Annotated in this window: 109 protein-coding genes and 1 tRNA gene (1 of these 110 running past the window's edge); 50 read left to right on the top strand and 60 right to left on the bottom strand. The window is 39.8% G+C overall.

All coding sequences use genetic code 11. The annotated features are described in order from the left end of the window. Nucleotides 1-192 precede the first annotated feature (192 nt). The 9 genes from M2132_RS00960 to M2132_RS01000 all read left to right on the top strand — a co-directional run bounded on the left by M2132_RS00960 (nucleotide 193) and on the right by M2132_RS01000 (nucleotide 9425). Nucleotides 193-1464: a hypothetical protein gene (locus M2132_RS00960; RefSeq protein ID WP_280670393.1), complete on the top strand. Its 1272-nt coding sequence runs from the start codon at nucleotides 193-195 to the stop codon at nucleotides 1462-1464. Between the two features lie 34 nt (nucleotides 1465-1498). Then, nucleotides 1499-2551, top strand: a complete 1053-nt coding sequence (locus tag M2132_RS00965; protein WP_280670394.1) for a tyrosine-protein phosphatase — start codon at nucleotides 1499-1501, stop codon at nucleotides 2549-2551. Between the two features lie 101 nt (nucleotides 2552-2652). Continuing rightward, on the top strand, nucleotides 2653-3468 hold the full coding sequence (locus M2132_RS00970; protein WP_280670395.1) for a PstS family phosphate ABC transporter substrate-binding protein: 816 nt from the start codon (nucleotides 2653-2655) through the stop codon (nucleotides 3466-3468). 5 nt (nucleotides 3469-3473) lie between these two features. Beyond that, the gene (gene pstC, locus M2132_RS00975) at nucleotides 3474-4673 is read left to right on the top strand and encodes a phosphate ABC transporter permease subunit PstC (RefSeq protein WP_280670732.1); all 1200 of its coding nucleotides are present in this window, start codon (nucleotides 3474-3476) and stop codon (nucleotides 4671-4673) included. Between the two features lie 2 nt (nucleotides 4674-4675). Then, nucleotides 4676-5530: a phosphate ABC transporter permease PstA gene (gene pstA / locus M2132_RS00980; protein WP_280670396.1), complete on the top strand. Its 855-nt coding sequence runs from the start codon at nucleotides 4676-4678 to the stop codon at nucleotides 5528-5530. A gap of 1 nt (nucleotide 5531) precedes the next feature. Beyond that, nucleotides 5532-6278, top strand: a complete 747-nt coding sequence (pstB, locus tag M2132_RS00985; protein WP_280670397.1) for a phosphate ABC transporter ATP-binding protein PstB — start codon at nucleotides 5532-5534, stop codon at nucleotides 6276-6278. Between the two features lie 20 nt (nucleotides 6279-6298). Further along, complete coding sequence (gene phoU, locus M2132_RS00990; protein ID WP_280670399.1) at nucleotides 6299-6964, top strand: phosphate signaling complex protein PhoU; 666 nt, start codon at nucleotides 6299-6301, stop codon at nucleotides 6962-6964. A gap of 56 nt (nucleotides 6965-7020) precedes the next feature. After that, nucleotides 7021-7704 carry a response regulator transcription factor gene (locus M2132_RS00995; RefSeq protein WP_280670401.1) on the top strand — a complete coding sequence of 228 codons (684 nt, stop codon included), beginning with the start codon at nucleotides 7021-7023 and terminating at the stop codon, nucleotides 7702-7704. After that, the gene (locus M2132_RS01000; protein WP_280670403.1) at nucleotides 7701-9425 is read left to right on the top strand and encodes an ATP-binding protein; all 1725 of its coding nucleotides are present in this window, start codon (nucleotides 7701-7703) and stop codon (nucleotides 9423-9425) included. Before M2132_RS00995 ends, M2132_RS01000 begins: the two co-directional genes overlap by 4 nt. Before the next feature lie 110 nt (nucleotides 9426-9535). On the opposite strand, the gene M2132_RS01005 is transcribed toward M2132_RS01000, so the two are convergent. Next, the gene (locus tag M2132_RS01005; protein ID WP_280670405.1) at nucleotides 9536-10033 is read right to left on the bottom strand and encodes a hypothetical protein; all 498 of its coding nucleotides are present in this window, start codon (nucleotides 10031-10033) and stop codon (nucleotides 9536-9538) included. 43 nt (nucleotides 10034-10076) lie between these two features. Beyond that, nucleotides 10077-10205: a hypothetical protein gene (locus tag M2132_RS01010; protein WP_280670407.1), complete on the bottom strand. Its 129-nt coding sequence runs from the start codon at nucleotides 10203-10205 to the stop codon at nucleotides 10077-10079. A 193-nt stretch (nucleotides 10206-10398) separates the two neighbouring features. Between M2132_RS01010 and M2132_RS12090 the strand changes: the two genes are divergently transcribed. From M2132_RS12090 to queF, 4 genes are all read left to right on the top strand, one after another. Next, a complete protein-coding gene (locus M2132_RS12090; protein ID WP_407932404.1) occupies nucleotides 10399-10515 on the top strand; it encodes a hypothetical protein in 117 nt (38 codons plus the stop codon). Between the two features lie 56 nt (nucleotides 10516-10571). Next, nucleotides 10572-10979, top strand: a complete 408-nt coding sequence (locus M2132_RS01015; protein WP_280670409.1) for an ATP-binding cassette domain-containing protein — start codon at nucleotides 10572-10574, stop codon at nucleotides 10977-10979. Nucleotides 10980-11111: 132 nt separating this feature from the next. Further along, nucleotides 11112-11771, top strand: a complete 660-nt coding sequence (queC, locus tag M2132_RS01020) for a 7-cyano-7-deazaguanine synthase QueC (protein WP_280670411.1) — start codon at nucleotides 11112-11114, stop codon at nucleotides 11769-11771. Between the two features lie 6 nt (nucleotides 11772-11777). Then, nucleotides 11778-12242: a preQ(1) synthase gene (gene queF, locus M2132_RS01025; protein ID WP_280670413.1), complete on the top strand. Its 465-nt coding sequence runs from the start codon at nucleotides 11778-11780 to the stop codon at nucleotides 12240-12242. Between the two features lie 31 nt (nucleotides 12243-12273). Here queF and lipB read toward each other — a convergent pair whose 3' ends face one another. The 5 genes from lipB to M2132_RS01050 are packed head-to-tail and all read right to left on the bottom strand — an operon-like array spanning nucleotide 12274 to nucleotide 15267. Next, complete coding sequence (gene lipB, locus M2132_RS01030; protein ID WP_280670415.1) at nucleotides 12274-12933, bottom strand: lipoyl(octanoyl) transferase LipB; 660 nt, start codon at nucleotides 12931-12933, stop codon at nucleotides 12274-12276. Between the two features lie 30 nt (nucleotides 12934-12963). Beyond that, a complete protein-coding gene (locus M2132_RS01035; protein ID WP_280670421.1) occupies nucleotides 12964-13737 on the bottom strand; it encodes a transglycosylase domain-containing protein in 774 nt (257 codons plus the stop codon). An 8-nt stretch (nucleotides 13738-13745) separates the two neighbouring features. Continuing rightward, nucleotides 13746-14306: a crossover junction endodeoxyribonuclease RuvC gene (gene ruvC, locus M2132_RS01040; protein WP_280670427.1), complete on the bottom strand. Its 561-nt coding sequence runs from the start codon at nucleotides 14304-14306 to the stop codon at nucleotides 13746-13748. Continuing rightward, complete coding sequence (locus tag M2132_RS01045) at nucleotides 14303-14617, bottom strand: DUF4286 family protein (protein ID WP_280670429.1); 315 nt, start codon at nucleotides 14615-14617, stop codon at nucleotides 14303-14305. Before M2132_RS01045 ends, ruvC begins: the two co-directional genes overlap by 4 nt. A 35-nt stretch (nucleotides 14618-14652) precedes the next feature. Next, on the bottom strand, nucleotides 14653-15267 hold the full coding sequence (locus M2132_RS01050) for a SagB/ThcOx family dehydrogenase (RefSeq protein WP_280670431.1): 615 nt from the start codon (nucleotides 15265-15267) through the stop codon (nucleotides 14653-14655). Between the two features lie 179 nt (nucleotides 15268-15446). Between M2132_RS01050 and M2132_RS01055 the strand changes: the two genes are divergently transcribed. The 5 genes from M2132_RS01055 to M2132_RS01075 all read left to right on the top strand — a co-directional run bounded on the left by M2132_RS01055 (nucleotide 15447) and on the right by M2132_RS01075 (nucleotide 25687). Beyond that, on the top strand, nucleotides 15447-16673 hold the full coding sequence (locus tag M2132_RS01055; protein WP_280698176.1) for a DUF4105 domain-containing protein: 1227 nt from the start codon (nucleotides 15447-15449) through the stop codon (nucleotides 16671-16673). Further along, nucleotides 16670-18253, top strand: a complete 1584-nt coding sequence (locus tag M2132_RS01060) for an alkaline phosphatase family protein (protein ID WP_280670435.1) — start codon at nucleotides 16670-16672, stop codon at nucleotides 18251-18253. Before M2132_RS01055 ends, M2132_RS01060 begins: the two co-directional genes overlap by 4 nt. Nucleotides 18254-18310: 57 nt before the next feature. After that, a complete protein-coding gene (gene secA, locus M2132_RS01065; protein ID WP_280670437.1) occupies nucleotides 18311-21616 on the top strand; it encodes a preprotein translocase subunit SecA in 3306 nt (1101 codons plus the stop codon). A 187-nt stretch (nucleotides 21617-21803) separates the two neighbouring features. Next, the gene (gene gyrA, locus M2132_RS01070; protein WP_280670439.1) at nucleotides 21804-24371 is read left to right on the top strand and encodes a DNA gyrase subunit A; all 2568 of its coding nucleotides are present in this window, start codon (nucleotides 21804-21806) and stop codon (nucleotides 24369-24371) included. Nucleotides 24372-24403: 32 nt separating this feature from the next. Next, nucleotides 24404-25687: a lipopolysaccharide assembly protein LapB gene (locus M2132_RS01075; RefSeq protein ID WP_280670441.1), complete on the top strand. Its 1284-nt coding sequence runs from the start codon at nucleotides 24404-24406 to the stop codon at nucleotides 25685-25687. A 99-nt stretch (nucleotides 25688-25786) separates the two neighbouring features. Here M2132_RS01075 and M2132_RS01080 read toward each other — a convergent pair whose 3' ends face one another. Further along, nucleotides 25787-26137, bottom strand: a complete 351-nt coding sequence (locus M2132_RS01080) for a hypothetical protein (RefSeq protein WP_280670443.1) — start codon at nucleotides 26135-26137, stop codon at nucleotides 25787-25789. A 394-nt stretch (nucleotides 26138-26531) separates the two neighbouring features. On the opposite strand from M2132_RS01080, the gene M2132_RS01085 reads away from it, so the two are divergent. Next, complete coding sequence (locus M2132_RS01085) at nucleotides 26532-27206, top strand: C40 family peptidase (RefSeq protein ID WP_280670445.1); 675 nt, start codon at nucleotides 26532-26534, stop codon at nucleotides 27204-27206. Nucleotides 27207-27271: 65 nt separating this feature from the next. On the opposite strand, the gene M2132_RS01090 is transcribed toward M2132_RS01085, so the two are convergent. From M2132_RS01090 to M2132_RS01100, 3 genes are all read right to left on the bottom strand, one after another. After that, the gene (locus tag M2132_RS01090; RefSeq protein WP_280670447.1) at nucleotides 27272-27457 is read right to left on the bottom strand and encodes a hypothetical protein; all 186 of its coding nucleotides are present in this window, start codon (nucleotides 27455-27457) and stop codon (nucleotides 27272-27274) included. A 188-nt stretch (nucleotides 27458-27645) separates the two neighbouring features. Then, the gene (locus M2132_RS01095) at nucleotides 27646-28092 is read right to left on the bottom strand and encodes an N-acetyltransferase (protein WP_280670449.1); all 447 of its coding nucleotides are present in this window, start codon (nucleotides 28090-28092) and stop codon (nucleotides 27646-27648) included. A 27-nt stretch (nucleotides 28093-28119) separates the two neighbouring features. Continuing rightward, entirely contained in the window at nucleotides 28120-28488 is a 369-nt protein-coding gene (locus tag M2132_RS01100) for a winged helix-turn-helix transcriptional regulator (protein WP_407932403.1), read from the bottom strand. Between the two features lie 151 nt (nucleotides 28489-28639). On the opposite strand from M2132_RS01100, the gene M2132_RS01105 reads away from it, so the two are divergent. The 3 genes from M2132_RS01105 to M2132_RS01115 all read left to right on the top strand — a co-directional run bounded on the left by M2132_RS01105 (nucleotide 28640) and on the right by M2132_RS01115 (nucleotide 30543). After that, nucleotides 28640-29056, top strand: coding sequence for a cupin domain-containing protein (locus tag M2132_RS01105; RefSeq protein WP_280670451.1), 417 nt, complete (start codon nucleotides 28640-28642; stop codon nucleotides 29054-29056). A 209-nt stretch (nucleotides 29057-29265) separates the two neighbouring features. Then, on the top strand, nucleotides 29266-30015 hold the full coding sequence (locus M2132_RS01110; RefSeq protein ID WP_280670453.1) for an HAD family phosphatase: 750 nt from the start codon (nucleotides 29266-29268) through the stop codon (nucleotides 30013-30015). A gap of 12 nt (nucleotides 30016-30027) precedes the next feature. After that, a complete protein-coding gene (locus tag M2132_RS01115; RefSeq protein ID WP_280670455.1) occupies nucleotides 30028-30543 on the top strand; it encodes a nitroreductase family protein in 516 nt (171 codons plus the stop codon). 41 nt (nucleotides 30544-30584) lie between these two features. Here the strand turns inward: M2132_RS01115 and M2132_RS01120 are convergent, their stop codons facing one another. The 5 genes from M2132_RS01120 to M2132_RS01140 are packed head-to-tail and all read right to left on the bottom strand — an operon-like array spanning nucleotide 30585 to nucleotide 34191. After that, on the bottom strand, nucleotides 30585-31106 hold the full coding sequence (locus M2132_RS01120; RefSeq protein WP_280670457.1) for an HAD family hydrolase: 522 nt from the start codon (nucleotides 31104-31106) through the stop codon (nucleotides 30585-30587). Between the two features lie 16 nt (nucleotides 31107-31122). Next, a complete protein-coding gene (locus M2132_RS01125; RefSeq protein WP_280670459.1) occupies nucleotides 31123-31890 on the bottom strand; it encodes a Rossmann-like and DUF2520 domain-containing protein in 768 nt (255 codons plus the stop codon). Nucleotides 31891-31905: 15 nt separating this feature from the next. Continuing rightward, nucleotides 31906-32241, bottom strand: a complete 336-nt coding sequence (locus M2132_RS01130; RefSeq protein WP_280670461.1) for a LiaF transmembrane domain-containing protein — start codon at nucleotides 32239-32241, stop codon at nucleotides 31906-31908. Between the two features lie 17 nt (nucleotides 32242-32258). Continuing rightward, entirely contained in the window at nucleotides 32259-32783 is a 525-nt protein-coding gene (locus M2132_RS01135; RefSeq protein ID WP_280670464.1) for a nitroreductase family protein, read from the bottom strand. After that, nucleotides 32776-34191, bottom strand: a complete 1416-nt coding sequence (locus M2132_RS01140; RefSeq protein ID WP_280670466.1) for a sugar transferase — start codon at nucleotides 34189-34191, stop codon at nucleotides 32776-32778. Before M2132_RS01140 ends, M2132_RS01135 begins: the two co-directional genes overlap by 8 nt. Before the next feature lie 241 nt (nucleotides 34192-34432). On the opposite strand from M2132_RS01140, the gene M2132_RS01145 reads away from it, so the two are divergent. The 6 genes from M2132_RS01145 to M2132_RS01170 are packed head-to-tail and all read left to right on the top strand — an operon-like array spanning nucleotide 34433 to nucleotide 40627. Continuing rightward, a complete protein-coding gene (locus M2132_RS01145; RefSeq protein ID WP_280670468.1) occupies nucleotides 34433-35506 on the top strand; it encodes a glycosyltransferase in 1074 nt (357 codons plus the stop codon). A gap of 7 nt (nucleotides 35507-35513) precedes the next feature. Continuing rightward, nucleotides 35514-36575 carry a glycosyltransferase family 2 protein gene (locus M2132_RS01150; RefSeq protein ID WP_280670470.1) on the top strand — a complete coding sequence of 354 codons (1062 nt, stop codon included), beginning with the start codon at nucleotides 35514-35516 and terminating at the stop codon, nucleotides 36573-36575. Nucleotides 36576-36581: 6 nt separating this feature from the next. Continuing rightward, the gene (locus tag M2132_RS01155) at nucleotides 36582-37859 is read left to right on the top strand and encodes a hypothetical protein (protein ID WP_280670472.1); all 1278 of its coding nucleotides are present in this window, start codon (nucleotides 36582-36584) and stop codon (nucleotides 37857-37859) included. A gap of 4 nt (nucleotides 37860-37863) precedes the next feature. Then, the gene (locus tag M2132_RS01160) at nucleotides 37864-38706 is read left to right on the top strand and encodes a glycosyltransferase family 2 protein (RefSeq protein WP_280670474.1); all 843 of its coding nucleotides are present in this window, start codon (nucleotides 37864-37866) and stop codon (nucleotides 38704-38706) included. Between the two features lie 14 nt (nucleotides 38707-38720). Beyond that, a complete protein-coding gene (locus M2132_RS01165) occupies nucleotides 38721-39770 on the top strand; it encodes a glycosyltransferase family 1 protein (RefSeq protein ID WP_280670476.1) in 1050 nt (349 codons plus the stop codon). 11 nt (nucleotides 39771-39781) lie between these two features. After that, nucleotides 39782-40627, top strand: coding sequence for a beta-1,6-N-acetylglucosaminyltransferase (locus tag M2132_RS01170; RefSeq protein WP_280670478.1), 846 nt, complete (start codon nucleotides 39782-39784; stop codon nucleotides 40625-40627). On the opposite strand, the gene M2132_RS01175 is transcribed toward M2132_RS01170, so the two are convergent. The 15 genes from M2132_RS01175 to M2132_RS01245 all read right to left on the bottom strand — a co-directional run bounded on the left by M2132_RS01175 (nucleotide 40619) and on the right by M2132_RS01245 (nucleotide 57393). Beyond that, nucleotides 40619-43093: an endonuclease MutS2 gene (locus tag M2132_RS01175; RefSeq protein WP_280670480.1), complete on the bottom strand. Its 2475-nt coding sequence runs from the start codon at nucleotides 43091-43093 to the stop codon at nucleotides 40619-40621. The two genes, M2132_RS01170 and M2132_RS01175, sit on opposite strands and share 9 nt — an antisense overlap. Before the next feature lie 137 nt (nucleotides 43094-43230). Further along, nucleotides 43231-44436, bottom strand: a complete 1206-nt coding sequence (locus M2132_RS01180) for an acetyl-CoA C-acetyltransferase (protein WP_280670482.1) — start codon at nucleotides 44434-44436, stop codon at nucleotides 43231-43233. Between the two features lie 54 nt (nucleotides 44437-44490). Next, nucleotides 44491-45483 (bottom strand): electron transfer flavoprotein subunit alpha/FixB family protein, encoded by a 993-nt coding sequence (locus M2132_RS01185; RefSeq protein ID WP_280670485.1) that lies wholly within the window; start codon nucleotides 45481-45483, stop codon nucleotides 44491-44493. 22 nt (nucleotides 45484-45505) lie between these two features. Next, on the bottom strand, nucleotides 45506-46291 hold the full coding sequence (locus M2132_RS01190; protein WP_280670487.1) for an electron transfer flavoprotein subunit beta/FixA family protein: 786 nt from the start codon (nucleotides 46289-46291) through the stop codon (nucleotides 45506-45508). A 31-nt stretch (nucleotides 46292-46322) separates the two neighbouring features. After that, a complete protein-coding gene (locus M2132_RS01195) occupies nucleotides 46323-47462 on the bottom strand; it encodes an acyl-CoA dehydrogenase (protein WP_280670489.1) in 1140 nt (379 codons plus the stop codon). 29 nt (nucleotides 47463-47491) lie between these two features. Then, nucleotides 47492-48154, bottom strand: coding sequence for a 3-oxoacid CoA-transferase subunit B (locus tag M2132_RS01200; RefSeq protein WP_280670491.1), 663 nt, complete (start codon nucleotides 48152-48154; stop codon nucleotides 47492-47494). Between the two features lie 22 nt (nucleotides 48155-48176). After that, entirely contained in the window at nucleotides 48177-48974 is a 798-nt protein-coding gene (locus M2132_RS01205) for an OAM dimerization domain-containing protein (protein ID WP_280670493.1), read from the bottom strand. A gap of 5 nt (nucleotides 48975-48979) precedes the next feature. Beyond that, nucleotides 48980-50548, bottom strand: coding sequence for a lysine 5,6-aminomutase subunit alpha (locus tag M2132_RS01210; RefSeq protein ID WP_280670495.1), 1569 nt, complete (start codon nucleotides 50546-50548; stop codon nucleotides 48980-48982). Nucleotides 50549-50554: 6 nt separating this feature from the next. Beyond that, complete coding sequence (locus tag M2132_RS01215; RefSeq protein ID WP_280670497.1) at nucleotides 50555-51934, bottom strand: MutS-related protein; 1380 nt, start codon at nucleotides 51932-51934, stop codon at nucleotides 50555-50557. Next, nucleotides 51924-52961 (bottom strand): hypothetical protein, encoded by a 1038-nt coding sequence (locus tag M2132_RS01220; protein ID WP_280670499.1) that lies wholly within the window; start codon nucleotides 52959-52961, stop codon nucleotides 51924-51926. Before M2132_RS01220 ends, M2132_RS01215 begins: the two co-directional genes overlap by 11 nt. 14 nt (nucleotides 52962-52975) lie before the next feature. Further along, nucleotides 52976-54229 carry a lysine 2,3-aminomutase gene (gene ablA / locus M2132_RS01225; RefSeq protein WP_280670501.1) on the bottom strand — a complete coding sequence of 418 codons (1254 nt, stop codon included), beginning with the start codon at nucleotides 54227-54229 and terminating at the stop codon, nucleotides 52976-52978. 82 nt (nucleotides 54230-54311) lie between these two features. Beyond that, a complete protein-coding gene (locus M2132_RS01230; RefSeq protein ID WP_280670503.1) occupies nucleotides 54312-55352 on the bottom strand; it encodes an L-erythro-3,5-diaminohexanoate dehydrogenase in 1041 nt (346 codons plus the stop codon). 59 nt (nucleotides 55353-55411) lie between these two features. Next, on the bottom strand, nucleotides 55412-56230 hold the full coding sequence (locus tag M2132_RS01235; protein WP_280670505.1) for a 3-keto-5-aminohexanoate cleavage protein: 819 nt from the start codon (nucleotides 56228-56230) through the stop codon (nucleotides 55412-55414). Nucleotides 56231-56318: 88 nt separating this feature from the next. After that, a complete protein-coding gene (locus tag M2132_RS01240; protein WP_407932405.1) occupies nucleotides 56319-56678 on the bottom strand; it encodes a hotdog domain-containing protein in 360 nt (119 codons plus the stop codon). A 70-nt stretch (nucleotides 56679-56748) separates the two neighbouring features. Beyond that, nucleotides 56749-57393 (bottom strand): CoA transferase subunit A, encoded by a 645-nt coding sequence (locus tag M2132_RS01245; RefSeq protein ID WP_280670509.1) that lies wholly within the window; start codon nucleotides 57391-57393, stop codon nucleotides 56749-56751. A gap of 380 nt (nucleotides 57394-57773) precedes the next feature. Here M2132_RS01245 and M2132_RS01250 point away from each other — a divergent pair, with 380 nt between their 5' ends. Next, on the top strand, nucleotides 57774-58247 hold the full coding sequence (locus tag M2132_RS01250; protein WP_280670511.1) for a septal ring lytic transglycosylase RlpA family protein: 474 nt from the start codon (nucleotides 57774-57776) through the stop codon (nucleotides 58245-58247). 272 nt (nucleotides 58248-58519) lie between these two features. On the opposite strand, the gene M2132_RS01255 is transcribed toward M2132_RS01250, so the two are convergent. The 7 genes from M2132_RS01255 to M2132_RS01285 form a co-directional block, all read right to left on the bottom strand. Then, nucleotides 58520-59182 (bottom strand): bifunctional 4-hydroxy-2-oxoglutarate aldolase/2-dehydro-3-deoxy-phosphogluconate aldolase, encoded by a 663-nt coding sequence (locus M2132_RS01255; protein ID WP_280670513.1) that lies wholly within the window; start codon nucleotides 59180-59182, stop codon nucleotides 58520-58522. Between the two features lie 50 nt (nucleotides 59183-59232). After that, nucleotides 59233-60270, bottom strand: coding sequence for a sugar kinase (locus M2132_RS01260; protein WP_280670515.1), 1038 nt, complete (start codon nucleotides 60268-60270; stop codon nucleotides 59233-59235). A gap of 181 nt (nucleotides 60271-60451) precedes the next feature. Then, on the bottom strand, nucleotides 60452-61396 hold the full coding sequence (locus tag M2132_RS01265; RefSeq protein ID WP_280670517.1) for an NAD-dependent epimerase/dehydratase family protein: 945 nt from the start codon (nucleotides 61394-61396) through the stop codon (nucleotides 60452-60454). A gap of 3 nt (nucleotides 61397-61399) precedes the next feature. Further along, on the bottom strand, nucleotides 61400-62590 hold the full coding sequence (gene kbl, locus M2132_RS01270; RefSeq protein WP_280670519.1) for a glycine C-acetyltransferase: 1191 nt from the start codon (nucleotides 62588-62590) through the stop codon (nucleotides 61400-61402). A gap of 127 nt (nucleotides 62591-62717) precedes the next feature. Next, the gene (locus M2132_RS01275; RefSeq protein WP_280670521.1) at nucleotides 62718-63962 is read right to left on the bottom strand and encodes a DUF1015 domain-containing protein; all 1245 of its coding nucleotides are present in this window, start codon (nucleotides 63960-63962) and stop codon (nucleotides 62718-62720) included. Between the two features lie 288 nt (nucleotides 63963-64250). Continuing rightward, nucleotides 64251-66206, bottom strand: coding sequence for an Omp28-related outer membrane protein (locus M2132_RS01280; protein ID WP_280670523.1), 1956 nt, complete (start codon nucleotides 66204-66206; stop codon nucleotides 64251-64253). A 364-nt stretch (nucleotides 66207-66570) separates the two neighbouring features. Next, the gene (locus tag M2132_RS01285; RefSeq protein ID WP_280670525.1) at nucleotides 66571-68481 is read right to left on the bottom strand and encodes a T9SS type A sorting domain-containing protein; all 1911 of its coding nucleotides are present in this window, start codon (nucleotides 68479-68481) and stop codon (nucleotides 66571-66573) included. 353 nt (nucleotides 68482-68834) lie between these two features. Between M2132_RS01285 and der the strand changes: the two genes are divergently transcribed. The 3 genes from der to M2132_RS01300 all read left to right on the top strand — a co-directional run bounded on the left by der (nucleotide 68835) and on the right by M2132_RS01300 (nucleotide 73818). Next, nucleotides 68835-70151: a ribosome biogenesis GTPase Der gene (gene der / locus M2132_RS01290; protein ID WP_280670527.1), complete on the top strand. Its 1317-nt coding sequence runs from the start codon at nucleotides 68835-68837 to the stop codon at nucleotides 70149-70151. Between the two features lie 852 nt (nucleotides 70152-71003). Further along, entirely contained in the window at nucleotides 71004-72272 is a 1269-nt protein-coding gene (locus M2132_RS01295; RefSeq protein WP_280670529.1) for a TlpA disulfide reductase family protein, read from the top strand. Nucleotides 72273-72276: 4 nt separating this feature from the next. Next, nucleotides 72277-73818 carry a TlpA disulfide reductase family protein gene (locus M2132_RS01300; protein ID WP_280670531.1) on the top strand — a complete coding sequence of 514 codons (1542 nt, stop codon included), beginning with the start codon at nucleotides 72277-72279 and terminating at the stop codon, nucleotides 73816-73818. Between the two features lie 81 nt (nucleotides 73819-73899). Here M2132_RS01300 and pruA read toward each other — a convergent pair whose 3' ends face one another. From pruA to M2132_RS01325, 5 genes are all read right to left on the bottom strand, one after another. Further along, on the bottom strand, nucleotides 73900-75537 hold the full coding sequence (pruA, locus tag M2132_RS01305) for an L-glutamate gamma-semialdehyde dehydrogenase (RefSeq protein WP_280670533.1): 1638 nt from the start codon (nucleotides 75535-75537) through the stop codon (nucleotides 73900-73902). Nucleotides 75538-75633: 96 nt separating this feature from the next. Next, the gene (locus tag M2132_RS01310) at nucleotides 75634-76545 is read right to left on the bottom strand and encodes a dihydroorotate dehydrogenase (RefSeq protein WP_280670536.1); all 912 of its coding nucleotides are present in this window, start codon (nucleotides 76543-76545) and stop codon (nucleotides 75634-75636) included. Next, nucleotides 76533-77315 (bottom strand): dihydroorotate dehydrogenase electron transfer subunit, encoded by a 783-nt coding sequence (locus M2132_RS01315; RefSeq protein WP_280670538.1) that lies wholly within the window; start codon nucleotides 77313-77315, stop codon nucleotides 76533-76535. The genes M2132_RS01310 and M2132_RS01315 overlap by 13 nt, the downstream gene beginning before the upstream one ends. A gap of 95 nt (nucleotides 77316-77410) precedes the next feature. Then, nucleotides 77411-77899 carry a helix-turn-helix transcriptional regulator gene (locus M2132_RS01320; protein WP_280670540.1) on the bottom strand — a complete coding sequence of 163 codons (489 nt, stop codon included), beginning with the start codon at nucleotides 77897-77899 and terminating at the stop codon, nucleotides 77411-77413. 559 nt (nucleotides 77900-78458) lie between these two features. Next, entirely contained in the window at nucleotides 78459-81833 is a 3375-nt protein-coding gene (locus M2132_RS01325; protein ID WP_280670542.1) for an AAA domain-containing protein, read from the bottom strand. A gap of 554 nt (nucleotides 81834-82387) precedes the next feature. Here M2132_RS01325 and M2132_RS01330 point away from each other — a divergent pair. Then, nucleotides 82388-83008 carry a TetR/AcrR family transcriptional regulator gene (locus M2132_RS01330; protein WP_280670544.1) on the top strand — a complete coding sequence of 207 codons (621 nt, stop codon included), beginning with the start codon at nucleotides 82388-82390 and terminating at the stop codon, nucleotides 83006-83008. Nucleotides 83009-83018: 10 nt separating this feature from the next. Here M2132_RS01330 and M2132_RS01335 read toward each other — a convergent pair whose 3' ends face one another. Then, nucleotides 83019-84974: an ABC-F family ATP-binding cassette domain-containing protein gene (locus M2132_RS01335; RefSeq protein WP_280670546.1), complete on the bottom strand. Its 1956-nt coding sequence runs from the start codon at nucleotides 84972-84974 to the stop codon at nucleotides 83019-83021. Between the two features lie 187 nt (nucleotides 84975-85161). Between M2132_RS01335 and M2132_RS01340 the strand changes: the two genes are divergently transcribed. Both M2132_RS01340 and M2132_RS01345 read left to right on the top strand, forming a co-directional pair. Next, entirely contained in the window at nucleotides 85162-87039 is a 1878-nt protein-coding gene (locus M2132_RS01340; RefSeq protein WP_280670548.1) for an ABC-F family ATP-binding cassette domain-containing protein, read from the top strand. A 23-nt stretch (nucleotides 87040-87062) separates the two neighbouring features. After that, nucleotides 87063-88301, top strand: a complete 1239-nt coding sequence (locus tag M2132_RS01345) for an MFS transporter (RefSeq protein WP_280670550.1) — start codon at nucleotides 87063-87065, stop codon at nucleotides 88299-88301. Here M2132_RS01345 and M2132_RS01350 read toward each other — a convergent pair. Together M2132_RS01350 and M2132_RS01355 are read right to left on the bottom strand one after the other, a co-directional pair. Continuing rightward, on the bottom strand, nucleotides 88293-88547 hold the full coding sequence (locus M2132_RS01350; RefSeq protein WP_280670552.1) for a hypothetical protein: 255 nt from the start codon (nucleotides 88545-88547) through the stop codon (nucleotides 88293-88295). The genes M2132_RS01345 and M2132_RS01350 overlap by 9 nt on opposite strands. Before the next feature lie 72 nt (nucleotides 88548-88619). After that, nucleotides 88620-89435, bottom strand: coding sequence for a hypothetical protein (locus tag M2132_RS01355; RefSeq protein WP_280670554.1), 816 nt, complete (start codon nucleotides 89433-89435; stop codon nucleotides 88620-88622). Here M2132_RS01355 and M2132_RS01360 point away from each other — a divergent pair. The 4 genes from M2132_RS01360 (at nucleotide 89411) to pdxY (ending at nucleotide 92531) form a co-directional block, all read left to right on the top strand. Continuing rightward, nucleotides 89411-90472 (top strand): sensor histidine kinase KdpD, encoded by a 1062-nt coding sequence (locus tag M2132_RS01360; protein ID WP_280670556.1) that lies wholly within the window; start codon nucleotides 89411-89413, stop codon nucleotides 90470-90472. The two genes, M2132_RS01355 and M2132_RS01360, sit on opposite strands and share 25 nt — an antisense overlap. Nucleotide 90473: 1 nt before the next feature. Continuing rightward, nucleotides 90474-91151 (top strand): response regulator transcription factor, encoded by a 678-nt coding sequence (locus tag M2132_RS01365; protein ID WP_280670558.1) that lies wholly within the window; start codon nucleotides 90474-90476, stop codon nucleotides 91149-91151. 302 nt (nucleotides 91152-91453) lie between these two features. Next, a tRNA-Arg gene (locus M2132_RS01370) sits at nucleotides 91454-91527 on the top strand. A 155-nt stretch (nucleotides 91528-91682) separates the two neighbouring features. After that, nucleotides 91683-92531, top strand: a complete 849-nt coding sequence (gene pdxY, locus M2132_RS01375) for a pyridoxal kinase (RefSeq protein ID WP_280670560.1) — start codon at nucleotides 91683-91685, stop codon at nucleotides 92529-92531. Here the strand turns inward: pdxY and M2132_RS01380 are convergent. The 3 genes from M2132_RS01380 to galE all read right to left on the bottom strand — a co-directional run bounded on the left by M2132_RS01380 (nucleotide 92446) and on the right by galE (nucleotide 95941). Then, entirely contained in the window at nucleotides 92446-92790 is a 345-nt protein-coding gene (locus M2132_RS01380) for a DUF3667 domain-containing protein (protein WP_280670562.1), read from the bottom strand. The two genes, pdxY and M2132_RS01380, sit on opposite strands and share 86 nt — an antisense overlap. 124 nt (nucleotides 92791-92914) lie before the next feature. After that, a complete protein-coding gene (gene rpsA, locus M2132_RS01385) occupies nucleotides 92915-94705 on the bottom strand; it encodes a 30S ribosomal protein S1 (RefSeq protein ID WP_280670736.1) in 1791 nt (596 codons plus the stop codon). A gap of 201 nt (nucleotides 94706-94906) precedes the next feature. Next, nucleotides 94907-95941: a UDP-glucose 4-epimerase GalE gene (galE, locus tag M2132_RS01390; protein WP_280670564.1), complete on the bottom strand. Its 1035-nt coding sequence runs from the start codon at nucleotides 95939-95941 to the stop codon at nucleotides 94907-94909. Nucleotides 95942-96156: 215 nt separating this feature from the next. Here galE and M2132_RS01395 point away from each other — a divergent pair, with 215 nt between their 5' ends. The 3 genes from M2132_RS01395 to M2132_RS01405 are packed head-to-tail and all read left to right on the top strand — an operon-like array spanning nucleotide 96157 to nucleotide 97222. Next, entirely contained in the window at nucleotides 96157-96444 is a 288-nt protein-coding gene (locus tag M2132_RS01395; RefSeq protein WP_280670566.1) for a GNAT family N-acetyltransferase, read from the top strand. 34 nt (nucleotides 96445-96478) lie between these two features. Then, entirely contained in the window at nucleotides 96479-96700 is a 222-nt protein-coding gene (locus M2132_RS01400) for a (4Fe-4S)-binding protein (protein WP_280670568.1), read from the top strand. Continuing rightward, entirely contained in the window at nucleotides 96701-97222 is a 522-nt protein-coding gene (locus M2132_RS01405; protein WP_280670570.1) for a DUF4269 domain-containing protein, read from the top strand. Nucleotides 97223-97358: 136 nt separating this feature from the next. On the opposite strand, the gene M2132_RS01410 is transcribed toward M2132_RS01405, so the two are convergent. From M2132_RS01410 to M2132_RS01425, 4 genes are all read right to left on the bottom strand, one after another. After that, a complete protein-coding gene (locus M2132_RS01410) occupies nucleotides 97359-98882 on the bottom strand; it encodes a peptide MFS transporter (RefSeq protein ID WP_280670572.1) in 1524 nt (507 codons plus the stop codon). A gap of 189 nt (nucleotides 98883-99071) precedes the next feature. Then, a complete protein-coding gene (locus M2132_RS01415) occupies nucleotides 99072-100598 on the bottom strand; it encodes a DUF4301 family protein (RefSeq protein WP_280670574.1) in 1527 nt (508 codons plus the stop codon). 39 nt (nucleotides 100599-100637) lie between these two features. Next, entirely contained in the window at nucleotides 100638-101225 is a 588-nt protein-coding gene (locus M2132_RS01420; RefSeq protein WP_280670576.1) for a hypothetical protein, read from the bottom strand. Continuing rightward, nucleotides 101222-102889, bottom strand: coding sequence for a glycosyltransferase family 39 protein (locus M2132_RS01425; protein WP_280670578.1), 1668 nt, complete (start codon nucleotides 102887-102889; stop codon nucleotides 101222-101224). Before M2132_RS01425 ends, M2132_RS01420 begins: the two co-directional genes overlap by 4 nt. A gap of 279 nt (nucleotides 102890-103168) precedes the next feature. Here M2132_RS01425 and M2132_RS01430 point away from each other — a divergent pair, with 279 nt between their 5' ends. Both M2132_RS01430 and M2132_RS01435 read left to right on the top strand, forming a co-directional pair. Beyond that, nucleotides 103169-103924, top strand: a complete 756-nt coding sequence (locus M2132_RS01430; protein ID WP_280670580.1) for a glycosyltransferase family 2 protein — start codon at nucleotides 103169-103171, stop codon at nucleotides 103922-103924. Beyond that, nucleotides 103914-104537, top strand: a complete 624-nt coding sequence (locus tag M2132_RS01435; RefSeq protein ID WP_280670582.1) for a lipid-A-disaccharide synthase N-terminal domain-containing protein — start codon at nucleotides 103914-103916, stop codon at nucleotides 104535-104537. The genes M2132_RS01430 and M2132_RS01435 overlap by 11 nt, the downstream gene beginning before the upstream one ends. A gap of 21 nt (nucleotides 104538-104558) precedes the next feature. Here the strand turns inward: M2132_RS01435 and M2132_RS01440 are convergent, their stop codons facing one another. The 7 genes from M2132_RS01440 to M2132_RS01470 all read right to left on the bottom strand — a co-directional run bounded on the left by M2132_RS01440 (nucleotide 104559) and on the right by M2132_RS01470 (nucleotide 109686). Next, a complete protein-coding gene (locus M2132_RS01440; protein WP_280670584.1) occupies nucleotides 104559-106022 on the bottom strand; it encodes a hypothetical protein in 1464 nt (487 codons plus the stop codon). Nucleotides 106023-106053: 31 nt separating this feature from the next. Continuing rightward, nucleotides 106054-106770 (bottom strand): DsbA family protein, encoded by a 717-nt coding sequence (locus M2132_RS01445; RefSeq protein ID WP_280670586.1) that lies wholly within the window; start codon nucleotides 106768-106770, stop codon nucleotides 106054-106056. Nucleotides 106771-106918: 148 nt separating this feature from the next. Continuing rightward, nucleotides 106919-107632, bottom strand: coding sequence for a tRNA1(Val) (adenine(37)-N6)-methyltransferase (locus M2132_RS01450; protein ID WP_280670588.1), 714 nt, complete (start codon nucleotides 107630-107632; stop codon nucleotides 106919-106921). A gap of 83 nt (nucleotides 107633-107715) precedes the next feature. Next, the gene (locus tag M2132_RS01455; RefSeq protein ID WP_280670590.1) at nucleotides 107716-107883 is read right to left on the bottom strand and encodes a DUF362 domain-containing protein; all 168 of its coding nucleotides are present in this window, start codon (nucleotides 107881-107883) and stop codon (nucleotides 107716-107718) included. A 275-nt stretch (nucleotides 107884-108158) separates the two neighbouring features. Then, the gene (locus M2132_RS01460; protein WP_280670592.1) at nucleotides 108159-108443 is read right to left on the bottom strand and encodes a hypothetical protein; all 285 of its coding nucleotides are present in this window, start codon (nucleotides 108441-108443) and stop codon (nucleotides 108159-108161) included. Next, on the bottom strand, nucleotides 108436-109308 hold the full coding sequence (locus tag M2132_RS01465; protein ID WP_280670594.1) for an IS982 family transposase: 873 nt from the start codon (nucleotides 109306-109308) through the stop codon (nucleotides 108436-108438). Before M2132_RS01465 ends, M2132_RS01460 begins: the two co-directional genes overlap by 8 nt. Nucleotides 109309-109374: 66 nt before the next feature. Next, nucleotides 109375-109686: a redoxin family protein gene (locus M2132_RS01470; RefSeq protein WP_280698178.1), complete on the bottom strand. Its 312-nt coding sequence runs from the start codon at nucleotides 109684-109686 to the stop codon at nucleotides 109375-109377. A 507-nt stretch (nucleotides 109687-110193) separates the two neighbouring features. On the opposite strand from M2132_RS01470, the gene M2132_RS01475 reads away from it, so the two are divergent. The 6 genes from M2132_RS01475 to sufD form a co-directional block, all read left to right on the top strand. Beyond that, complete coding sequence (locus M2132_RS01475) at nucleotides 110194-110868, top strand: EcsC family protein (RefSeq protein ID WP_280670598.1); 675 nt, start codon at nucleotides 110194-110196, stop codon at nucleotides 110866-110868. Between the two features lie 50 nt (nucleotides 110869-110918). After that, a complete protein-coding gene (locus M2132_RS01480; protein WP_280670600.1) occupies nucleotides 110919-111668 on the top strand; it encodes an ABC transporter permease in 750 nt (249 codons plus the stop codon). Beyond that, nucleotides 111665-112465 (top strand): ABC transporter ATP-binding protein, encoded by an 801-nt coding sequence (locus M2132_RS01485; protein WP_280670602.1) that lies wholly within the window; start codon nucleotides 111665-111667, stop codon nucleotides 112463-112465. Before M2132_RS01480 ends, M2132_RS01485 begins: the two co-directional genes overlap by 4 nt. After that, the gene (locus M2132_RS01490; RefSeq protein WP_280670604.1) at nucleotides 112462-113238 is read left to right on the top strand and encodes an exodeoxyribonuclease III; all 777 of its coding nucleotides are present in this window, start codon (nucleotides 112462-112464) and stop codon (nucleotides 113236-113238) included. The genes M2132_RS01485 and M2132_RS01490 overlap by 4 nt, the downstream gene beginning before the upstream one ends. 111 nt (nucleotides 113239-113349) lie before the next feature. Then, nucleotides 113350-114111, top strand: a complete 762-nt coding sequence (gene sufC / locus M2132_RS01495) for a Fe-S cluster assembly ATPase SufC (protein WP_280670606.1) — start codon at nucleotides 113350-113352, stop codon at nucleotides 114109-114111. 44 nt (nucleotides 114112-114155) lie between these two features. Beyond that, nucleotides 114156-115343, top strand: partial view of a Fe-S cluster assembly protein SufD gene (sufD, locus tag M2132_RS01500; RefSeq protein ID WP_280670608.1) — the 5' portion only. The gene runs 153 nt beyond the window's last position; only the first 1188 of its 1341 coding nucleotides appear in the window; it begins with the start codon at nucleotides 114156-114158; the stop codon falls past the right edge of the window.

Raw genomic sequence — 115343 nt, forward strand, 5'->3', positions numbered from 1 at the left:
AAGTAAGGTCCACTGCCGGACTACTCATACATACGATGGGCAAAATTGCCATCGCTTTTATTTATCTAATTTTTTAAATACTGATTCGCATTATTAAATATTATCTCAAATCTTATTTTTTCCGTAACAAAATGGTTAATAGTTTGTAATTCCATGAAAATACTTTTGCATCGTACAATTAAAATATGATGTATGAAGAAAAAAGTTATTACAGTATTAAGTTGCTTATGTTTGTTAAGCAATGCATTTGCGCAAGAACAGTCTGGAGTTGATTCAACTGAAAGAATTGAAAAACTGGAACAGGAAAACAAAACGCAGAACGAAGCTATTAAAAAACTTCAAAAACTAAAAATCTCAGGTTACATTCAAGGCCAGTATCAATGGGGACAAGAGGATGCTTCGCTCAAAGTTGGTTCAGCCAATGAGGACCCCGAAAAATCATTCAACCGTGTAGGTATCCGCCGGGGACGTATTAAGTTTACTTACGAAGAAGGTATTGCTTCCGGTGTTTTTCAACTGGACATAACCGAAAAGGGAGTAGGTATTAAGGATGCTTATTTCAGCCTTAAAGACCCTTGGCTAAAGACAAACTTGCTGAAAGTCGGCGTTTTTGATCGTCCTTTTGGAAATGAAATCAGCTATTCTTCTTCGCGCCGTGAATCTCCCGAACGCTCTACCATTTTTCAGACTCTTTTTCCGGAAGAACGGGACTTAGGGGCTATGATCACATTACAAGCAGGAAAAGAATCCCCTCTGAATTTTCTCAAATTAGAAGCCGGATTGTTTGCTGGGAATGGAATAAAACAAGAAACAGATAGCCGGAAAGATTTCATCGGACACCTATCTGCCAATAAAAAATGGAGTAATTTGCAACTGAGTGGAGGTGTTTCCTATTATAATGGCGGCGTATATCAAGGGAGTGAGAATGTATATGAAATGAAAGGAAATGGTTTTTCCCTTAACAACGATCCCGATAATAAAGGGGAATTTGCCAAGCGTGAGTATATCGGTTTTGACGCACAAATCGGAATAAAAAGTGTTTTAGGAGCAACGCAATTGAGGGGAGAATATCTATTTGGCGAACAGCCCGGAGGTTCTTCGGGTAGTAAAAGCCCTAATGCATCTACTTTACCTACCTCCGATACTTATATCCGAAAATTTAGTGGCGGGTATGTGATACTCGTACAGGATTTGGGGAAACTGCCACTTGCCGCCGTACTTAAATATGACTGGTACGATCCAAATACCAAAGTATCAAAGAACGATATCGGATTAAATAATACTACAAAGGGCGATGTTGCACAAAACACATTCGGGTTTGGTATGCTTTGGAATATAAATACGAACCTCCGCTTACAGGCATACTATGAAATAAATAAAAACGAAAAAACTGAAAACCTTGCTGCCTATAAAAAGGATCGGAAAAACAATGTGTTTACGTTGAGGATGCAGTATAAATTTTAACACAAACAAAATAAATAATAAAAAAACAAGAAAAATGAAACGTAGATATTTTAAAAAATTTATAGGATTACATATTGCCGCCATATTAGTTTTATTATCGGCTTGTAATAATGAAGAAAATGAGTCAAATATGCCACCACGAGATGTAAGTAGCCATTTTTCAGTCGAGCGAAATAAATCGGACAAGAATTATCAGTTAAAAATTGATCAAAAAGGCAACTGGGAAGTATTTGCAGGGACTTCACCTCAAAACATAAACATGAATCAGGTTATTGCAAAAGGTAATAGTCCGAAAACAATATGCCTTACCGATTATCCAACAAATACTCGCATATTTTTCAAATATGTTTGGGAAAAAAATTCAAATGTCATTTGCTCTGAGCGATTGTTACCAATGGAAGGGGCATATAATGTCCGGGATTTGGGAGGATATAAAACAAAAGAGGGCAAATCTGTAAAATGGGGATGTATGTTCCGGTCGGGCGATCTGAATCTTCTCTCATCTTCAGACCTGACATATCTTTCAGGAATAGGTGTAAAAACAATTATAGACTTCCGGAGTGAAGCTGAAAAGACCGCAGCACCCGACAAATTTCCTGATTCACACACAAAAACTTATGAATTTTCTATCGAAGCAGGAAATGTTATTGATATGTCGAAAATCAAGACTATTGAAGAGGCCGAACAAGCACTTGTAGATGGAAATATATTTTTTGTTAATGAATGTCAGCAACAATACAAAGATTTTTTCCGAGTACTAATGGAAGGGCAACGCATGCCTATATTATTCCATTGTTCTGCTGGAAAGGATAGAGCCGGATTCGCGGCAGCATTATTTCTATCTTCACTCGGTGTAGAGCGAGAAACCATCATAGAAGATTACTTGCTTTCGGAGGAATTTGTGCGTGAAAAATATGCTTCTTTAGTTGAATCCATGCCAATTTTAGCCCCTGTTTTCGGCGTAAGGCGGGAATATATCATGGCAGCCTTTGAGACAATCGACAAAGATTATGGAGGCATGAATAATTTCTTGACTAAGAATTTAGGTGTTGATTTAGAGAAAATGAAAACTTTATATACTGAGTAATTGACATTTACACTCTTAACAAAACCGTAACAATATAGTCGGTTGCTCGTAATTTCCCTATCATATATTTGTAGTGTAATTAAAAAATCAAACTAAAAAAAATGAAAAAGACAATTTTAACAACAGTGATTTTAATAGTAGCCTTATTCAGTGCGCAAGCGCAACGCATCAAAGGCTCTGATACTATGCTTCCCTTGTCGCAAAAGGCAGCTGAAGAGTTCATGAAAATAAAACCATCTTATGCAGTTACCGTAACCGGTGGCGGAAGTGGTGTAGGCATAACCGCCCTGCTTGACGGAACAACCGATCTGGCACAACTTTCACGAAAGATTAAATTCGACGAAAAAAATAAATTGAAAGCAAAAGGCAAAACTGTAAAAGAAGTGACAGCTGCCTACGATGCTTTAGCCATTGTTGTGCATCCTTCTAATAAGGTAACCAACCTTACCCGTGAACAGCTGGAAGGTATATTTACAGGAAAAATAAAAAACTGGAAAGAAGTAGGCGGAGCTAATATGCCTATCGTACCTTACTCTCGTGAAACATCTTCCGGTACATATGAGTTTTTCAAAGAAAGTGTATTGAAAAAGAAAAACTACATGTCTGGCATAATGAGTATGCCTGCAACAGGAGCCATTATTCAATCCATCAGTCAGACAAAAGGTGCTATCGGTTATGTAGGTTTGGCATACCTGAACAAACAAGTAAAAGCCATTCATGTTTCATACGATCAGGGTAAAACTTATATAAAACCTTCTGTTGCCAATGCAAAAAATAAAACATATCCTATTGTCCGTCCCTTGTACTACTATTACGATACGGCAAAAGAAAGTAAAGTAAAACCTTTCATTAACTATATATTATCTGCTAAAGGACAAAAAATTGTTTCTCAAGTAGGATTCATTACTGTAAAATGAAACAGATCAGACAGATTATAGAGCGCATGGTGACGGTAATGCTAACCCTTAGCGGGAGCGTTACCAGCCTTGCTATTTTACTAATTATTATATTCTTGTTCAAAGAAGGCTTCGGTTTATTTAGCAGTCCTTCTGTGGAAAAAGGATATGCTCTTTGTGTTCAAACATCCAATCCTATTGAAACATTGACTCCCGAACAGATTAAGAAAATATTTGATTACGAGATAACTACATGGGATGAAGTTGGTGGAAGCAAAGAGGAAATCATGGTGTTCCGTTTCGACGATATATTTTCTATGTACCCCGAAGAAGAGTTCGGAACAGATTATGAACTTCTCCCCGAAAAATTAGGCGAAGTAATAGCCCAAAATCCGTATATCATTGCTTATATTCCAGAGCAATACCTGCCGCAAAAAAATACTTCCGTCAAGACATTGCCGCAGAAGAATATACAGATTACTGATTTTTTTGGGGGTAAGGAATGGCTGCCTACGGCAACACCCTCTCCTCAGTTTGGTGTGCTTCCGCTTATTATGGGCACACTGTGGGTAAGTTTCTTTGCTATTCTGATTGCATTGCCTTTAGGAATGGGAGTAGCTATTTATATGTCGGAATTGGCAGGTGCGCGTACCCGTAAGCTTCTTAAACCTGCTATCGAATTATTGGCAGGCATCCCCTCGGTGGTTTATGGGTTCTTCGGATTGGTTGTGTTAGTTCCTCTTATTCAGAAAGCCTTGAACCTCCCTGTGGGCGAAACGGCCTTTGCCGGTAGCCTTATTTTGGCTATTATGGCCTTGCCAACTATTATTACCATTGCCGAAGATGCCATGGGGGGAACACCCAGAGCAATGCGCGAAGCAAGCCTGGCATTGGGAGCCACCCGTTGGCAAACCATCTATAAGGTAATTGTGCCTTATGCATCCTCCGGAATCATGGCTGCTGTTGTGTTGGGTATCGGAAGGGCTATCGGAGAAACAATGGCGGTATTAATGGTAACCGGAAATGCAGCCGTAATGCCCAACTCTCTTTTTCAATCGGTACGGACAATACCGGCCACCATTGCTGCCGAATTAGGAGAAGCTCCGGCTGGTGGTGCGCACTACCAGTCATTGTTCCTATTGGGGTGCATCCTGTTTGTCATAACGATGCTTATCAGTGCATCGGCCGAAATTATTTCAAAACGGCAACATAATAAAGAAATCTGATTATGAATAAAAAGACGAAGCAAAAAATAGCATTTATTATTTTCCGTATATTAGGATTGTTGGTTGTTGGGATTCTTTTCTGGATACTCGGGTTCATTCTGTATAATGGCATTGGGGCTATTAGCTGGGATTTTCTGACAACAGCTCCTAAAGAAGGAATGACAGCAGGAGGAATTTTTCCTGCTATTGTAGGGACTTTATATCTGATAGCAGGAAGCGTAATCTTTGCCTTTCCTATTGGAGTTATGTCTGCTATTTATATGAACGAATATGCAGGTAATGGCTGGATTGTCCGCTTTATCCGCATTATGACTAATAATCTGGGGAGCATCCCTTCTATTGTATTCGGCTTATTCGGTATGGCATTGTTTGTAAATACACTCGGATTCGGCGATTCCATTCTGGCTGGTTCGTGTACACTCGGATTATTGGTTTTACCCCTTATTATCCGTACTACGGAAGAAGCCTTGAAGGCGATTCCCGACTCTTATCGTACCGGAAGTCTGGCTTTAGGAGCAAGCAAACTGCAAACCATCCGAAGGGTGATATTGCCAATGGCCTTCCCCAATGTTATAACCGGGCTGATTCTATCCATCGGCAGGGTTTCGGGAGAAACAGCACCCATCCTGTTTACGGTGGCCGCCTATTTTCTACCCAAACTCCCTAATAGTATATTCGATCAGGTAATGGCTTTGCCTTATCACCTGTATGTGATTGCCACAAGCGGTACGGATATAGAAGCCTCTCGTCCGATAGCTTACGGAACAGCTTTGGTACTGATAGCCATTGTTTTGTTAATGAATTTATTAGCTACGGCTCTAAGGAGGTATTTCGGACGAAAAGTAAAAACAAACTAATATGATACAAGCAAAAGATATAAATTTTTATTATGGTGATTTCCATGCTTTAAAGAATATCAACATGGAGATTGAAGCTAACACGGTAACAGCTTTCATTGGCCCGTCGGGTTGTGGAAAATCTACATTCCTACGCCTGTTCAACCGCATGAATGAGTTGATAGACAATACCCGGCTTACAGGTGAGTGCCTGATTGACGAGCAAAACATTTACCATAAATCGGTACAAGTAGACGAACTCCGGAAAAAGGTGGGTATGGTGTTCCAAAAACCCAATCCTTTCCCGAAATCCATTTTTGAAAACGTTGCTTATGGTTTGCGGGTAAATGACGTACGGGATAAATCGTATATCGTCCAGCGGGTAGAAGAATCACTCAGAGCTGCAGCCTTATGGGACGAAGTAAAAGATAAGCTGAAAAAATCGGCTTTTGAACTCTCCGGTGGACAACAGCAGCGGCTTTGTATAGCACGGGCGCTGGCCATCTCTCCGTCCGTCTTGTTGATGGATGAACCCGCTTCGGCTCTCGATCCTATATCCACTTCCAAGATAGAGGAATTGATACATTCCCTTAAAAAAGATTATACGATTGTTATTGTTACCCATAATATGCAACAGGCTGCCCGTGTGAGCGATAAAACAGGTTTTTTTATGCTTGGCGAACTGATTGAATACGATGATACCAAGAAGATATTCTTAAAACCTGAAAAAGAGCAAACTCAAAACTACATTACCGGCCGATTCGGTTAATATTATTAAAATAAACAGATATGAAACATACTGAAAAAGAATTACAGTCGTTAAAAGAAGAAGTAAGCCAGATGTGGAAACTGGTGCTTTCGCAACTTGAAAAATCAAAACAGGCTTTCCTGAATAGCGATATTGAATTGGCGAGAGAAATAGTCAGTCGCGAAAAACGGGTTGATGCTTTTGAATTGAAAATAGACAGTGACTGTGAGAACTATATAGCTCTTTACAGTCCGGTAGCCATTGATTTGCGATTGGTGCTATCATTAATAAAGATCAGCAATACCCTTGAACGCATCGGCGACTTTGCTGAAGGGGTAGCCCGGCATGTTATTGCCGATGATTGCAATAAGATAAGTACACAGGTAATAGAGGAGCTTCAATTGGAAAAGATGTTCGACACTCTGATATCTATGCTGTCCGATAGCTTTGTTGCCCTTGAATCGGAAAACACAAAGGTTTCCGGTAAAATCCTTGCCAAAGACGATGAGATAGATACCTTATATCATAACTCTATTGATATACTAACAAACTATTTGCAATCCGAGCCTTCATTTATTCGTTGCGCACTAAAATTGATGCTTCTGATCCGTAAATTGGAGCGTATAGGCGACCATTGCAGCAATATTGTGGAGGAGATTGTATTTTATGTGGATGCCAAGGTTTTAAAGCATGGGGTAAAGAAATAAAGTATTTGCAATCCAAGTCATTTCGAATGACTATTTTTGTAAAAAAATAGAGCCGTATGGAAAAACAAAAAATACTTGTTGTTGATGATGAAGCCAATATCTGCGAAATTTTATTTTACACGCTCACAAACGATGGTTATGACGTTGTTTGCGCTCGTTCCGCAGAAGAAGCTTTCGAAAAGCTTACATCAGAATATTCGCTTATCCTTTTGGATGTGATGATGGGTGGAATGTCGGGTTATAAAATGGCAGAAACATTGCGTAATAACGGCAACCAGATACCTATTATTTTCCTTACGGCAAAAAATACAGAAAATGATATGCTGACGGGTTTTTCCGTTGGTGGAGACGATTATATACCAAAGCCCTTTTCGCTTAAAGAAGTTTCTGCCCGTGTAAAAGCCGTACTGAAAAGGCAAAAAGCAGAAGTAAAGCCAATAAGCAAATTTTCCTACAAAGATTTTTCTATTGATTTTGACACAAAAGAAGTAATTATCGGAAAAGAAACAGTTTTATTGACAAAGACCGAATTCGAGCTTCTCGAATTTCTGGTCAAGCATCAGGAACGTATCTTTTCCCGTGAAGAAATCATTGATAACATCTGGGAGAAAACGCCTTATATAACCGAAAGAACGGTGGATGTTCATATTACACGTTTACGGAAAAAATTAGGAAACTATTCATCACTCATCTCCAATCGTTCGGGTTACGGGTACCGGTTTAATATCTCCAATATATGAAAACAACCTATAAGCAAAGATTATCATTATACTTTTTCCTCATATTTGCCTTATTTACTATTGGCATAATTGTATTTGAACAATCGCGCGAAACAAAATTCAGGACAGAGGCATTGGAAGAAAAACTGGATGCCTATACCGGAATAATTCAGGCATCGATGAACAAATATACCGAATCTCCCCAACAAGCGATTGATAGCTTATCGGGGCTTTTGCCGGAAAACCTTCGCATGACACTGATTGACCGACAGGGAAATGTTATCTCAGACAATGCGGTAGGGAAAAAAATCTTATCTGAAAACCATGCTGAACGTCCGGAAGTACTTCAAGCAAAAACCAACGGTAAAGGCTCTCATATCCGAACATCCGCAACGAACAATCAGAAGTATTTGTATTATGCTAAACGAACAAATAATTACTTTATCCGTGTAGCATTTCCTTATGACATACAGGTTCACGATTTCTTAAAATCCGATAACCTATTCCTATACTATATACTCGTATTATTTGTAATCACATTGCTTCTTATCAATTACGTAGCGGATCGTTTTGGAAAATCTATTAAAAAACTGAAAGAATTTGCTTTAGGAGAAAATGAACCCGAAAAGATACAGACTGAATTCCCGGAAGATGAGTTGGGTGTAATAGGAAGAAAAATTGTTGATAATTACAAACAAATAAAGGAAAGAGAAAAAGAAATTACTCTTGAACGGGAAAAACTGTTGCAACACGTTCATAGTTCGGGCGAAGGTTTGTGTTTTTTTTCTGCGGATAGGGAAGTAGGGCTTTATAACGGATTATTTATACAATACCTGAATACTATTACGGATGAGTCCGTATCAGATCCCACAATCCTATTTACGGATACTTCATTTGTCGGTATTTCAGATTTCTTGTCAGGAGCAGTGATAAGTGAAAATTATTATGAAACACAAATTAATAAACAAGGAAAACACTTCAACATACGAGTTAATGTTTTTGAAGACCGTAGTTTTGAAATCATTATCAATGATATTACCAAACAAGAAAAAACACGTTTGTTAAAACAGGAAATGACATCTAACATTGCACATGAGTTACGCACTCCCGTCACCAGTATCCGGGGATTCCTTGAAATAGCTTTGGAGCAGTCTGTGGATGCCGAAGCAGCCCGTAACTTCTTGACTAAGGCTCATGAACAAACTATCGTTTTGTCTGAATTGATTCAGGATATGAGCCTAATCACTAAGATAGAAGAAGCTCCGTCAACTTTTAAGCAGGAAGATATTCATTTGGAAGAACTGCTTCATTCTCTAAAAGAAGATCTGAACGAACTGTTGTCTGAGAAGAATATTGATTTCCAATGGAGCAACATGGCAAATGTGATTGTCCGGGGAAATCGTAATCTGCTCTACTCCATATTCCGTAACCTGACCGACAATGCTATACGTTACGCAGGAAGGGATATCACAATCACAGTAAATAAGTACAACGAAGATAAAGACTTCTATCACTTCTCCTATTCCGATACCGGTATTGGCATCGATGACGAACGCCACTTGAATCGCATCTTCGAGCGTTTTTATCGTGTCAATGAAGGGCGCACACGTGATACCGGAGGTTCCGGGCTTGGCTTATCCATAGTAAAGAACGCGGTATTATTTCATAAAGGGACTATTATTGTAAAAAACAGAGCCGGAGGTGGGCTGGAGTTTTTGTTTAAGCTTTCTATAACAGGATAGTAAAATTTTTATTGATAGGCTTTGCTGATCTTGCTAAAATTTTGAATATATGGATGTTAATATTTAAATAGTATATCTAAAAATGGGGTCAGATTATTCACAGAGTTTTCCTACTTCTTCTTGACTATTGGTTTAGATATCACATTTTGTAAACTATCTACTTTTGATTGCATTTCTCTTATTTCAATCCTATTTCTGTAATACTCACCATTCAATAATGCATAATCATTCTGCTGTTTCATGCAGAAAAGTATGAGGGCAAGCACCAGCAAGCCGAGCAAAGCAATCACGACAGAGGTTTTCCGGAGCTTGAAAAACTTCAAATCAAAGTAAGAAGCCTTGTCGCTTTTATCTTCTTCTTCGTGAGACACTACCCGTTCCTGAATACTTGCAACCCGCTTCAATCCAAGCAAAATGTTTTTATTTACGATGCTTATGTTTTTCTTATTCTCTTCAAAACAGGCATTATTCGACTGCCTAAATGCGTGAATCGCTTCTACTATTTCACTAAAATCGGGAGTATTTTCGGCTTGTTTACTGCCTTTAAGCTGTTCGCTTATCTCCAAAAGTTTCTCCCAGAGAGCGTCGTTTGATACTGAATTTGCCATAATATTTCTGTTTTAAGTTGATAAAATTGTTTCTGTTTCTCATTTACGAGGGGCTTTGTCCCCTGCGTTTTTTCTTCTTAATAATCCGACTTTGTGGTTGCTTGGGTTGTTCTTCCGCTTCGTTCGGCTGAATATCGAACAAACCTCCTACTGCCGATACTGCATTGCCCACACCCGAAACGATATTTCCCGCAACGCTGTTGCCTGTTTTTTTCGGAATAGCTATTTGTTGTTGCTCCGGAATAGGACTTTCGCCAAAGTGTGTATTCAGTTTACCATAACTAAACTTCCTGTCTATATCCGAACCCTTTGGAATCAGCTTTTTTTATCCTGAAAAAAATACGCCTGTTATTGACGGCTTTTCGCTGTCTATCCATAAAAATGAATGCGTTGGCATACAAGGAGCTTCGGCCATAGGTAAAACCACTTTGTTCAATCTTTTACTTGCTTTTATACTCCACAGAAAGGGGAGATACGAATAGACGGGCGGTTACTCAATGAGCAAATTATAGCTTCTTGGCAAAACTAGATAGCTTATGTGTCACAGGATATTTTTGTGATGGATGCTTCCTTGGCCGAAAATATAGCATTGGGAATAGACAATATAGATTATGAACGGATAGCGCAGGTTGTGGAACAATGTGAATTGAAAGATGCGGTAGATTCTCTCCCTGACGGTGTTTATACAAAAATAGGACAAGATGGTAGCCGTCTGTCTGGTGGCGAACGCCAGCGGTTGGGCATTGCCCGCGCTCTTTATAAAAAAGCTAAAGTTTTGTTTTTTGACGAAGCAACTTCCGCTCTCGATTTGCGTACCGAAAATGAAATAATAAATACTATCCGCCAATTATGGGCCAGCGATAGTGATTTAACCATCATCATTATAGCCCATAGGGAATCGGCACTCACCTTTTGCGATAGGATTATAAATATGGATAAGTTATAAAAAACGGTCAAGACATTCGTTCATCCCCCGATTTTTACTGATAGATTATTTTATTTACCTTTGCAGAACGGAAAAACAAGAGGAATACTTTTTCCGCGTGTATCTTAGATTAACCACGTAAAAAACAGAGAAATGAAATCGAAAGAACCTGCCTTAGTCCTCTTTTCGGGAGGGCAAGATTCCACTACGTGCCTCTATTGGGCATTAAAGAATTTTTCGTCGGTCTGTGCCCTGTGTTTCACTTACGGACAGCGCCATTCGGACGAAGTTGAGGTTGCTCGCAGCATTGCCGGGCAAGCAAACGTACCTTTCCAGTTATTAGATGCGTCTATCATTGGCCAGATATCCGAAAATTCGCTTACGAGCGCTGACATGGAAATGGACAGAGATAAACCGGCTGATAGTTTCCCTAATACTTTTGTACCGGGGCGAAACATGTTTTTCCTGACCTTTGCCGCAGTTGTGGCACGTAACAGAGGAATCAGGCATATTGTAACAGGTGTTTCGGAGGCCGATTATAGCGGATATCCCGATTGTCGCGACACGTTTATTTACTCAGTAAATGCCAGTTTAAACCTGGCTATGGACGAACATTTTAAAATCCATACGCCACTCATGAACTTGAACAAAGCCGAAGTTTGGCAACTGGCCGACTATCTTGGCGTTTTTGATATCGTGAAGAACCAGACGCTTACTTGCTATAATGGTATTATTGCCGATGGTTGCGGCGAATGTCCTGCCTGTAAGTTGCGTAAAAAAGGGTTGGACGAATATTACGTAATGAAAAAATGAAGCATTATGCAAACTGACGATTTAAGCTTACTTGGAGGGAAAACCGTTTATCTGACCTACTATTCGCCACAAGTTTTGGAGGCTTTCATGAATAAGCATCCCGAAAACGATTATTGGGTTACTTTCAATTGCCCGGAATTTACCAGCTTGTGCCCTATAACAGGCCAACCCGATTTTGCTACTATCTATATAAACTATCTGCCGGATGTAAAAATGGTTGAAAGCAAGAGCCTGAAACTCTATCTTTTCAGCTTTCGCAATCATGGAGCTTTTCATGAGGACTGTGTAAATACCATCATGAAAGACCTTATAAAACTGATGGAACCTAAATATATAGAAGTAATAGGGCAGTTCACACCCCGTGGTGGTATCAGTATCTATCCGTATTGTAACTATGGACGCAAAGGCACAGAGTACGAAACTATGGCGGCACACCGTTTGCTGAACCGTAATCCGCAACAAATAGGATAGAGTAGAGGAGGGAGAATGTGGCGCTGCTGTTTTATTCGGAAAATACTTCGGTAAACAGATGCTTGATTTCTTCTTTTACCGATTGCATATCCAGTTTCCGACCGATTTCTTTTTCGACCGATGTAACGCCTTTGTCTACAAATCCGCAGGGATTTATAAGTGAAAAATAAGACATATCGGTATTGATGTTCAGGGCAAAGCCGTGCATTGTTACAAAGCGACTGCTGCGTACGCCGATAGCGGCAATTTTACGTGCTTTGCGTGCGTCATGGGTATCAATCCATACGCCTGTTGCACCCTCCAGCCGTTCGGCAGATATATTGTAGCGGCTTAAAAAACGGATGATAACTTCCTCTACATTATATATATACTGACGTAACCCTAAATGGTAGTGTTCCAAATCGAATATTGGATATCCTACCAATTGTCCCGGCCCATGATAAGTAACGTCGCCCCCACGGTTTATGCGGAAAACGGAAACTCCTTTCTGGGTCAGATACTCGTCCGAATAAAGTAGATTTTCGGTTTTACCGCTTTTCCCTATTGTTATAACATGCGGGTGTTCGCACAAAATCAGGGTATTTGTTGTGGGTGTTTCGTTTTTCTTTGCTTCGAGGTTGGCATCAAACAGTTTTTCTTGCAACTGCCATGCTTGGGCATATTCAATCAGGTTCAGGTTTAGGTATTCCATAAAAATATAAGCAAAATTTCTTGAGTGGGGTTACCCTCTCCAATTCCTTTTATAGATAGGTTTTGTGGGTTCTACCACAGTTTCGTCAACAGGTGTTTTCCCTAACTTTATTTGAGTCATCATTGCCATGTTTATCAGAATGGCAGATTGTTTTTCGCAAAAATCGGCAGGAGGATACATAAAATCCATTTGTTTGTCCTGTGGTTCAACAAAAAGCAGAGCTATGGATGCCGCTTCTTCGCGGGTGAGGTTGCCCGACTGTTTGCCAAAATATATCTGCGATGCCGCTTCAACCCCAAAAACCCCATGACCTAAAGGTGCTGTGTTGAGATATATCTCAAGGATGCGCTCTTTGCCCCACATATATTCCGAGAGGATTGTGAAGTACGATTCGATATACGATTTTATTTTCGATTCTCCCTTTGTCAGAAAAACAGCATGCACGGCTTTTTGCGAAATAGTTTCGTCTTCTTTTGGTATCAGCGTTTTCAACGAATCGCCTTCGGGCAGAAGAGCGAAACCGTTATGGATAAAAAAGTTCTTATCTTCGGCTGCGAGTACGGCAATAATCATATTCCGAGAGATGCTATCAAGCGGAACCCACTCGTATTCTACCTTTAGCTTGGCGGCATCTTCGGCCGACTTGAAATGGTAAGCTCCCATCTGTATTGTGCCACCTACTTTAAAAAAGCTGTAATATCCCATCCATAACAGAGATATCAGAAAAACCGCAACGATAGCGATCCCCAGAAAACGCAGGAAATGCACTAAAGCACGTCTGAAAAAGGTAGCACCGTCTTTCATATAAATCTCTATTTTACTCGTTTAGGATTTTGGTTTATAAAATCTTTCCAGCTATTGAACTTTTTGTCGCTTCCCGGTTTGTTTGTTTGCAAATAATGACAAACGGCAGCAGCCAGCCCGTCGGTTGCATCAAGTTGAGGCAACATGTTCTCGTTGGGTATTTTCAGCATTTGTTGTAGCATATATGCCACTTGCTCTTTAGCCGCTTTGCCGTTACCCGTGATAGACATCTTTATTTTTAACGGAGCGTATTCGAATATAGGTATGTCGCGCGACAGAGCCGCTGCCATTGCCACTCCTTGTGCCCTGCCCAGTTTGAGCATACTTTGCACGTTCTTCCCAAAGAAGGGCGATTCAATAGCCAACTCGTCGGGCAGATATTCTTCAACCAACCCGAGTACACGCTCAAAAATGCGCCTCAGTTTAAGGTAATGGTCGTCATACTTACTCAACTGAAGCACACCCATGGCCATCATTTCGGGCTTGTTGTTTATTACTCTCAATACACCATATCCCATTATTTGGGTTCCGGGGTCGATACCCAGAATGATGCGTTCTTTGTCGATCATTTATAAAAGTCTATCTCTTCGAGAAGGGTATTGAATCCGGTCATTTTATTACCAAATAGCTCAACCATTTTCTGTTGCAGTATAAAACCATCGGTTTGTGCCCAGTTATTCAGGTCTTCAACACTTTGGGTTCTGAACTGGAGCGAAAAGCTTGACCCCGATTCTTCGTGCTGGTGGTGTATGAACGATAGCCGTGCTTCGTACAACTCTCCGCTAACCAGTGCCTGAGGGATATAAACTTTTTTCAGAAAAACCAGTCCATCGTCCAGTATATCATCATCAATATGAAAGGTTGTGTTATAAATAAACATATCGGATTCTATTCTTTTATTGTTTTTAGTTGAACTTATTTAATGTATCCTACTGCTTGGGTGAGTATAACTTCCTGGTCGTCAGTAAGGCCAAGGTCGCTGTGCAGTTGCTTTCTGTTGTGCGAACCTCGTGCTACGGTTCCCAAGTCGTCAGACGAAGCACAGAACAAATATGCGTTTTGGATTAAGAAACCGCTGTCTATAATAGCGGCATCCCTGTTCGATGCTTTGTTGAGATTTGCAACAAAGAGAAAATTAAGAACAGCATCGTTAACGAACGCCTGATTGCCCAAACCTTTGCGGAAATCACCTTTGGCTGTTTGTTTCAACACGTTTGCTTTGGCATCGTAAAAGTAAACGCCATCTTCGAACATCACATAAAGGTCTATTTCTTGCCTGTTCTGAGACGAAGGTACAACTCTTTTGTCTTCACGATTGAAACCATAAGTAGCCCATAATAGGTTGGACAGGGTTTGCTTATCCATTTCTTTTTTGACATACGTTTTGAGCGACTGTCTGTCGTTCAAGGCTTCCATCAACGGCTTGCCACCTGTTTTGTTAGGGGCGGGTAGTGCAATCTCTGTTTGAGCGTGAGCCAACAATGTAGTTGCAAATATGCATAAAACGGTGATTAATTTTTTTATGTCCATTTTGATTTTTATTTTAAAGTTTACGGATACGATTTGATTGGTACGGTCTGCGGAATTTAAAAGTAAGTTAAGCTTACTGTATGTAATTCCGTTTTCTGCAAAAATAATATATCTTTGAGCTTTGCTTGTCAAATCTTACGTTTTTTTCTGTTAACTAAACGAAATTCGGAGTTATTATTTTGAAACGCACATCCTTTAAATATTTGTTTTCGGTGTTTATTGTCATTCTATTGGCTATAATGCCGGGCAAAGCAGACGAAGTTGCGCTACCTGCTGTGAGCGATTCCCTGCAAATAAGTGTTCTTACTTGCCATCCTTGGCAGGGAGAGGTATATGCCGTTTTTGGGCATACAGCCATCCGGGTAAAAGATCTGAAATATGGGTATGATATTGCGTTCAATTACGGAGTGTTTGATTTTTCGTCACCAAACTTTATGAGCAGGTTTGTGAAAGGCGAAACAGACTACGTATTGTCGGCTTACGGTTACCACTTTTTTCTGTACGAATATCAGGTGCGTGGGGTTACGGTCGAAGAGCAAGTTCTGAATCTGACAGATGCCGAAAAAAAGAAATTGTACGAAGCCTTGTGTGTGAATGCTCAACCGGAAAACAGAACATACCGTTACAGTTTTTTCTTCGATAATTGTGCCACACGGGTAAGGGACATCATAGAGAAAAATGTTGACGGAAAGATAGAATATAAACCTACGGGGAAAAACCAAACCTTGCGCGATCTGCTTCACGAGTTTCTTAAATCCTCGCCATGGCTCCGTTTTGGTATAGATTTGGTGATAGGTAGCGGTGCCGACCGCGAAATAACTGATAACGAAAAAATGTTCTTGCCCTGCTATTTAATGTACGCGTACAGCGATGCTAAAATATTGTCGGATACTGTCGCGGAAAAACCGTTGGTAGCCGAAAGCCGGAATGCGCTCGAAGGTTCTCGCTTTGAAGATCTTACAACCGCTACCGATTATCCGCTTATTTGTGGTTGTTTGTTGTTTATTATAACAGGACTGATAGCTTATTTTTCGGTGATGAAAAAAAAGCAGATACCGTTGAAGGTGTTTTCTTTTATCCTTTTCGCTGCTGCGGGAGCGGCAGGATGTGTAATCTTCTTTCTGATGTTTTTTTCGGAACATCCATGTGTAGATGCAAATTGGAATTTGGTATGGCTGAATCCGCTGCAACTTATTTTTGCATTTTTCTTCTTTTTTAAATTCAGTTCGAAAGCGGTTTATTATTATCATTTTATTAACTTTGTCGCTTTGAGTTTGTTTCTTTTGGCGTGGTTTTTGATACCACAATATCTCGAAATAGCCTTCCTGCCTTGCATATTGTCTTTGTGGCTGTGCTCGGGGGCGAATATATGGCTCAATAATAAGTATTTGCATCGGAATAAATGATAAGAATATTAACATCTCTGGTAGCTGTCCTTACCGTAGCTTCTGTCAATGGACAGACTTCGGCAGGGAAAGAGCCTCCTAAGCTGGTTATAGGTATAACCATAGATCAGTTGCGGGGCGATTATCTGGAGCTGTTTCAGCATACTTTCACAGAAAAAGGATTCAAACGCCTGCTAAACGAAGGGTTGGTGTATCAGAACATGGAGTTCGACTTCCCAAACCTGACATCTGCGGCGGCAATAGCAACTATTTATACGGGGGCAAATCCTTTTTACAACGGGATTTTTGCCAGTAAAAAATACTTGTCGGACAAGAGCCGGGAAGTTTCTATTTACGATGACAACAACTTTCTGGGAAACTATACAACCGAGCGCCTGTCGCCAAAAGCCTTGCGCGTATCTACCATAACAGACGAACTTAAAATTGCATCCGGAGGTTTTTCGGATGTTTATTCGTTTGCCCCAAACCAAGCAGAGGCTATAACGATGGCAGGCCATGCCGGCAATTGTGCTTTCTGGATAGAAAATACTTCGGGAAAATGGGCAACAACTACTTACTATAAGGACTTCCATTGGACGGTTGAACAGGAAAACCGTAGCGGGCAATATTCAACACGTTCGCCCGAATTATTGTGGAAACCTTTGCTTCCGATAAACAATTATAAGGCCTTTCCTTACACAAAAACAAATGCTCCTTTTCAGCATGCTTTTTATGGATTGGATGCCTTCAAGCTATTGAAAACATCGCCTTGTGTAAATGAAAATATAAGAATAACAGCCTTGAAACTGGCTGCCAAAGCCGATATGGGCAAACGCTCTAACCCTGACTTTTTGGCATTGACGTTTTATGCAGGTAATTATCTGGGAGCGGACGATAAGAACTATTCGTACGAACTTCAGGATACTTATGCCCGTTTAGACAGGGATATTGCCACATTGTTGGACGAAGTGGACAAAACGGTAGGGTTGAAGAATGCTTTGGTTTTTCTGACATCAACCGGCTATTACGAGGCGGAAGATCAATACGGAGAAAAAGTAAATATGCCCGATGGTGTTTTTTACTCTAACCGTTGTGTGGCTTTACTCAACATGTATCTGATGGCTGTTTACGGCCAGGAACAATGGGTTGAGTATTTCTACGAAAATCAGATATATCTGAATCGGAAGTTGATAGAGCAAAAAGGGCTCGATTTGGCTACGGTGCAGGAAAAAGCAGCTGAATTTGTGCTTGAGTTCACCGGAGTGCAGGATGTTGCAACAGCAAAACAATTGCTGAACGGCAAAGCGAATGCCAATATGCTGAAATATGCGAATTCTTTTAACCGAGAATATTCGGGCGACATATTTCTGGAAATGCAGCCGGGATTCAGAGTATCGGACGAAAGCGATAATTCAAAAACAGATAAACGGACACGCGAAACGGCTGTTGTAAGCCCTGTCGTTTTTTTCGGGTATAACGTAAAGCCTGAAAAGATAAACAGAACAATCAGAGCCGAAGAAATAGCGCCTACCGTAAGCCATATTTTGCGCATAAGGGCTCCAAATGCGGCAAAGGCAAGGGTGTTGCCCGAGCTTTATTGATTTTGAGTTAAGGAGACAAAAATATTCAGATAGAAAAATAAAAAAAAGAAATATATAATGGCATTATCAGATTTACTGACCAAACTATTTGGAAACAAATCGCAACGCGACTTGAAGGAAATAAGTCCCTTTGTCGATAAAATTAAGGCTGCTTATCCGGCCATACAAACACTGTCGAACGACGAACTCCGACAGAAATCAATCGAAATAAGGCAAAAAATACAAAACTATGTATCGGCCGAAAGGAATAAGATTGCAGAACTGAAAGCGAGTGTTGAAGGCTTAGACATTGACCAACGTGAAGACGTTTGGGCGGAAGTCGATAAGTTGGAAAAAGAAATAACCGAAAAATACGAGGTTGTTCTGGTAGAAGTGCTTCCCGAAGTCTTTGCCATCGTGAAAGACACGGCTCGCCGTTTTACTGAAAACGAAGAAACGGTGGTTACAGCAACCGATTTTGACCGCGAACTGGCCGAAACTCACGATTTTGTTGAGATAGACGGCGATAAAGCCACCTACTTTAACCGTTGGGAAGCCGGCGGAAACGAAATAACGTGGGACATGGTTCACTACGATGTTCAGCTTTTTGGAGGGGTTGTTTTGCACAAAGGTAAAATTGCCGAAATGGCTACCGGAGAGGGTAAAACCCTTGTGGGTACGCTCCCCGTATTTTTGAATGCCTTGACAGGCGAAGGAGTGCATGTGGTGACCGTGAACGATTATCTGGCAAAACGTGACTCCGAATGGATGGGCCCCTTGTATATGTTCCACGGCCTATCGGTGGATTGTATCGACAAGCATCAGCCGAACTCCGAAGGACGTCGTAGCGCCTATCGGGCTGACATAACGTTCGGTACGAACAACGAATTCGGTTTCGACTATTTGCGCGACAATATGGCCATAAACCCTAACGATTTGGTGCAGCGCAAGCACAATTATGCTATCGTCGATGAGGTTGACTCCGTTTTGATTGACGATGCACGTACACCGCTCATTATTTCGGGCCCTATACCCAAAGGTGAGGAACAGTTGTTCGACGAATTCCGCCCTAATGTAGAGGTGGTTGTAAAGGCTCAGCGTGAATTTTGCACCAAACTGCTTGCCGAAGCGAAACAGAAAATGGCTTCGGACGATAAGAAGGAGCAGGAGGAAGGAACGCTTCTGTTGTACCGTTCGTTCAAAGGGCTTCCTAAAAACAAACCGCTCATCAAGTTTTTGAGTGAGCCGGGCATTAAGGCAGCGATGCTCAAAACAGAAGAGCATTACATGTCGGAACAGATGCGTAATATGCACATCGTTACCGACGATTTGTATTACGTTATTGACGAAAAAAATAACAGCATAGAACTTACCGACAAAGGTATCGACCTTATGACCGGTAAAACGGACGACCCTCAGTTCTTTGTCTTGCCCGACATTACGGCACAGTTGGCAGAACTTGAAAATGACAATGCAACCGATGCCGAAAAAGCTGAAAAGAAAGATGAGTTGTTACAGAACTATTCAATAAAGTCGGAGCGTGTACATACCGTAAACCAGCTGTTGAAGGCATATTCGTTGTTCGAGAAGGACGACCAATATGTTGTCATGGACAACAAGGTTATGATTGTTGACGAACAAACCGGCCGTATCATGGATGGTCGCCGTTATTCCGATGGTTTGCATCAGGCCATAGAGGCAAAAGAGCATGTGAAGGTAGAAGCTGCCACGCAAACATTTGCCACCATTACGCTTCAAAACTATTTCCGTATGTACCACAAGCTTTCGGGTATGACCGGTACGGCCGAAACTGAAGCTGGCGAGTTGTGGAATATCTATAAACTGGATGTGGTAGTTATTCCTACAAATAGGCCGATTGCCCGTAAAGACCTTAACGACCGTATCTATAAAACGAAACGGGAAAAATATATGGCCGTCATAGACGAAATAAACAGCCTTGTTGAGCAAGGACGCCCCGTTCTTGTAGGTACAACATCGGTCGAGATATCGGAACTCTTGAGCCGTATGCTTTCTCTGCGTAAGATTAATCATAATGTACTGAATGCTAAACTCCACCAAAAGGAGGCCGATATTGTTGCTTCGGCAGGACAGTCGGGCACGGTAACCATTGCCACCAATATGGCGGGACGTGGAACCGACATCAAACTGTCGCCCGAAGTAAAAGCTGCCGGAGGGTTGGCTATTATCGGTACCGAAAGGCACGAATCGCGCCGTGTAGACCGTCAGTTGCGTGGACGTTCGGGACGTCAGGGAGACCCCGGTTCGTCGGTGTTCTATATTTCGCTCGAAGATAATCTGATGCGTCTGTTTGCTTCCGAACGTATTGCCGGATGGATGGACAAGATGGGCTTCAAAGAAGGCGAGATGCTGGAAGCCAATATGCTAAGCAAATCGGTTGAGCGTGCGCAGAAAAAGGTGGAAGAAAACAACTTTGGTATCCGTAAACGCTTGCTTGAGTATGACGACGTTATGAGTTCGCAGCGCGAAGTCGTTTACAAACGCCGCCGCCATGCGCTTATGGGCGAACGTATAGGTATAGATATAATGAATATGCTTTACGATACAACACAGTCTATTGTGGAGCAATATGCCGATGCGGTTGACTACGAAGGTTTGAAGATAGAACTATTCCGCGTAATGGCGCTCGAAACTCCGTTTGACGAGTCTGCTCTTAAAGCAGGCAAGGCCGACAAACTGATAGAGATGATTTATGATGCGGCTATCGAAAACTTTAAGCAAAAAATGGATCGTTTGGCCGAAGTTGCCAATCCTGTAATCAGGCAGGTTTACGAAACACAAGGCGACCGTTTTGAAAATATACTGATTCCTATCACCGACGGAAAACGTGTTTATAATGTTTCTTGCAATCTGAAAGAGGCTTACGAAACAGGCGCAAAGGGAGTAACAAAAGCTTTCGAAAAATCAATTCTGCTGCATACCATAGACGAGCAATGGAAAGAACACTTGCGCGAAATGGACGAGCTTCGCCATTCGGTACAGAATGCCAGTTACGAACAGAAAGATCCGCTGTTGATTTACAAACTGGAGTCTTTCAATTTGTTTAAGGTAATGATAGAAACCATCAATAAGAAGGCAATAGCTATTCTTATGAGGGGGCAGATACCTGTGCGCGAACCGGAAGAGGTGCAGGAAGCTAAGGTAGAAGAAAAGACAGATTACAGTAAATATAAAACTGAAAAAGATTCTGCCGAAAAAGCACAACACCCCGATCAGCCCCGGCAAGAACAAGAACCAGAAAAGCCCCGACAGGCTCCCATCCGTGTTGAAAAAACACTGAGGCCAAACGACCCTTGTTTTTGTGGTAGCGGGAAGAAGTATAAAAACTGTCACGGACAAGGATAAAATACTATCTATATAGTTGTTTTAAAGGTCTGTAACGAGGTTCGTTACAGACCTTTTTATTTGTACTTTCCGATAGCTAAATTTATGTAAATTTACTTTTATAAATAGAAGAAATATTGTACCTTAGCATGGATTTTAACAATATCTAAAATAAAAGAATTTACTACACTTTTTATCTTGAAAAAGAATGACAGATCAAGAGGACAGAATCATTAAAATAAACATCGAGGAAGAAATGAAATCGGCCTACATCGACTATTCGATGTCGGTTATTGTTTCGCGTGCCTTACCAGATGTGCGTGACGGTTTTAAACCCGTGCATCGCCGTATTTTGTACGGAATGAGCGAATTGGGGAACGCTTCGAATAAACCCCATAAAAAATCGGCGAGAATTGTAGGGGAGGTGCTTGGTAAGTACCATCCACACGGAGACTCGTCGGTCTATTTCGCTATGGTTCGTATGGCTCAGGAGTGGAGCATGCGCTACATGCTTGTGGACGGACAAGGAAACATGGGTAGTGTGGACGGAGATAGTCCGGCTGCCATGCGTTATACCGAAGCCCGTTTGAGCCGTTTGGCCGAAGAGATGCTGAAAGATATAGAAAAAGACACGGTCGATTTTCAGCTCAACTTTGACGATACGCTGAAAGAACCCACCGTTTTGCCGACTCGTATCCCCAACCTCCTTATAAACGGGGCATCGGGTATTGCAGTGGGTATGGCAACCAACATGGCTCCTCATAACATGACGGAGGCCATTAATGCCACGATTGCTTATATAGACAATCCGGAGATAGATATTGATGGATTGATGGAGCATATCAAAGCCCCCGATTTTCCGGGAGGTGGATTCATATACGGTTATCAAGGTGTGCGCGATGCTTTCGGAACGGGGCGTGGACGTGTAGTAATGCGTGGGCGTGCCGAAATTGAAATGGAAGGGCATCACGAAAAAATAGTGATAACCGAAATACCTTATCTGGTAAACAAAGCCGAACTTATAAAGAATATAGCCGACCTTGTTGTTGATAAACGCATAGAAGGTATCAGCAATGTCAATGATGAGTCGGACCGTCAGGGAATGCGCATCGTTGTTGATATAAAACGAGATGCCAATGCCAATGTAGTACTGAACAAACTATATAAGCTAACAGCTTTGCAAAGTTCTTTCAGTGTGAATAATATCGCTCTTGTTAAAGGGCGTCCACGTATGCTTACGCTGAAAGACATGATTTCTTTGTTTGTAGAGCATCGCCACGAAGTGGTTATCCGCCGTACTAAATTCGACTTGCAAAAGGCCGAAGAAAGGGCACATATACTTGAAGGCTTAATTATTGCTTCCGATAATATTGATGAAGTAATTGCCATTATCCGCAGTTCTAAGTCTCCGCAAGAAGCCATGGAACGGTTGATGGAGAGGTTCAGTTTGTCGGATCTTCAGTCGCGTGCCATTGTTGAGATGCGCTTGAGGCAGTTAACAGGTTTAGAGCAAGATAAGCTCCGTGCCGAGTATGAAGAAATAGAAAAACTGATAGCTTATTTGAAAGAAATTCTATCGAACGATGACCTTTGCAAGAAAGTAATTAAAGACGAATTGATTGAAGTTCGTGATAAATATGGCGATGCCCGTCGCACAGAAATCGTTTATTCGGATGTTGAAATGAACCCCGAAGATTTTTATGCTGACGACGAAATGATTATAACCATTTCGCATATGGGATATATCAAACGTACGCCATTGACCGAGTTTAGAGCACAAAACAGAGGTGGAGTAGGAGCAAAGGGTTCTGAAACACGGGATTCTGACTTTGTGGAGCATATCTATCCTGCTTCGATGCATAATTATATGCTGTTTTTCACTCAAAAAGGAAAATGTTATTGGCTCCGTGTTTACGATATACCCGAAGGTGCTAAAAATGCCAAAGGAAGAGCAATACAAAATATGTTGAATATTGATGCCGACGATAAGGTTACGGCATTTATAAGGATAAAAGGGCTTAACGATAGCGAATTTGTTAACAGCCACTATCTTGTATTCTGTACCAAGCAAGGGGTGATAAAGAAAACATCGCTTGAGGCTTACTCCCGTCCTCGCCAGAATGGAGTGAATGCAATTACTATCCGCGAAGACGACCGTGTGATAGAAGTGCTGATGACCGACGGCGATTCGGAAATTCTGATGGCTAACCGTAACGGGCGTGCAATACGCTTCCACGAATCGGATGTCCGTGTGATGGGACGTACCGCCACCGGTGTTAGAGGTATGCGCATAGATGAGAATGATCCGGTCGACGAGGTTGTAGGTATGATAGCCATGTCTAAAAATCGTCCGGAGGAAACGATTATGGTTGTTTCGGAACTCGGTTATGGAAAACGTACACTCTTGAATGAGGTTGACGATGAGGGTAACTTTATTCTTGACGAAAACGGAGAAGTTGTACCTGTTTATCGTAAAACGAGCCGTGGCGGAAAAGGTGTTAAAACAATGAATATCACCGATAAAACAGGTAAACTGGTTTCCATATCGAGCGTTACTGACGACGACGATTTGATGATTATCAACAAATCGGGTATAACAATCAGGGTGAAGGTGTCGGATATACGTGTGCAAGGGCGTGCCACACAAGGCGTGAGGCTGATAAACCTTGGTAAACGGAACGACGAAATAGCTTCTATCTGCAAAGTAATGTCTGATAAAGAAGAAGATGCGTTGACAGACGAAGACACTTCAACAACAGAAAAAACAGAAGATTAAAATATATTATTAACTATAACTACTTAAAAACAATGAAAAGAAGAATATTATTTTCAGCAGCGTTGTGCATGCTTGTGAGTTTTTCTTTTGCTCAGAAAAAAGCCGTTAAAGATGCTAAAAGTGCAATGAATTCGAAAAAGTATGAAGAAGCAAATGCTTTGATCAGACCTGCGCTCGAAGATCCTGAAACAGCTAACGACCCTGAAACTTGGAAAATTTATGGTGATATAGGTTACCATCAATTTGAAGAGGAAAATAAAAGAATGGTAATGGGGCAGATGTCTGACGATGCAAAAATGTACAATGGGCTATTGGCAGCCTACAAACCTTACCTGAAAGCCGATGAGCTGGGACAACTACCAGACGAAAAAGGCAATATTAAAAATAAATTCAGAAAAAATATATCAGATAACCTAAGGTATGGTTTCCCTTATTTAAGGAACGGAGGGGCGGTAGCCATCGAGAATAATGAATCAGCCAAAGCATTAGAGTTCTTTATGGCGTATTGGAATATGCCTACTCTCGATCTGTTTAAAGGAAATAAAGATGCAATGAAGTATTTTGCAGAACAAGATACTTCGATACAAGAGGTTAAGTACTTTGCGGCTATCGTTGCCATGAATATGAACGATACCAAGAAAGCTATCGAAATACTTGATAGGATAACAAAAGAGCCTTTCATACCTAATCCCACTTACCAAGAAAGTGATGTTTATGAGTATTTGGCAAGTCAATACATCAAAGAAGGCGATACTGCCAAATTCATAACTGCATTGGAGTCTGGAGCAACAAAATTCCCTCAAAGTAAATATTTTGTTCCCAACCTTATCAATCAGTATATAGACAAAGGTCAGTTAGATAAGGCATTATCTTATCTTGATAAGGCTATTGCTAACGATCCTGCCAATACTTGCGACTTTATGGGTGTTAAAGCATCTATCTATGCCGATAAGAAAGATTATGAAAAAGCAGAAGGATATTATAACGAAGCATTGGCTAAAGACGGCAATTGCGAAAGAGCACTTGAAGGACTGGCTGTGACATATATATTGCAAGCGCAAGACCTGAAAGAAAAGTCGGCTAAATCGGGCAACCGAAGTGGTCAGACAACTTTCGACGAGCAAGCTAACAATCTTTATAAAAAAGCATATCCGCTATTGGAAAAATATAAAGGACTGCTCATTGCCCGGAATACAGACAAAAGCTTGGATTGGGATATAAAACAGGCTTTGGTAAAACTCAGAAATGTGTATTATAACCTAAATATGCCAGAGTTTGACGCTACTGAAGCAGAAATGGCAAAATATAACGATTAATAAATCCCTCGGATTTTTACAAAATAGAAAAAACTGCTCTTTTCAGAAAAAGGAGCAGTTTTTTTATGGGTATATTATAAAGTAAAGATTAAAAGAAAATTAACCGAAGCGCAATGCTGTAAGAAAATCGTCTATACTTTCTTTTACAGCCTCGGGTAAGCTTTTGGTGGGCGATACAACTTTTAATTTATGGGTCTTATCACCTTCTGTAAATATTGCTTCCTTGTTATCGAATTCGAGTTTAGCATCTTCAAAAATGTAGTATTCTTTTCCGCTTTTATTTTCTGACAATTTACATTCTAACGGGTTCAGGCAGTCGTTACGTTTTTCATATACAAACCAGAAGTAAAGTTGGTCACCCTCTTTCTCCATTAAGAGGTTTCTTTTTATTTCTAAAACTGACACCGATTCGTTTTCGAAATGATGGCGTACGGTATGTTTTGCTCTCATAGTGTTTATAAATTCTATTTTTCCGATAAGCGAAGATACATCATCTGTATAAACCAGCCAAATTAAATAAGAACATACACGGTTTATCTTTGGGCAAATAAATTTATGCCTGAAAAATAAGGATTGACATAAATTAACGTACACGGTTGTTATGTTTGTTTATTTCTAATCCTGAAAAAGACCAATTACTTTTATTGGATAAGTAACGATATCTGTTTTTCATCAAACTGTTAGATAGATGTATTTAAAGTATTTCTTTAAATATGTGGCTGTTTTTATGTTTATAAAAAATCGAAAATGTCTATAACTTAATAGATATCAATTGTTTTATTTGACCATTATTTCTTATTTTTGGATTCGAAAAATTGAAAATCGAAACAAAAGCTATAAATAAATGCTTCTGAAAGTATCGCACAAAATATTTCTGCTAACAATCTTATTATCTTTCAGTTCTGTATTAAGTACAGTTCAGGCTCAAAATCAACAAAAAAATCAAACAGGCTTTTTTCATGACCTTACACAGTTGTCTAAGAAATTGGGGGTCGAAATAGCCGAAAATAGCCCTCATTTGGCTCTCTACAAAGAAGCCGCTAAATGGTTGGGGACAAGATATAGACGTGGAGGATCGAGCGCCAAAGGGGTAGACTGTTCAGGTTTTACGGGAATTATCTATAACGTGGTCTTTAATCAGTCTTTATCGCGTCGGAGTGCAGATATTGCAAAAGAAGTTTCGTTTGATGTGAACAAAAAAGATTTAAAAACCGGCGATTTGGTTTTCTTTGCTACTTCGGGAAACAAAAAAGGAATCAATCATGTTGGAGTTTACCTGAAAGATAACTTATTTGTTCACGCATCTTGTAGCAACGGAGTAATTGTGAGCAACCTCGACGAGCCTTATTATAAAAGAACATGGCGAAAAGGTGGACGGATTGAAAAGAAAGATGAAGAGAAATTCAGAAGTCAATTTTTACCCAAACAAGCACTATCGGTTGTTATTCCAACTTTAAATGTATCGTCCGAACTTCCTAATATATCGGATTTAAACCTGTTTAGTAGTAGTAAGAAATAATAATAGCCAAGAGAAAATAGAATAGAGGTATTAATAACAATAACCTTTTTCCACTCTCTTGGATTTTATCTTCCTTTAATTATTTTTGTAACATCAATCAAACTGAAGGCTTCTTTGAAGATTTTCAGAATTTCGCCGTATGCACTCGATGCGGTTTCTTTCTCCTCTTTCTTAGTTGCTTCCACATTCAAGTCGAAAGAACAGTCTGTTGTTCTTTTTTCTTGCGATGTTATGTCATAAACTTTTGCCATAATGATAAGCCTTTAAAGAAGTTATGATTAAAAACTAATTGTGTTTGAATTAAAGAGTCGCCCCTGCCCGAACTAAATAAAATAGTAAAGAAAGCGAAACTCAGTACAAATGTAATTCAATTTCGATTATATAACAAGTACTAAAATAAAATTGTTTAAAATCAGTACGTTAAAAATAGAATGGGGCACTATTTTAAATCCTTTTTCAAGTAAATCATATCAACCAACTGAACTCCCTCTTCAAACATCAGATGGTTGTAATTATCGGTAAAGAAATTCTTAATACGATGAGACAATTCAAACCCGCATTGCCGATAGAACGAGAGAGCTGAAGGTGTTTCGCCCGTGCCAACAAGCATCGTTTTGTACTTATTTTCATAGAACTTCGAGATATGAGATATAAGCTTTTTTCCATATCCTTGCCTATGGAATTGTTGATAAACAGCTATGTTTTTCAATTCGCAAATGTCATTATCTACGTGAACTACAACACAAACGGCTTTCAGGTCTTCATCATATAAAGCAAACATATCGCCTTGCTCCAGATAGTGGTCAATCATGTTTTCCTGTTCATCACCCAAGAGTAATAAATCTAAAAACTGTTTCTTATTTTGTGTAATTTGTTTAACGGTCATTAGGTTCTTGTTATTTATGTGCAATAGTTATTTTTTGAAATTTTCCCTGCACGACATTATTATATCCATACTTTTTAATGCCCAATCCACTAATGCTTGCAGATGAGGGAAAAGGCTCTCGCCTAACTCTGTCAGTTCATATTCAACTCTTGGTGGAACTTCGGCATAAACTTCACGGCGAATAATTCCGTCAGCTTCCATAGAGCGCAGGGTTACGGTCAACATACGTTGCGATACATCACCTATCGACCGTTGTATTTCACTAAACCTTAACTTTCCATTTGTTTTTAAAGTCGTCAGTATGAGTATAGACCATTTGTCGCCCAAACGTGCTATAACATCCCGTACAGGACAGTACCCGGAATTTTCAAAATTTGTTATTATTTTTTCTCCCATAATATGTTCTTACTCAATAATTGTTACATCAATGTAAGTGGCTTACCTTCGTGTGCCTTCTTGTTTTGTTAGAACGATCGCTCTATATTTGTATGCAAAAGTAATGAAGTTACTAATAGGAACAATAGCTAATAATTAAAAAGTTACAAAAATGAATAAAGTAGCAGAGAACAAGAATTTCACAGCTGTAGATTTCGGGAAACTCTCCCTTTTGTCTGAAACAGCAAATGGTAAAGCTTTCCTGAAAGAAATAACCAATGCAACCGGTACGGAGATATCGCTGAGTGTATTGCCGGCTAAAACAGATCTCCCCATCTTTCATGCTCATAAGCAGAACGAAGAAACGTATCTTATTTTAAGTGGTGCGGGCAAATTTCAGGTCGATGACCAGTGTTTTGATATTTCGGAGGGAAGTATAGTGCGTGTTGCTCCTGCCGGAGTTCGGGGTATGACCAATACTTCTGATGAACAGATGATTTATATTGTTATTCAATCGAAAGAAGATTCTCTTGAGCAATATTCGATGGATGATGGAATTCTGCTTGAAGCAACTCCACTTTGGAAATAAACCCCTTATAATCATAACTCGTAGTGCATTTGAGGAGTGTAGGCGGCTCAATGGCAAATGCTATAAAAATCTTATAATAAGCGATTTGACATAAACTCTCTAAATGCACTACGGGTTAATCATGCTTTTTCGTTGGTTATTCTTTGAAAGAAAGGTGTAATTCATATTTTGTTCTCGTACCTTTGCATCACCATAACAACAACTAATTGATGATAGATGTAATGAAGGAACAATTACATTCATATTTACACGAAAACGGATTTAAGGACTTTGATCTGAAAGCTGTCCTTTTTGATATGGATGGCGTGCTTTACGATTCGATGAAACATCATGCCCGTTCGTGGTACGAAACGATGACCGAAGCAGGCTACGAATGCACATCCGAAGAATTTTACCTACACGAAGGGCGAACAGGCGCAAGTACAATAAATTTACTTACGGAACGGTGCTTTAACAGACCTGCTACCAACGATGAAGTAAAAAGCCTGTATGCCCGTAAGTCGGAACTATTCACCCGATATAACAATGGAGATGTTATTCCTTATGCTCCCGAAATGTTGAATAAGGTAAAGGCCGATGGCTTGGAATGCGTATTGGTTACAGGTTCAGGGCAAAAATCCTTACTCGACAGGCTGGAGCAGAATTTCCGGGGAATATTCTCGTACAACAAAATGGTTACCGCGTTCGACGTGAAACACGGAAAACCCTCTCCCGAACCTTACCTTATGGGACTGGAAAAAGCAGGGCATCTGAAACCCAATCAGGCAATAGTTGTAGAAAACGCACCGATGGGAGTTCAGGCTGCTTCTGCTGCGGGAATATTTACTATTGCCCTAACCACAGGGCCTATTGCGCCCGAAGTTTTATCGGAAGCAGGGGCAAACATCGTTTTACCATCAATGCAAGCTTTATTTAATGCTTGGGAAGACTATTTGCCGGAGTTTAAGAAAAGTGTATAAAACAAAATAGCAATGGACTTAAAGGACATTATAAACGAAAGATATTCCGTGAGGGATTATCTGCCCCAAAAGGTGGAGGAGAGCAAAATAAAGTATATTCTTGAATGTGCACAATTAGCTCCTTCGGCCTGTAATCTTCAGCCGTGGTATTTTTATGTAATAGAGAGTGAAGAGTTGAGGAGTAAAGTTTGTGAGGCATATAACCGCGAATGGTTTAAAAAGGCTCCAGTCTATATTGTTGTATGCAAGGATACGGTGCAATCGTGGAAAAGAGCCTCCGATGGAATGGATAGCGGCGATATAGATGCAGCCATAGCTGCCCAACATATTTGTCTGGCTGTACACGATGCGGGTTTGGGCACTTGCTGGGTATGCAATTTTGATTTGCCCTCGCTTACAAAATCCTTGGATATTCCTCAAAACAGGGAAGCTATCGCTATTTTCCCCATAGGATATGTCGATAAAGAAAAGAGCAAAATCCTCGAACGGAAGCGTAAGCCGATAAATGAAATATCGGAGTGGCGATAAAAGATAGAAGCGGATTGCGGTTTAGCATATCCGCTTATTTTTTACCAGCCAAAGGCATCGGCAGTCATCCATTTGCCTTGAGCTTTCAGTACTTGTTCTATAACATCGCGCCCAACGCCTTGCCCACCATTGCGGTGCGAAATATATTTTGCTATTGCTTTAATCTCGGGAGCGGCATCGGCAGGAGCTACGGGCAGGCCAACCATTTGCATGACTTCGTAGTCGGGAATGTCGTCACCTACGTATATAATTTCCTCGTGCTTTAAGCCTGTTTTATCAATAAGGTCTTTGAAGTCGAGCTTTTTTACAGCCGATTTCATGTATATATGTTTTACACCGAGTCTTTCAAAACGTTTTTGAATGGCTGGAGTATTACCTCCTGTAATTATAGCTACCGTATAACCACTCTTTACGGCCAGGTTAATAGCATATCCGTCTTTTATGTTTACGGTACGCATCGGTTCACCGTCGGACGAAAGGGTTATGGTACTCGACGACAATACACCGTCTATATCGAAAATAAAAGCTTTTATTTGAGTCAGGTCGTGGTTTATAGTACTCATGGCGTTATCCGTTTTTTCAATCTTTTTTGTTCTTCTTGAAAATATCTTCGCTCAATAGGCGGTATATTTCACGATGATTTTTATCGTCCAACAAAGATAAGTGTTTATCTATAATATTCCTATCCATCCTTATAGCCGGGCCTGTTTGAGCTTCTTGTGGGGATAGGGTTTTTACTTTATTTGCCGTTTCTTCTATCAGTGGCAGTATTATGTCGAAAGGGATATCCTCTTTGTTAAGGATGTTTTCCGATATATGATACAGGTGATTAACAAAATTGCAGGCAAAAACTCCGGTAAGGTGCATGTATTTTCGTTTATCGGACGACAGGGGGCGTATGGAGCCGGATACCTTTGCAAGTAAATCGTTTATCTTTTCCATACTCAATTCATTGTTGGCTTCTGTCAGAAAAGGAATGTTGCGGAAACCAACGTTACGCTTTTTGCTGAAAGTCTGGAATGGGTAAATAACTCCAAAATTTGCGCAATACCCCTCAAAAACGTTCATCGGTAGGCTGCCTGCCGTATGTAGCCACAGGCCATTGTTGAAAGGCATCTGTTCAATCAGATTTACAACAACGGAATCTGTTACCGAAAAAATATAGATATCGGCATCGCTTGTTATTTGCTTTATATCTGTCGTAAAACTGGTGTTTGTTTTTTCAGCTAAGGCTTGGGCCGATTCCTTTGTCCGGCTATATATCTGAACTATCTGGTGCGAGGCTGCAGTCAGAGCCGAAGCAAGTTGTGTGGCCAGATTACCGGCTCCGATAAGAACAATTTTCATATATATATCCTTTTTTTACTTTTTAGTACTCAAAACCATAATTAACCCGGCAATAATGAGCAGCAAGGGTGCAAACAGATAAGAGTACGGTTTTGGCCATCCGAAAAATAAACTGATATTAATCACTACGCCGATTGCCGTGAGTATTATGCCTATTGTTTTTTCGGTTTTGAAACACAAAAATACAATACCGGCAATCATAAACAAACTGCCTATGCCGGTTAAATGCTGTATGTAAGGAATTTTAGCTAATATGCCTGTCTCGCTCAATAGGAAAACAATACCATACACCATTATGGTTAAACCATAGGCAAGTCTGTTTTCGGTACTCTTTTTTTTGCCGGATGCCATATCCTTAATACCGGAGATTAGAATTTGTCGATATGAATTTTTTCCCACAAGAGGTCTTCGTTTTTGTGGGGTGGTTTGTTTTCGTCCTTGTATCCAAATATGATGATTGACAGAACGTGTAGTTGCATGGGCAAATCGAGGATGTTTTTTATATAATCTTCGGCCAAAAAATCTTCATCGGCATATCTTTCGCGTACTTGTACCCAACAACTACCTAAGCCCAGTTCTTCGGCTTGCAGTTGCATCATGGTAGCAGCGATGGTACAATCTTCTACCCAAACATCGCTGGCTAATGAATCGCCAGTCACAACTACCGCTAAAGCGCAGTCTTTTATTTGCTTGGCTGCCGGACGGCATTCTGACAGTTTGGAAAGGGTTTCTTTGTTCTCGATGGCTATAAAATGCCAAGGCCTTATGTTTCGGGACGAAGGAGACATTAAAGCGGCACGAAGTACCAGTTCTACGTGCTTACTTTCTATTTTTTCTGTGGTAAAACGGCGTATGCTACGACGGTTGGTTATAAGTTCCGAAAACTTATTCATTCTCTTGTCTATTGCTTTTATTATCTGTTCCGTCAGAGTTGGTGATGGTAACCTTTTTTATGAATTCGTCGATGTCTCCAACATTATCTCTGACCCCTTCGGTGCTATCCTTACGGAGCAGTATATTTAGAGTCTGCATTATGAGCTTGATATCCAAAGGTATAGAATAGTTATTTATATACATTAAATCGTATTTCAGCTTATCCCTTACCGAGGTGTTGTATTTACCCTGAACCTGTGCCATACCGGTCAGTCCGGCCTTAACAAACTGTCGGAGTTCGTATTCGGGTATTTCTTTTTTAAATTGTTCAACAAAGAATGGTCTTTCAGGGCGTGGGCCTACTATACTCATATCCCCTTTTAGGATATTGAATATTTGGGGAGTTTCGTCAAGGCGTGTTGCCCGTAGGAAGTTGCCGATTTTTGTGATTCTGCTGTCAGTTTGTTGTGCAAGCACGGGCCCCGACAGAGCCTCTGCGTTTTCGACCATGGTTCTGAATTTTATAATATTAAAAATTCGTCCATGTTTGGTAACCCTTTCTTGCCGGTAAAAAACAGATCCTCCACCAATTTTAAGGCAGATACATATCAGAACAAAAGGTATAGCAAAAATAATCAGTGCAACGAGGCTTAGTATTATATCAATGCTTCGTTTTATGAATAAACTTGAAGCGTTTATCTTCAGTGGCTTAACTTCAAATATAGGATAGTCTTCTATTTGTGTGAATGTACTGTTTAATAAGAAAATATCATTGAAACGGGGCGAAAAAAGTATTGCTTTTTTGTGATGGAGGCAAAACTCGATGATGGTGCGCCGTTCTTCTCTATTGGTATCTTCCGATATAAAAACAATCTCACATTCCTCGATACGCTGTTCCAGATCGCTTATTTGGGGACTGCATATATATTTTATATTAGCAGTCAAACCTTTAGAGCGAAGTAGTTTGTAAACAATATCGTTTGCTTTTTCGTATCCGATTATGATAGATGTTTTGTTTATATTGTGCCTCAGGTGGCGTTTATTCAGATATAAATGCCATGGGGTGAGCAGTACTATCTGTAAAAAAGAACTGAAAAGAAGAATACTACGAGGGTATGCGAAAACACGCGCCATAAAGCTTAAAGCCATGGTTATGAAGAACAGGCATACAATGGTCAGTGTTACCGAATATGTGACGCCAAATATGGTAAAATCTTTCGATGTATTCAGTTCGAAAATATGGCTCAGTAATATATATGCTATACCTATGTAGGGCGATATAGTGATGAATGCATAGTAATTGTCTTGAAAATCTTCCAAACTATTTTTAAATAAAAAATACGAGATAAGAATGGACGCATAGACAATAAATAGGTCTACAATCCAATGATAGACACTATAAGACTTTTTTGAAAAGAGTTTTGCCATTCAATAAAAAATTATTTTATGTAAGTTTGTGTTCTTGTGAAATGTTTTTTGTGTATTAACCACGACTACACTACAAAAGTAATGTTTTTTAATATAAAAAAAGCATTCTCGATAAATCTTTCTGAAAAAATAAATAGCAGATATTACAAGCTTGGGCAGAGTATGGTTTGTATGCAATTGAGTTTGAATTAAAATAATTAAAAAGAAAAGATTATCTTTGCGTTCATTTAAAATGATTTGAATGAAAATATTTCAGGTTATAACAGTTTCTGAATACGGTGGAGCTCAGTCTGTTGTGGCGAGTTTGTTGCACGAACTGAATAAAGACAAAACTAACCAATTGTACGTTTTATATGGGGGTGAAGGTGAAGCTTGGCAACATCTGGATTCCCGGATAAAACGCATAAGGCTTTCTGCACACCGAAAAGATGCTTCGATAAAAGATTTAGCACTCCTTTTCCGGTTGATATACCTTCGGTTTAAGTACAAACCCGATGTCGTTCACTTACATTCATCAAAAATGGGATTACTGGGGCGTATTGCTTTCAGTAAAGAGAGCGTGGTGTACACAGTGCATGGTTTTGATTCTATACGAAAAGCTTTCAGAAAATACCTTTTTCTCGAAAAACTTCTTCAGAAAAGAGCTGCCCGCATTGTGGGCGTGAGCCATTATGATGTAAAATGTATGGCCGAAGAAGGCATAGAAGGCAATGTAGAGATGGTTTATAATGGATTGCAGGACCATACATTAGAGAAAAATGATACAGATTTAGAGTTTGAAGCTACTTTGCGGGAACTGAAAACGAAATACCCCAAGATGATGATGTGCATATCGCGCATATCGAAGCAAAAAAAATTCGAGTTGTTTCTGGATATAGCAGAGTTGATGTCTGAATATGCTTTTGTTTGGATAGGAAATAAACAGCCGATAGAAGGGCTTCCTGAGAATGTATATTGTTTAGGGGAATGTCATTTCGCACATCGATGCTTGTCGTATGCCGATTTGTTTGTATTACCGTCAAATTATGAGGGGTTACCAATATCGGTGATCGAAGCTTTATCGTACGGGAAACCTGTTGTTGCATCCGATGTTGGTGGTTTGTCCGAAATGCTGACAGGCGACAATGGCTATGTCGTTCAGAATAATGCCGAAGAGTTTGTTGAAAAAATCAGGCTTATTCTTGAAAACGATGAACTATACACCCAAAAATCGAAAAACGCACGGCAATCGTACCTGAATAATTTTACGATAAGCCGTATGATAGAAGGATATAAGACTGTTTACCAAAAAGTGCTAACAGCCAAAAAAAGATAGGTTTATTATGCAAAGTCCGTTAGTTTCCGTATTGATACCATGCTATAATGTAGAGTTGTATGTCGAAAAATCGATTAACTCTATATTGAACCAAACTTATACCAATCTTGAACTTGTGGTGATTGACGATTGTTCGACTGATGGAACGAATGCGATATTACAATCTTTGGCTCGAAAGGATAGCCGTATAAAACTTTATAAAAATGAGCCGAACCTTAAGCTGATAAAAACACTGAATAAAGGGATTGGTTTGTGTTCCGGTAAATATATAGCCCGGATGGACGCAGACGATATTTCATTGCCGGAGCGTATAGCTAAAGAGGTTACTTTTTTGGAGGAAAATCCGGACTACGATATCGTGAGTTCTATGTTCTACACATTCAGAAAAGACCGTAGAAAGCATAACCTGTATATTAATCCTTGCAAATACGAAGAATTACAAGCTTTTCTTTTATTCAAATCGGGCATCTGTCATCCGGCGGTGATGATCAGGAAAACCCTTTTTACAGAACAGGGGCTTAAATTCGAAGAGGAATATCTTCATGTTGAGGATTATGGTTTGTGGTCGAAAGCTTTGTATGTAACAAAATTGGCTAATATTCCCGAACCACTGTTGCTTTATCGGGTACACGAATCTCAGATATCAACCCTTAATGCATGGACACAGTTAGAAAACAAGAAAAAAGTATTTAAGATACATTGTGCCCATTTGGGATTGCCCGACACAGACGATTATTTAGATATATATGCTTCTGTTGCAGAGGCAAATCCTAAATATTCATCTTTTACGTTTCTGTCGGAATGCGAATCGTTCATGTTGAATTTGCAGGAGAAAAATATTGAAACTCCATATTGTTCTCAAGATTATCTGCAAGATATGTTATCTTTGCATTGGTTACGGCTTTGTGCAAATTCACGGTTGGGACTGAAAGTCTTGAAAAGGTGTTTTTCTTCACCTTTATATTTAAAACAAAACTATACACGGCAAGACTATTTGATATTGTTTATCAAGTGCTTGTTTAAGTTAGAATATAAGAAGTCAGTTATTTACAGGATTATTTTTAGATAAAGTATAATGAAGAAATTTTTTGGAATAATAGTACTAACGGTATTAATGTTCTATCATATTTATCCGGCGGCAATTGGGATGTTCGGGTTTTCTTTCATTTTTACATCAGGTGGTTTGGGTATAGCTTTATATATTTATAACAGAACACCTTTCCCTGAGATAGCCAAGGTGTTTATGTCTTACTTATTCTTGACATTCTTCTGTTTCTTCACTGCATACATGAACAGCTACTACGACCCCTATTGGATAGATACGACCAAAAGTCAAGTGGCTTGGTTCTTTTCTGCTTATTTGGTTGTTTATTCTTTTAATGCGGTACATAAGGGTGGAAGTATACATAAACTTTTTTATTATTTTATTGCGGCAGTTTGTATTCAAGGAGCTATATCCTTACTTATGTATTGGATTCCGCCGGTGGCATCATTCTTCAACTCCATACAACTTCTTGATATAGAAGCTGAAATTAAACGTGATGATACCGAAGGTGCCCGTTTGCTTGGCTATGGCACAGCATTTTTTGGTGCAGGTATTATATATGGTATAGCTTTGATATTGGTGGTTTATATAATAATGACAAAAACAATGAATCTGCGACAACGTATCTTTTGTGCGGTTGTTTATGCATACATCTTCTTTGTTGGGCTTTTAACTGCGCGTACGGTAATGGTGGGCGCAGGTGGCAGCTTGGTATTGCTCATAATATTGTTTTTATTGAACAGAAATAAGGGGGTTTCTGCGGGACAAGCCTTGTCTTTTATAGGTATATCGGTTGTTTTGGTTGGTATTGGCCAGACGTTAGTATATCTTTATTTCCCTGAGTTTGCAGAATGGGCTTTCGAGGCGTTTCTTAATTATCAAGAAACGGGTAGTTTTTCAACACGTTCGTCCGACAGTTTAGAATATATGTTTATTCTACCTAAAACGATGGCAATATGGCTCTATGGAAACGGTCATATGTTATTCTGGGGTAGTGATGTAGGATACACTCGTTTGCTTATCTACTTTGGGGTACCTGGTACTTTTGCTTTTTTCTTCTATCAGTTTATGATAATGAAGCTGTCTTTTACTCGCAACAAAGCATTAAACCTGACCCTCATTACATTGTTTGCCTACAACATGGCACTCAATGTAAAAGGTTTGTCCGATTTGAACTCAACAACCTATTTAATTCTCCTGTATATCCTTAATTATAAGTACTTTGTTTATTTGCCACAAACTTATCAGCAAGGTAAATATAATAAGTATGGTTATACTTTGCCTCCATTAAATAATAGGGAAAATTGATAATATGGATGGCGAAAAGGCAAAAATAGCGGTCGTAATACGGGTATATGATAGGGTAGAAGACCTAAAATATAACTTGCGGGTTATAGCTGATACTTGGTACGAGAACAGCTATTATATCATTGTTGTAAGTAACGGTAAGAACAGTGGATATCTGATAGATGCTTCTCTCAGTAAATATATAGATAAACTTATTGTTTTAGACGAAAATGAGGGACATCTGAAAGGTAACAGTCAATTACTGAGAGAAGGAGTGAAGCATATCCCTTCGGACTCCGATTTTTGTATTATACTTGAAGCCGATACGTGGATTTATACCGATACGGTAATTACGAAATATGCCCGTAAATTAGCCCATTCGGGTGTGGTATGGGCAAGTGCCGGTTGGTACGATAAGTATTATTCGCTGGCAGTCGATTTTGCCTTGATTAAAGCCTGTTTTGTACGGAATAATCCCTTGTTGTTCGATTTTGTAGATTATCCGGAATGCTATATTGCCGAATATCTGAGAGACAAGAATGAATCTTTTTTGTTGCTGAATGAAAACATGCCAACGCACATCCCCAGCTATCTACCTCGTTATCCGTATATTGACGACCGTAAAAATAAACGGTTTTATGTATTCCCGAAATCAAGAATGGTTACGCATCACATTGAGTTTTTGGATAGGGGAATGACGCGGAAAAAAGAATATTTTAATATTGTTTCGGGTATTGATTACTTCAAAGAAACGCCTGTGGCTAATAAACCGTGGCGATTGTTTAAAATAAAGTTCTGGATAGCTTTGAGCCAATGTTTTTTGAAACGTAGTTGGTATAGCCATAAACTATATAGAAAAACCGAATAAAGTATTTTGATTGTATGTTTGTAATTAACGGACGTTTCCTGACACAAAGGCCTACTGGTGTTCATTTCTATGCAATGAATATCTGCAACAGTTTGTACGATTTGGGTGCTGACTTTGTTGTGGTAACACCTACCGAAATAAATCCCGATTATGATATCCGTTTCAAGACTGTTAGTTGTGGAAAACTGAATACTCATTTGTGGGAACAGTTGAGCCTGCCTCGATATTTGAAAAGCATTGGTAGCCCTCTACTGATAAGCCTTACAGGCTGTGGTCCTCTTAATTACAGTAACCAGATAATGACTATTCACGATGTTTCGCACGAGCGTCATCCCGAATGGTTTTCTAAAAACTATTACAGGTTTTATCACTACATGATGCCCCGCATAGCCCGAAAGGCACATCAAGTGCTTACTGTGAGTGAATTTTCCCGAAATGAAATAGTAGATACCTTAGGGGTAGATCCGCAAAAAATATCGGTTATATATGGCGATACTCCCCGTCACGATATACCTCCTGTAACAAAAAACAGAACTGAGAGCGAACGGTATATCATAGCAGTATCTTCTATGGATCCCCGTAAAAACTTTGTCCGTTTGGTTGAGGCTTTTAAAGAAATAGACGATAAATCGTTGAAACTGTACATTATAGGCATGCGCTTCAAGGCATTTAATACGCCCGATATGCAGAACCTGATTACCGAAAATGTGGTTCTTCCGGGATATGTAGATGATGACAGGTTGATTGAAATGTATCAAAATGCGGAGTTTTCGGTTTATCCATCTCTTTACGAGGGGTTTGGCATACCACCACTCGAAGCCATGTGTTGTGGTTGCCCTGTCATAGCATCCGATATTCCTGCTATAAAGGAAATAAGTGGGGACGCCGTTCTTTATTTTGACCCTTATGATGTTAGTGATTTAACTGCAAAAATGAACCTGTTGTTGAATGATTCGTCTTTGCAAGATTCATTGAAAGAGAAGGGTAGGGCGCAGGTAGAAAAATATTCGTGGAAGAAATCGGCACAAAAACTATTGACGCTGATTGAACGTTATTCAAGTTAGAAAAACCACCGATGAAAACGGCCATACTCATACATGCCCATACCGATGCCCATTTGCTGAATAGGTTGGTGCAACGTTTGCAGCACCCGCGGGCAGATATATACATAAACCTTGATGCAAAGACCGATATCCTGCCATTTAAGGAAGCTGTAAGCGGAGCTATTTTTCTGAAAAAGAGGGTAAACGTTGTCTGGGGACGATTCTCGCAAGTGGAACAGATGCTTAATTCTTTTTCCGAAGTAGCGCAGCAAGGTATAGAGTATTCCCACATTCTTTTTATCAGCGGACAAGACTATCCTGTAAAACCAATGGGGCAAATAATAGATGTTCTGCTTCAGAATAGGGATAAAAGTTATATTGATTATCACCTTTTGGGCAATGATGATTGGTCTAAAAACGTGAAGAAGCGTTACCAATATTGGCATTTTTTGCCGGAAACTGACGTGCGGAACAATAACTTTATTCGTAAAATTCTGGTTAAAGCGGGGTTTAAGCGTCGTTATCCCATACGTCCTGTATATTATGGGGCATGCTGGATGTGTTTGAATATGCAGGCTGTGGAATATATTCTCAGTTACATAGAACAAAATGCTGATTTCGTAAGGTTCAACCGGTATGTGGGCTGTGCCGATGAATTGTTTTTCCAGACCATTCTTGTGAATTCGCCTTTACGAAACTCATTAAGCAATAATATCCACCGCTACATCGACTGGTCGGACAAGGGTAAACGCCCTAAAACACTCACCCTTGACGATTTGGATAATATTAAAGCATCCGATGCTTGGTTTGCCCGGAAAGTAGACACTGATGTCTCTGCCTCGCTTCTTGATGAATTAGATAAAGGAGGTCTACTCTAAGTCTACCACAGTGATACCTGCTCCGCCAAACTGTACATGTTCGTCCTGATAGTTACACACACCATTAACTCCACGCAAGTAGTCTCTTATTAGTTGGCGCAGTATTCCCGTTCCTGTACCGTGCAGGATACGCACACGCGACACTCCTATCTGAATAGCATCATCGACGAAATACATAACGGCTTGCAGAGCCTCGTCGCCACGCATGCCCCGTACGTCGATATCTTGTTTGAAGTTGAGCTTCTTTTCGTAAATACGTTCGTGGGTTTGGTCGCTCACAAACGTATTTTTTGCATATACATTATCTCTTTTCTGCTGATTTTTACTGACACGCTCAAGGGTATCGAGCTTGACTGTCGATTTTATCATTCCAAAGGCAACAATAGCGTTTCGCCCCTGTATGTCCATCACTTGCCCTACCGAGATTTGCCCTTTTATGCGAACATCGTTACCTACCGAAATAGTTTCGGGCATTTGCGCTTCTTTAGAAGGTTTAGCTTTCTTCTGCTTATTTTTATCCCTGTTTTGCAATTTTTGCATCTTACGGGCTATCTTCTCGTCTTGCAAATCAGATTCTTGGGCTAATCGTTCACGGAATTTAGCCAAATCGGAACGTATATCTTTAGTTTTCTCTTTCTCGGCCTGTGCTTCCTTTATGCTGCGGATAGTATTTTCTATCTTGGCATTGGCTTCGCTGACAAGGCTTTGTGCTTCTTCTTTGGCCTTACGGATGATTTCTTTGCGTTGCTTTACAACATCTTGCAAATCGGTTTCGTAGGTTTGAGTAAGTTCTTCCAGTCGTTTTTCTTTTTGGCGGACGCTTTGTCTTTTCTGTTCCCAATAACGTTTGTCACGGACAATGTCTTGCAGATACTTATCCATATTGATATAATCGCTGCCCACAATCTCAGAGGCATCGGCAATAACATCTTCGGGCAAGCCTATTTTGCGCGCAATCTCGATGGCAAACGAACTACCCGGATTACCGATAGAGAGCGAAAACAAGGGTTGCATCAAGTGCCTGTCGTAGAGCATAGCACCATTTACTACTCCTTTATTTTCGTTAGCAAAGTGTTTCAGATTTTGATAGTGGGTAGTGATGACCCCGAAAGCCCCTTTCTGATTGAAACGTTTGAGCAGCGATTCGGCAATAGCTCCTCCAATCTGAGGTTCGGTTCCCCCGCCAAATTCGTCAATTAGAAGAATTGTTTTACCGTCGCAATTGCGTACAAAATGCTTCATGTTGGTCAGGTGCGAACTGTATGTACTGAGGTCGTTTTCGATAGATTGTTCATCACCTATATCAATGAATACTTTATCGAAAATCCCAACTTTAGAACTTTCGGCAAGGGGTATAAGCAAACCGCATTGCACCATATATTGGAGCAATCCAACGGTTTTGAGGCATACCGACTTCCCTCCGGCATTAGGCCCCGATATAATGAGCAGGCGATTGGTATGGTCGAGCCAGATATCGAGCGGAACAACGGTTTTATTCTGTTTTTTGTGCGACAAATAGAGCAAAGGGTGCTTTGCTTTATCCCATCCTATTTGTTGCGTATTTTCAATTACCGGTTTTATAGCATTTATATCCAATGCAAACCGGGCTTTAGCACGGATAAAGTCTATCCATGCCAAAAAATCGTACGATTGTACAATGTCTGGCACAAGCGGGCGCACTTCGTTTGTGAAGGCAATAAGTATTTTTACTATCTCGCGCCGTTCTTCGCTTTCAAGCTCGCGTATACGGTTGTTGGCCTCCACTACTTCCGATGGTTCTATAAACACAGTTTTGCCCGATGCCGATTCGTCGTGTACAATCCCTTTCAGTTTACGTTTGAAAGCAGGTGCTACGGGTATAACCAAGCGTCCGTCGCGCATGGTGGGTGTAACATCTTTTTCAACAAGGCCTTCGGTCTGAGCCGACCTTAAAATAGCATTCAAACTACGTGATATTCCGCTTGTTGTTTGTGCTATTTCTTTGCGTATGCGGTTTAGTTCGGGCGAGGCATTGTCTTTTATCCGTCCGAATTTGTCGAGAATAGCATCTGTTTTTGATATCAGTTGCGGAAATACAAGAACATCGCCCGCCAAATCCTGTAAGTGAGGGTAGGATGTGTTTTCGTCGTCCTCTTTCTGCAAAAAAGAAACGATGTCCTTTATAGTTTGTAGTGAACGGCGTAGGTCGAACAAAGCATTTTCGTCGAGCCATGTACCTTCTATGCGGATGCCTTTCAGGGCGGGGCGAACATCGAAGAAATAGTTTGCCGGAAATTCGTCTTCTTCTTGCAGAATACGTACAAATTCTTCGGTTTGCGACAATAGGTTTTGTATATGCTCAAAGTTGGTAGAGAAAGCCATTTCATCGGTCTTTTCTATCCCCAAGGAGCTTAAACATTTTGCGGAAATTAATTCGCGTATTTTATCGAAACCTATTTTTGTTTCAAAATTATCTGGATAAATCACTTTTCGGGTCTTTCTTTTTTAGACTGCAAAGATACGAAAAGTCAGGCTTTTCTGTAAATAAAAAAACTGCAAGGCTATTCTTTGGACGAATAAACCTTGCAGGATTGCTAAACTATAATTGTAAAATATAGGGTTTTTTATTCCATTTTCAGGATTACAGACGTACCCATGCCTCCGCCAATGCAGAGAGAGGCTAACCCCAATTTATGATTGCGCCTACCCATTTCGTGCAATAGGGTTACAATAATCCTGTTTCCCGATGCACCGATAGGGTGACCCAAAGCTAAAGCACCACCATTAACATTGGCTCTGTCCATAAACCATTGCTCTGTAACGTTGTGTTCTTTGCAGAGTTCTTTTATAACGGCCAACGACTGTGCTGCGAAAGCTTCGTTTAGCTCTATCAGGTCTATTTCAGACAGTTTGTAGCCCGATTTTTTCAGCACATTGCCAATAGCAGGAACGGGACCCATACCCATATAATTGGGATCGACTCCGGCTTGCCCTGTTGCAACAATTTCGGCCAAAGGTTTAATGCCAAGTTTGTTTACCATTGCCTCGGATGCAATCAGCAGGAATGACGCTCCATCGTTAAGTCCCGAAGCGTTTCCGGCTGTTACCGTTCCGTCTTTTTTGAAGGCAGGTTTCAAGGCTGCCAGTTTTTCGGGCGTACTTGCCCTATTAGGAAATTCGTCGGTGTCGAAAACAATAGTTCCTTTCCGGCTTTCTATTACAACAGGTACAATTTCTTCTTTAAACACACCCTTATCTATTGCCGCGATAGCTTTTTGTTGCGACTTGTACGAAAAACTGTCTTGTTCTTCACGGCTTATATTGTATTTTTCGGCAATATTTTCGGCAGTTATACCCATGTGCACACCGGTAAAGGCATCGGTAAGCCCATCGCAAACCATATGGTCTAAGGCAACCATATTACCCATTTTATGTCCTTGACGTGTGCCGGAACCTACCACAAAACCTGTTCCAGACATCGATTCCGTACCTCCGGCAAGTATTAAGTCCGCTTCGCCCGATTTGATGCTATTGTAGGCCGAAAGAACAGACTTCATGCCGCTACCGCAAATCATATTTATACCATAGGCGGGTACTTCAACTGGGATTCCGGCTTTTACAGAAGCCTGGCGGGCAATTCCTTGTTTTTGGCCTGCGCACAGTACGTTACCCACAATCACTTCGTCCAGAAGGGCAGGGTCTATCTTGGTTTCGCTGAGAATGTCTTTAATAACGGTTGCGCCCAAATCGGCTGCCGATACATTGGCTATGGTTCCTAAAAACTTACCTATTGCCGTTCTCTTTGCCGAAAGGATATATACTTTATTCATGATGATATATAAATTAAAATTTTGTTATGGTGAATAACACAAACAATGTTCTTCTTATTTTTTGAGTCTGGCTGTTAACAAAGGAACAATTTGTTTTACATCGCCCACAATACCCAAATCGGCGACCTGAAAGATAGGGGCGTATTTGTCTTTGTTGATGGCTATAATGTAGTCCGACTCTTCCATTCCTGCCAAATGCTGAATTGCCCCCGAAATACCCAACGCAAAATACACATCGGGACGTACTGTTTTTCCGGTTTGTCCCACTTGGCGGTCGTGCGACACCAGTCCGGCATCTACCATTGCTCTCGAAGAAGATATTTCGGCATTAATGGTTTTTGCCAGTTCGTCGAGCAGTTTAAATGTTTCAACATTACCTACACCACGCCCGCCAGATACAAGAATTTTTGCTTCGGTTATGTCTATCTTATCTTTTTGTTCTTTCACGGTTTCGAGTATCTTCACTTTGAAACGTGAACTGTCGAAGTTGATCTCTACCCGTTCCACATCGCCCGTGCGGTTTGTATCTTTAGTACCCATGCGCATCACACCGGGACGGACGGTCGACATCTGAGGGCGATGCTCCTTGCAGATGATTGTTGCCATAAGGTTTCCGCCAAATGCAGGGCGGGTCATCAATAAGTCGCCATCGTCCGAAACCGCTAAGGCCGTACAGTCGGCTGTCAGTCCGGTTTCCATGCGTGCCGATAGACGGGGGCCAAGATCGCGCCCGATGGTTGTTGCACCGATCAGTACAACCGAAGGTTTTCTGTCTTTCAGTATCTTAGCAACGGCTTGTACATAAGGCTCGGTAACGTAATGTTCCAGTTCGGGAGCGTCTACACAAAGCACGATATCTGCTCCATAAGCAATGACTTCTTGCGCCATGGCCGAAACATTGTATCCGCAAAGGATGGCACATACTTTTTCGTTGAGTGTGCCTGCCAATTCGCGTGCTTTATTGAGGAGCTCCAAGGCTACGTTTTGGATAACGCCTTCGCGTTGTTCAACAAAAACATAAACACCTTTATATTGAGTTTTATCCATAATGATTTCTGTTTTTACTTTATCAGACAATAAATTTTTCTTTTAGCTTGTTCACTATAATATCGGCTGCTTCGATGGACGAAACATCGTCATAGAGCGTACCCATAACCTTAGCCCCTTTGGTGAACGATTTAAAGACACGGGTAGGAGAGCCTTTCAGACCGAGCTTCTCTTCATCTACCTTGATGTTGTCGAATCCCCAGAGTTCAACTTCATGGTCGTAAGCCTCAAGAATGCCACGGACAGACATGTAACGGGCTTTATTGGCTGATGAAAGAACGGTAATAAGGCAGGGCGACTCTACTTGTAACATCTGATATCCTTCTTCCAGAAATTTTTTGATGGTAAAGGTCTTATCGTTATCAAACTCTAAGTCTTCTACGTAAGTAACTTGTGGTAAATCGAGCAATTCGGCTATCTGTGGCCCCACTTGTGCCGTATCGCCGTCGATGGCTTGACGCCCGGTAATGATAAGGTCGTACTGAAGCATACGCAATGCTCCGGCAAGGGCGTTTGATGTAGCCAGAGTATCGGCTCCTGCAAACTTACGGTCGCTAAGATGTATAGCTCGGTCGACTCCCATGGCAAAAGCCTCGCGTAGTATGTCGTCGGCTTGTGCGGGCCCCATTGTAATGACCGTTACATGGGCATTGTATTTATCTTTGAGTTGCAGGGCTATTTCCAATCCGCTTTTGTCATCGGGATTCATAATGCTGGGAACCCCTTCGCGAATCATTGTCCCTTTCACAGGATCGAGTTTAATCTCGGTTGTATCGGGTACTTGCTTTATGCAAACAATTATTTTCATTTTCGATTTAGTTTTTTTAATTAGGAAAAGATTATTTCAACAAATTGGCACTGATAACCATCCGTTGCACTTCGGAAGTACCTTCGTATATCTCTGTGATTTTGGCATCGCGCATCATTCTTTCTACCGGATACTCGCGGGTATAACCGTATCCACCATGAAATTGAACTGCTTTTACGGTCATATCCATCGCTGTTTCGGCAGCAAAGAGTTTTGCCTGAGCGGCTTCGACCGAATAAGGCTGTTTGCAGTCTTTCTTATAAGCAGCCAACCGTACAAGAAGGCGGGATGCCTCTATGCGGGTTTGTAGATCGGCAAGTTGGAATTGTGTGTTTTGGAACTTGGCAATGGGTTTACCGAACTGTTTACGTTCTTTTACGTATTTCACAGTTTCGTCCATCGCTCCTTGTGCAATACCTAAAGCCTGTGCGGCAATACCTATACGCCCGCCATCAAGGGTTTTCATGGCAATCTTGAAGCCTTCGCCCAAACGTCCCAGCATATTTTCTTTAGGAACAATGCAATTTTCCATTATCAACTCGCAGGTTGCGGAACCACGTATTCCTAATTTTTTTTCTTCTTTACCTACCGAAAATCCGGGAAAATCGCGTTCCACGATGAATGCCGATATACCTCTCGTTCCCTGCGATTTGTCGGTCATGGCCATCACTATAAAAATATTGGCTGCCGATGCGTTGGTTATGAATATCTTTGATCCGTTAAGAATGTAATTATCGCCATCTTCAACAGCTATTGTTTGCTGTGTTGCGGCATCTGTTCCGGCATTGGGTTCCGTTAGCCCGAATGCTCCAATCCACTGACCCGAACAGAGTTTAGGAAGATACTTCATCCGTTGCTCTTCTGTTCCGAATTCGTATATGGGAGCAAGGCACAATGATGTGTGGGCAGATACAATAACCCCCGTGGTGGCACATACGCGCGATAGTTCTTCGACGGCCATCGAGTAGATACTGTTGGTTCCGCCTGCACCGCCATATTCAACAGGAAAGGGAATACCCATAATTCCTATCTTGCTCATTTTTTCTACGGTTTCGTAGGGAAAACGTTCTTCTTCGTCAATCTGAGCAGCCAAAGGCTTCACCTCTTTTTCGGCAAACTCACGAATCATTTGTAGAAACAAGTTTTCTTTTTTCGATAATGAAAAATCCATAATGTGTGTGTATATATATTTTTTGTTTTTTAATCGAGCATCATTGGTTTAAGGTCGTCGGCAATGATAAGCGTAGCCTCAGTTGCGGCTTGCACATCTTCCGGGGTAAATTCCGGATGAATTTCCTTCAGTACAAGCCCCTTGTCGGTCACTTCTATCACACCCATTTCAGACACAATGAGATTTACCTGTCCTTTAGCGGTTAGTGGCAAAGTGCACTTTTTCATTATTTTATGACTTCCTTTGGCTGTATGCTCCATTGCCAGAATGACACGTTTTGTACCCACCAGCAGGTCCATGGCTCCACCCATGCCGGGCGTCTTTTTTCCGGGAATCATCCAATTGGCAAGATCTCCTTTTTCATCAACTTGCAATGCACCAAGGATACTGACATCTATATGCCCGCCACGTATAATACCGAATGATGTTGCGCTGTCGAAACTCGAAGCCCCCGGGTGAACCGAAACATAGCCTCCTCCGGCATTGGTAACAGTGACATCTTCTTCGCCTTGGGGTGGAGTAGAACCGATGCCCAGCATTCCGTTTTCGGTATGTAGGATAACATGCACATCTTTAGGTAAATAATTTGGCACAAGCGTAGGCAGACCTATACCCAAATTCACAACATCGCCATCTTTCAGTTCTTTGGCAACGCGCTTGGCTATGACTTCTTTTATCTGATCTTTTTCCATAGTGTCGGTATATTTTAAGTTGTTATTTTTTTTCTTCTTCCATTCTCCTGTATAGCTCTTGAGCAACGTACGAGGCTACATCGTCGGCATAAGTGTTCATGCCGAAACCTGCATCGTAGCCCAGCTCCTTGGCCAGTTCGTGCGTTATACGCGGACCGCCGCAAGCCAAAATAACTTTGTGGCGCAGATTTTCGGCTTCGAGCATCTCGACCAACTCGGTCAGATTTTGTATATGCACATCTTTTTGGGTAACGGTTTGCGATATAAGCAGGGCATCAGCATCCATTTCCAACGCTTTGGCTATAAAGTCTTCGTTGGTAACTTGGCTGCCCATATTGAGCGTCTCGAACATATCGTAACGTTCAAGGCCGTAATGTCCGGCAAAACCTTTCATGTTCATAATGGCATCTATACCAACAGTATGTGCATCAGTGCCTGTGCTTGCACCTATTATCCTGATGGGGCGGCCGATGTAGGTACGTACAAAATCGTCTGTTTCGCCCATATCCCATTTCTTGGCATTGACTTTAGGGACATGTATGTTTGTATAGTCGACAGTGTGTCCGCAACTGCCATAACAGTTGAAGAAGGTGAATCCTTCGGTAAGTTCTTTATGAAAGACAACCAGAGGGTTTTCGAACCCCATTTTTTTCATTAGCTGTTTGGCCGCTTCAACCGCTTCGTCGGTGTCGGGCACGGGTAGGGTAAAACTGATCTGGGTTTTACCATCGTTCATAGTGTCGCCATAAGGCTTTATCTTTGTCAGGTCTAATACCTTATCGAAGTCTTGTGCTTCGGTCGAATATAATCCTCCGCTCATAATGTTTAATTTTTAGAATTATAATTCCTGTTCATAATCTCGATGAAAGGATTAAAATAATTACTACCCTTTTCAACTACACCGTCAAGGCCTTTACCTCCGTCTTTGGGACGTTTCACGTTGCCGAAAATTCCTTTTTCGAGAGCCGGAAATAATCCTTCCGTTTCTATATTCTGGAGTAAATCTGTTGCCTTGTCAAGAACCTGTTGAGCACGTTTTTGCATCATGCCGTCTTTTTTGAAAGTAACTTCGTCGCCTATATTCTTCATGTTATTAAAAATATAGCGGGCGTTTTCGATAGACAGGTACCTGTCGGACATGAAAGGGGTGTGGATAGCCTCGGTTGGCATACCCAACAGTTGCAGTCCCTGCGATGTCCATATGCCTATCATATTGAACAGGGCGTCTTGTATATGGCCTTTAAAAATGTTGCCTGTCATAAATTTTGTGGGCGGCATATACTTGAGAGGGGCATTCGGGAAGATTTCTCTTGTCATCTGTGCTTGTGCAAGTTCCAGAAGGAAACCGTTTTCCAGGTCAGGATCCATCTCGAAGGCATGCCCCAAGCCCATTTGTTCTTCGGGAAGTCCGGCCAAGGCTGCGAGTTGCTCGTTTATGAAATCGGATGCCAGAACGGTATGTGCTTCTTCAACGGCATCGGCTGTTGTGAGGTAATTATCTTCGCCGGTGTTGATGATAACACCTGCAAAACCGTTTATCACCCTCGACATGTATTGGTCAACAATGGTACGTTGCATATTAATATCACGAAACAGGATTCCGTAAAGAGCATCGTTCAGCATCACATCCAGTCCCTCCAGAGCACCCATTGCCGCAATTTCGGGCATACACAGCCCCGAACAGTAGTTGCACAGGCGGATATAGCGGCCTATTTCTTCGCCTACTTCGTCTAATGCTTTACGCATAATGCGGAAGTTCTCTTGTGTGGCATACGTGCCGCCAAAGCCTTCGGTTGTAGCTCCATAAGGAACATAATCGAGCAAGCTTTGCCCTGTGGTGCGGATTACGGCTATAATATCGGCTCCTTGCCTTGCTGCGGCTTGTGCCTGAACAATATCTTCATAAATATTCCCTGTGGCAACAATAACATACAGATAAGGCATAGGGCCTTCGCCTATGGTTGCTATATAATTCTCCCGTTTTTTGCGGCGGGAACTAATTTTTTCTATACATGTATTGATATAAGGCTTCAGAACCTCTACAATTTTTTCGCGTGGTTGTAAAGGTAAGCGCGAAATGTCTATCGAACCTTCCATCACCGCTTCGGCTATTTGCTGGGGTGCACTGCCTGTGTGCAACATGGCGTTGCCCAGATAAAAGAGTACACCTTCGCCTAAAATCCCTTTCTCCTTGAGGTCGTTGATTAGTATATTTGGTAGGGGAGCTTTATTCTCGTCTACACCGTCAATACCTATCAAACGGCACAGGGTACGCTCAACGGCAACGGTTGTATAGTTATCCGCAAAGTTTTGTACATCGTGAGCAATCGCTTTGGCAAGGTTGCGCGCATGTTCTACTTTTGCGAAATCGAGATTTAATTTACTTTCTTGCATAATTTTTTATTTCTTCAAATATTTATTTGCTTTATCGAGCAACGCTTGGTCTACTCCTAAGATACCGGCTATGTGCAATGCCTCGTGCGGAACAGTTTCAGTTCTGTCTTCTACGAGTGTATAGTCAATAAATCGGTTTATATTTTTAAGCGATAACTGCTCGTTTATTCTTTTTTCTACAAATCCTTTAACCCTCAATCTTCGGCATTTTGCAATCAAGCCACTATAATGGGTTGTTATGACTGACAGAACCCTGTTCTCGGTAAAGAAATCAACTAGAGCATTGACCAAAGCCATGCCTTCTGTTGGGTTGGTTGTTCGTGCGGGTTCGTCTATAAGGGCTAATACTTTGGAGCCTCCGTTCACTGATTCAACTATTTTGTTGATTTTCAGCATTTCGGCAGCGTACGACGATAATCCTTGTTGTGTATTCTGGTCATCGCCAATACAAAGGAAAATTTTATCGACCAAGACGATTGAAGCCATTTCGGCAGGAATCCAAAAACCGAACTGTGCCATACTCTGAGCCAATGCCAACGATTTGAGTAAAACGCTTTTCCCTGCCATATTTGCACCTGTAACAACAGTTGCTTCCAGCTCGATACGTATGTCGATAGGCTGATAGGATAGGGCAGTACGTTCCAGTTGACGGGCTACTTCGATATGCCATAAGCCTGTGTAGGATGTTTTATCGTTTACTATTTGTGGCATACAAAGCTTATTCAACACGGCAAACTCCGCTTTGGCTACGATAATATCTAATTGCGCCAAGTTAAGGAGGGTATCCTGCAAAACGGCGTAATGTTCTTTCAGTTGGTTTGTCAAGTCCTTTCTGATACTGTCTTCTATCTCAGACTCCTGTTCCCGAAGTTTTGGCAAGAGGCTGGGGTCTTCGTTCAATCGTATTTCTTTGCGTACAATTGAAAGGTTGGCAGAATAAGCATCATAGACATAAAACTGCGAAACACCTGTGTTTTCGGGGTCCAGCAATTTTACAACTTCAGTCAGGTCAGATAAGGTTATCACCGAGAGATTCGCGTTCGTCATTTCCCTTCTAATCTTTGCGGAAAGCAGAGCCAACTCTTTTATCTCGAAAAGTTCTATATCGCCCAATGTATAGCCATTCTGCAAATAATGGAGAGTGGTACGGATATCTTTCAGTTGGTGCAGGCAGAAGTCGGACAAAGGTTTCCTGCAATTACCATCGCTATCCCAAAGGCAATAGATGGTTTGCAGGGTTTTGTTATAATGGTCTTCCAGTTTAGCCTTGTTATTGGAAAAAGGTGTTTCGTAAAGCATATAACGCCCTATTGACGACTTGATATTCAGACAGTCGAAAATATACCGTAATCCGGCTATTTGGCTCAATGCTTCTTTAAACAACATAATCGGTTTCTATTTTACGAACATCAACAACAGGTACTTCAACCTCTCTCCTTAGGGCATCGCAAAGCGTGTCGGAGTCGAGAAGGTATCCTTCGGGCGACTGTGGGTTAACACATATAGCCAGCAGGTTGTTACGATCAAGAACCTGCAAGGTATGCCCTTTTTTGAGGTATGCGTAAAACACCTCGGGTGTGACGAATATACGACTGAAGTCGCGTATAACAAGGTTTACAGGCACGGGCTGAAGTTTCAGAAAATCTAAAAACTTATTGCCCACAATACCCGAAACAAACAAATGATGACCGTATCTGAAAATATCTTCATTCGAACTATTTTTTTTGAATAAAAGGCTTGAAGCGATATTTAAGTCGTGGACGATATTTTCCCCTTCCTCTTTTGATATTGCATATACTCCGTTTTCTATTCCGGAGAGAGAATTTTTGAGGACGGAATCCACTTCTTCCAAACAAATAAGGTCGTAGATAAATTTTGTTCTGTACACCAGTTCGGGAATGTTGCCCGAAACCGCGGCCCCTGTTGCCAGAATCATGGCCTCCGTAACAGTGGGCGCTCCGGCGCTTAACCGCGAAAGCGCACCGTCTACAATTACCGTATCCACACCTTTTTTCCTCAATCGGGCAATCATTGCTTTTATGCCTGCCGTATCTGACGGGCCTGCAAGTATAATGTTCCCTTTGTTGAGCGCGCGGGCAGTAACGGTTTTGCCCAAGGCTGAATTACGTTCGCTCGTTTCGTCAATTATTGCCGTGAGCTGCTTTTCACGATAGTGTTTTTCGGATGTAACAAACCACATGCCTTCGTACAGGTTTATTTCGGGTTTAGCGGTTTGCATCAGTTGGTCGGTTGTTTCACCATCCAATCCGATAGAAGAAACTGCTATTGTTTTGCCGGAGTTTTTATGAATACTATGCAGAATGTAATTCAAACATTCGGTTTTGCCCGTATTCTTTTCCAAGCCAACAATCGACAGGCTTTTGTATCCTACTATTTTATCTGAAAGCAGCATCTATTTGGTTTACGTTATTTCGACTGATTAACCGTATTACGTACCTTCCGTTCCAGATAAGAAGGTTCGATAGATAATTTTTTCCCTTCGAGCAATTCGGCAACTCCCTCTAAGTGACGTTGTTTCTCGCATTCTTCGCAATAACAAACATCTTTGTAGTCGTCGGGTTCGGTATAAGTAGTGACCACTCCTTCAAAATTTCGTAATGCAACACGATGAGGTGCTTGCGAAATCATGTAGGTAGGCATAACAGGTATCTTGCCACCGCCGCCGGGTGCGTCAACAACAAATGTGGGAACGGCGTAACCCGATGTATGCCCCCGGAGGCTTTCGATAATCTCAATGCCTTTCGATACAGGAGTACGGAAATGCCCAATGCCTAACGATAAATCGCAAACGTATATGTAATAAGGTCTTACACGAATCTTTACTAACTGATGAACCAACTTGCGCATGATGTGCGTGCAGTCGTTTATACCTCTCAACAATACAGACTGATTTCCGAGAGGGATACCGGCATTAGCCATGCGTGCGCAAGCAGCAGCCGACTCTTCGGTTATTTCGTTTGGATGATTAAAATGAGTATTCAGCCAAATGGGGTGGTATTTTTTTAGCATTTCCACCAAATCGTCAGTGATACGCTGTGGCAAAACCACCGGAGTACGCGACCCTATGCGGATAATTTCCACATGTGGAATATCCCGTAGACGCTTTATTATAGATTCCAACATGCTATCGCTTACCAGCAAAGCATCTCCTCCCGACAGAAGTACATCACGAATTTCAGGGTGTGCGGCAATATATTCTATTGCACGGTCTATATTACTTTTGGGCGATTCGTGGTCGTTATGCCCTGCAAAACGCCTGCGGGTACAATGGCGACAATACATGGCACATTGGTCTGTAATCAGGAAAAGAACCCTGTCAGGGTATCTGTGGGTAAGCCCGGGAACAGGCGAGTCGGTATCTTCGTGCAGTGGGTCTTCCAGATCCGAGGGCGAACGGTGCAACTCTTCTATTGTAGGGATAGATTGCTTGCGGATGGGGCAATGAGGATTATCGGGGTCTATCAGACTCAGATAATATGGCGTGATGGCCATACGCAAGGTTTTGAGTGATTCGCGTACACCTTCTTCTTCCGAAGGCGTAAGGATTATATATTTTTTTAGTTGATCGAGTGTTTCTATTCTGTTCCTTACCTGCCAATGCCAATCGTTCCACTGACTGTCGGTAACTTCCGGAAAAAACAATTTTCTATTACTACCCATAAATAATGTTTTATATACTAATATAAAGGCTTGCAGGGTGATTCTTTTCTGCAAACCTTTATTGTGTTGTCCTTAATATAGATTATGCATACAGTTCGGTGAAGACCTCACGCAACTGGTCATTTTCGCGTAATTCCTGCAATGTAATTTCGGCATGGCCTTTGGTGTATCCGTTACCGATAAGCATTGTAACATCGCTGCCCACGCCTTCTGCACCGAGGGCTGCTTTTGTGAAGCTGGTAGCCATTGAGAAGAAATAAACAATACCAGTGTCTTTAGTACACAGTACGCTTGCCATTTCTGTATCGGGGATGTTTACATTGTTTATGGTGATGTCGCACATTTCGCCGTTTGTGAGTTCGCTAACGGTTTTCATAACAGGGATGGGTTGCGTGGCATCGCCAACAAAAACTTCGTCGCAAAAACCTAACTTCACCAAACGGTCGGCACTACTTTGCGAATAACATAAGCCTATAACCTTGCCTGTAACGCCTGTGCGTTTACGAGCCTCGTAACAGCATAACATACCCGATTTACCACCGGCTCCGATAATAAATACTGTATCGCCCGGTTTAACGAGTTTGGCTGTTTGGGCAGGAGCTCCGGCAACATCAAGAGCCGAAAGAGCAAGTTTTTCGGGAAGGTCTTCCGGTATTTTTGCATAAATTCCGCTTTCAAAAAGAATAGCCTTACCGTCTATGTCTACTTGATCTACATCGCTACGGATTTCTTTTATTTTATCTATCCTTAAGGGGGTGAGCGACAGAGATACAAGAGTAGCTATTTTATCACCTTCCTTAAGGTCTATTTTTCCTTTCAGGGCATCACCTATTTTTTCAACCACGCCAAGCAACATACCACCCGATCCGGTAACCGGATTGCGGTGTTTTCCTTGCTTTTCAACAATGTCGAGCATTATTTCGGCTATTTTTTCTTCGTTACCCCCCGCTTGTTCGTATATCTGCGTGAAGCTTGCCGAGTCTATATTCAGTGTGAGTACATCTATGAGTATTTCGTTGTCATAGATTTCGTCCATATTGTTGTCTAATTTGTCGGCAGGTTGAGGCAACACGCCTTTAGGTTTTATTACTCTGTGTAATCCGTATTTGTCTCCTTGTTTCATAGATAATATTATTGTTATTTTGTTTTCTTAGTAAATATTTCTGAGTAGGGATGAGGGGCTTATGCAAGCCCTAACATTTGGCGAGCTTCGGCAGGAGTAGCTATTTCGCGTCCGAACTCTTTGGCCAAACGCACTACTTTTTCAACCATTTCGCCATTCGATTTTGCTAAAACACCTCTCGACAGATAGATGTTGTCTTCAAAACCAACACGCACATGCCCTCCGTCAATAATGGCAAGCATGGCAAGGGTAAACGCATAGCGGCCTACACCCGTAACGCAATAAGTGGCATCGGCAGGCAGGCTATGACGCATAAAACTGAAATCGCGAAGATCGCCGCCAATTCCGCCATTGACACCCATCACCATATTGAAGTGCATGGGCGACTTAATGAACCCTTTTTTACCTAAGCGTATGGCCATCTCTATCATACTTTTGTCAAAGACTTCGAGTTCGGGTTTTATATTCCGGTCTATCATTCTCTGTCCGAAGTTCTTGATGGTAGTTTCGGTATTCATGAATACTTCATCACCGCCAAAGTTGAGAGTACCACAATCGAGCGAAGCCATTTCGGGGTTCAGCTCTGTTGGTTGCAGGCGTTCATCGTCAGTCATTCCAACAGCACCACCCGTTGAGGGCAGGATAATCACATCAGGACATACTTTCTTGATGGCTTCTATCACCACCCTAAAACGTTCTCTGTCTTGTGTAGGCGTTCCATCGTCGTGTCTTACGTGCAGGTGAATAATACTTGCTCCGGCATCGTAAGCCGATTTAGCTTCGCGAACACATTCTTCAACAGTATAAGGAACCGCAGGATTATGCTCCTTTGTGACTTCGGCACCACTGATAGCTGCGGTAATAATAAGTTTTTCCATATTTTTTCTTTTTATCAGAGTTAAACAAATTTAAATCAGACCAGTGTGTGGTATCTGTTTAAAATAAGAAAAGGTGAGTTTAATGAGATTACCCCTTCCGTTGGCATTTTTTTGGTACAACACAAGTTCCGCTTGCCCGGCAAACAACTACGGGTTCGTCCAAAAAATCGGCTGCCGATTCAGAGATATCCGTACGGGGAATAACCACCTTGCGAGCCTCGAATACCATTTTGCGGGAAGAATTACCAACATGAGTGATTTCGCCCACCGCTTCTATATAATCTCCGGCAAATACAGGAGCCAGAAATTCTATGTTATCGTAAGCCGCGAAGAGGCCTTCGTCTCCATCGTGTATGATTAGCAACTCGGTGGCTACATCCCCGAAAAGCTGTAACATCCGGGCGCCATCAACCAAATTGCCACCATAATGGGCGTCATGTGCGCTCATTCGTAATCTTATCATTGATTTAATAGGTTTTTCCATGGTATTAGTATGTTTTTTTATTTAATATTTGTTATTACTTTACTATATAATCGACCAATATAGCCGGAGTGCGTACGTTTTCGGGAGCTATTTGGCCCACCTCAACAAGTTCTTTTACTTCGGCTATAACTAAATCGGCAGCGCTTGCCATTAGTGGGTTGAAGTTTTGTGAAGTGCCTTTGTACGCAAGATTTCCGTTTTTGTCGCCTACGCTGGCGCCAATCAGTGCGATGTCGGCTCTTAAAGGTTTTTCGAGGAGGTATTCTTTGCCATCTACTTCAATCACTTGTTTATTTTCGGCAACTATCGTTCCTACTCCTGTTGCTGTAAGGAAACCGCCTAAGCCCGTTCCTCCGCAACGAACCCGTTCGGCCAAAGTACCTTGAGGTACAAACTCCACTTCAATCTCGCCACTGTTCATCTGCTCATTGGAGTGGGGGTTGGTTCCTATATGCGAAACGATCAGTTTTTTCACTTTCTTTTCAACAACTAATTTGCCTACACCAACATCCGGAAACGACGAATCGTTGCAAATCAGGGTCAGGTTTTTTACACTGCTTTTGGCCAAGGCGTCTATAATGGCGCATGGTGTGCCATTGCCTAAAAAACCGCCAACCATGATTGTCATCCCATCTTTTACTTTGGAAACAGCTTCGTTGACAGATATAAATTTATTCATGCGTTAAAAGTATTTTGGTAGGTTGTATAATTCATTATATACATTTGATTGTATTCAAATATACGGACTAATTTAATTACAAAAAAATAATAAAATATCATTTTGATACTATTGCGGAATGTTATATATCATATTATTTCGTGGATGGCTTATCTGTAAAGTGTTTGTCCATAAATGTTACAGTACTTATCATGGCGTATGCTTTAGGACATATATTCGGTTTTTGCATTTGGTATATTTGAGATTAAAAGGTTTCTTTATGTTACTTTTTTGTCTTATAATTATTCAATTAGGTATCAATTTGATTATGATGTGTTGTTTTGTTTTTATTATCTTTGCTCCCAAGCGAAAACTTTTATAAAAAGTAATTCATAAGTATAATGAAGAAGATATTTATATTAACTTTTTTGTTGTTTAATGTTTCGATTGTTACCTCTCGTGCCCAAAAACTGAATATTGAAGAGGGTTTAGCCTCTTACTATTCGAAACGTTTCCATCTGGCACGGACGGCAAGCGGAGAGCTTTACCACAACGACAGTTTAATTTGCGCACACCGCACTCACCCGTTTGGAACATTGTTAGAAGTTCTTAACGAAAAGAACGGAAAATCGGTCATTGTGAGAGTTGTAGATAGGGGGCCTCACCGTAAAAACAGGATTATAGACCTCTCGTATGCCGCTGCCGAAAGATTGGATATCGTAAGCCACGGTTTGGCTCATGTAAAGGTATTGAAGTACGAACCAACGCCCTTTGTGCCCATAGAAGATTTAGAAGAGGGGAAAATTCAACCTTTGCCCGTATCGCCTGTTATTGAGAAAAAGGTGTCTGATGCGATTAAACATAAACATCGTTAAGACAAATAGGTTTGTACTGCTAAATTTATTATTTTCGCTAAAACAGTTTTCAGGTTGTAATTAATTAAATTGTATTCAGAATATGAAATCGTCAGTTTTATTGGCTATAGGGGTAGGAGCAACAGCCGTGATAGTGCTGTCTGTTATAAGTGCAAAACAGAAAAAAAAGAAAAGAAGGAAACCTGTTTATTTCCAGATCGTATAAACGTAAAAAAAGCTGTTCATTTTGACCAAAAAGAACAGCTTTCTTGTTAAATATAGATTCCTGTAATTTATATATTCTTTATAATATCGAGGGCTTCTTTACAAAGCTGGGTTATTTTATCCCAATCTTTTGCGGCAATGGCATCTTTGGGGAAAAGGTTGGAGCCCATTCCTACGGAATTAGTACCTGCGCTGAACCATTTCGTTAAATTTTCTTTGGTGGGAGATACTCCTCCGGTAACCATTATGTTAGACCACGGCATCGGACCTTTGATATTCTTTACAAAGGCAGCTCCCATAACATCTCCCGGAAAAACTTTGACAATTTCGGCTCCGAGTTCTTGTGCGTATCCAACTTCCGACACCGAACCACAGCCCGGAACATAAGCAACCTGCCGTCTGTTACATACCTTAAATATATCGGGGTTGAGTAGGGGACCCACAACGAAGTTCGCACCCAATTGCAGGTAGAGTGAAGCTGTGCCGGCATCAATAACAGAACCAACGCCTAAAATCATGTCGGGGCACTCTTTTTCAGCCCATTTATTTAGTTCGCCAAAAATCTCGTGGGCAAAATCGCCTCTGTTTGTAAACTCAAATACTTTTACACCACCCGCATAACAGGCTTTTACCACCTGTTTAGCTGTTTCTAAGTCTTTGTGATAAAAGACGGGAACCATTTTAGTTTCGCCTATCGTTTGGCATACTTCTATTCGTGAAAATCTGGCCATATTCTTATATATTTTTGATTCAAACAAAAAACATTAAAAGCAGGGATATTTTATCGAGACACACGCCCTGAACCGTCTCCTTTCATCAATGTTTCTACTTCGGCTACCGAAACAAGGTTGAAGTCGCCATAAATAGTATGCTTCAAACAAGAGGCAGCTACTGCAAAATCCAATGCCTTTTGGTCGTTACCATCGTATGTAAGCAGGCCGTATATGAGTCCGCCCATGAAAGAATCGCCACCACCAACACGGTCTACTATATGGGTAATATCATACCGTTGCGATTGGTATAGCTTGTCGGAATACAAAACCCCTCCCCAAGTATTATGGTTGGCGTTGATAGAACCGCGAAGCGTAATAATTACTTTTTGCGCACGGGGGAAATGTTCTTTCAGTTGCCGACATACCGACTCGAATTCCGCATCGTTGATATCTCCTCCTGTATTAGTCACATCAAAGCCTTGTGGTTTGATGCCAAATACTTTCTCGGCATCTTCTTCATTGCCGAGTATCACATCGCAGCCTTCAACCAAGGCAGGCATTACTTCGGATGCTGTTTTGCCATATTTCCATAAGTTTTTGCGGTAGTTTAGGTCGGTCGATACGGTGATTCCCATTTCGTTGGCAACCTTTATAGCTTCTAGACAAACATCGGCAGCCCCTTGCGATATTGCAGGAGTTATCCCTGTCCAGTGAAACCAACCGGCATCTTTAAAAACTTCACGCCAGTTAATCATCCCCGGTTTTATCTCGGCAATGGCAGAGTTGGCCCTGTCGTAAATGACTTTCGAACCACGCGATACGGCTCCTGTTTCGAGATAGTAAATACCTACACGGTCGCCTCCTCTGGCAATATTGCTTACACCTACATTATATTTCCGCAGATTTGCAATACACCATTCTGCTATATCATTCTTGGGCAGACGGGTTACATAATCGACCTCAACGCCAAAGTTAGCCAGCGATACAGCCACATTAGCCTCACCACCGCCAAAGGTTGCGGATAGGTTTTCAGACTGAACAAAACGTAAATATCCGGGGGTTGCCAAGCGCAACATTATCTCGCCAAAGGTTACTACTTTTTTCATGATTAAAAGAGAGTTAAGTTTTGTATATTTTGTATTGAAAATTATATGAACATAAAAATATGTTTTTTATTCGGAAAAACCAAAACAGGATTGTATTTAAAGTCTTTTCTGAAACAAAAGAAAAAGCCTGTTGCTCTTTCTGAGACGAACAACAGGCTTTATAGGATTTAGGTCTGTGCTTTTATTTAAGACTTATTTCTCTCAACATTTCTTCGGTCATTTTGTCCAAATCGTATTCAGGGTTCCATCCCCATTCTTGGCGAGCCAAATGGTCGTCCATGCTGTCTGTCCAAGAATCGGCTATAGCCTGACGGAAATCGGGCTTGTATGTTATCTCGAAGTTAGGGATGTGTTTCTTTATCGAATCGGCCACCATTTTTGGTGTTACACTAAACGCCGTTACATTGTAACGGGTGGCGTCAGTCAGTTGCGATTTATCGGCATGGAATAAGTCGAAAGTACCTTTTATACAGTCGGGCATATACATCATCGGCAACATGGTGTTTTCGCTAAGGAAACACTCGTACGATCCTTTAGCAATAGCATCGAAGTAAATAGCTACGGCATAGTCTGTTGTACCACCACCGGGAGCTGTTTTATGGCTGATAATACCCGGATAGCGTAACCCGCGAATATCCATGTCGTATTTGGCATTGTAATAGCTACCCAATAACTCGTTTGCTACCTTATTAATACCATACATGGTGGTAGGGTATAGCAAAGTGCGTTGGGGAGTCATTTCGTGGGGAGTGTCAGGGCCGAAAGCAGCAATAGAACTGGGAACAAGAATACGTTTTATACCCTTTTCGCGAGCTACTTCAAACATATTTACTGTACCGTTCATATTGACATTCCACGCCAATTGTGGATTTTTTTCACCCACTGCCGACAGGATTCCTGCTAAATGAACAATGGCATCTACTTTATACTCATCTATTGCATTTGCAATTGCTTGGCGATCTGTTACATCTAAACTGATGAAAGGACCACTTTCAAGTATTTCTTGTTTAATTTTAGGGGAAACGTCGGATGCTATTATATTATCGTTTCCATATTCTTTGCGGAAAGCAAAAAGCAGTTCAGAGCCTATCTGCCCGCCACAACCCGTAAAAAGTATTTTTTTCATATATTATTTTACTACTTTCAGTTCTTTTCCGATTTTAATGAATGCAGCGATACATTTATCAAGATGTTCTTTTTCGTGAGCTGCCGACAGCTGAACGCGGATACGTGCTTCGCCTTTAGGAACCACAGGGTAGTAGAACCCGGTTACGTAGATACCTTCGTCCAACAACTTAGAGGCCATGTCTTGCGATAGTTTTGCATCGTAAAGCATAACAGCACAGATAGCTGATTGCGTAGGTTTGATATCGAATCCTGCTTCTTGCATTTTAGAAACGAAATAATCTACGTTTTCGTGCAGTTTATCTTGGCGTTCGTTTGTTTCGTCCATCATTTCGAACATACGGATACCTGCACCTGCTACCATTGGAGGTATTGAATTAGAGAACAGGTAAGGACGAGAACGCTGGCGGAGCATCGAAATAATTTCTTTGCGACCTGTTGTGAATCCACCTATGGCACCACCAAAGGCTTTACCCAATGTTCCGGTAAGTATGTCTACTTTGCCACGGCAGTTATATGCCTCAGTAACACCACGGCCTGTTTTGCCAACCACACCAGCAGAGTGGCTTTCGTCTACCATTACAAGAGCCTCATATTTATCGGCCAACTCCATAATTTTGTCCATTGGAGCAACATTACCGTCCATCGAGAAAACACCATCTGTAACAATAATGCGGAAGCGTTGCGCTTGCGCTTGTTTCAAGCAGTTTTCCAGTTCTTCCATGTTGGCATTGGCATAACGGTAACGTTTTGCTTTACACAAACGCACCCCGTCAATGATAGAAGCGTGGTTAAGAGAATCTGATATGATCGCGTCTTCTTCGCCCAAAAGAGGTTCAAATACACCTCCGTTTGCATCGAAGCAAGCTGCATATAAGATTGTATCTTCTGTTCCAAAAAAGTCAGATATTTTTTGTTCCAGTTTTTTATGAATATCTTGCGTTCCGCAAATAAAGCGTACGGACGACATGCCAAACCCGCGTTCGTCCAGAGCTTTTTTTGCAGCGTCGATCAACTCTTCGTTGTCCGACAAGCCCAAATAGTTGTTTGCACAAAAGTTAAGAACTTCTTGTCCTGAATTAACTTTAATTTCTGCACTTTGGGGAGAAACAATGATTCTCTCGTTTTTGAATAAGCCCTGTTCTTCGATAGAAGCTAATTCGTTTTGTAGATACGATTGAAATTTTCCGTACATAGCTTTTATATTCTAAAATGATATTTTTAATTCAATTTACTCCTTTCCGAAAGGATTATGTATTATAATCGACTAATGGAGTAACAATATTTTCATTGCTACTCCATTATATATTCAAATTATTTTTTTACGACAACTTATGTATAACCAAACCTGAACGTAGTTTAGGCTCGAACCATGTTGTTTTTGGAGGCATGATGTTGCCTGTGTCGGCAATGTCCATCAATTGCTTCATTGTAACAGGATAAAGGGCAAGTGCTACAGCCATTTCTCCACTGTCAACACGTTTTTTCAATTCACCAAGTCCGCGGATACCACCAACAAAGTCGATACGTTTGTCCGAACGTAGGTCTTTGATGCCTAAAATATCGTCAAGTATATATTTTGAAGAAATGGTTACGTCAAGCACTCCGATTGGATCATTATCATCGTAAGTTCCTTCTTTAGCTGTTAAAGCATAGCAAGTACCATTCAGATAAATTGAGAAATGATGAAGACCTTTAGGTGCGTCCATTTCAGATCCGAGTTTTTCTACGGTGAAATGTTCTTTCAATTTTTCTACAAACTGCTCAGGAGTCAATCCGTTCAAATCTTTAACTACACGATTGTAGTCAATGATGTTCAGTTGATTGTCGGGGAAGCATACTGCCATAAAGTAGTTGTATTCTTCGTCTCCTTTGTGGTTTGGATTTTGTTTTGCTTTTTCAGCACCAACCAATGCGGCAGCAGCCGAACGGTGGTGGCCGTCTGCTATATACATATCGGGTATTTTAGCAAAAGCTTCGGTGATGAATTTAATGTCATCTTCGTTGCTGATTACCCAAAAATGGTGTCCGAATCCGTCAGGTGCAACGAAATCGTATTCCGCAGGACTTTGAATGATTCTTTTTATCAAATTATCCAATCCTTCGTTGTTTGGATATGCAAAGAAAACAGGCTCAACGTTTGCGTTGTTAACACGAACGTGTTTCATACGGTCTTCTTCTTTATCGCGGCGAGTCAACTCATGTTTTTTGATATGACCATTCATATAATCGTCAACGTGAGCACAAACAACTAAACCATATTGTGTTCTTCCGTCCATAGTTTGTGCATACACGTAATAGTTTTCTTTATCGTCTTGCACTAACCAGCCTTTATCCTGAAACATGTTGAAGTTTTCAACAGCTTTTTGATATACTTCAGGAGCATGCTCATCTTTACCCGGTTCGAAATCGATCTCAGGTTTAATGATTCTATATAAAGATTTCTCGTTGCCTTTAGCTTCTTCTCTTGCTTCTTCCGAGCTTAATACATCATAAGGACGAGATACAACTTCTTGTACTAACGCTTTTGGAGGGCGAACGCCCTTAAATGGTTTAATTACAGCCATAACTTTAATCTTTTTGGTTCTATGATATTATTTATAGATTAATAATTTCGTGCTGCAAAGATAATGAAAGAGTTTATCGAATAATCAAACTCCGGCATGTTATTTCTGCAAATATTCTGTAAAACATATTTTGTAAGCAAAATAGGCTTATGGTCCTTAATTTGTAGTCAGATTGCTTACAATATGCGCAAAAATAGCTTTTATACGGAATTTGTGACAAGTAGATAGAAAAAAGAGCAACCAGAAAATTACCTGATTGCTCTTTTTGTATAAGTTTAAATCGACTGTTTATCGAACAATAACTTTTTCAGTAAATTGTTTATTACCGTTAGTTACCTTAACGATGTATAGACCACCGTTGGCCGAAACAGTATTTGTTGTATTATCGATGCTCTTAACAAGTCTTCCCATTGCGTCATAAATCTGAGCTGATGTGAATTCACCGTCAATGATGATAGAAGAACCTTCTGCACGGACAAATGCTGTTTTTTCGTCTGTTTGAGAATCATTGATACCCATACCAAAGTCTGAAATTTCGATCTTGTCAGCATTTACTATTTTACCTTTTGCATCAAGCAACATAACAATATATTCTGTTTTTTCAAGATTATTTACAGACGAGGGAACTGCTATCGTATAATCGAAAGTTACGGTTTCTAATTTGTTTAAAGTTGCAGGAACACTACCACTTGCTCCATCGAAAGATGGGAATATTCCGCGAGCAACTTCTTGGTAAACCATCTTACTTGCAGGAACAGGATCCGCTAATTTTTCGAAGCCTCCCATTTCACCGGCAGCGCCACCTGCATAATAGTTTGTTTGGTTATACAAGGTAGATGTTCCGGTTACATCATTTTCGATAACAGCGAAAGCCAATTTATATTGTGCATTCGGGTTAGCCAAAGCCGATGTTATTGCAGTGGTCAATTTTACTTGTTTTTTTGTGTCATCAACAAAATCACCATACAGTGTAACACGCATAGGGGCTACCATTTCAGAAATTTCGTAAGCATATGGTATGCTTCCCGGATCTATATCCATGTACTCTCTGTTATAAAGAGCACTTGGATATCCTGAAATCTTTTTAGACACACTCGAAATATAAGCGGCATTGGTCATCGGGTCTTCAGATGTATAACGTCCATGCACTGCTATTCCGATGAATGAATCAGGATAATTTTCTTTCATGTATGCCATAGCAACAGCGCCTCTGGGACACCAACCGCACCATGTTCCGGTAGCTTCTTCGGCAACCTGTTTTCTGTCGAACAAAACATCCGCGAACAGAACATCAGCAGTTTTAGAGTTATCAGTAACAATATCTTCATCTATGCCGCCATTGATATTAGAAAATGTAATCTCAACAGGGTATGTACCTTCTTGTGCATACGAAAGACCCTGTATATTGAATTCTGTTCCGAAGTTGTTATATAGGTTCAAGTTGGTGAATGTTGTAGTTATAGGATCATTATCTCCAACTTTAAAAGTTATATCAACACTGTTGATTTTTACATTACCTCTGTTATAGAATATTCCACTGACAGAAAATTCTTTGTTTGTATAACTACAAGTAGGTGCTGATAAAGTGGGAAAATTAAGGTTACAAAGAGAAGTATAATCTTCTTTTTCTACTAAACCTAAGATACCAACATTTGCAGCCCAACCATATTCTGAAAAAGTGTGCCACTCGTAAGCAGTAGAACTGCCCGGTTCTCTAAGGGCTATATAGCAATTAGCTGAGTTACTACCACTTAGGATCCCCAAAGTAGAGTTGGCTGCAACTATACCCGAATATCCCATAACTATACCCTTATCTGAAGGTATTGTGAATGGAGTCTCCAAGACAATTTCATTCCACCCGCCGCTTGTCAGAATAATATCCTGTTCATAAATAGGCGCTTTGTTATAAGCTTCGCTGATATAAAATTCAACATCAGTCATTCCTTCTTCGGCATAGATGAAAACTTTAGTCAATTTGCCTCCGGCATAATCATTCAATCTGCTTTTGGAAAGACTTATTGCCATATTTACATCAGCATCCAAATTCGGCTGAACTCCATACACATCTGCCAAATAATCGCTATATCCTAATGTCTTTGCTAAAGCATCATTATCATCAGACGATTGAGATTGAGAAAAAACCTTAGATTTTGATTTTGACGGTGCCAACTGTGTGAATTTTTGGGCACAAATTCCTCCTATCACAAACTGAATGAGGAATAAAAATAGTACACTTCTTTTCATTTTTTATCTATTTGAAATAAAACAATTAAAATAACTCTTTGTTTGAAGTTGCAATTCATAAATTAAAATTATCACCTTATTGTTTTTTAAGGCAATTTACTTCAAACTGTAAATATAGTGAAAGAGTTTTCCTGATAAGTGAATTCATGCAATTTTTTTCTGTAAATATTCTGTAAAACATATTTTTTTGTTTACTCAAAAATACTTATTTGGCTCTGGTTTTGTATAGTTTTTTTGCATTAGGCCAAAGAATCAAGTAAAAAAAGAGAGAATGTAAAAATACATCCTCTCTGATTTGCTTCTGTGTGTTTATACATAAAGATACTTAGAATTCAGCTCCTTTTTGTATTGTTTATCTGATTGTTTATCGAACAATAACTTTTTCAGTGAATTGCTTGTTGCCATTGGTTACTTTAACGATGTATAGGCCATTGTTGGCAGAAACAGTATTTGTTGTATTGTTTATGCTCTTAACAAGTCTTCCCATAGCATCGTAAATCTGAGCTGATGTGAATTCGCCATCAATGATGATAGAAGAACCTTCTGCACGGACATAAGCTGTTTTTCCGTCTGTCTGAGAATCATTGATACCCATGCCAAAGTGAGAAACTTCAAGTTTATCAGCATTAACTATTTTACCTTTTGCATCAAGCAACATAACAATATATTCTGTTTTTTCAACATCATTTACAGACGAGGGTACTGTTACCGTATAATCGAAAGTAACAGGCTCTAATTGGTTTAATGTTGTAGGAACACTGCCATTTATTCCTTCGAAAGGGAATATTCCACGAGCAACTTCTTGATACACCATTTGGTCTGCCGGTACAGGGTTGGGTAATTTTTCGAAACCGCCCATTTCGCCATTACGGCCATCTGAGTAAGAGTTCAGCTGGTTATACAAGTCGCCTGTTCCGGTAACATCATTTTCTATTACAGCAAAAGCCAATTTGTATTGCGCATCCGGGTTTGCCAAAGCTGATGTTATTGCTGCTGTCAGTTTCACTTGTTTTTTTGTGTCGTCAACAAAATCTCCATACAGTGTTACACGCATTGAAGTCAGCAATTCTGAAGCCTCGAAAAGAGACGGTATATTACCCGGATCAATAACATCATCCCTGTTGAATGTAGCTTTTGGATATTCTGAACCACCATAGCGATTCATACCCAAAATATAAGCATCATCAGTCATAGGATCTTTAACAATAGAAGGGCCATGAACAGCAATGCCAATAAATGAGTCAGGATAGTTTTCTTTCAGGTATGCCAAAGCTACGGCACCTCTGGGACACCAACTGCACCATGTTCCGGTAGCTTCTTCGGCAACATGCTTTCTGCCAAATAAAATATTAGCAAACAGAATGTTGGAGGTCTTTGTGTTGTCGCTAATGATATCTTCGTCTACACCTCCATTGATGTTTGAGAATGTAATTTCGACAGGATAAGTGCCTTCTTGTGCACAAGAAAGATCGTTTATTTCAAAATCTTTACCGAAATTATGGTATAGGTTCAAATCGCTAAATGTTATGGTTTTAGCTTCGTTATCCCCAACTTTGTAGGTTACATCAAGGCTGTTGATTTTTGTTGTTCCCCTGTTATAAAATCGTCCATTAACAGAGAATGGTTTATTCGTCTGATTGTAAGTAGGTGTATATAGAGCGGCAAAATTAATATTGCAAGTAGAATAGTCGTCTCTTTCTACTGAACCTAAAATAGCAATATTCGCACTCAACCCATTGGTGGTGCCCCATTGGTAATTGTCAGTGCTACCGGCATTTTTTAAACCTATATGACAGTTAGCTCCGTTAGCGCCACTAAGCAATCCGAGAAGAGTGCCACCTTTGGCTGAAGCAGAATATCCGATAACAAAAGCTTTGTCTGATGGTATTATGAATGGAGTATTCAAAACTATTTCATTCCATTGGCCACCTATCAGAGTAATGTTTTGTGTATAAATGGGCGCTTCATCATAAGTATCCCCAATATAAAGCTGAACATCAGATAATCCGTCTTCAGCATAAATAAAGACTCTGGTTAATTTGCCATTGGCGTAGTTAGGTAGCCTGCTTTCGGGGATACTGATTGCTAACTTCACGTCAGAGTCTGTATCTAATTCAAATTCTACCGGGCTTGCCATATAGTCGCTATATCCCAATGTTCTTGATTGAGGTTCATTGTTGGATGATTGAAGCCATACCTGTTCTGTAAAGTTTTGAGCATAAATTCCTCCTACTATAAACTGAACGAGGAATAAAAACAGTAAATTTCTTTTCATTTTATCTTTTTACCTTTATTTTGAATGAAACAATTATAATAATTTTTTGCTCGGAGTTGACCATCACCTTAATAAATTAAGGTTCTCCGATTTCAACCTGTAAATATAATAAAAGAGTTTTCCTTATAAATAAATTCATACAGATTATTTCTCCTGTATTATATTTTATTAGGGTATAAATTATGGAGTAACCTCGTTCTTCTTAAATATATTTTGGGGCTCTGAAGTCCATTCTTAAACTGTTTTATGAGAAACCCATGCTATAAGCTTATCTGCTATTAAGAAAAGTTTGACTACCTTTGCATGCGAATATCTCTTTTGAAAATCCAGAAAAAGAACAACAAAACAATCATATGGGAAATCTTGTAGCAATAGTTGGCCGTCCAAATGTAGGAAAATCTACTCTCTTTAATCGTCTGACACATAGCAAACAAGCTATTGTGGATGAAACCGCAGGCACAACTCGCGACAGGCAATACGGAAAAGTAGAGTGGGGGGGACAGGAGTTCTCGTTGGTAGATACTGGCGGGTGGGTTGTCAACTCGGACGACATTTTTGAAGAGGAAATAAACAAACAAGTTGCTATTGCTATCGAGGAAGCCGATGTTATTTTGTTTGTTCTTGATGTAATGAATGGATTGACAGACTTAGATTTAGGTGTAGCCGATATTCTTCGTCGTTCAAAAAAGCCTGTTATTATAGTATCGAACAAAGCTGATAATTTTAATCTGCATGCCCAATCGGCTGAGTTCTATCAACTTGGATTGGGCGATCCGATGAATATATCGGCTATAAATGGTTCTGGTACAGGCGATTTGCTGGATGAAATAATTTCTAAGTTCACTAAAAAATCGGAAGAGGACGAAGTTCTGGACGATATTCCCCGTATAGCAATAGTTGGTCGTCCAAATGCCGGTAAATCATCTTTGGTAAATGCTTTGATTGGTGAAGAACGAAATATTGTAACTGACTTAGCCGGAACAACTCGTGATTCAATTTATACACGATTTAACAAATTTAATATGGATTTCTATTTGGTTGATACAGCCGGAATCCGTAAAAAAGGAAAAGTAACAGAAGATCTTGAGTATTACTCAGTTATAAGATCGATACGAGCCATTGAAAATTCAGATGTCTGTGTTCTGATGATTGATGCCACAAAAGGTATTGAAAGTCAGGACTTGAATATATTTTCACTTATTCAGAAAAACCGGAAAGGATTGGTTGTATGTGTCAATAAATGGGATTTGGTGGAGAATAAAGAGCAAGTTGTGATTAAAACTTTCGAAGCGGCTATTCGTAACCGATTGGCTCCATTTACCGATTTCCCAATCATATTCGCATCAGCAATTACCAAACAACGGATTCTGAAAGTGTTGGAAGAAGCTAAAGAGGTTTTTAAAATCAGAAAGACCAAAATTCCTACAAACCAACTTAACACTGTGATGCTTCCTTTGGTAGAACGTACACCGCCACCAGCTAATAAAGGAAAATACATAAAAATAAAATATATAACACAACTTCCGAATACCCAAATACCTACATTCGTGTTTTTCTGTAATTTACCACAATGGATAAAAGAACCATATAAACGTTTCCTTGAAAACCGAATCCGTGAAAACTGGAAGCTTACAGGAACTCCTATAAACATTATAATAAAGGAAAAATAAGGAACGGAAAATCCTATTGCTTTAAGATCACCAAAAGTTATATAATCTCTATTATGTTTAATTGTAATGATAGAGACCTTCTTTTATGCTAAAAAGTAACCGTCTCAAAATATAGCCCTCTCCTAATTATTTAGAAACTATAAAAATATATAGCTTTAACAACAAAATATTAAATTAAAGTTAATGTTTTGTTTATACTGCTATTTTGTATTTCTTTTTGGTTAATTTACACCAAAATATTCGAAATTAAAAAAATGAAATACAAAGCAGTATACCTCACATTATTTTTTGTCCTTTTTACTTTAAATATTTGGGGACACTAGTGTCCCATAAAAATTAATCTGCTAATAATTGAATAAATTTGATTTATCGATAATGCTGAATTATAGGATTTTACAAAATAGAAATATTTAATTTTTACATTTAAGTACGAATTACAAATCCAAGTCCGTTTACTTTTATATTGATTGTAATTTAGTGGTATTCAGAAGCATATAAGAGTTAATCGAAATTTTAATGGGACACTAATGATTTGGGGACAAAAAATGGATACGTTTAAATTTTAATTCAGGTTTCCCTACTACAATTATTATTGATAGTAGAGGAAATGTTTATAAAGTTTTGGTAAATATGGAAATTAAGAAGAAACAAGAGATATTCCAATTACTTCAAGAATCAATAGATTCTTTATTAAAAGAAATTCGGTCATTAGATAAAAATAAAATAGGCTAATGTAATATTTTAAGTTTATTTTTGTTTCAAACTGCAAGTGATGAAATATAAAATAATATACCTCACGTTATTATGATTCATAAATTGAGAGTAATTATATCTTTTTTTTGTCTTATGGGAATGATGTCTTGCTCTTTTATCTCAGCGCAAATTAAGAGTGAAAAATATATCGTTTTATTTGAAAAAAAAGCTTATACCAAAAGTGACAAATATAATTCGGGTTCTTTTCTGTATGCTGACAGAGTTACAGATATAAGCTCATTTAAAGGTATCCCCCAAGCCGATGCCATAGCTGTTTATGTGCTTTTAGCAAATCCAACGCTACCAGATGGGTTGAAAAATGCCGACGAAAATAAAATACACTTGTGCATAAGCCTCGATAAGAAAGAGGGAACTAAATCAATAATAGCAGACTGTAACGGCAATAAAAAATTTTCGGACGAGAAAGTATATACATTTTCTTTGAAAGATTATAACATTCCTCCCTTCTCGGAAGAACAGGAACAGTTATGTATTCGCTTTTCGGTTAATTCTTTTAGGTATGAGCCGGCGACAGGCTTTACTCCAACAGAGGTATATCTGTACATAAACCCTTTTTATCATGATTTGGGAGACAAGGAAAATTATCTCACTGAGGATGATTATTATCTTGATTTTTTAATAGCATCGAATAATTATATGAAAGGTTCTGTTAGCATAAATGACAGATTAGTAGATATCTATGAGGGAAAAAGCGGAAGGGATATAACCGTTTCTCATCTTGATAAAAAAATGTCGAAGTTTAGATTTGTGAGCCAAGAACATCTGTTGGGTGAGCCATTATTAGAAAAAAAGATAGGTGATACTCTTTCTGTGAACAACAGAATGGTATTTTTAGAATCTATTGTAGGTAATAATCTCTATTTGGAAGACCTCGGAGCGTTGACCGACAGTAGCCGTGTAGGGAGTTGTCTGCCTGTGTTATATTCAAATTCATTATCAACAGGCAAGCCGCTATGTTTGAACGATTTGATGAAAGATAAATATGTTTTTATTGATTTTTGGGGCAGTTGGTGTGGTCCATGTATAGAATCATTGCCAGAAATAAAAGAACTATACGATAAGATAAAAGGCAGAGAAGATGTTTTGATTATAGGAATTGCTTTGGAAAATGAAAAAGACATCGAAAAGCTGCAAGGTATCATTGAGCAGGAAAATGTAAGATGGCCGAATGTTTGGAACAGTTATTCAACTGTAAAAAACCTGGAGTCTGTTCACGGAAAACTGAAAATGGAAACTTTTCCCACTTATATGCTTATTGATAAACAGGGTAAAATAGTTTATAGAGAGGGGTCGTCTTTCAAAACAAAGGAGGCGATAAATGTCTTTTTGAAATTAATAAAACTTTAAATTTATGAATAAAAAGAATTACTTAAGAATAGCGACACTATTGAGTGTTTTGTTGGTAACTTTCTCTTTAAATGCCAAAGACTCGTTGCCTGTACCTCAAATAAAATCGGGAACGGCTAAGGTTACAGGAACTATAATTGATAAATATGGTAAAGCGAATATAAGTGATGAGGTGTTTTTTGCTGTATATCATCCAATTACTGCTGAAATATTGATGCTTACGACTCAAATAAAGGAAGATAATTCATTCAGTATTGAAGTGCCTATTGAAACTGATTATGCAATATCTTTTCTTAGCATTAACGATGAGTGTAGTTCTCTTATGGTTGGTGTGACTCGTGATGAAACTACGAACCTAACCATTATTTATGATGAAGCAGGAAAGAAACAAATAAAAACTGATGGATTCACCCTTTTTTCGTCTTACGACATAGTAAATTCAGCAGATGTAATGAATGATATGATGGAAGGCAATCATCCTTATAGAGAAGTGGCACCGGAAGAAAAACTTTATGAAAAAAGCCTGGATTATTATGTGGAATTATCAAAAAAAATGCTGAAACATAGGGAAGAAATAGCTGATAGTGATACCTCTTTGTCAGAGCGGGCAAAACAAATACTAAAAAATGAATTTAAACTTTTTCTTATAAATAATCAGTTTTTTCCTTATAAAGAATCGATGGCAATCAATTATTCAAACACAAACCCGGAAAAGAATGAAGATGATTTCCCAAACTTTATTGAACCTGAAATATCTTACTATTCGTTCCTAAAAGATATGAACTTGAATGATACACTGTTGTTATATACTAGCGAATATTTTAAACTTTTTCAGAATATATTAGAGAACGAAACCTTGAATGTCTCTCCTATCGATGATATACCAATAGAGACATGGCTTCGTTCAGCAAAGGCAATACTGACCGATTTGGTGGGTTTCGATGACGGAATATTTTACGATGTTCTGATAGCCAATGCTTATGCTCAGCAACTAAATAACAGATTAAGGCCGCTGTCAGGAAAACAAATTGAAAATATAGAAGCTTACTTCGGAAAAGGTGAGATAGCCCGAATTTTATTAAATAAAAATGAAGAAGTAAAGCAACTATCAGCCACCAAGGGTAATCCTGTTGTTAATAAAACACCGGATGTGCCGAAAGAAAAAGTAATGGAGGCAATCATTTCGAAATACAAAGGTAAGGTTGTAATTGTTGATTTTTGGGCAACATGGTGCGGTCCATGCCTAAGAGCAATGGAAGAAATGAGAGGATTAAAATCGGATCTGAAAGATAAAGAAATTGTTTTTGTATATATGACCAACGAATCTTCCCCTCAAAATATCTGGACTCAAAGAGTAGAAGGCATTGGCGGTGAGCATTACTATCTCACAAAAGAAGAGTGGAAATATATAACAAACACTTTGGACTTTTCGGAGATTCCTACTTATTTGTTGTACGACAAGGACGGAAAACTAAAACAAAAGCAGTCAAGTTTTCCGGGTTCGGAACAAATGCAGGAATGGATTGATGAGCTTCTGTCTGAGTAGTAAAAAAAGATCAACCAAAAAATAAACTGTATATTTCCACTACGAGAAGATATACAGTTTATTTTTTATTAGCTTCGATTATTACTTCTTATCCGGATCAAGGAACGGATATCTGTAATCGGTTGCCGGAACAAGCGTTTCTTTGATACAACGCGGGCTTACCCAGCGATATAGGTTAAGAGCGCTTCCTGCCTTATCGTTCGTACCAGATGCTCTTGCACCGCCAAATGGTTGATTTCCAACAACGGCTCCCGTTGGTTTATCGTTGATGTAGAAGTTACCGGCAGCATACCTCAATGCTTCGAAAGCTTCGATTGCGGCATAACGGTCGCGAGCAAAGATAGAACCTGTTAAAGCATATGCTGATGTTTGGTCGCATAGACACAAGGTTTCGCTATACTTTTTGTCTTCGTACACGTAAACTGTGATTACAGGTCCAAACAATTCCAAAGACATTGTTTCGTAATCAGGAGTTTTGGCTTCAATCAGAGTCGGTTCAATAAAGTACCCTACCGATTTATCATAATTCCCACCGAATACGATTTCCGCATCTTTCGAGTCTTTAGCCCTGTCTATATATTTTGTTATTGTATTGAATGCTTTTTCGTCAATAACGGCATTCATAAAATTGGTGAAGTCGCGCACGTCTCCCATTTTGAGAGTTTTCATCATTACTGCAATTTCCTTCACTGTATTTTCCCAAATCGATTTGGGAACATATGCCCGTGAAGCAGCCGAACATTTTTGTCCCTGATATTCGAATGCTCCCCGCACTATTGCAACCGCAAGCTCTTTTGGGTCGGCCGATTCATGAGCAAAAATAAAGTCTTTTCCACCTGTTTCACCCACTATTTTGGGATATGTTTTATACTTATCCACATTGTTGGCTATGGTTTTCCAGAACGCATTGAAGGTAGACGTACTTCCGGTAAAGTGTACACCGGCAAAATCGGGAGAAGCAAAAACAGTATCGCTAATCACTGCACCGCTACCCGGAAGGAAGTTGATAACTCCATCTGGCAACCCTGCTTCCTTAAATATCTCCATCAGGTAATAGTTAGAAAGGATAGCTGTTGTTGCAGGTTTCCATATCGTAACATTTCCCATCAGCACTGGCGATATATTGAGGTTACATGCTATGGCCGTAAAGTTGAACGGAGATATGGCATATACAAAACCTTCTAACGGACGGTATTCCAGCCTGTTAATTACAGAATTATCCGATAATGGTTGCTCGGCGTATATTTGAGAGGCATAGTATGCGTTGAACCGAAGGAAGTCGATAGCCTCACATGGAGTATCAATCTCGGCTTGGTAAGGGTTTTTGCCCTGCCCCAGCATGGTTGCCGCGCTTATTACATATCTATATTTTTTAGACAGCAGCTCGGCAATTTTCATCATGATAGAACAACGTTCCACCCATGGTGTGTTTTCCCATTGTTTTTTAGCATTCATTGCCGCATCAATGGCCATTTTCACCTCTTTTTCGGTTACCATGTGATAAGTTGCCAATACATGACCATGTTCTGTTGGCATTACCACTTTCCCCATTTTACCGGTTTTAACGGCTTTACCACCAATAATGAGTGGTATTTCGATGGTTTTGTTATACTGTCTCTTTAACTCTTCTTGCAGAAGTTTTCTTTCTGGAGTGCCCGGAGCGTACGAATTGACAGGCTCATTCTGGGGTTCCCTGAATTGGAAAATAGCATTGTTCATGATTCTTAAATGATATTTATTGTTCGTTTATAATATATATGAATAACGTAAAGGTACTTAAAAATATTTTATGACAAACTTCATAAAAAGAATCTTCTATACCTGCAACTTCCCTACAAGGTTTTTTATATCAGAAATATTATGACGTTCCAGATAATCGGCAATTCCATCAACTACCTTTACGGATATGGTTGGGTCTACAAAGTTATATGTACCTATCTGGATGGCAGTTGCTCCGGCAAGGATAAACTCCACAGCGTCTTGCCACGATGAAATCCCCCCCATTCCTATAATCGGAATCTTTACGGCATTATATGTTTGCCAAACCATTCTCAGAGCAACAGGTTTTACGCATGGCCCGGAAAGCCCTCCTGTAATGGTCGATAGTATAGGTTTTCTTTTTTCTACGTCGATGGCCATGCCTAAAAGTGTATTGATAAGCGACAGCGAATCAGCACCTTCGGCTTCTACGGCTTTTGCTATCTCTGTTATGTCCGTAACATTGGGCGATAGTTTGACAATCAGTGTTTTATGATATACTTTTCTGACAGCCCTAACAACCTGAGCAGCCGAAGAGGTTGAAGTACCAAAGGCCATTCCTCCCTCCTTAACGTTTGGGCATGAAATATTCAGCTCAATAGCCGGAATTTTTTCTATATCCGCCAGCCGGGCAGCGCATTCGGCGTAATCTTCAACAGTAGAGCCGGATACATTTACAATAATATTAGTATCAATATCTTTTATTTCGGGATAAATATCAGAAATGAAATAATCGACACCTTTATTCTGAAGTCCTACGGCATTGAGCATACCGGCAGCAGTTTCGGCCATACGTGGATAAGGATTTCCTTGCCTGTTGTGCAGGGTTGTTCCCTTTACACAGATTCCTCCAAGTCGGGAAAGATCTATAAAGTCGGCAAATTCTTTTCCATAACCAAATGTGCCCGATGCTGTCATTACGGGGTTTTTCAGAGCCAGACTGCCTATATTTACTTTTAGCTTATCCATTTTAAATCTTTTATATTAAATACCGGTCCTTCCGTACATACACAAACATTTCCGTTGTGCTTAGTGTCTTCAACACAACACAAACATACACCAAAACCACAAGCCATTGTGTTTTCGAGCGAAACTTCGCACTCTATTTGGTTTTTGTGTGCATAATTGGCAACAGCCATCATCATTGGCTTGGGGCCACAGGTGTACACTCTATCAAATTTTATATTTTCGAGTATCGAATGATTAGTAACAAAACCTTTCTGGCCATGGCTTCCATCTTCAGTTGTTGTGTACACTTGGCCATATTGGGCAAAATCGTCTAATTGCAAAAGATCTTTAGATGAACGGGCGCCCAACAGAAACTTAGGGTTAAATCCACTCTCTTTCAGTATAGCACCCAAGTACAACATTGGGGCTGTACCTACCCCACCGCCCACAAGCAGAAGTTCTTGCTGATGTTTTTCGGGAGTGGAAAACTGGTTTCCAAGAGGTAAAAGCAAATTAACAATAGTGCCTGTTTTATATTCCGACATTTTTCGTGTCCCGTCTCCTACAACTTGTACCAAAAGCCATAATTCATTTTTCAGTTTATCAACGAAGTTAACCGAAATAGGTCGTCGTAAAAATGTGGTTGGTGAATCGACTACACGTATCTCAACAAATTGACCGGGATACATTTCGGGCAGAACCGACTTGTCAGGAGTAGAAAGTTTTAGAAGGCAATAATTCTGATTCAGTTTATTATTTTCAACTACAACCAAATCAAGCATTTTTTTCATATTAACACAAAGTTTCTTTATTGATATGATACAAAGTTAATGAAAACTTATCTTATTCAGAAAAATCAAGAAAACTAATCCGCGCGTTAATTTATTCATGCATTAAATGTCTCGAAGGTATTGTCGGTATAGTAAATGATTATTTGCTTTATTTTTTTTACAGGAGCTTCTTTGTATATAATACGCTCATTTAGTGTCTGTTTATCGTTATTTATAGCTGAGTTAAGTATGTTTTCCTTATCATTTTTACTTTCAGCATGTAGATTATCCCTGTATTTCTGATTCTCGGACGGTAAATTTTGAGAAAAAAGGTCAGGCAACCCTCCGTTTTGATTTTTTGCGTCTTCCGGTTGCTCGTTGTCTTCTCCTCCATTCAAATACATTGCCCCCTCGCCCATAAGCAACCATGTTGAATTTATTTGTGGCATCTTTTTCAAGATTCGGGTAATAACATCCAAACTCGGTTTATTACGCCCATTCAATATATGAGAGATAACCGCACGCCCTATTGACAAATTGTCAGCAAAACGGGCTGGGGTTAATTCTTCCGTTTCCATTATCTTTTTTATACGTTCTGCTATCATCAGATATTGTTTACATAAATAAATCGAATAGAAAACAAAAGTAATCAAAATGATTTACATCCACAAATAAACAATTGTTACCACGAGTGGATGTGTGAATTTACAAATAAACACCAGATTTCCCAAAAAGGTAATAAACAAGCATAATAACGATAAATTACGACTTTATATTTATCGTATATAATATTAAATTACAGGTATTTATATGGTATTAGTTTTCAATATTAAAAACACATTTTTATATATTTTATCGTTTTTGCGATAAGTATATAATTTAAAACTTCATATAATTGATTTAATTTACTGATATACAGTATTATGGCGTCATACGTATTAAGCTTATGAGTTATTTACATCTGAATAATATTCAATTGTGAGATCCCTGACTGTTCTCATAAAATATTTGTATTTATTTGTATATAGTGTAACAATGTGATTTTACTTATGTTTTATTATTTACAAAAGTTACCATAGGTAGAAATGTAAATTGACGGTATTTTTCCCTTAAAATGAAATTTATAGGATATGTGTAATTTAATATTTGAAAAGGAGGATTTTTTTAACCATTTATATGCTGCAAAAGCTCTCTATACAGTTTATTTTGGCTTAAAATGTACTGATTGCCTATCAAAAAAAACTGTTGCCGGGCACGGGTAAGAGCAACGTTTAGTTTACGGTCTACTGTTTGGTCGCTATTCATATTACAGAAAAAATCTAACTGATAGGGCTTATTTATACAAAACGAAAGGATAATTATGTCCTTTTGGCTGCCTTGATAGCGTTCAACAGTATCAACCATAACGTTTTTCAATTCATTAATACCGGTTTCGGCCAATTTATGTTTGATTAAAGCTATCTGGTTGCGATATGGAGTTATTATACCCAGAGTTTTTTCTGTATCAAAAACCAAATTATTTTCATTATATAGACTAATAATGGCTTTTGATAGCTCTACTACATAATAAGCTTCTTTGGAGTTTGTTTTATCGTTCAATATCTGATCGTTCGAAAAACCTGTATCAACAAAAGCTAACCTGTTATTTCTAACCAAATGCTCAAAATTGCAGTTTTTGTTACTTATATTGTATTGTAACAGGTTCTTTTGCCATTTATTTGCTATGGATAACTTGCTGTTGTAGAAATATTTATTGGGAAATTCAGCAATAACTTCGTGCATTCGTCCCTGATATACCAAAGTGTCGTAGGCTTGTTGCCAATTATTCAATTTACAAAGCCTGTATAACCGTTCAAAAAAAGATTCGGAACAATTGTATAACCCAATGTTATTCAGAAGAGGATCTTTTACTTCCGACTTAGCCTGATTTTGTAGGGTAATGGTCGACAGTTGCTTATGATCGCCTATCAGAATAAATTTATTTACATTTGTCAACAACCCAACTATTTGTGGTTCAAGTATCTGTGAGGCTTCATCTACAATTGCAAGGTTAAACCTCTTTATATCGAATAATTCCGGTTTACCAACTATTGCGGCTAAAGTTCCTACAAATATCCGGCAAGAATGGATAATGGTACGCAATTCATCACGCCGTTTCGCTCCATTGCTTATATTTTGCAGTAGTCGATGCCTGTAATTCTCTCCACACGACAGTTCCGTACCGATGCGTATATAGTCAGTACATTCACTATCTGCACACCCAAAAGCCTGATTTATAGCCTCACATAGTTCGTCTACGGCTTTGTTTGTGTATGCTACCACAAGTATATCGTCTTGGGTATTATTGTAATAATGCTCAATCAATCGGCGGGCAAAGATGGAAGTCTTACCAGTGCCGGGAGGCCCCACAATCAGGAAGTAATCTTTGCTGTTAATTGCTTTATTTATAATGTTATCCTGTTTTTCTTGTGCAGTATTGGCAGTTATATTTTCGGTGGTTGCATCATAGACCGAAGGTTCGCATAAGCCCAAAAGTAACTCTCGTTTTTCGGGAGGTGATTGTAGAAACGAAAACAGGCTTCTGTACATACTGTTATAGCTTTGATCTAAGCGATCGTGCTCCAGAACCCATGTTGTATACTTTTGTAAAAAGTCTTTGTTCCGTTGTTTGTATCTGAACCTCAATAATATATGATAGGGAGTGATTTCTGCAACTGTACCTTTCAGTACTTGATTAGACAAGGCTGAATCATCGTCTTTTTCGTGCGGGTAAACAATGCAGATTTCGCCTTCTCTGAAATTATTGAATTCGGACGAATCGTGACGCGAGAATAAAATTTTCATATCCCTACCCGAGTCATCTATTTGTTCTATCTTTAAATCGGATATCAAATCGAAGGCCTCGAGCCGTTCGTCAAATTCTGTATTCCATAAACAAGCGGTCGAAGAGTTTGAACCATATGTGTCGCCTCCAACTTTTTGGATATATAATTCTCTGGATATAAACGTAATATATCGAAACAAATAACTCCTTTCTACGGTAGTAAGGTTGTCTATTGTTTTTCCGAAATCTTGTATCTTGTTTACAAAAAAATCCGGTACTTTTCCGTAATTATCAAGGTTCAATATGTCGGAAAACAATCCGGAAGCTGCGTCTTTTACTCCGGTGTAAAGATCGTGTTCGATTGCTACAATCAGATTGCGCGTATTTATGATTTCTTTTTCCAGCTGCCTGTATGGAGCCGAAAACCGGAGATTTTCACCCTTATTATCTGCTGCTGAGTAAAGTATGGCTGACATAATGCTCTGTTCGTCATACCCAAAAACCGATCTGATAATCAACCGGTAAATAGCTGTCTGCACCTCATGGTTTATAGCTACCTTCCCTTTATTGTCCTTTGGGTATGGTAAACCGCCCGATTTCAGCTCTATTATTGAGTTTTGACTGTTTTCATCCTCAGATAACTGTAATAGGTCTAAACGTCCTTGAAATCCGTATTTTTCGCTATAAAACGATGGCTCGAGTGTACATCTGTCCCTGTTTATTTTATTTGCCTTAAAATCTTCTGTAACAACCCTTTTGATATTCTCGAATTGACCTTTTGCTTTTGCCATAAAAAGCTTAAAATCGGGTACTTGTTTTATCTCATTGCAGCTCGTAAACTCGAACGGTTTTTGTTTGAATGCTTCAAGAAAAACGGTATCGAATTCCAAATCTTCGGGGCTGTCGGCATAAATAAGTTCATCGAGAAAGAAATTTGCCAAATTTCCGAGTAATATGTGTTGCGAATTGGTTGTCTGTTCAAATTTTCGTCTGAAATAGTGCAGATGCGAACTTCCATAGTTTTGAAAACACTCGGCCATAGCCGATGCGTCTACCAGATAATCGGGTTCGAGAACTATAAACGAGGGTATATAGCAACCATCTTTGTCTATTTTACTATCCAGAAGGTTCACTTGTGCATCAAGCCAAAGACGAGCTACCGTTTCGCGGAAAGCGTCATTTACATCCTTAATGTTATATCTGAACTTTATAACCTCGGCTTCTGCAGTGTTGGCAACACCTTCTATCAGTTCATTTTTATAGTCAACATATGTTATTTGTATCCGTTTGTAATCAACAAAATCGGCTTTCGATAATTGTTGATGTACAAAAGCCTTACCATCGTTTACATTTGTTTGTAAGTAAATAGCTACATTGTAAACTTTTGATATTAAAGCTTTTAAATGTATATAGGCTTTATTGTATTGGGCCGAGGATACCAAATTACTCTCATCTTTTTGAAGAAGAGTTGCCTTAACCCTGATGGTTTGTAAGCCCCGTGAAAGAACCGCATTCAGTTTATACTTTTGAGAGATAAATACCAAACGGGAAAACAGTGAAGAGAACTGCAGGGATTCGCTTTCTGTCGATTCTTTGCTGACCCTTTCCAAGATATATTTTAATTGAATATACTTTTCCCTAAAAGGCAATGCAGATATATTAATAGCCTCTATTTCAGATATTAATTTATTGTATTTATTAATTCTTTCTGACATAGAAACTATTTGGAAACCAATGACACCCCTCTTAACTGTTGTAGCTAAGAAGAATAAGTGATTTTAATATAAAAAATGGCCTTTAGGAGGTGCATTGATATTATTTAGGGCGCAAATCAAAAGGACGTAATTATGACAAATATAATTATTTTTTTGTCTTTTTTGCCCTAATAGTGTAGTTTTTTGTATGTGATTTGTGTTATTTCCCACCAAAAAAGGTTCATTTATTATTTTTCCGACATTTTTGGTGAGGCAAACCTCTTTAAATGTCAATATTGTTGATATTTTAATTTCCACTGTTGTTTCAGTCAAGCATACTTCCTTTGCTTTGAGTGTGATGATTCCCCAAAAAAGAAATATTGTCAGCAACAGTATTTTGAATATATATGAGTTCAATTTCATTATTTACACTTTTCAGTTAAGCAAAAATAGGAAAAATATATTGATAATAAAAACTTGATTGATAAATATTTACAAAATAATTATCTCACAATTTGCATGTTACCTACAAGTAACATATCTTTGTTACCTACAAGTAACATACAGGTTTAAAGATGAAAGAAAATAAAGCAGAAAAAGGCAGGGAGGCCACACGGAATAAGCTATTGGAGGCTGTTGGACTGATTCTGAATGAAGAAGGCTTTGATAAAGTTGGTGTAAATGCTGTTGCTGCAAAGGCCGGAGTTTCTAAAATGCTGATTTACCGCTATTTTGAGTCGGTCGATAATATGATTATCGAATATCTCTCTCAGAATAGCTTATGGGAGGCCTTTGCTATTGAATTTCCCAAAAATGAAAATCTCAGAGAGTTTACAAAAACGCTAATATCTGTGCAGATATCCAATCTTCGGGAAAATAAAATATTGCGCGAACTATACAGATGGGAACTCACCGGAGCAAACAATACGGTTATTGACAAATTGCGTCTTAAACGGGAGTCGAAAGGGGTTACACTTGCCACAATATTAAGCCAACTGTTGCAACATCCGCAAGAAGAGGTCGCTACTTTGGCTACGCTTCTGTCTTCCTCTATCAATTATTTGGTTTTGTTAGAAAACTCATGCCCTGTATTTAATGGTATCGACATAAACCAAGAACAGGGATGGAAGCAAATAATTTGCGGTGTCGATAAACTCATTGACTTGTGGTTCGACGATATTGAAAAAAGGAGATAAAGCCAATTGATTAAACTTTCGCTTTCAGTTCTTCAAGCTCAAGGGTGAATAGTTCCCACACACTCATTTGGTTTTCTATGTCTTTTACCAATCGCCCGTGCTTGTCGAACAAGTCGGGGTTGGATGCTCCATCGGGTGTTGCAAGGGTGGCTTCGAGCAACGTTTTTTCTTGCTCCATCTGTTCTATCTTTTGCTCAGCGTCAGAAATTTGTTTTTCGAGGCGTTTTATGGATTTATTTACCTCCTTTCGTTCTTCGTACGAAAGTTTACTGCTTTCTGTTGAAATTTCAGACGTTGTATTTCGGACTTCGGGTTTTGGAGCGACCGATGGTTGTTTGACCTCTAATTCTTTGAGACTTTCCATTTTCTTGGTTTGTAGGAATTCATAGATTCCACCCAAATGTTCTTTTACCCGTTGGTTGCCAAATTCATAAACCTTATCGACCAACCCGTCAAGAAACTCACGGTCGTGCGAAACTACGATAACCGTTCCGTCAAATTCTTTGATAGCTTCCTTCAATACATCTTTCGAGCGCATATCAAGGTGATTGGTTGGCTCATCCAGTATAAGCAGATTCACAGGCTCGAGCAGAAGGCGAATCATTGCCAAACGGCTGCGTTCACCTCCGGAAAGTACCTTTACTTTTTTGTCGGATGCCTCTCCACCAAACATAAAAGCACCCAATATATCTCTGACTTTTGTGCGGATATCCCCTACCGCTACATAGTCGATGGTTTCGAATACAGTTTTGTTTTCATCGAGCAATGAGGCCTGATTTTGAGCAAAGTATCCTATCTTGACGTTGTGCCCCAGTTCCAGTTTCCCGGAAAAATCAATCTCGCCCATTATACATTTCACGAGTGTAGACTTCCCCTCTCCGTTTTTTCCTACAAAAGCTACCTTGTCGCCCCGATTCAGTGTGAAAGTAACATCCTTAAAAATAAGATGTTCGCCATAGCTTTTGGAAACATTTTCGGCAATCACAGGATATGAACCCGAACGTGGTGCAGGCGGGAATTTAAGGCGCAGACTCGAATTATCTTCCTCGTCCACTTCCAAGCGTTCCAATTTTTCCAATTGTTTTATACGCGACTGAACCTGAACGGCTTTTGTTGCTTTGTAACGGAAACGCTCTATAAAGTCTTCGGTATCCTGTATTTGCTTCTGCTGGTTTTCGTATGCCCGTATTTGTTGTTCGCGGCGTTCTTTCCGCAGTTCTACATATTTTGAATAACTTACTTTGTAGTCGTGGGTTTGCCCCAAAACAATTTCAATGGTGCGCATCGTAACGGCATCCAGAAAAGCACGGTCGTGCGAAACCAAAATAACGGCATTTGCCCGTGTTGCCAAGAAGTTTTCCAACCATTGTATGGACTCAATATCGAGGTGGTTGGTAGGCTCATCGAGCAACAGCACATCGGGACGGCGCAAAAGCAGTTTCGCCAATTCTATACGCATACGCCACCCACCGCTGAACTGGTTGGTGGGGCGACCAAAGTCACTGCGTTTAAAACCAAGCCCCGTAAGGGTACGCTCCACTTCGGAAAGGAAGTTTCCCCCACCCGACATCAGAAACTGCTCGTTAAGATGAGCCGAACGGTCAATCAAACGATGGTATTCTTCCGATTCGTAGTCGGTACGCCGGGCAAGTTCGGTATTTACAGCCTCCAATTCTTCTTCCAGTTGATGTATATGGTCAAAAGCCAGTGATGCTTCTTCCAACACGGTATTACCGTCATTGAGTTGCATTTGCTGTGGCAAGTAACCAATGGTTATATCTTTGGGGAAAGAAACATTTCCCCGTGTAGGTTCTTGCAGTCCGGCAAAAATTTTGAGCATCGTTGTTTTTCCTGCTCCATTCTTGCCAACAAGGGCTATGCGGTCTTTTTTATTTACAACAAACGATATATCGTCAAAAAGCGGGCGGCCGCTAAACTCAACTGTTAGTCCTTCTACTGAAATCACTTTTCTAAAATTGGATAAAACTCGGTTTCGATTAAGCCGAATTGGCGTTTACAATATTCTTTTGTGCAAAAGTACGGAAATTTATCCACAGAAGTAAAAACCATTAAACAGGTTTGATTTTTGCAATCGCATTTCGGGGCGATATGTTGTAATCTTTCTATACCTTTGTATTAAAATTCAGACAAAAATGGCAACTCCATATTTACAGATTGACGGCCTTACGAAAAGCTTCGGCGATTTAGTTCTTTTTCAGGACATTTCCTTCGGTATAGCCGAAGGGCAAAGGATAGGGCTTATCGCTAAAAACGGCTCAGGGAAAACAACATTACTGAACATTATAGCGGGGAAAGAACCATACGAGGGGGGCTCTGTTGTTTTTCGTCGCGACCTGAAAGTGGCTTACCTTGAGCAAGATCCCCACTACCCTGCCCAACTGACTGTTTTAGAGGCTTGTTTCCGGTCCGACAATGAGGTGACAAACCTGATTGCGGAATACGAGCGCATTATGGAGTCGGGCAACCACGCCCATCTGAATGACGTTCTGCAACGTATGGATATGCTCAAGGCTTGGGATTATGAGCAGAGAGCAAAGCAGATTCTATCGCAACTGAAAATAAAAAACTTCGACCAGAAAATATCTGAACTTTCGGGCGGACAGCTAAAGCGTGTGGCTCTGGCCAATGTATTGATTACCGAACCCGACCTTATTATTTTGGACGAGCCTACCAATCACCTCGATTTAGATATGACCGAATGGCTGGAAGAATATTTGCAGCGTTCGCGCCTCAGCTTGTTGATGGTGACACACGACCGTTATTTTCTGGATCGTGTCTGTTCCGAAATCATAGAGATAGACCAGCAACAAATATTCCAGTATAAAGGCAACTACTCTTATTTTCTGGAAAAAAGACAAGAACGTATAAATGCGCAAAATGCCGAAACAGACAGGGCAAACAACCTTCTGCGTAAAGAGCTTGAATGGATGTGCCGCCAGCCGCAGGCCCGTGCCACAAAAGCAAAATCGCGTATCGACGCTTTTTACGACTTGGAGAAAAAGGCACAGCAAGTGCGCGATGCGGGTAATGTTCGTTTGGAAATGAAAGGAGTATATATCGGCAATAAGATATTTGAGGCCAAGCACGTTTATAAATCGTTTGGCGATGTTAAGATACTGGAAGATTTCAATTATACCTTTGCCCGTTACGAAAAGATGGGCATAGTTGGTAACAACGGAACAGGCAAATCGACTTTCGTAAAAATGCTTACAGGTGAAGCACAGCCCGACAAGGGCGAATTCGATATTGGCGAAACCGTAACCTTCGGTTATTACAGCCAGGATGGTTTACAGTTCGACGAGCAAATGAAGGTCATAGACGTTGTTCAGAACATTGCCGAGGTTATAGATCTGGGGAATGGAAACAGATTGACGGCTTCGCAGTTTTTGCAACATTTTCTGTTTCCACCCGAAAAACAGCATAATTACGTATATAAGCTTTCGGGGGGAGAGAAACGGCGTTTGTATCTGTGCACAGTTTTGATTAAAAATCCAAACTTCCTTGTTCTGGACGAACCTACCAACGACCTCGATATAATGACACTGAACATTCTGGAAGAATATCTTCAATCGTTCAAAGGCTGTGTTATCGTTGTCTCGCACGATCGCTACTTTATGGACAAGGTAGTAGACCACTTGTTGGCCTTTAGTGGACAAGCACGTATCAAGGACTTTCCCGGTAATTATAGCGAATACAGGGCATGGAAAGAAATTCAGGACTCTAAAGAGAAAGAAGCAAATCTATTGGCCAAGCCCAAAGAGGAGAAACCAAAGCCCCAACAGAAAAAAGAAGAAAAAAAGAGACTCTCGTTCAAAGAAAATCGCGAGTTTGAAGAATTGGACGAACTTATTCCTAAACTGGAGGCCGAGAAAAGCCAATTAGAAACAGAACTATCGAGTGGAACCCTTTCTACCGACGATTTATTAGCAAAATCGAACCGAATAAGCGAATTGATTGTTGAAATAGACGAAAAAACTATGCGCTGGATGGAATTGAGCGAATGGTTATAAAATAACAGATACTAAAAAAAGAGATGAAAGCCGGGCAAAAAGATAGGCTGTGGACAACAGGTTATATCAATGTTTGTATTGCAAACTTCTTGATGGCATGCTCTTTTAATCTTTTAATGCCATCAATACCATTATATATAACCGAACAATTGGGTGTTCCACAAACAAGAACGGGAGTGGTATTAGCATCGTATGCTATCGCTATCATGATTATCCGCCCTTTTTCGGGATACATAGTTGATATGTTTTCCCGGAAAAAAGTATTGTTGGTGAGTTTTGTCTGTTATGTACTTATCTTTTTGGGATATTTTAATGCCACAACCGAAGGTGCATATAAGATAATCGGGCTACTGTCCGGCGCATCGTGGGATTTTTATGCCGTAACCCTCGGAATGTTTATTGCGGTTCGTTTTCTGCATGGTTTGGCATGGGGTATGTCGACGGTTTCGTCAAGCACATTAGCTATCGACGTGGTTCCTTCCGAACGCCGTGCCGAAGGAATCGGTTATTATGGCACTTTCACGAATGTGGCTATGGCAATAGGGCCATTCATAGCGATACATATATATCAGCATTATGGTTTCTCTACCCTACTCTGGTATGCAATTGGCATGGGTGTATTGGGTATTATTGCCGTATCTCTGATTAAAGCACCGGTAAAACCTCCTGTTGAAAAAGAAAAACTATCGTTCGACCGTTTTTTTCTGCTACCGGCATGGCCAATCTTTCTGAATCAGCTTTTACCCTGTTTTGCTTGGGGTACAATAGGACCATTTGTGGCACAGTATGGTAAAATGGTGAATGTAGATAATCCCGGAATTTTCTTTCTGTTTTGGGCGGGAGGTATTATTGTTTCGCGGGTCTTTGCTGGTAAGTTGGTAGACAGGGGACATATCCATCTGGTAAATCTTTCGTCGATGGCAATAGTTTCAGCCTCTTTTTTGAGTTTTGCGCTGATTCACAATATTGTAGCTTTCTGTATATCAGGTTTGTTTATTGGTATAGGTTTTGGCATGATGTTTCCCGCTTTACAGACTTTATACATAAACATGGCCGAAAATAACCAACGGGGAACGGCCAACTCCACTTATCTGGTAGGCTTCGATTTAGGACTTGCCCTGGGTATGCTACTGGGCGGATATGTATCGGGATTGTTTTCTTTCGAGTCTTTATATCTGATTTCTTCGGCGGTTTGTTTGCTGAGTGTTGCTTTATATTGGGTTGTTTCACGCAAAGTATTTGACAATAAACGTTTAAGATGATATTCCACTCAATACTTGTTCTGTTTTTTTAATAGCCTGTTTTAAGACTTCTTCGCTTAGGTGGTTTGAATCGGACGAAAGTATTTGTATGCCACATCTGCGAATAACATTCGATATTGCGCCCCCGGACAGTTCACTTTCGGAGGCTATATCTATCAGTTTATCAAATCTTTCTCTTTTATTGCCCAACCATGTTGGCGGAAGCATCTTTCGCCATAGCTCTTTTCGCAGTTCTTTATCCGGCATTGGGAAATAGATAACAGACTGAAAGCGCCTTGAAAATGCTTCATCAATATTAGATTTAAGTATGGTTTTGTTTTATTCTTTTTCTATCGTGTAAATTCCATCTTTTTCAGCAACTTTCCATCCTTGATTTATTTGAATCTTATAATCATCTCCTTCAACAATATTTTCAACTATTCTTTTAGGAGGAAGGAGATAAAATGCAGACCAATTGTTTAGACGGACAATACCTTTTTTGACATTGATTTGTCCCCATTCTCCTGTAAGTGTCATATTCCGTAATAATACAGCATCTTCTACTGTAATTACTCGATCATGAGGGTTGTAGGTGAAATTAATTCTACTATTTGTAATCAATAGTTTTGTTGTTTCAGGTTTAAGTAATTCTTGAAATCGAGCAATGTCTCCAAAAGATTTTAATTCATCTCTTTCATTGAATAAAATTTTATCATAATTATACTTGTCAAGTAGCTTTTCCAGATAAACGTCTTCAATTATAAAAGTATATTGCGGACTTGTCTTTTTTATCAAATAAATCATGCCATAAGCTAAGTCCTTATCACACTTCCATTCTGGGTATAATTTGTCTAATAGAACAGCATAAGCAGAGCCTGTAAAATAACCGAAGGCATTCGCATACCCTCTTGAAACATCATAGTTCAGACGGCTTTTTATATATTCCCGTATATTAGCAGTAGATAGTTTAACCCCAGTGTATTCAGCCAATCCTTCATTTAATTCATATAAATCCTCGTTGTTATTTGGATATAGGCTTTGACGATAGGCTCGGATATATAGTGCATCATATAAACTTTGTGAATCGCCATCCAATGCGCGTTGAAGATTCTCCATCTCAATTTGAAGCAATGCTCTACCCTCTACTTCGTCCATATGGTAATTTGTCGATAATTGGTTCTCTATGTCCTTTTAATACAGAGCGTTTTGATTCTTTGCTCTTGAAGCAAGGAATCAAAGTTCTATCTATAAAGACTGAAGTTACAGATTCAATGGTATGGAATTCTCATAAGATAAGTTATACTTCGATATGGAATCCAACAATGGAAGTTACTTATCCATTTAATATTTTGCAGAAGGAACAAGTTAGAGTAACCTATAAATTGGGTTGGTCGCCAATACTTGGAAAGATGTTTGAATCTCTGTTATGTTCAATCGTCCTTTCTTTATTTCTCACGTTTTGCTTGATATATCAGATACGGACAATTTTTAAACAACAACGGATTGATGAATTAAGAAAAGATTTTATTAAAACCATGATCCATGAGCTCAAAAGACCAGTTGCTACCTTAAAAATGTGTATCTCTTTCATGAAAAACAATAAAATGATGCAGGATAAAACGATGAAAGAGGATATTATTCGTAGTTCACAAAATGAGTTAGATAATCTATCTTCTTACTTTTCTAAATTAAGAGATTTAACGTATGGAGATATGGAAGAAATCCCATTGAATTTATCAACCTTCAACATAAAAAGATTAATAGAAGAATGTATTGAAAAACAAAATCTCCCTGCTGATAGACAAATTACTATCACAGTCTGTTTCGATAATGATAATGTTGAAATTACAGCGGATAGAATGCATGTAATAAATATCATATGCAATTTATTGGAAAACGCTATTAAGTATTCGCAAGGAGAAACATCAGTTCGAATTGACTGTCATTCAGTAGGAGATAAATATGTGATAGAGGTTTCGGATAATGGTTTCGGAATATCCACAGCAGAATCCCCCTATGTTTTTAATAAGTTTTTTAGGAGTGCAAATATTGTAGATAAAAACATTCCCGGAATAGGATTAGGACTTAGTTATGTTAAGCTATTAGTTATTGCTCATAGAGGAAGAATTTCTTTAGAAAGTTCGTTAGGGAGTGGTAGTAAGTTTATTATTGAAATACCCAGAAAACAATAAAATGAGAGTACGAAAAATATTATTGGTAGATGATGATTTGAAAAACTCCATGTTTCTAAAGAGGTTTTTAGAAGAAGAATCTTATGAAATAACTTATGCCAATAATGGAAACGTTGCGTGGGAGTTATTTATACCATTTAAGCCAGATTTGGTATTATTAGATATTAATATGCCCGAAATGGACGGTTTTGCACTTGCTCAAAAAATCAGAGAATATGATAAAAATGTCATTATATTTTTCTTAACAGATCGAACAGAGAAAGCGGATCGTCTAAAAGGATTTAGCCTAAAAGGAAATGATTATATACCAAAACCGTTTTACCCGGAAGAATTGATAGCTAAGATAAAAGAACGGTTTGATAGATTATCAGACTGCGAAGAAGAAATATACCAAGTAGGAAATACAATCTTCAATTATTCTCTTTGTAATATTAATTTTAATGGTATTTGTCAAAATATATCTGCGAGGCAATCAGATATACTTAAAATATTGGTTCAACGCCTTAACTCTATTGTAGAAAGAGATTATATACTTGATAATGTTTGGGGCAACAATAGTTACTCTAATTCTTTGTCGCTGAATGTCCAAATTACGTATTTGAGGAAAATATTGGAAGCCGATAGATCTATATCTATTTATTCATTAAGTAAGAGGGGATATGTACTCAGAATATTATAAAAATTAAAGTAGACGAATAGAAAATTTATCTATTCGCCTACTATGAACTGATAATAAACCAAAATAAAGGTTATCGCGATTATAATCCAAAGGGATAGTATATATATCGTTAAGCATTACCATCATTTATTAAACGATGTAAAATTAACCAAAATATGTTTCACGAAAGAGAAATTGAATAGATAAAATTTATTTTGTATAATACTGTAAATTATCCATTTACAAAAAAACAATAAAAAAGTGAATTAAATATTTGATATAAGACGAAAAAACCTCTATCTTTGCATCGCATTTAAGGAAATGGCTACGTAGCTCAACTGAATAGAGCATCTGACTACGGATCAGAAGGTTGCAGGTTTGAATCCTGCCGTGGTCACTTTTAGAAAAAGTAGAAGCGTGTAAATTAACAGTTTATGCGCTTCTGTTTTTTTAGTACTTAGAAAACACTTAAAAAAAGAAGGCTTTGATAAACTATTAAATATAAAATAGGATTATATTTGCTCGTTTTTTAATGGAAAAAGATATAAAACAATGAGTTCAGTACGCAAGAATAAGATTATAACTATCCAAAGCAGGGTTGTTAATGGTTATGTAGGCAATAATACATCCGAACTGGCAATCCAACTGCACGGATTAGACCCCATAGCATTCCCAACGGTTCTGTATGCCAATCACTCCGGATTTCAACCTATCTATGGTTCGGCAATAACCAAAGATATGTTCGAACAACTGGTGAAAGGCATAGAGGTAGTAAACATAACAGATCAGGCAAAATATATGATTAGCGGATACATAGGTTCGGCCGATGTTATGGACTCGATAAAAGATTTTGTGGAAAGAACAAAAAATAAAGATAAATCGAAGGTATATATCTGCGACCCGGTTATGGGCGACAGAGGCCGGGGATTATTTGTACCCGAAGCCATTGCCAATAAAATATGCGAATGCTTGGTTCCTATAAGCGATATAATTACTCCTAACCAGTACGAACTGGGCTTTATCGTAAACAAAGAGATAGAAACAATAGACGACATAAAGCAAAGTATAAGCAAGCATAGTGTATTAAAGGACAAATCGGTGGTTGTGACAGGTTGTTTGCTTAAAGATACGCCTGAAGGAATGATCGATACTATTCTGGTAACCGATGGTGCTGTTGAGCGCAATCGTTCTCCACGAGTAGATATAGAGATGGTTGGCTCAGGCGATTTGTTTACATCAACCATGACATCGCAAATAGCGCGAGGCGAAACGCTTTCTGCTGCTGTAAGCTTTGCTTCACAAACGGTTTATAAAGCTATTGTATTTGCAACACAAAGAGGCAAATCAGAAATGAATGCAGAATGCCTGTTGCATGCTTTGGGTTTAAAGAAGATTGATTAACGACAAACCCGAAAGGTTTAAAAAGATTTACTCTTTTACCTTCCAGATACCCTTTTATTGTGATAGATGGTCTCAGTAAAAGTTCTTTGATGGTGAAAAGTATTCCCTTGTCTACATGGAAAATACTATGTTGTATTTCGTGTACAAGATAATGGAAATTTATACGATCGGTTTTGGTGGCTTGTCCGCAATTTTGGCAGTAATTGCCTTTTATTGTACTATTACAATTTTTGCATATAGATGAATCTTGTTTCCCCATACTGTGTTTATATTCTTGCCTGTTGTTGTAGTAATGGATACTGTATACTCGAACAAAAACAAGAGGCTACAATATTCAGATTGCAGCCTCTTGGTATAAAAAGTTAACTTTTCAGTCTAATTTATTACTTACCTTCCTCGCCTTCAAGCTTTTCTTTCAAAGCAGCAAGGCCTTCAATGTCGCCAAGAGTTGTTTTTTCGGCAGGGGTTGAAGTTACTTGAGCAGTATCTTCTTTCTTAGAAGATCTTTTCGCTTTTTTCTCGCCTGCTTCGCCACCTGCCTTTTCGTCTTCGAACGTACGGCTGTGTGAAACGATGATTCTCTTAGAGTCTTTGTTAAACTCGATAACTTTGAAGTCAAGTTTTTCGTCAACCTGAGCTTGAGTTCCGTCTTCTTTCACCAAGTGTTTAGGAGTTGCAAAACCTTCTACTCCGTAAGGAAGAGAAACAACAGCACCTTTATCGACCAACTCTACAACTGTTCCTTCGTGTACCGAACCTACTGTAAAGATAGTTTCGAATACATCCCAAGGATTTTCTTCCAATTGTTTATGGCCAAGGCTTAGGCGACGGTTTTCTTTGTCTATTTCAAGCACTTGAACTTCAATATCGGCATCGATAGTTGTCACTTCGCTTGGGTGTTTGATTTTCTTAGTCCAAGAAAGGTCTGAAATATGGATAAGACCATCCACGCCTTCTTCTATTTCTGCAAATACACCAAAGTTAGTGAAGTTGCGTACTTTTGCTGTATGACGGCTTCCAACAGGATAACGTTGTTCAATGTTTTCCCATGGATCTGGCTTCAATTGTTTGATACCCAACGACATTTTGCGTTCGTCACGGTCAAGGGTAAGCACAACGGCTTCTACCTCGTCGCCCACTTTCATGAAGTCTTGAGCGCTACGTAGGTGTTGAGTCCAGCTCATTTCCGAAACGTGGATAAGACCTTCTACACCAGGAGCAATCTCGATGAATGCACCATAGTCGGCCATAACAACAACACGGCCTTTCACCTTGTCGCCAACCTTAAGGTCTGCACTAAGGGCATCCCATGGGTGAGGAGTAAGTTGTTTAAGACCAAGGGCAATACGTTTTTTGTCGTCATCAAAGTCAAGGATAACAACATTGATTTTCTCGTCCAATTTAACCACTTCTTCAGGATGTTGAACACGTCCCCAAGAAAGGTCGGTAATGTGGATAAGACCATCTACGCCACCAAGGTCGATGAATACACCATAAGAAGTGATGTTCTTAACTGTACCTTCAAGCACTTGTCCTTTTTCCAGTTTCGAGATAATATCTTTCTTTTGTTGTTCAAGTTCTGCCTCGATAAGAGCTTTGTGCGATACAACAACGTTTTTGAATTCGTGGTTGATTTTAACAACTTTGAATTCCATTGTTTTATCAACAAACACATCGTAGTCGCGGATAGGTTTCACATCAATTTGCGATCCAGGTAAGAATGCTTCGATGCCAAACACATCTACAATCATACCGCCTTTGGTACGGCACTTGATGTAACCTTTGATGATTTCGTCTTTTTCAAGAGCTTCATTAACACGTTCCCAAGAGCGAGAAGCGCGCGCTTTTTTGTGAGAAAGGATAAGCTGTCCTTTTTTGTCTTCTTGGCTTTCGATGTAAACTTCTACTTCGTCGCCAACTTTAAGATCGGGGTTGTAACGGAATTCGTTCATCGAAACAACACCATCCGATTTGTAACCGATGTTAACAACAACTTCGCGTTTGTTCATCGCGGTTACTTTACCTATAACCACATCTTTGTCGTTTACTTTGTTCAACGATTGGTCATAGACACTGGTTAGTTCTTCTTGGCTTTTTTCTGTATAAGAATCGCCTCTTTCGTACGCATCCCAGTCGAAATCTGCGTCTGGTTGTACATTTTTTAAGTTATCAATCATTTAATTTCCGACCGTAAGTGGTCAACTTTTTAAATTTAATGGATTAGACATTATTTTTCTAAAGCGGTGCAAAGATAACGCTTTAACTTTAAGTACACAAATCTGAAGTTGATATTTTTCTTATTATAAATCAAGCATATAATAAGATTCTTCAGAAACATAAAACACCCCACCCTGCTTAACAGAGCGGTTATTGAATTACATAATTCTTTTTTCTCTCAGCTTCAATTGCCATTTCCAAGCAGAAAGAAGTGTATCGTCCAATGTTTCAACGGCTTTCCATCCTAACACATTGTTAGCCTTGGTTGGTTCGGCCCATATTTTTTCGATATCTCCTTCCCTGCGTCCTACAATCTTATAATTCAGCTTTAGCCCGTTTACACGTTCAAACCCATTGATAAGTTCCAAAACCGAAACACCGTTGCCTGTACCGATATTGAATGTTTCGACCTTATCGTCCGATTTATTTTCCAACATCCTGTCCATAGCAACCACATGGGCACGGGCAAGGTCTACCACGTTTATAAAATCACGGATGCACGACCCATCAGGAGTATTATAATCATCGCCAAACACACTTAAACATTCGCGTACACCGATAGCCGTTTGAGTGATGAAAGGTATTAAATTTTGTGGCACTCCGTTTGGAAGTTCGCCAATTTCGGCTGTTGGGTGCGCTCCTATTGGATTGAAGTAGCGAAGAATGATACTCTTGATTGGAGCACCCGAACGAATCACATCGTGAATGATTTCTTCGTTTATCTGTTTTGTGTTTCCGTAGGGAGACGTTGCCGGTTTGATAGGAGCCGACTCGTCAATCGGGTTCATATCGGGCTCTCCATACACTGTGCAAGAAGACGAAAACACGATGCCTTTAACATTGTATTCGGGCATCAATTCAAGCAAATTTATGAGTGAATTCAGATTGTTGCGGTAATACAAGATAGGTTTCTGCACCGATTCGCCAACCGCTTTACTGGCTGCAAAATGGATGATTCCGGTAATGTCGCTGTGTCTGGCAAGTAGGTTTTTCAATCCTTCAATGTCGTTACAGTCAAGCTGCTCAAAGTGCGGCCTGATACCTGTTATGCGTTCAATACCGTCGATAGAGTCGATGGTAGAATTCGACAAATTGTCGATGATAACCACTTCATAACCCGCATTTTGCAGTTCTACCGTTGTGTGCGATCCGATATATCCGGTTCCACCTGTTACAAGAATTTTCCTTTTCATAATCAGAATTGTATTGATTCTATATTTCAAAAGTACGAAAGTACAAATAATATAGACTTATATTAATTTTATTTGTGTCAAAAATAAAGAACCCTCTATAATATAAATGAAAAGATGACTTCATAAAAGTCAATTCTTTCACTTCGTTCAATAAACAAAACTTACAATTCGCATGTTTATTGTAAAAATAATATACAACTATAAATTTTATAGAAATGGAGAATTATGAACTAATAGACAATATTGCAGGTAATCAATATGAATTTCATGTGGGAGAATATCTGGCCAAAATAGAATATATAAAAACACAAAAAGGAGAAATATACCTGACACATACCGAAGTCCCGATTGTTTTAGAAGGTCAAGGTATAGGTAGCCAATTAGTAGAAAAAACTCTTACGGATATAGAGAAAAAAGGCCTACGTCTGGTGCCTCTTTGCCCTTTTGTGGCAGGATATATAAGAAAACATCCTGAATGGAGGCGCATTGTTATAAGAATGTAAAGCTCTCAATAAAACAATTTTAAAAAGCAAAGATATGGAAAAGAAAATTGAATACACCAACGGTGAACTTACCATCATTTGGCGTCCGGATTTATGTCAACATTCAGGTATTTGCGTAAAAATGCTCCCTAAAGTTTATAATCCCAAAGAAAAGCCTTGGGTAAAACCTGAAAACGCAACAACCCAACAGTTGATAGATCAAGTAACACAGTGCCCATCAGGTGCATTAAGTTATAGAATGAATAAGGAGAAATAAGTGGAGAAATTCAATAATATAGAATATCTTAAAAGGGGCAGTATCCGTCAGCAACGTGCTTACAGTGTGTTGAAACAGCTTGGGATAATGGATAAGCTACAGGCTTATGATCCTATACTTGTGGGAACAATACCCATAGGTATAGATATTGAAGACAGCGACCTTGATGTGATATGTTATTATATTGATAAACAAGATTTCGCAAATAAAATCACGACCTGTTTCAAAAACGAAAAAGACTTTAAAATCAGATTTCAGGAAACAGACGATATATCGGTAGTTGCTAATTTTTTTACCGAAGGTTTTGAAATTGAAATTTTTGGACAAAACATTCCAACCAAACAACAATATGCCTACCGCCACATGATAATCGAATATCGGATATTATCCGAACGGGGCGAAATGTTCAGAAAACAAATCATAGAACTGAAACAACAGGGACTGAAAACAGAACCTGCTTTCGGTCGGTTACTTGGCCTTAAAGGCAACCCTTATGAAGAACTCTTATCTTATGAAGTATAAAAACAGAATTGTTTGAAAGCGCAGATGCCAACTCGGAACCTTATCCGACAAGGATATAAAAAAGAGAAGAAGATACCCCTATTGAGATATCTTCTTCATTTATTTTATCGTATTACGTATTATATTCTGAGTTTGTTTATTTGGTGATTCGCTCTAACCATTTCAACATAAACAACATTGTAAACATTGATATACAGCAAGCCACAACAAATACACACCAAGTAGCCCAAACAGGAATACTTTGATAAAGAATTACACCGATAAACAATATTTGGTTACCTAAGGCAGTAGCTCCAAGCCAACAACCTTGCATAATACCTTGGTATTGAGGAGGTGCAACTTTCGATACAAAAGCAATACCTAACGGACTGATAAACAATTCGGCAACCGTCAATATCAAATAAGTTCCGATAAGAAGGAATGGAGTAACACGTTGTGTTTCATCAAGACCACCCATTGCAAGTCTTTCCGCGTCCGAAGGAAGTCCAAACGAACCAAAAGCCATCACGGCAAAAGCAACAGCGGCAATACCCATACCAACAGCAATCTTCTTGGGCGTCGACATTTCAATTCCTCGGGCTTTCATCCAGCCAAAGAAACCTATAACCACAGGAGTAAGGAATACAACAAAGAATGGGTTGAATGTTTGGAAAATCTCAGCACCTTGAAGGGTTGTAAAACCTAAATCAAGCTTTACGAGCTTTGTATAGTCATTAGCAAAAAGCGTTAGTGTTTGTCCATTTTGATGGAACGAGAACCAGAAAAATATAACTACCGCATAAACTGCAAATAGCGCATAAAGACGTTGTTTAACTTCGTCTTTGCTCATCTCAACAACATTGGCAGCTTGTGCACCATCAAGTTTTTTCGCTGCTGGATCAGGAAGTCCTTTTTGATTTATGATGTATATAACAAGCGAAATAACCATTGCTACAATCGCTATACCAAAAGAATAGTGATATCCGGTAACAAACACATCAAGGTAGTTGTTGGCGAATGTAGCCAAGTCGGGCGAGGTATTACCAACCTCTTTTGCCAGTTCTGTAAAACGAGCCGAAGCTTCGGGAGTAATTGTTCCGCTAAGATATTGGTTACATAGTTTAGGAAGGTCGGCATTGAACTGATAACCATTGCTTTGTACCCACCAGTTTCTAAGACCAACAGCCATAAGAGGGGCAAACATTGCTCCGATATTAATGAACATGTAGAATATCTGGAATCCGGTTTCACGCTTATCTGCATATTTAGGATCGTCGTACAACTGTCCTACTACCGCTTGCAGGTTACCTTTAAACAAACCGTTACCGAAAGCAATGGCAAAAAGCCCTATACAAGTAACAGTCAGAATAAGTGACATGTTTTCAACCGGAGTTTTGGTAGGTATGGCCAATATAACATACCCGGCAGTCATTAGTACCAATCCAATCAAAATAGTTTTCTTATACTTCTTTGTTTTGTCGGCTATAACCCCTCCGGCAAGGGCAAGCAAATAGATAGCTGCATAGAAAACCGAGTAGATTATAGACCCGGTCGATCCGGAAAAGTCGAATTTAAAGTTCAGGAATAACAGGAGTATGGCCATCATGATGTAGAAGCCAAAACGTTCTCCCATATTCGATAGAGAGGCGGCTAATAGACCTTTAGGATGATTTTTAAACATAAAATGTAATTGTTTAAGGGTTATATGAATAATAATTATTAATTTCTTTTTTCAATACTTTTTGTTCTTTATAAACTTATTTTAAACACCCAGCGGCTGGCAAAGGTAATAAAAACTAACCAACTGTTTAAATCCGGATTATTTCAAATAAATGTTTTTAGAAACATAAAAACCGAAAAGATAGTGTTGCTATGCTTGGTGTTGATCTCGCAACAAATCGTTCACAGTTTTCACCGGATTGAATGTTTCGATAGGCACTTCTACAAAGATGGTATTCCAGTCGGACATTGCTCCATTCCACAAACCGGGAAGTTCAAGGGCTTTCAGTTCTTTTCCGCCTTTCGATTTTATGGATATAAATCCTGTGTTCTTATCTACATAGTTAAGCAGATTTAATTTATGTCCCCGATAATCTTTCACTCCGCAAACAAGGTCTACGGGGTTGAAATGGGTTCCTTTTTCAAACATTTCGCGAGAAACATCATCATTCATGTCTATTTGTGAACTTTCCAAAATCTGGAGTGATATGGTTCCATCAGGGTTTTGAGCAAAGAAAGGGCCTCCTCCCGGTTCGCCTACGTTTTTCACCATGCCACAAACACGGAACGGACGGTCTAATTTCTTTTTCAGATATAGGACTAATTCTACATCTTCCAGCAATTTTGCCTCTGGATTTTTTATGTTTAGGGTTTGTTGTACAAACTCAAGAATCTCTATCAATTCATCGTGGGTATATTTGCCCGAATCAATCAACTTAAGGCACTCAAATGCTTTTTGTTGAACTTCGACCAACACCCCTGCCAAGATTTTCTTATACTTGGCTTCGTTTTGTTTGAGCCTGTCGGGCACTACGTTATCTATATTCTTAATGAATATGATATCGGCACTTAAATCATTCAGATTTTCGATCAATGCACCATGGCCTCCCGGACGGAAAACTAGTTCGCCGTTTTCTTCTCTGAACGGTTCGTTGTTCATATCAACGGCTATTGTATCGGTTTTGGGCTTTTGTTCGCTAAAGTTAACCTCAAAATGCGTAGACAGTTCGTTTTCGAGAACCGGTTTTTTGTCGTCAATCAGTTGGTTGAAAAGCAAATTATGTTCGGGCGATACAGTGAAATGTATGTTCACCATTCCTTGGCTATTCTTGGCATAGATAGCACCTTCTTTAAGGTGTTCTTCTACGGGTGTACACGAATATCCGTTGGCATATCTGTGAAATTTGAGTAAACCTTTGGGCAGGTTTCCGTAATTCAGACCTTTTGTGCTTAGCAGATTCGCAACAACGTGTTTATAATTTCCGTTGGCAAGCAATTCTTTAATACTCTTATAGTCGTTCCGCAAACAAGCAGCATCCAAATCCTGATAGAAAGCAAATTTCTCGATATTGTCGAAAAATTTTTTTTCAAAATCGCTTGTAGGCACATCGTATGATGCATCCAAAAACTCGAACAGGTTTTTGAACATGCGGCTGGCCGCCCCCGAAGCGGGTACAAATTTGATGATGGTTTTGTTGGAGGCACAATAATTGTTCCATTCGTTCAGAAATGACGATTCCTCCTGAGGTGATACGGTTTTAATACCATTCCCTACCGCAGCGGCACTATGCAGTTTGAGAAAAGGAAATCCTGTTTTGAAGTTCTCAATTTGCCTCTCAATCTCTTCGAGACTTATTCCTTTTTTGTTAAGGAAATTTACATCTTGCTCTGTAAACATATCATTTTTTGAATTTTTAGCGAAAGATAATGATTTTTTTTAGTTTAAATACCTTCCTTGCACACAATAGATATGTTTATCGTCAACATATAACACCGGAAAGCTTTCCGAATCGTCTTTACGTGGATTTTTCCGTTTCAGGTCGGTGGCTTTCAGAGCCGATATATAAATGTCATTTTCTATGGGTATAGCCTTTCCGTGTTTTACGGACGATGCCTTCTCCATGCATTTTTCCGACCCCGATTCTTTACGCAAGTTTTCTATGTAATACCTGTCGTGACGGCGACTACCCGTCGAAAAAATAAAATATTGTTTCTTATCTTTTACTTCAACAGGAGCAGCCCAGCATACAAGGAAAGCCCCTTCCTTATTTATTGCCGTACGGGTGATGTGCTGCCTCACGGCTTTCAGCCAAACGGTTCCGACGGCAAATATAACAATGTAGGGTATTGCATACCACGAAACCAATTGATTAATATTCTGGAGGTATATCACTCCAAACAGGCCAAGGAACAGAAGGCAGGCAGGAGCAACCATTGCCAGATTTTTCAGAATATAAGAACGTGGCACAAACAGCCGTTTGAACTTATTGTCTTTTTCGAGGTTTTCTAACACAGTCGATTTCATTGTTGTATGGTATCTTTTTGATTTATAATCGGTTTTATTATGGCTACTTGCCGCACCAATTCTTTTTTGTGTTTACGGCTCGTTTTTTTTTGCCAGTTGTTATCGAAAGTATCAATATGTTCTATGACTACGTTTTTGCCGGCAAAGATACTGTCTATTGATGCACCACTCAAAAAAACAAACGGCAGATTGCTATATACACCTTGTTCTTTGCTCGGGTTGAGTGGACGGATTATTTTGTCCGACTCGAAAACGAGTTCCATCCTTATTTCGCCCTCTTGCTCGTTGTAGAAGAAAGGCAGGCCTTCTACCCGTTTGTCTGTCCGGAGCATGCGTATGCTGTGGCGATCGTCATTGATGAAGGTTTTGCCGATAGGAATCAGACAAAAAGCTTCTACCATGATCATGGTAAGGATAATCCCCGTAAAAACTTTTTTGCCGCTGTTATTGTCTTTCGTATAAGCTGAAATGAAAATAAAAGCCGACAGAGCCAAACTCAAAACAGTTATCGTAACATAGAGCGGAATTGAAATCATATCTTTTTGCATAAACATGATAAACAGCGCAACAGGTATAGCCAGCAGTATGATGCCAATAACGGAAGCATTGATGCGGAAAACCATCCTCTCGCCTTTGCTTTTCAATCCTTCTATACAATAATGGATATAGAATGCCGTATTTATAGCACCCGGAATGAGTATAGGCAAAAGGTAGCGCGTTTTCTTTTCGGGGAAGCAAGACAGCAATACGATTGCCGAGAATGTCCATACAATAGAGAAAATATACGCTTTCCGGTCGGCAAACTTATTTTTCCAATAGAAGAACATGAGCGATGTAATCCAGAACAAAGCCCAGATTCCGGCTTCGGCCGGGAATTGCCAATAATAGTACCAAGGGCGTACATTGCGGTTAATCCACGACGTGGATTCTTTTTGCGCAACCGATACAGCAAACTCTTTATGAAATGCCATGATATACAAAGGCCACCAAAAGGCAATGATAAGGCAAACAAGAACCATAAGCACCAATGCGCCTATCTTTCCACGGACGTTGGGGCGGTAAATTGCGATGTATGCAATCAGAAAGGGTAATAGTAGGGCGAAAAATGACACAGGGCCTTTTCCTAAAAAAGAAAGCCCCATAAATAATCCGGCCAGTAAAAAACGTCCGTATTGCGCGCCCTTTTCCTGAAACCCTGCCACCATAAAATAAATAGCACCCAACATAAAGCTATGGCAATAAATATCCCATGTGGCAGTACGCCCCATCAGAATAATATTGAAACACGAAGCCAATATAAGCGCTGAAATAAGTCCTATGCTTCTGTTTTTTGTAAGCCTAACAACCAACAAATACAAGAAGAAGGCCATCACCGTAGCCATTATGCCTGCCGCACAACGTTGCGCAACAATATTTTCGGGGATAGCGGTTTCTATAACGGCGGCTACCCATGTGGGTAACGGCGGTTTTTCGAGACGTAGTTCGCCATTCATGCGGGGGATAAGGAAGTCGCTCGAATGAACCATTTCTTGCGCTGTGGCAAGATTGCGCGATTCCATCAAATCGGCAGGAATAATATGGTTATTAACGAAAAAAGCAAAAAAACTGACAATCAATATTATCAAATAATGCTGTTGGCCAACAGTAAGTCTCGTTATCTTCATTGGTTGTAATTTTGTTGTCTTAGCTAAAAATTTTTATTGACAGATAGTTTACTTTTTGCTTCCATAATTATGTTTACACAACTTTGTGTTTACAGGGGGTATAAGGTTTTGCACAAACAGATTATAACAACCTTTTATAATCACAAAGTTAACAATACAAATATAGTGAAATAAGACAGCGACAGGCGTTGGAGGGATGTGTTTTAAAAAAAAATTAACCTTTTGTCCTAAAAAATTGATACCTTTGCCGCAGTTTCATGGGGAAAACTTGAGTCAACGATGAATAAAACCGAATTATACGAATTCTGCATTATCGTTCCGATATATAACGAAGAAGACAATATGCTTCGTCTGGAAAAAGAACTGGCAGACTACCTTAAAACGGCATCTGTAAAAGCATGCGCATTGTTTGTTAATGATGGATCGAAAGATGACAGCCAAAGGCTTATAGAAGATGTTTGCGCACGTAACAAAAGTTTTTACTATATCAGTTTTGCTCAGAACAGGGGGCTTAGCGCTGCCATAAAGGCAGGGATAGACGTTGCACAATCGCCTTACGTGGGCTATATTGATGCCGATTTGCAGACCACACCCCAAGATTTTGAACTTTTGCTCCCTCACCGCAAGGACTACGAACTTGTGCTGGGCATTCGTTCGGGAAGGAAAGATAGTTTTGTGAAGAACCTGTCGTCTAAGATTGCTAACGGATTTCGTCGTATGATGACAAAGGACGGAGTGGAAGACACCGGCTGCCCTCTCAAGGTTATCCGTACCGATTATGCCAAACGCATCCCTTTCTTTACGGGTATGCACCGTTTTTTGCCTGCGCTGATACAACTGCAAAACGGGAGGGTGAAACAGTTGCCTGTAAGGCATTTTGAACGCATGGCAGGGCAATCTAAATTTCACTTATGGAACAGGCTTACAGGCCCATTTATGGATTGTTTTGCTTACCGTTGGATGAAAAAACGCTATATAAACTATACCATAGCGGCCGATAATATTACACCGAATAAGGATACAAATGTTGGATAACCCTTGGTATTTTGTTTTGGGATTCGTAGCTCAGGGTTTGTTCTCTGTCAGGGTGCTTATACAATGGGCTTTGTCCGAAAAAGAAAAAAAGGTGGTATCGCCCACCATATATTGGCAGGTAAGCCTTTTGGCCTCTTTTATGTTTTCTATTTATGGTTGGCTGCGGGGCGACTTTGCTATTATTCTGGGGCAAATATTCTCTTACTATATCTACATTTGGAATATCAACAGCAAAAACCATTGGAAAGAAATACCCGTAGTGCTCCGCCGTGCGATACAACTAACACCCGTTGTAGCTCTTATTTACGTTATAGCACATGGCGATGCTAGCGTTGACCGCCTATTTCGCAGTATGCCCATAGGTTTGCTTATTTTTGGTTCGGCAGGGCAGGTGTTGTTTACATTCAGGTTTATTTACCAGTGGTGGTATTCACGCTCGCGTTCCGAATCGTTGTTACCAATGCAATTCTGGATTATCAGCCTTATTGGCTCACTGATAACAATATCTTACGGACTCTTTCGCCAAGATCCAGTACTTATCATCGGGCAGGCCGCCGGATTTATAGCTTATTCGCGCAACTTACGCTTAGCTATAAAATCGAACAAGAAGTAGAAAGAAGAAAACCACTCCTCCCTACTCTTCCTCTTTTTTCACCCATTCGTAACAGCCTATGTCGGGATCATTGTCCGCAAGGCGAGAAACCCCGTCAAGGTCGTTCTGTAACGAATAAAAAACCGTAAACGAACTTTCAGCCTTGTTTATAGCAGCCGATTCCGAATCGAGGTGGAAGTCGTAATAATAGTCTCTATCGGCATTCAGGTAAACAAATTTGGGGTCTGTTTTAGAATTTTTATACCAAACCGTGTTCACAAAATTTTCATCATCCTTCCCGCTTGCCTTTATCAGACAATTGCTGAAATAATGGGCAAAAGGGTTATCGCTGTTTTTAGTATTTGCCAAAGTAACTTCCGAGGAACTGGAGCCGGAAATAATACTATTTATAAAGTCGCACTTCTGTAAAGGAATAGCAATCTGATTGCCATCGTCGTCATAAATATAGTTACCCAAAACGAGTGCTTTTTCGTGTATCATTCCCCACCACGTCATATAGTTAGCCAATGTGCAATGAACAAATGTATAGTTGCCACCTATGAGGCGTGCCACGGCTTTCCCGGCGTTAGACAGCAAAGAGTTTTTTACAGTGATATTACAATCGACAGCCGAAACCAAATCGCCCGTGCTGTTGTGTATTTCGCAGTTCAGGAATGTGGCTTTCTCCTTTGCAGGGTCAGAACGTCTGAATTCTATGCCTTTTTCCATTCCCCTTATTTTTACCGATTCGAAATAGTTGTCGAAACTCAACGAATCGAACGTTATGCCTCCCCACTGTCCTGGTATATTATTATAAGGAGTGTTTGTCAGTATATAGTCGTACCTGTCGCCCCGCATCTGTACAGGATTCTGGCGTGTTCCTTTCGCATTGATACGTCCCTGTACATGCATCATTGCGCCACTATGGAAATGCAGCTTTGTTCCACCTTCAATATTAAGGGTTGCACCTTCTTTTATCAGCAGGGTATCCAGTACGAGGAACGGTTTTGTGGATGTGATGGTGGTATCCTGCTCAATAATCTTTTTATTCCACACAATGGCATCTTGCCCTATGGCCTCTAAGCGTACGTACTGGCTCTTTCCGTTGTAACTGAAGCGTATAGAATCTTCTATAAGCAGTGGTGTATTAGAATTGATAGGATCGACAGTTATTTCGATAAAAACAAAAGCACTGTCTTTGCCATATACTTCCACATTCTTTATCTTATCGCCGGGAACACCATCTACGTTTATTCGGAAACCTGTTTGTCCGGCTCCCATTAGTTCTACTTCGTCAATACAGATTGCATTTTTATTGCAATTATATATTTTCAATCTTGTTGTGGCAGACCCAAAAGTAGAGAAAATAGTGTCGAACCGAACCGTATCCTTCGAGAAAGTCAGGCTCAATCCCGGACTGGACGAAAATTCACTACTGTCGTCCTTACACGCAATAAAAAAAATGGGTAGTATCAGAAATAAGATAAAGAACCGGATATTTTTCATGATTTATTTTAAAATGTTATTCGCTTTTATTTTAACTGCATTTCCCATCGATGGAACATGCTTGGCCACTGATAATATCGCCCGGGGTTTCGGCAACGCCACTGGCTTTCCATTCGGCGTACGATTTGTTCAGCACCTCAAGATATTCGTCTTCCGATATGATGCCTTGTATTATCTCTTTATTGTTAAACACATAAAACGGAATAAATTGCAAATTCAGTACGTCTTCGCTGTAACGGATATCCGCCTCTAAGTCGTTTTTGAATAAGTCGCTATCGAGCATATTTTCTATCTCCTCTTTTGGGATGCCTATTTCCACACCCAATCGCACGAGCACTTTTCTGTCGCTTATACATTCTCCGTCTACGAAGTATGCTTTGAACAGGGCTTCTTCGGTTTCTGTTGCAAAGTTATATTTCTTGGCGAGTTTTACCAAGCGCAAACTATCGGAAGTGTTTGTTACAATCAGATTGTCAAAATTGTAGGCCAAACCTGTATCTTTGGCCAACTTTACTATTCCGCTCAAATGGTCGTTAGCATCGTCGAGCGAGCAGTCATTCTGCATACTGAAATACTGAGCGTACGTCAACCCCATGTTTTGTTTAGGAAGCTTAGGATTCAGTTCGTAGCTATGCCACACAAGCTCTACCTCGTCGGCATGCGGAAATTTTGTTAAAGCACGGTCTAATTTACGTTTCCCTATATAACAATACGGACAGGCGATGTCTGACCAAATTTCAATTTTCATCTTGTTCATAACCAGATTCTGTGATTTTTAAGTTCAATTATATATACTATTAATCACTATATACAACAAACGGATATTGAGGAAAGTTATTTCGTTTAACACGAAAAAAGATAAACTTTAGGCCGACAGGGTGAAAATAAACACTTTTTTACAACTTCAGATAGAAGTCTTTTGCCAACTCAGCAAACTCCTCAGAGTAAACATGCCGTGAGACTTCAATAACAAGCTGATTGCAAACGGAAGGCTGTGGCATCCGCGACAGTTCCATTAATACGCGTTTGGGTTCGGACGCCGGAGTGGGTAATACTTCCGTCAGGCGGGTAGGATATAAACCGTATTTTTCGGCAAGTTCCAACAAAAAATATTTTTCCTGATACGGATATATGAACGACAACCGTCCTTTGTCCGATAAAAGATATTCTGAATACCGTATCAAATCTTCTACCGGAAGTGTATCGGTGTGGCGAGCCAGTGTACGTTTCTCACTGGGCGATTTGAGCGACGACGCAAAATAAGGAGGATTGGAAACTATATGATCGTACGTATCCCTGCATTCCACAGCAAGCTCTTGCAAGGATATCTCTTTGCAGACGATGTTGGTGAAAGGTGATTCCCGCACGTTTTCGTTTGTCTGCAAAATAGCATCAGGGTCTATATCTATGGCTGTAATCCTTGCCGACTCGTCATAACGTTGCGCCAACATAATGGCAATCAGTCCCGAACCTGTGCCCACATCAAGAATAGTTTGACAGCCGGAAGCATCGGCCCATGCCCCGAGCAAAACCCCGTCGGTACCTACCTTCATGGCACATTTGTCGTGACGGATTGTGAACCGCTTAAACTCAAAATAAGGATTAGGCATAGTATTTTTACTGATATTTTAAACAAACAAAAAGACCGTCCTGCGTAAACAAAACGGTCTGTAAATCCTTATAGACTCTCAAATTATGCAGGATGTATTGCTTCTGTTGGGCAAACATCTGCACATGTACCGCAGTCTGTACATGCATCTGGATCAATTTTATAGATTTCTCCTTCAGAAATCGCACCTACTGGGCACTCATCAATACATGTACCGCAAGCGATGCAATCTTCACTAATTACATAAGCCATGACTAATAGTTTTATAAATTAATACTAACTTTTCTTTAACTTTGATAGCACAAATATAAACCGATTTTTACTCGCAAACAAATATTATCTATTAGATTATATATATCTATTGATAACATTTATCTATACTCCAGATACTAATATGCTGACATACTGTATTTATAACATATAACAAAAGAATGGTACGGAATTCTAATTTTGAATGTTTCTAAAGTAAAAAACACCTTCCAAGCCTACTTAGAGAAGCAAAAACTGCTTTGCGAGATTTTTTCTACTTAATCTACCAATTTCTCTAAATACTTACTGGCCATTTCTATACCTCCTCTAAAAATCAAACGGCTTTCCTTATCAAAAATCAAAACCATGGGGTATTTCTTTACCTTGAGTTCTTTCCTTAATATGGTGTCTTCTATGTTAATAGACAAAGAAGGCAAATAAAGATTTTCTTTTTTCAATATCTCCGCTCCTGTGGCATATGTTTCTTTTTCCTTCTCAATTCGGCTATGTAAGGCGAACACCTGTACTTGAGGATTGTCTTTACCCGTGGTGCATTTAAGCAATTACGGTTTTTAAGTTGTTAATATTCTTGTTATTTAATTTGTTTATGAGTTGTATGACCGTCAGAGCCATAATCTTAGATAAGATTCTGTTTTTAAACCCATCAAAGGATTTGGCATAATTTCTACGAATCATAAATTGGTCGCACAGTTGGGAAAACAAGGTTTCAATGCGTTTTCTTGATTTTCGAAAGATATAAGCTTGTGGCTTATAATCTTTTTGATTCCTACGCATTGGAACTTCAAGCCTTATTTGATTAGATGAGAACAAATCCCTTTGATAATCAATACTTAGATATCCTTTATCTCCTAAAATCGTACAATCTTTATACATTGATTTAATGTTTTTGAGATAATGAATATCGTGTATGGATGCCTGTGTCAAATCAAAATCAGTAAATACACCATCAACAGTGCAGACTGCATGAAGTTTGTAACCATAATAATTATTTCCTTGAGAAGCACAATAACCCTTATCTGGTGCAGTTTCATATTCTTCTTTGCAAATCTGACTGCGAGTGCAGCGACTCAATTTGCATACTTCTAATGGCATACTGTCAACAATAAAGTAATCTTGCCTACTGATACTGCGAGCCAATTCTTTGCGCAAGGCTTCCCGATGGTAAAATAAACCTCGTTTTCTCCGATTATAAACACTACGCTCAACTTTGGATAATAAGTCAATAGGCAGCTTCCTAAACAAATCTCTCTCAGAATCAATACCTAAAAACTCTGACGTCAAGTCAATAGCAATCAACTCAATATCTGATAATTTAGGCTTACGTTTTTGATTCAGAAAATTCATTTTACCTCCAATATGTTGTAAGGTTTCTAATATTTTTTCGTAATTTCGAGTGAAGTTGTTCATATATTTAATTGATTGCAAGTCTTTTAAATATAATCATTTAACTGAGAATGAACAACTTCTTTTTATTTATATATTAATGCACCACGGGTTGTCTTTATATTTTTCGTACAGCTTTTGTACATGGGGCATATCTTGGTAGCAATACCCGCAATGGGTGTACCAACAATCCAACACCAAGTATTTACCCTTAAAAGCCGACAGGAACACGCTCTGTCCATCTTCGCCCGTAAATTCGGGGGCAACAGATACTACCTTTGCTTCTAATGCGCCCGTAAATGAACCATAATTTAATTTGTTCTGCCACAATTTATTTCCTGTGGTAGAAAGCCAAAAGCCACAGACAAGAATAAATATAGATACTATAATCTTACTTTTCAATTCTAATTTATAACAAAAATAAGCAGCTATCACAATTAATAAGTGTATTATATATTCAAAAAGAGTTCCCAGTGTTGGTGTAAAATCAATAACATGAACTGGCAAAGGCAATATAGACATCCCGATTAGTGCACAAATCAAGACCGATTTCGGAGATGTTTTTTCTCTATATTTTGAGGTAATCCACATCATAAGGAAATAGTAAAGAATAACACCTAAAAGTGATGATTGCATACGTCCATTTAATCCTAAAATGCTAAGCCCCCACCCCCGCAAAGGGACAATAATAAGGAAAACTAATGCAAAACTAAATATGATAATTAAGTAAATTTTTATTTTTTGCTTCATGATAAGGCTTAGTTTTCCATAGAAAATGAGTATATTGTAGTTTATAATTGTAAGATTACATATTAATCACAATATTATATAATATTTATTTAAAACACAAATAAATCAGCATTAAAAATAACATTATGTAATTGAATTTATCAAAAATATATCAAAAAAATGTCAGATAAAAAGCATACAGGCATAACCAAGCAGTTTTTGGATTGGATATACACCAAAGCTTTGAATGGTTTTGGAGGGGCAGACTCCGCTTACATTCTGGCGGAAAGCTATCTGAAAGGAAAAGGAACTATCGACCAGAAAGTTAACTCGCTCATAAAATGGCAAACCGCAAAATCGGCAACCAGCGGTTTCCTTTCAGGTTTCGGAGGGTTTGTTACCATCCCCTTCACTATTCCGGCCAATGTGGCAAGCGTTATCTATATACAGATAAGGATGATTGCTGCCATCGCATACATGGGCGGACACGACATAAGGGACGACAAAGTAAAAACCCTTACTTACATTTGCATGGCAGGCAATAGCGCCAAAGAGCTGTTGAAAGAAGTAAGCATCCGTGCCGGCGAAAAAGCCCTGACACACGCAATACAAAAAGCCTCGGTGCAAACGGTTTCGGCCATCAATCAAAAAGCCGGACAGAAAGCCTTGTCAAAATTGGGCGTTAAAGGCATTGCCAATGCCGGAAAGATAATACCTGTGGTGGGCGGGCTGATAAGCGGGTCGTACGACGCTATTTCGACAAAAGCAGTGGGTATGGCGGCAAAAAAAATATTTATCGACAACAACTTTAAAAATATAGAAGACCCGGAGGCTGATATTTTACCCGAAAAATAATTATCTTTGCACTTCGCCGCAAGGTATATTTTTAAGGTAACTGATAAATTATGTTTTTATCCACTTTTTTCGAAAAACTGGGACAATACGTACTCCTTATGTCGAAGGTTTTTACAAAACCTCAGAAATGGAGTGTATTTTTCAGGCAATTTGTTCAGGAAATAAATAAACTTGGCGTTGGCTCCATTGGCATTGTTATTCTGATATCCTTCTTTATCGGGGCTGTTATAGTAGTCCAGATTAAACTAAATATAGACAACCCCATTATGCCACGATGGACGGTAGGTTACGTTTCGAGGGAAATTATTTTGCTCGAATTTTCATCGTCTATCATGTTCCTTATCTTGGCCGGAAAGGTTGGTTCTAATATTGCATCCGAGATAGGCACAATCCGCATCACCGAACAGATTGATGCTTTGGAGATTATGGGTGTAAACTCGGCCAACTACCTGATACTGCCCAAAACCCTTGCCTTAATGGTATTTACCCCCGTATTGGTAACGTTCAGCATATTTGCAGGCGTTGTGGGTGGATTTGTAGTTGCAGGGATAGGGCACATTATGCCTGTTGCAGACTTGGAATTTGGTTTTCAGTCGTTCTTCAAACCGTTTTATGTTTGGTATGCAATAATAAAATCTATTTTCTTTGCATATATTGTAGCAACAGTAGCCTCATACTATGGCTATTATGCACGGGGAGGTTCGCTCGATGTGGGTAAAGCAAGCACAAATTCGGTGGTGATGAGCAGTATTCTTATTCTGGCATCCGACTTAGTAATTACACAATTGATGATGGGATGATTGAAGTTAAAGACTTACGAAAATCGTTCGACGAAAGGGAGGTTCTGAAAGGGATAAGCGCAACTTTCGAAGAAGGAAAAACCAATCTGATAATAGGGCAAAGCGGTTCGGGTAAAACCGTTCTGCTGAAAAACCTTGTCGGTCTGATACGCCCCACAAATGGTGAGATACTTTACGATAATCGGGATTTAACCAAAATGGCGGGCGAAGAACTTAAATCGCTGCGTCAGGAGATGGGGATGATATTTCAGGGATCGGCCTTGTTCGATGCAAAAACCGTGTTCGAAAACGTGTATTTCCCCCTCGAAATGTTTTCAAAAATATCGAAAGAAGATAAAATAAAACGTGCCGAATTCTGCCTTGAACGTGTGAACCTGAAGGACGCAGGGCATCTTTACCCCTCGGAAATAAGCGGAGGGATGATGAAGCGCGCCGCCATTGCGCGTGCCATTGCATTGAATCCTAAGTACTTATTTTGCGACGAGCCTAACTCGGGACTCGACCCTCAAACATCGCTCGTTATTGATGATCTTATTCACGACATCACCAAAGAGTATAATATTACAACCGTAATCAATACCCACGACATGAACTCCGTTATGAATATCGGGGAAAAAATCCTTTTCATAAAAGAAGGTTCTTTGGAGTGGACAGGAACGAGCAAAGACATCATGTCGTCTACAAACGAAGCTCTGAACCGTTTTGTTTTCGCTTCCGACCTTTTCAAAAAAGTGAAACAGGCCGAAATGAAAGAAGCAACCGCACAACATCAAAAACCGACAACCAACCAGATATGAAAATAATATCGTACAACGTGAACGGTATCCGTGCCGCAATAAACAAAGGTTTATTGACATGGCTTCAAGAAGAGCAAACCGATGCCGATGTAGTCTGTTTTCAGGAGTTAAAGGCTCACGAAGATCAGATTGACGTCATTTCGTTGCAAGCTTTGGGTTATCAGTATTGTTATTTCCATCCGGCCGAAAAGAAAGGTTACAGCGGCGTGGGAATAATATCTAAGCGCGAGCCCGATTTCGTGAAAGTAGGCATGGATATGGATATATACGACCGCGAAGGGCGTGTTCTGCGTGCGGATTTCGGAGAGCTGACCGTTATTTGCGTTTATATACCTTCGGGCACGATGGGCGATGTACGGCAGGATTTCAAGATGCAATTTCTGGAAGACTTCACAAACTTCATTCTCGAACTCCGTAAGGAACGTAAAGAAGTGCTTATCTGCGGCGATTATAACATCTGCCACAAGCCAATAGACATAAATCACCCTGAACGGCATACCAAAGATTCGGGTTTCTTGCCCGAAGAAAGAGAATGGTTCGACCGTTTTATTGCAACAGGGATGGTCGATACCTTCCGCGAATACGACCAAAGCCCCGAAAAATACAGCTGGTGGAGCTACCGCGCAGGAGCAAGAGGCAAAAACTTAGGCTGGCGCATCGACTATCACCTGATATCGGAAGCCGTTAAACCCAAACTCCGCGGTGCCGCAATATTGCCCGAAGCTATGCACTCCGATCATTGCCCTGTTGTTGTTGAAATAGAAAACCGATAAGATATAAGCTTAAATAGATTTTATAGATACTCAATAGCCTTGCAGTGATGCAACTTTTGAGTATTTTTGTTGTTTATATAGTAACCCGAAATAAAAACATTTAATCATATAATGGCCAATCTATTAAATATAAACAATTTACATGCCGACATAGACGGCAAAGAAATATTAAGGGGATTGAATCTTACAGTCAACAAAGGCGAAGTTCATGCTATTATGGGCCCTAACGGAGCAGGGAAAAGCACTCTGGCTTCGGTATTGGTAGGTAATCCTAATTTTGAAGTAACCGAGGGTGAAGTTCTATTCGAAGGAAAAGACTTGCTCGAACTTGCTCCCGAAGAAAGAGCCGGCGAAGGACTCTTCCTCAGCTTTCAGTATCCTGTCGAAATACCGGGCGTCAGCATGGTTAATTTTATGCGTACGGCCGTGAACGAAACCCGTAAATACAGGGGCGAAGAACCGGTTTCGGCTTCCGACTTTCTGAAACTGATGAAAGAAAAACGTCAGTTGGTGGAACTCGATAGTGACCTTGCCGGACGATCGGTAAACGAAGGCTTTTCGGGCGGAGAGAAAAAACGCAACGAAATATTCCAAATGGCAATGCTTAACCCCAAATTGGCTATTCTGGACGAAACCGATTCGGGTTTGGATATAGATGCCTTGCGCATCGTTGCTTCGGGCGTAAACAAGCTTCGCAGCGCCGAAAACGCAACCATCGTGATTACGCACTACCAACGCTTGTTGGAATACATCAAGCCCGACTTTGTGCATGTGCTCTACAAAGGACGCATAGTAAAAAGCGCAGGCCCGGAATTGGCTCTCGAACTTGAGGAAAAAGGGTACGACTGGATTATCAAAGAGTTTCAAGATTAATCTCGTATCCCCCACTATGTCAATCTAAATTTCATTTAAACAGAATGATAGAACAACAATATATCGACTTATTTACCAAGTGCCGGACGATGATAGACTCGAACTCGGCCGAAGGTATCAATAAGTTACGGGACAGGGCTTTCGATGCTTTCAGAGAACTCGGTTTCCCGACAAAACAAATGGAGGATTTTCTGCATTCGGATATAGCCGGCAAATTTGCTCCCGATTATGGATTAAACCTGCAAAGGATTGAATATAAGATAAACCCGTACAAATCGTTCGGATGCAACGTACCGGAGATGTCGACCAATCTGTATTTTGTACTGAACGATTCTTTTCAAGGCAAACATCTACCTGAGGTCTACTATCCCGAAGGTGTTTTTGTGGGAGGTTTGAAAGACTTTGCGGAACAACATCCCGATGTGTTTTCCAAATACTATGGCAATGCCATGGAGTGGGATAAGAACGGGGTAAACGCATTCAATACAATGTTTGTACAAGATGGTTTTGTGGTTTATATCCCCGACAATACCGTTTTGGAGCAGCCTCTTCAATTGGTCAATATACTGAAAAGCTCGGTCAACTTTCTGGTAAACCGCCGCATAATGTTGATTGCCGGTAAAAACTCGCAAGTAAAACTTTTGGTTTGCGACCATGCGGTCGATTCGGCTAACTTCTTGGTAACACAGGTCACCGAGATTTTTGCCGGAGAAAATTCGCATGTCGATTTTTATGAGTTGGAAGAAAACTCCGACAATGTAACACGTTTGGCTGCAACATTTATACATCAGTCCGAGGGGTCGAATGTACTGAGCAACAATCTTACTCTGAATTGTGGTTTCACCCGCAACAACTACCACGTTAAACTCGATGGAGAACATGCCGAAACTACCGTGGCGGGAATGATTATAGCCGGAAAAAAACAGCATGTGGATAACTTCGCGTTCTTAGACCATGCCAAGCCTAACTGTCAGAGCACGCAATTGTTCAAATACGTTTTGCAAGACAGCGCTTTAGGCGCCTTCTGCGGTCGTATTCTCGTAGAAAAAGACGCCCAGAAAACACAGGCCTATCAAACTAATAATAATCTGTGTACAACTCCTGACTCGCGCATGTATTCAAAACCCCAACTGGAAATCTATGCCGACGATGTTAAATGTTCGCACGGACTAACAACTGGACAGCTCGACGAGGAGGCTCTTCTCTATATGAGAGCCCGGGGTATCGGCAAA

The sequence above is a fragment of the Dysgonomonas sp. PH5-45 genome (assembly GCF_029893235.1).
Taxonomy (GTDB): Bacteria; Bacteroidota; Bacteroidia; order Bacteroidales; family Dysgonomonadaceae; genus UBA1309.

Bases quoted from the DNA above. Each gene is read 5' to 3' on its own strand.
- M2132_RS01200 (WP_280670491.1), bottom strand. From the start codon at position 48,154: ATGGAAAAAGATCAGATAAAAGAAGTCATAGCCAAGCGCGTTGCCAAA.
- M2132_RS00965 (WP_280670394.1), top strand. From the start codon at position 1,499: ATGAAACGTAGATATTTTAAAAAATTTATAGGATTACATATTGCCGCC.
- sufC (WP_280670606.1), top strand. From the start codon at position 113,350: ATGGCCAATCTATTAAATATAAACAATTTACATGCCGACATAGACGGC.
- M2132_RS01435 (WP_280670582.1), top strand. From the start codon at position 103,914: ATGTTGGATAACCCTTGGTATTTTGTTTTGGGATTCGTAGCTCAGGGT.
- M2132_RS01380 (WP_280670562.1), bottom strand. From the start codon at position 92,790: ATGGGGAAACAAGATTCATCTATATGCAAAAATTGTAATAGTACAATA.
- pruA (WP_280670533.1), bottom strand. From the start codon at position 75,537: ATGAACAATGCTATTTTCCAATTCAGGGAACCCCAGAATGAGCCTGTC.
- M2132_RS01485 (WP_280670602.1), top strand. From the start codon at position 111,665: ATGATTGAAGTTAAAGACTTACGAAAATCGTTCGACGAAAGGGAGGTT.
- lipB (WP_280670415.1), bottom strand. From the start codon at position 12,933: ATGGAATACCTAAACCTGAACCTGATTGAATATGCCCAAGCATGGCAG.
- secA (WP_280670437.1), top strand. From the start codon at position 18,311: ATGGCATTATCAGATTTACTGACCAAACTATTTGGAAACAAATCGCAA.
- M2132_RS01195 (WP_280670489.1), bottom strand. From the start codon at position 47,462: ATGGATTTTTCATTATCGAAAAAAGAAAACTTGTTTCTACAAATGATT.
- M2132_RS01280 (WP_280670523.1), bottom strand. From the start codon at position 66,206: ATGAAAAGAAGTGTACTATTTTTATTCCTCATTCAGTTTGTGATAGGA.
- kbl (WP_280670519.1), bottom strand. From the start codon at position 62,590: ATGTACGGAAAATTTCAATCGTATCTACAAAACGAATTAGCTTCTATC.
- M2132_RS01415 (WP_280670574.1), bottom strand. From the start codon at position 100,598: ATGTTTACAGAGCAAGATGTAAATTTCCTTAACAAAAAAGGAATAAGT.
- M2132_RS01465 (WP_280670594.1), bottom strand. From the start codon at position 109,308: ATGAACAACTTCACTCGAAATTACGAAAAAATATTAGAAACCTTACAA.
- queC (WP_280670411.1), top strand. From the start codon at position 11,112: ATGAAATCGAAAGAACCTGCCTTAGTCCTCTTTTCGGGAGGGCAAGAT.
- M2132_RS01420 (WP_280670576.1), bottom strand. From the start codon at position 101,225: ATGAAATCGACTGTGTTAGAAAACCTCGAAAAAGACAATAAGTTCAAA.
- M2132_RS01000 (WP_280670403.1), top strand. From the start codon at position 7,701: ATGAAAACAACCTATAAGCAAAGATTATCATTATACTTTTTCCTCATA.
- M2132_RS01180 (WP_280670482.1), bottom strand. From the start codon at position 44,436: ATGAATAAAGTATATATCCTTTCGGCAAAGAGAACGGCAATAGGTAAG.
- M2132_RS01365 (WP_280670558.1), top strand. From the start codon at position 90,474: ATGAGAGTACGAAAAATATTATTGGTAGATGATGATTTGAAAAACTCC.
- M2132_RS01255 (WP_280670513.1), bottom strand. From the start codon at position 59,182: ATGGCCAGATTTTCACGAATAGAAGTATGCCAAACGATAGGCGAAACT.
- pdxY (WP_280670560.1), top strand. From the start codon at position 91,683: ATGAGTTCAGTACGCAAGAATAAGATTATAACTATCCAAAGCAGGGTT.
- M2132_RS01165 (WP_280670476.1), top strand. From the start codon at position 38,721: ATGTTTGTAATTAACGGACGTTTCCTGACACAAAGGCCTACTGGTGTT.
- ablA (WP_280670501.1), bottom strand. From the start codon at position 54,229: ATGGGTAGTAATAGAAAATTGTTTTTTCCGGAAGTTACCGACAGTCAG.
- M2132_RS01090 (WP_280670447.1), bottom strand. From the start codon at position 27,457: ATGGCAAAAGTTTATGACATAACATCGCAAGAAAAAAGAACAACAGAC.
- M2132_RS01230 (WP_280670503.1), bottom strand. From the start codon at position 55,352: ATGAAACAAGGAGACAAATACGGATTACACAGAGTAATAAAACCTAAA.
- M2132_RS00960 (WP_280670393.1), top strand. From the start codon at position 193: ATGAAGAAAAAAGTTATTACAGTATTAAGTTGCTTATGTTTGTTAAGC.
- M2132_RS01060 (WP_280670435.1), top strand. From the start codon at position 16,670: ATGATAAGAATATTAACATCTCTGGTAGCTGTCCTTACCGTAGCTTCT.
- M2132_RS01160 (WP_280670474.1), top strand. From the start codon at position 37,864: ATGGATGGCGAAAAGGCAAAAATAGCGGTCGTAATACGGGTATATGAT.
- M2132_RS01155 (WP_280670472.1), top strand. From the start codon at position 36,582: ATGAAGAAATTTTTTGGAATAATAGTACTAACGGTATTAATGTTCTAT.
- M2132_RS01185 (WP_280670485.1), bottom strand. From the start codon at position 45,483: ATGGATAAAACTCAATATAAAGGTGTTTATGTTTTTGTTGAACAACGC.
- M2132_RS01240 (WP_407932405.1), bottom strand. From the start codon at position 56,678: ATGAGCGCACATGACGCCCATTATGGTGGCAATTTGGTTGATGGCGCC.
- M2132_RS01095 (WP_280670449.1), bottom strand. From the start codon at position 28,092: ATGACCGTTAAACAAATTACACAAAATAAGAAACAGTTTTTAGATTTA.
- M2132_RS01395 (WP_280670566.1), top strand. From the start codon at position 96,157: ATGGAGAATTATGAACTAATAGACAATATTGCAGGTAATCAATATGAA.
- M2132_RS01300 (WP_280670531.1), top strand. From the start codon at position 72,277: ATGAATAAAAAGAATTACTTAAGAATAGCGACACTATTGAGTGTTTTG.
- M2132_RS01355 (WP_280670554.1), bottom strand. From the start codon at position 89,435: ATGGACGAAGTAGAGGGTAGAGCATTGCTTCAAATTGAGATGGAGAAT.
- M2132_RS01250 (WP_280670511.1), top strand. From the start codon at position 57,774: ATGAAGAAGATATTTATATTAACTTTTTTGTTGTTTAATGTTTCGATT.
- queF (WP_280670413.1), top strand. From the start codon at position 11,778: ATGCAAACTGACGATTTAAGCTTACTTGGAGGGAAAACCGTTTATCTG.
- M2132_RS01130 (WP_280670461.1), bottom strand. From the start codon at position 32,241: ATGGCATCCGGCAAAAAAAAGAGTACCGAAAACAGACTTGCCTATGGT.
- M2132_RS01400 (WP_280670568.1), top strand. From the start codon at position 96,479: ATGGAAAAGAAAATTGAATACACCAACGGTGAACTTACCATCATTTGG.
- M2132_RS01490 (WP_280670604.1), top strand. From the start codon at position 112,462: ATGAAAATAATATCGTACAACGTGAACGGTATCCGTGCCGCAATAAAC.
- M2132_RS01330 (WP_280670544.1), top strand. From the start codon at position 82,388: ATGAAAGAAAATAAAGCAGAAAAAGGCAGGGAGGCCACACGGAATAAG.
- M2132_RS01345 (WP_280670550.1), top strand. From the start codon at position 87,063: ATGAAAGCCGGGCAAAAAGATAGGCTGTGGACAACAGGTTATATCAAT.
- M2132_RS01115 (WP_280670455.1), top strand. From the start codon at position 30,028: ATGGACTTAAAGGACATTATAAACGAAAGATATTCCGTGAGGGATTAT.
- M2132_RS01045 (WP_280670429.1), bottom strand. From the start codon at position 14,617: ATGTTTATTTATAACACAACCTTTCATATTGATGATGATATACTGGAC.
- M2132_RS01210 (WP_280670495.1), bottom strand. From the start codon at position 50,548: ATGCAAGAAAGTAAATTAAATCTCGATTTCGCAAAAGTAGAACATGCG.
- M2132_RS01205 (WP_280670493.1), bottom strand. From the start codon at position 48,974: ATGAGCGGAGGATTATATTCGACCGAAGCACAAGACTTCGATAAGGTA.
- M2132_RS01480 (WP_280670600.1), top strand. From the start codon at position 110,919: ATGTTTTTATCCACTTTTTTCGAAAAACTGGGACAATACGTACTCCTT.
- M2132_RS01150 (WP_280670470.1), top strand. From the start codon at position 35,514: ATGCAAAGTCCGTTAGTTTCCGTATTGATACCATGCTATAATGTAGAG.
- M2132_RS01455 (WP_280670590.1), bottom strand. From the start codon at position 107,883: ATGGCTTATGTAATTAGTGAAGATTGCATCGCTTGCGGTACATGTATT.
- pstB (WP_280670397.1), top strand. From the start codon at position 5,532: ATGATACAAGCAAAAGATATAAATTTTTATTATGGTGATTTCCATGCT.
- M2132_RS01410 (WP_280670572.1), bottom strand. From the start codon at position 98,882: ATGTTTAAAAATCATCCTAAAGGTCTATTAGCCGCCTCTCTATCGAAT.
- M2132_RS01295 (WP_280670529.1), top strand. From the start codon at position 71,004: ATGATGTCTTGCTCTTTTATCTCAGCGCAAATTAAGAGTGAAAAATAT.
- M2132_RS01440 (WP_280670584.1), bottom strand. From the start codon at position 106,022: ATGAAAAATATCCGGTTCTTTATCTTATTTCTGATACTACCCATTTTT.
- M2132_RS01265 (WP_280670517.1), bottom strand. From the start codon at position 61,396: ATGAAAAAAATACTTTTTACGGGTTGTGGCGGGCAGATAGGCTCTGAA.
- M2132_RS01105 (WP_280670451.1), top strand. From the start codon at position 28,640: ATGAATAAAGTAGCAGAGAACAAGAATTTCACAGCTGTAGATTTCGGG.
- M2132_RS01325 (WP_280670542.1), bottom strand. From the start codon at position 81,833: ATGTCAGAAAGAATTAATAAATACAATAAATTAATATCTGAAATAGAG.
- M2132_RS01310 (WP_280670536.1), bottom strand. From the start codon at position 76,545: ATGGATAAGCTAAAAGTAAATATAGGCAGTCTGGCTCTGAAAAACCCC.
- M2132_RS01430 (WP_280670580.1), top strand. From the start codon at position 103,169: ATGAATAAAACCGAATTATACGAATTCTGCATTATCGTTCCGATATAT.
- M2132_RS01135 (WP_280670464.1), bottom strand. From the start codon at position 32,783: ATGAATAAGTTTTCGGAACTTATAACCAACCGTCGTAGCATACGCCGT.
- M2132_RS01425 (WP_280670578.1), bottom strand. From the start codon at position 102,889: ATGAAGATAACGAGACTTACTGTTGGCCAACAGCATTATTTGATAATA.
- M2132_RS01220 (WP_280670499.1), bottom strand. From the start codon at position 52,961: ATGCTGCTTTCAGATAAAATAGTAGGATACAAAAGCCTGTCGATTGTT.
- M2132_RS01275 (WP_280670521.1), bottom strand. From the start codon at position 63,962: ATGGCTGTAATTAAACCATTTAAGGGCGTTCGCCCTCCAAAAGCGTTA.
- M2132_RS01110 (WP_280670453.1), top strand. From the start codon at position 29,266: ATGATAGATGTAATGAAGGAACAATTACATTCATATTTACACGAAAAC.
- M2132_RS01120 (WP_280670457.1), bottom strand. From the start codon at position 31,106: ATGAGTACTATAAACCACGACCTGACTCAAATAAAAGCTTTTATTTTC.
- M2132_RS01035 (WP_280670421.1), bottom strand. From the start codon at position 13,737: ATGAAAGACGGTGCTACCTTTTTCAGACGTGCTTTAGTGCATTTCCTG.
- M2132_RS01285 (WP_280670525.1), bottom strand. From the start codon at position 68,481: ATGAAAAGAAATTTACTGTTTTTATTCCTCGTTCAGTTTATAGTAGGA.
- der (WP_280670527.1), top strand. From the start codon at position 68,835: ATGGGAAATCTTGTAGCAATAGTTGGCCGTCCAAATGTAGGAAAATCT.
- M2132_RS01125 (WP_280670459.1), bottom strand. From the start codon at position 31,890: ATGAAAATTGTTCTTATCGGAGCCGGTAATCTGGCCACACAACTTGCT.
- M2132_RS01140 (WP_280670466.1), bottom strand. From the start codon at position 34,191: ATGGCAAAACTCTTTTCAAAAAAGTCTTATAGTGTCTATCATTGGATT.
- M2132_RS01100 (WP_407932403.1), bottom strand. From the start codon at position 28,488: ATGGGAGAAAAAATAATAACAAATTTTGAAAATTCCGGGTACTGTCCT.
- M2132_RS01075 (WP_280670441.1), top strand. From the start codon at position 24,404: ATGAAAAGAAGAATATTATTTTCAGCAGCGTTGTGCATGCTTGTGAGT.
- M2132_RS01445 (WP_280670586.1), bottom strand. From the start codon at position 106,770: ATGAAAATTGAAATTTGGTCAGACATCGCCTGTCCGTATTGTTATATA.
- M2132_RS01260 (WP_280670515.1), bottom strand. From the start codon at position 60,270: ATGAAAAAAGTAGTAACCTTTGGCGAGATAATGTTGCGCTTGGCAACC.
- M2132_RS01215 (WP_280670497.1), bottom strand. From the start codon at position 51,934: ATGTTGTTTAAAGAAGCATTGAGCCAAATAGCCGGATTACGGTATATT.
- M2132_RS01475 (WP_280670598.1), top strand. From the start codon at position 110,194: ATGTCAGATAAAAAGCATACAGGCATAACCAAGCAGTTTTTGGATTGG.
- M2132_RS01450 (WP_280670588.1), bottom strand. From the start codon at position 107,632: ATGCCTAATCCTTATTTTGAGTTTAAGCGGTTCACAATCCGTCACGAC.
- M2132_RS00970 (WP_280670395.1), top strand. From the start codon at position 2,653: ATGAAAAAGACAATTTTAACAACAGTGATTTTAATAGTAGCCTTATTC.
- gyrA (WP_280670439.1), top strand. From the start codon at position 21,804: ATGACAGATCAAGAGGACAGAATCATTAAAATAAACATCGAGGAAGAA.
- ruvC (WP_280670427.1), bottom strand. From the start codon at position 14,306: ATGATCGACAAAGAACGCATCATTCTGGGTATCGACCCCGGAACCCAA.
- pstA (WP_280670396.1), top strand. From the start codon at position 4,676: ATGAATAAAAAGACGAAGCAAAAAATAGCATTTATTATTTTCCGTATA.
- M2132_RS01235 (WP_280670505.1), bottom strand. From the start codon at position 56,230: ATGGAAAAACTTATTATTACCGCAGCTATCAGTGGTGCCGAAGTCACA.
- M2132_RS01320 (WP_280670540.1), bottom strand. From the start codon at position 77,899: ATGATAGCAGAACGTATAAAAAAGATAATGGAAACGGAAGAATTAACC.
- M2132_RS01340 (WP_280670548.1), top strand. From the start codon at position 85,162: ATGGCAACTCCATATTTACAGATTGACGGCCTTACGAAAAGCTTCGGC.
- M2132_RS00995 (WP_280670401.1), top strand. From the start codon at position 7,021: ATGGAAAAACAAAAAATACTTGTTGTTGATGATGAAGCCAATATCTGC.
- M2132_RS01005 (WP_280670405.1), bottom strand. From the start codon at position 10,033: ATGGCAAATTCAGTATCAAACGACGCTCTCTGGGAGAAACTTTTGGAG.
- M2132_RS01360 (WP_280670556.1), top strand. From the start codon at position 89,411: ATGCTCTACCCTCTACTTCGTCCATATGGTAATTTGTCGATAATTGGT.
- M2132_RS01050 (WP_280670431.1), bottom strand. From the start codon at position 15,267: ATGGACATAAAAAAATTAATCACCGTTTTATGCATATTTGCAACTACA.
- M2132_RS01145 (WP_280670468.1), top strand. From the start codon at position 34,433: ATGAAAATATTTCAGGTTATAACAGTTTCTGAATACGGTGGAGCTCAG.
- galE (WP_280670564.1), bottom strand. From the start codon at position 95,941: ATGAAAAGGAAAATTCTTGTAACAGGTGGAACCGGATATATCGGATCG.
- M2132_RS01350 (WP_280670552.1), bottom strand. From the start codon at position 88,547: ATGCCGGATAAAGAACTGCGAAAAGAGCTATGGCGAAAGATGCTTCCG.
- M2132_RS01190 (WP_280670487.1), bottom strand. From the start codon at position 46,291: ATGAAAATAATTGTTTGCATAAAGCAAGTACCCGATACAACCGAGATT.
- M2132_RS01085 (WP_280670445.1), top strand. From the start codon at position 26,532: ATGCTTCTGAAAGTATCGCACAAAATATTTCTGCTAACAATCTTATTA.
- M2132_RS01245 (WP_280670509.1), bottom strand. From the start codon at position 57,393: ATGAATAAATTTATATCTGTCAACGAAGCTGTTTCCAAAGTAAAAGAT.
- M2132_RS01170 (WP_280670478.1), top strand. From the start codon at position 39,782: ATGAAAACGGCCATACTCATACATGCCCATACCGATGCCCATTTGCTG.
- M2132_RS01080 (WP_280670443.1), bottom strand. From the start codon at position 26,137: ATGAGAGCAAAACATACCGTACGCCATCATTTCGAAAACGAATCGGTG.
- M2132_RS01315 (WP_280670538.1), bottom strand. From the start codon at position 77,315: ATGAAAAAAATGCTTGATTTGGTTGTAGTTGAAAATAATAAACTGAAT.
- phoU (WP_280670399.1), top strand. From the start codon at position 6,299: ATGAAACATACTGAAAAAGAATTACAGTCGTTAAAAGAAGAAGTAAGC.